90 protein-coding genes and 1 tRNA gene (1 of these 91 only partly in view) are annotated in these 92,371 nt (G+C 64.0%); 51 read left to right on the forward strand and 40 right to left on the reverse strand.

Annotated features, from left to right (window positions below; translation table 11 throughout):
* Positions 1-462, reverse strand: partial view of a cysteine--tRNA ligase gene (cysS, locus tag B8446_RS07680; protein ID WP_048848757.1) — the 5' portion only. 894 nt of this gene lie to the left of the window's left edge; 462 of the gene's 1,356 nt are visible here — the first part of the coding sequence; its start codon is at positions 460-462; its stop codon lies beyond the left edge, outside the window.
* 137 nt (positions 463-599) lie between these two features.
* On the opposite strand from cysS, the gene B8446_RS07685 reads away from it, so the two are divergent.
* Complete coding sequence (locus B8446_RS07685) at positions 600-2,003, forward strand: MATE family efflux transporter (protein WP_048848758.1); 1,404 nt, start codon at positions 600-602, stop codon at positions 2,001-2,003.
* Between the two features lie 19 nt (positions 2,004-2,022).
* Here the strand turns inward: B8446_RS07685 and B8446_RS07690 are convergent, their stop codons facing one another.
* Together B8446_RS07690 and B8446_RS07695 are read right to left on the reverse strand one after the other, a co-directional pair.
* Positions 2,023-2,493 (reverse strand): LysM peptidoglycan-binding domain-containing protein, encoded by a 471-nt coding sequence (locus tag B8446_RS07690; protein WP_048848759.1) that lies wholly within the window; start codon positions 2,491-2,493, stop codon positions 2,023-2,025.
* 12 nt (positions 2,494-2,505) lie between these two features.
* Positions 2,506-2,778 (reverse strand): hypothetical protein, encoded by a 273-nt coding sequence (locus B8446_RS07695; protein ID WP_048848760.1) that lies wholly within the window; start codon positions 2,776-2,778, stop codon positions 2,506-2,508.
* A gap of 162 nt (positions 2,779-2,940) precedes the next feature.
* Between B8446_RS07695 and rpsD the strand changes: the two genes are divergently transcribed.
* Both rpsD and B8446_RS07705 read left to right on the forward strand, forming a co-directional pair.
* Positions 2,941-3,558 carry a 30S ribosomal protein S4 gene (gene rpsD / locus B8446_RS07700; protein WP_048848761.1) on the forward strand — a complete coding sequence of 206 codons (618 nt, stop codon included), beginning with the start codon at positions 2,941-2,943 and terminating at the stop codon, positions 3,556-3,558.
* Between the two features lie 115 nt (positions 3,559-3,673).
* Positions 3,674-5,236, forward strand: a complete 1,563-nt coding sequence (locus B8446_RS07705) for a peptide chain release factor 3 (protein WP_048848762.1) — start codon at positions 3,674-3,676, stop codon at positions 5,234-5,236.
* 496 nt (positions 5,237-5,732) lie between these two features.
* Here the strand turns inward: B8446_RS07705 and B8446_RS16715 are convergent, their stop codons facing one another.
* Positions 5,733-5,864, reverse strand: a complete 132-nt coding sequence (locus B8446_RS16715) for a hypothetical protein (RefSeq protein ID WP_264921673.1) — start codon at positions 5,862-5,864, stop codon at positions 5,733-5,735.
* Between the two features lie 453 nt (positions 5,865-6,317).
* On the opposite strand from B8446_RS16715, the gene B8446_RS07720 reads away from it, so the two are divergent.
* Entirely contained in the window at positions 6,318-8,609 is a 2,292-nt protein-coding gene (locus B8446_RS07720) for a TonB-dependent receptor (RefSeq protein ID WP_048848764.1), read from the forward strand.
* Between the two features lie 8 nt (positions 8,610-8,617).
* Here B8446_RS07720 and B8446_RS07725 read toward each other — a convergent pair whose 3' ends face one another.
* The 3 genes from B8446_RS07725 to B8446_RS16030 all read right to left on the reverse strand — a co-directional run bounded on the left by B8446_RS07725 (position 8,618) and on the right by B8446_RS16030 (position 10,888).
* Positions 8,618-9,571: a nucleoside hydrolase gene (locus tag B8446_RS07725; RefSeq protein WP_048848765.1), complete on the reverse strand. Its 954-nt coding sequence runs from the start codon at positions 9,569-9,571 to the stop codon at positions 8,618-8,620.
* 378 nt (positions 9,572-9,949) lie between these two features.
* A complete protein-coding gene (locus tag B8446_RS07735) occupies positions 9,950-10,651 on the reverse strand; it encodes a hypothetical protein (RefSeq protein WP_148505899.1) in 702 nt (233 codons plus the stop codon).
* Between the two features lie 21 nt (positions 10,652-10,672).
* Entirely contained in the window at positions 10,673-10,888 is a 216-nt protein-coding gene (locus B8446_RS16030) for a hypothetical protein (RefSeq protein ID WP_148505900.1), read from the reverse strand.
* Between the two features lie 914 nt (positions 10,889-11,802).
* Here B8446_RS16030 and B8446_RS07740 point away from each other — a divergent pair.
* Entirely contained in the window at positions 11,803-12,834 is a 1,032-nt protein-coding gene (locus tag B8446_RS07740) for an ABC transporter substrate-binding protein (RefSeq protein WP_158507537.1), read from the forward strand.
* 14 nt (positions 12,835-12,848) lie between these two features.
* Here B8446_RS07740 and mtnK read toward each other — a convergent pair whose 3' ends face one another.
* Genes mtnK through B8446_RS07755 form a run of 3 tightly spaced genes read right to left on the reverse strand, consistent with a single transcriptional unit; the run spans position 12,849 to position 15,747 of the window.
* Positions 12,849-14,063 carry an S-methyl-5-thioribose kinase gene (gene mtnK / locus B8446_RS07745; RefSeq protein WP_048848769.1) on the reverse strand — a complete coding sequence of 405 codons (1,215 nt, stop codon included), beginning with the start codon at positions 14,061-14,063 and terminating at the stop codon, positions 12,849-12,851.
* 11 nt (positions 14,064-14,074) lie between these two features.
* Positions 14,075-14,776, reverse strand: a complete 702-nt coding sequence (locus B8446_RS07750; protein ID WP_048848770.1) for an NUDIX hydrolase — start codon at positions 14,774-14,776, stop codon at positions 14,075-14,077.
* Entirely contained in the window at positions 14,773-15,747 is a 975-nt protein-coding gene (locus B8446_RS07755) for an aldo/keto reductase (protein WP_048848771.1), read from the reverse strand. The genes B8446_RS07750 and B8446_RS07755 overlap by 4 nt, the downstream gene beginning before the upstream one ends.
* A 183-nt stretch (positions 15,748-15,930) precedes the next feature.
* On the opposite strand from B8446_RS07755, the gene B8446_RS07760 reads away from it, so the two are divergent.
* Positions 15,931-17,016, forward strand: a complete 1,086-nt coding sequence (locus B8446_RS07760; protein ID WP_048848848.1) for a zinc-binding metallopeptidase family protein — start codon at positions 15,931-15,933, stop codon at positions 17,014-17,016.
* On the opposite strand, the gene B8446_RS07765 is transcribed toward B8446_RS07760, so the two are convergent.
* From B8446_RS07765 to aroB, 6 genes are all read right to left on the reverse strand, one after another.
* Complete coding sequence (locus B8446_RS07765; protein WP_084712170.1) at positions 17,005-17,832, reverse strand: endonuclease/exonuclease/phosphatase family protein; 828 nt, start codon at positions 17,830-17,832, stop codon at positions 17,005-17,007. The genes B8446_RS07760 and B8446_RS07765 overlap by 12 nt on opposite strands.
* A gap of 26 nt (positions 17,833-17,858) precedes the next feature.
* The gene (locus tag B8446_RS07770; protein ID WP_241767690.1) at positions 17,859-18,563 is read right to left on the reverse strand and encodes a carbonic anhydrase; all 705 of its coding nucleotides are present in this window, start codon (positions 18,561-18,563) and stop codon (positions 17,859-17,861) included.
* 72 nt (positions 18,564-18,635) lie between these two features.
* Positions 18,636-21,296, reverse strand: a complete 2,661-nt coding sequence (gene alaS / locus B8446_RS07775; RefSeq protein ID WP_048848774.1) for an alanine--tRNA ligase — start codon at positions 21,294-21,296, stop codon at positions 18,636-18,638.
* Between the two features lie 91 nt (positions 21,297-21,387).
* Positions 21,388-21,891 carry a GtrA family protein gene (locus B8446_RS07780; RefSeq protein WP_053053761.1) on the reverse strand — a complete coding sequence of 168 codons (504 nt, stop codon included), beginning with the start codon at positions 21,889-21,891 and terminating at the stop codon, positions 21,388-21,390.
* Positions 21,892-22,066: 175 nt separating this feature from the next.
* A complete protein-coding gene (locus B8446_RS07785) occupies positions 22,067-23,206 on the reverse strand; it encodes an OmpA family protein (RefSeq protein WP_048848776.1) in 1,140 nt (379 codons plus the stop codon).
* Between the two features lie 229 nt (positions 23,207-23,435).
* Entirely contained in the window at positions 23,436-25,136 is a 1,701-nt protein-coding gene (aroB, locus tag B8446_RS07790; RefSeq protein ID WP_084712171.1) for a 3-dehydroquinate synthase, read from the reverse strand.
* Between the two features lie 84 nt (positions 25,137-25,220).
* On the opposite strand from aroB, the gene B8446_RS07795 reads away from it, so the two are divergent.
* The 3 genes from B8446_RS07795 (at position 25,221) to B8446_RS07805 (ending at position 27,508) form a co-directional block, all read left to right on the forward strand.
* Entirely contained in the window at positions 25,221-25,502 is a 282-nt protein-coding gene (locus B8446_RS07795) for a hypothetical protein (protein WP_053053762.1), read from the forward strand.
* 43 nt (positions 25,503-25,545) lie between these two features.
* Positions 25,546-26,478: a site-specific tyrosine recombinase XerD gene (locus tag B8446_RS07800; protein ID WP_048848778.1), complete on the forward strand. Its 933-nt coding sequence runs from the start codon at positions 25,546-25,548 to the stop codon at positions 26,476-26,478.
* A gap of 73 nt (positions 26,479-26,551) precedes the next feature.
* Positions 26,552-27,508, forward strand: coding sequence for an acetyl-CoA carboxylase carboxyltransferase subunit alpha (locus B8446_RS07805; RefSeq protein ID WP_048848779.1), 957 nt, complete (start codon positions 26,552-26,554; stop codon positions 27,506-27,508).
* A gap of 5 nt (positions 27,509-27,513) precedes the next feature.
* On the opposite strand, the gene B8446_RS07810 is transcribed toward B8446_RS07805, so the two are convergent.
* Positions 27,514-28,296, reverse strand: coding sequence for a competence/damage-inducible protein A (locus B8446_RS07810; RefSeq protein WP_048848780.1), 783 nt, complete (start codon positions 28,294-28,296; stop codon positions 27,514-27,516).
* A 92-nt stretch (positions 28,297-28,388) separates the two neighbouring features.
* On the opposite strand from B8446_RS07810, the gene B8446_RS07815 reads away from it, so the two are divergent.
* On the forward strand, positions 28,389-29,285 hold the full coding sequence (locus B8446_RS07815) for an SMP-30/gluconolactonase/LRE family protein (protein WP_048848781.1): 897 nt from the start codon (positions 28,389-28,391) through the stop codon (positions 29,283-29,285).
* Here B8446_RS07815 and B8446_RS07820 read toward each other — a convergent pair.
* The 4 genes from B8446_RS07820 to B8446_RS07835 form a co-directional block, all read right to left on the reverse strand.
* Positions 29,282-30,289 carry a bifunctional GNAT family N-acetyltransferase/(deoxy)nucleoside triphosphate pyrophosphohydrolase gene (locus B8446_RS07820; protein ID WP_048848782.1) on the reverse strand — a complete coding sequence of 336 codons (1,008 nt, stop codon included), beginning with the start codon at positions 30,287-30,289 and terminating at the stop codon, positions 29,282-29,284. The genes B8446_RS07815 and B8446_RS07820 overlap by 4 nt on opposite strands.
* Positions 30,290-30,299: 10 nt before the next feature.
* Positions 30,300-31,427, reverse strand: coding sequence for an aromatic ring-hydroxylating oxygenase subunit alpha (locus B8446_RS07825; RefSeq protein ID WP_048848783.1), 1,128 nt, complete (start codon positions 31,425-31,427; stop codon positions 30,300-30,302).
* Between the two features lie 55 nt (positions 31,428-31,482).
* Positions 31,483-31,998, reverse strand: a complete 516-nt coding sequence (locus tag B8446_RS07830) for a RidA family protein (RefSeq protein WP_048848784.1) — start codon at positions 31,996-31,998, stop codon at positions 31,483-31,485.
* An 86-nt stretch (positions 31,999-32,084) separates the two neighbouring features.
* Positions 32,085-32,951 (reverse strand): ATP-binding protein, encoded by an 867-nt coding sequence (locus B8446_RS07835; protein ID WP_048848785.1) that lies wholly within the window; start codon positions 32,949-32,951, stop codon positions 32,085-32,087.
* Positions 32,952-33,056: 105 nt separating this feature from the next.
* On the opposite strand from B8446_RS07835, the gene yajC reads away from it, so the two are divergent.
* Positions 33,057-33,422, forward strand: a complete 366-nt coding sequence (yajC, locus tag B8446_RS07840; protein ID WP_048848850.1) for a preprotein translocase subunit YajC — start codon at positions 33,057-33,059, stop codon at positions 33,420-33,422.
* A gap of 56 nt (positions 33,423-33,478) precedes the next feature.
* Here yajC and B8446_RS07845 read toward each other — a convergent pair whose 3' ends face one another.
* Both B8446_RS07845 and B8446_RS07850 read right to left on the reverse strand, forming a co-directional pair.
* Complete coding sequence (locus tag B8446_RS07845; RefSeq protein WP_048848786.1) at positions 33,479-34,084, reverse strand: superoxide dismutase; 606 nt, start codon at positions 34,082-34,084, stop codon at positions 33,479-33,481.
* A 141-nt stretch (positions 34,085-34,225) separates the two neighbouring features.
* Positions 34,226-35,098, reverse strand: a complete 873-nt coding sequence (locus tag B8446_RS07850; protein WP_048848787.1) for an NAD(P)-dependent oxidoreductase — start codon at positions 35,096-35,098, stop codon at positions 34,226-34,228.
* A 117-nt stretch (positions 35,099-35,215) separates the two neighbouring features.
* Between B8446_RS07850 and msrP the strand changes: the two genes are divergently transcribed.
* Both msrP and msrQ read left to right on the forward strand, forming a co-directional pair.
* The gene (gene msrP / locus B8446_RS07855) at positions 35,216-36,151 is read left to right on the forward strand and encodes a protein-methionine-sulfoxide reductase catalytic subunit MsrP (protein WP_048848788.1); all 936 of its coding nucleotides are present in this window, start codon (positions 35,216-35,218) and stop codon (positions 36,149-36,151) included.
* Positions 36,096-36,779, forward strand: coding sequence for a protein-methionine-sulfoxide reductase heme-binding subunit MsrQ (gene msrQ / locus B8446_RS07860; RefSeq protein ID WP_084712173.1), 684 nt, complete (start codon positions 36,096-36,098; stop codon positions 36,777-36,779). The genes msrP and msrQ overlap by 56 nt, the downstream gene beginning before the upstream one ends.
* A 5-nt stretch (positions 36,780-36,784) precedes the next feature.
* Here msrQ and B8446_RS07865 read toward each other — a convergent pair whose 3' ends face one another.
* Both B8446_RS07865 and B8446_RS07870 read right to left on the reverse strand, forming a co-directional pair.
* Positions 36,785-37,201: a hypothetical protein gene (locus B8446_RS07865; protein ID WP_148505901.1), complete on the reverse strand. Its 417-nt coding sequence runs from the start codon at positions 37,199-37,201 to the stop codon at positions 36,785-36,787.
* A gap of 146 nt (positions 37,202-37,347) precedes the next feature.
* On the reverse strand, positions 37,348-37,950 hold the full coding sequence (locus B8446_RS07870; protein WP_048848790.1) for a LabA-like NYN domain-containing protein: 603 nt from the start codon (positions 37,948-37,950) through the stop codon (positions 37,348-37,350).
* 490 nt (positions 37,951-38,440) lie between these two features.
* Here B8446_RS07870 and rpoZ point away from each other — a divergent pair, with 490 nt between their 5' ends.
* The 19 genes from rpoZ (at position 38,441) to gloA (ending at position 57,290) form a co-directional block, all read left to right on the forward strand.
* Positions 38,441-38,839, forward strand: coding sequence for a DNA-directed RNA polymerase subunit omega (gene rpoZ / locus B8446_RS07875; protein WP_048848791.1), 399 nt, complete (start codon positions 38,441-38,443; stop codon positions 38,837-38,839).
* Positions 38,840-38,937: 98 nt separating this feature from the next.
* On the forward strand, positions 38,938-41,130 hold the full coding sequence (locus B8446_RS07880) for a RelA/SpoT family protein (RefSeq protein WP_048848792.1): 2,193 nt from the start codon (positions 38,938-38,940) through the stop codon (positions 41,128-41,130).
* Positions 41,127-41,561, forward strand: coding sequence for a holo-ACP synthase (gene acpS / locus B8446_RS07885; protein ID WP_264921663.1), 435 nt, complete (start codon positions 41,127-41,129; stop codon positions 41,559-41,561). The genes B8446_RS07880 and acpS overlap by 4 nt, the downstream gene beginning before the upstream one ends.
* Positions 41,562-41,693: 132 nt before the next feature.
* Complete coding sequence (gene lepB / locus B8446_RS07890) at positions 41,694-42,509, forward strand: signal peptidase I (RefSeq protein WP_084712184.1); 816 nt, start codon at positions 41,694-41,696, stop codon at positions 42,507-42,509.
* A gap of 15 nt (positions 42,510-42,524) precedes the next feature.
* Positions 42,525-43,250 (forward strand): ribonuclease III, encoded by a 726-nt coding sequence (gene rnc, locus B8446_RS07895; protein WP_048848793.1) that lies wholly within the window; start codon positions 42,525-42,527, stop codon positions 43,248-43,250.
* A 10-nt stretch (positions 43,251-43,260) separates the two neighbouring features.
* Entirely contained in the window at positions 43,261-44,166 is a 906-nt protein-coding gene (gene era, locus B8446_RS07900; RefSeq protein WP_048848794.1) for a GTPase Era, read from the forward strand.
* Positions 44,167-44,280: 114 nt separating this feature from the next.
* On the forward strand, positions 44,281-45,015 hold the full coding sequence (gene pyrH / locus B8446_RS07905) for a UMP kinase (protein ID WP_048848795.1): 735 nt from the start codon (positions 44,281-44,283) through the stop codon (positions 45,013-45,015).
* A gap of 75 nt (positions 45,016-45,090) precedes the next feature.
* The gene (frr, locus tag B8446_RS07910; protein WP_048848796.1) at positions 45,091-45,657 is read left to right on the forward strand and encodes a ribosome recycling factor; all 567 of its coding nucleotides are present in this window, start codon (positions 45,091-45,093) and stop codon (positions 45,655-45,657) included.
* A gap of 153 nt (positions 45,658-45,810) precedes the next feature.
* On the forward strand, positions 45,811-46,479 hold the full coding sequence (gene uppS / locus B8446_RS07915) for a polyprenyl diphosphate synthase (RefSeq protein ID WP_241767700.1): 669 nt from the start codon (positions 45,811-45,813) through the stop codon (positions 46,477-46,479).
* Positions 46,476-47,288: a phosphatidate cytidylyltransferase gene (locus B8446_RS07920; protein ID WP_048848855.1), complete on the forward strand. Its 813-nt coding sequence runs from the start codon at positions 46,476-46,478 to the stop codon at positions 47,286-47,288. Before uppS ends, B8446_RS07920 begins: the two co-directional genes overlap by 4 nt.
* Before the next feature lie 94 nt (positions 47,289-47,382).
* Complete coding sequence (gene dxr / locus B8446_RS07925) at positions 47,383-48,612, forward strand: 1-deoxy-D-xylulose-5-phosphate reductoisomerase (RefSeq protein WP_048848797.1); 1,230 nt, start codon at positions 47,383-47,385, stop codon at positions 48,610-48,612.
* Complete coding sequence (gene rseP / locus B8446_RS07930; RefSeq protein ID WP_048848798.1) at positions 48,605-49,708, forward strand: RIP metalloprotease RseP; 1,104 nt, start codon at positions 48,605-48,607, stop codon at positions 49,706-49,708. The genes dxr and rseP overlap by 8 nt, the downstream gene beginning before the upstream one ends.
* A 272-nt stretch (positions 49,709-49,980) precedes the next feature.
* A complete protein-coding gene (bamA, locus tag B8446_RS07935; RefSeq protein ID WP_048848856.1) occupies positions 49,981-52,386 on the forward strand; it encodes an outer membrane protein assembly factor BamA in 2,406 nt (801 codons plus the stop codon).
* A gap of 158 nt (positions 52,387-52,544) precedes the next feature.
* Positions 52,545-53,447: an OmpH family outer membrane protein gene (locus tag B8446_RS07940; protein ID WP_084712175.1), complete on the forward strand. Its 903-nt coding sequence runs from the start codon at positions 52,545-52,547 to the stop codon at positions 53,445-53,447.
* Between the two features lie 5 nt (positions 53,448-53,452).
* Positions 53,453-54,532, forward strand: coding sequence for a UDP-3-O-(3-hydroxymyristoyl)glucosamine N-acyltransferase (gene lpxD / locus B8446_RS07945; RefSeq protein ID WP_048848799.1), 1,080 nt, complete (start codon positions 53,453-53,455; stop codon positions 54,530-54,532).
* A gap of 95 nt (positions 54,533-54,627) precedes the next feature.
* Positions 54,628-55,104, forward strand: coding sequence for a 3-hydroxyacyl-ACP dehydratase FabZ (gene fabZ / locus B8446_RS07950; protein ID WP_048848858.1), 477 nt, complete (start codon positions 54,628-54,630; stop codon positions 55,102-55,104).
* A gap of 78 nt (positions 55,105-55,182) precedes the next feature.
* Entirely contained in the window at positions 55,183-56,043 is an 861-nt protein-coding gene (lpxA, locus tag B8446_RS07955; RefSeq protein WP_048848800.1) for an acyl-ACP--UDP-N-acetylglucosamine O-acyltransferase, read from the forward strand.
* Positions 56,043-56,882, forward strand: a complete 840-nt coding sequence (locus tag B8446_RS07960) for an LpxI family protein (protein ID WP_048848801.1) — start codon at positions 56,043-56,045, stop codon at positions 56,880-56,882. Before lpxA ends, B8446_RS07960 begins: the two co-directional genes overlap by 1 nt.
* Before the next feature lie 18 nt (positions 56,883-56,900).
* On the forward strand, positions 56,901-57,290 hold the full coding sequence (gloA, locus tag B8446_RS07965) for a lactoylglutathione lyase (protein ID WP_048848802.1): 390 nt from the start codon (positions 56,901-56,903) through the stop codon (positions 57,288-57,290).
* A 7-nt stretch (positions 57,291-57,297) separates the two neighbouring features.
* On the opposite strand, the gene B8446_RS07970 is transcribed toward gloA, so the two are convergent.
* A complete protein-coding gene (locus B8446_RS07970) occupies positions 57,298-57,507 on the reverse strand; it encodes a hypothetical protein (protein ID WP_084712186.1) in 210 nt (69 codons plus the stop codon).
* Positions 57,508-57,624: 117 nt separating this feature from the next.
* On the opposite strand from B8446_RS07970, the gene rpmH reads away from it, so the two are divergent.
* From rpmH to argB, 6 genes are all read left to right on the forward strand, one after another.
* Positions 57,625-57,759, forward strand: a complete 135-nt coding sequence (gene rpmH / locus B8446_RS07975; RefSeq protein ID WP_048848803.1) for a 50S ribosomal protein L34 — start codon at positions 57,625-57,627, stop codon at positions 57,757-57,759.
* Between the two features lie 14 nt (positions 57,760-57,773).
* Positions 57,774-58,121: a ribonuclease P protein component gene (gene rnpA, locus B8446_RS07980; protein WP_048848804.1), complete on the forward strand. Its 348-nt coding sequence runs from the start codon at positions 57,774-57,776 to the stop codon at positions 58,119-58,121.
* Positions 58,118-58,333 (forward strand): membrane protein insertion efficiency factor YidD, encoded by a 216-nt coding sequence (gene yidD, locus B8446_RS07985; protein ID WP_304650774.1) that lies wholly within the window; start codon positions 58,118-58,120, stop codon positions 58,331-58,333. The genes rnpA and yidD overlap by 4 nt, the downstream gene beginning before the upstream one ends.
* Positions 58,334-58,459: 126 nt before the next feature.
* Positions 58,460-60,214 (forward strand): membrane protein insertase YidC, encoded by a 1,755-nt coding sequence (yidC, locus tag B8446_RS07990; protein ID WP_048848805.1) that lies wholly within the window; start codon positions 58,460-58,462, stop codon positions 60,212-60,214.
* Positions 60,211-60,867 (forward strand): ribosome biogenesis GTP-binding protein YihA/YsxC, encoded by a 657-nt coding sequence (gene yihA, locus B8446_RS07995; protein ID WP_048848806.1) that lies wholly within the window; start codon positions 60,211-60,213, stop codon positions 60,865-60,867. Before yidC ends, yihA begins: the two co-directional genes overlap by 4 nt.
* 20 nt (positions 60,868-60,887) lie before the next feature.
* Positions 60,888-61,814, forward strand: coding sequence for an acetylglutamate kinase (gene argB, locus B8446_RS08000; RefSeq protein WP_048848807.1), 927 nt, complete (start codon positions 60,888-60,890; stop codon positions 61,812-61,814).
* 30 nt (positions 61,815-61,844) lie between these two features.
* On the opposite strand, the gene B8446_RS08005 is transcribed toward argB, so the two are convergent.
* A complete protein-coding gene (locus tag B8446_RS08005) occupies positions 61,845-63,203 on the reverse strand; it encodes a sensor domain-containing diguanylate cyclase (protein WP_048848808.1) in 1,359 nt (452 codons plus the stop codon).
* 129 nt (positions 63,204-63,332) lie between these two features.
* On the opposite strand from B8446_RS08005, the gene dapD reads away from it, so the two are divergent.
* From dapD to B8446_RS08020, 3 genes are read left to right on the forward strand one after another with little or no spacing between them, the layout of a single operon-like run.
* The gene (gene dapD, locus B8446_RS08010) at positions 63,333-64,160 is read left to right on the forward strand and encodes a 2,3,4,5-tetrahydropyridine-2,6-dicarboxylate N-succinyltransferase (RefSeq protein ID WP_048848809.1); all 828 of its coding nucleotides are present in this window, start codon (positions 63,333-63,335) and stop codon (positions 64,158-64,160) included.
* A 3-nt stretch (positions 64,161-64,163) separates the two neighbouring features.
* The gene (gene dapE / locus B8446_RS08015; RefSeq protein ID WP_048848810.1) at positions 64,164-65,294 is read left to right on the forward strand and encodes a succinyl-diaminopimelate desuccinylase; all 1,131 of its coding nucleotides are present in this window, start codon (positions 64,164-64,166) and stop codon (positions 65,292-65,294) included.
* Complete coding sequence (locus tag B8446_RS08020; protein ID WP_048848811.1) at positions 65,291-65,914, forward strand: hypothetical protein; 624 nt, start codon at positions 65,291-65,293, stop codon at positions 65,912-65,914. Before dapE ends, B8446_RS08020 begins: the two co-directional genes overlap by 4 nt.
* A 9-nt stretch (positions 65,915-65,923) precedes the next feature.
* Here B8446_RS08020 and truA read toward each other — a convergent pair whose 3' ends face one another.
* From truA to def, 3 genes are read right to left on the reverse strand one after another with little or no spacing between them, the layout of a single operon-like run.
* Complete coding sequence (gene truA, locus B8446_RS08025) at positions 65,924-66,739, reverse strand: tRNA pseudouridine(38-40) synthase TruA (protein WP_048848812.1); 816 nt, start codon at positions 66,737-66,739, stop codon at positions 65,924-65,926.
* On the reverse strand, positions 66,699-67,616 hold the full coding sequence (gene fmt / locus B8446_RS08030) for a methionyl-tRNA formyltransferase (RefSeq protein WP_048848813.1): 918 nt from the start codon (positions 67,614-67,616) through the stop codon (positions 66,699-66,701). The genes truA and fmt overlap by 41 nt, the downstream gene beginning before the upstream one ends.
* A 3-nt stretch (positions 67,617-67,619) precedes the next feature.
* Positions 67,620-68,165, reverse strand: coding sequence for a peptide deformylase (def, locus tag B8446_RS08035; protein WP_048848814.1), 546 nt, complete (start codon positions 68,163-68,165; stop codon positions 67,620-67,622).
* A 158-nt stretch (positions 68,166-68,323) separates the two neighbouring features.
* Here def and B8446_RS08040 point away from each other — a divergent pair, with 158 nt between their 5' ends.
* The 4 genes from B8446_RS08040 to B8446_RS16035 all read left to right on the forward strand — a co-directional run bounded on the left by B8446_RS08040 (position 68,324) and on the right by B8446_RS16035 (position 70,400).
* Complete coding sequence (locus tag B8446_RS08040; protein ID WP_048848815.1) at positions 68,324-68,845, forward strand: Hsp20 family protein; 522 nt, start codon at positions 68,324-68,326, stop codon at positions 68,843-68,845.
* Between the two features lie 75 nt (positions 68,846-68,920).
* Complete coding sequence (locus tag B8446_RS08045; protein ID WP_048848816.1) at positions 68,921-69,178, forward strand: DUF1150 family protein; 258 nt, start codon at positions 68,921-68,923, stop codon at positions 69,176-69,178.
* Positions 69,178-69,543, forward strand: a complete 366-nt coding sequence (locus tag B8446_RS08050; protein ID WP_048848817.1) for a RidA family protein — start codon at positions 69,178-69,180, stop codon at positions 69,541-69,543. Before B8446_RS08045 ends, B8446_RS08050 begins: the two co-directional genes overlap by 1 nt.
* Before the next feature lie 470 nt (positions 69,544-70,013).
* Positions 70,014-70,400 carry a hypothetical protein gene (locus B8446_RS16035; protein ID WP_148505903.1) on the forward strand — a complete coding sequence of 129 codons (387 nt, stop codon included), beginning with the start codon at positions 70,014-70,016 and terminating at the stop codon, positions 70,398-70,400.
* 7 nt (positions 70,401-70,407) lie between these two features.
* Here B8446_RS16035 and B8446_RS08060 read toward each other — a convergent pair whose 3' ends face one another.
* The 8 genes from B8446_RS08060 to B8446_RS08095 form a co-directional block, all read right to left on the reverse strand.
* Positions 70,408-71,529, reverse strand: a complete 1,122-nt coding sequence (locus B8446_RS08060; protein WP_048848819.1) for a Gfo/Idh/MocA family protein — start codon at positions 71,527-71,529, stop codon at positions 70,408-70,410.
* Between the two features lie 226 nt (positions 71,530-71,755).
* Positions 71,756-73,174, reverse strand: a complete 1,419-nt coding sequence (rpoN, locus tag B8446_RS08065; protein WP_048848820.1) for an RNA polymerase factor sigma-54 — start codon at positions 73,172-73,174, stop codon at positions 71,756-71,758.
* Positions 73,175-73,204: 30 nt separating this feature from the next.
* On the reverse strand, positions 73,205-74,032 hold the full coding sequence (lptB, locus tag B8446_RS08070; RefSeq protein ID WP_241767694.1) for an LPS export ABC transporter ATP-binding protein: 828 nt from the start codon (positions 74,030-74,032) through the stop codon (positions 73,205-73,207).
* Complete coding sequence (locus tag B8446_RS08075; RefSeq protein WP_048848821.1) at positions 74,029-75,030, reverse strand: LptA/OstA family protein; 1,002 nt, start codon at positions 75,028-75,030, stop codon at positions 74,029-74,031. The genes lptB and B8446_RS08075 overlap by 4 nt, the downstream gene beginning before the upstream one ends.
* Positions 75,027-75,803 carry an LPS export ABC transporter periplasmic protein LptC gene (gene lptC, locus B8446_RS08080; protein WP_241767695.1) on the reverse strand — a complete coding sequence of 259 codons (777 nt, stop codon included), beginning with the start codon at positions 75,801-75,803 and terminating at the stop codon, positions 75,027-75,029. The genes B8446_RS08075 and lptC overlap by 4 nt, the downstream gene beginning before the upstream one ends.
* Positions 75,800-76,813, reverse strand: coding sequence for a KpsF/GutQ family sugar-phosphate isomerase (locus B8446_RS08085; protein ID WP_048848863.1), 1,014 nt, complete (start codon positions 76,811-76,813; stop codon positions 75,800-75,802). The genes lptC and B8446_RS08085 overlap by 4 nt, the downstream gene beginning before the upstream one ends.
* A gap of 102 nt (positions 76,814-76,915) precedes the next feature.
* Complete coding sequence (locus B8446_RS08090; RefSeq protein WP_048848822.1) at positions 76,916-77,560, reverse strand: ribonuclease D; 645 nt, start codon at positions 77,558-77,560, stop codon at positions 76,916-76,918.
* A 63-nt stretch (positions 77,561-77,623) separates the two neighbouring features.
* A tRNA-Leu gene (locus B8446_RS08095) sits at positions 77,624-77,710 on the reverse strand.
* A 119-nt stretch (positions 77,711-77,829) separates the two neighbouring features.
* On the opposite strand from B8446_RS08095, the gene B8446_RS08100 reads away from it, so the two are divergent.
* The 3 genes from B8446_RS08100 (at position 77,830) to gltB (ending at position 84,946) form a co-directional block, all read left to right on the forward strand.
* Positions 77,830-78,729 carry a complex I NDUFA9 subunit family protein gene (locus B8446_RS08100; protein WP_048848823.1) on the forward strand — a complete coding sequence of 300 codons (900 nt, stop codon included), beginning with the start codon at positions 77,830-77,832 and terminating at the stop codon, positions 78,727-78,729.
* Between the two features lie 227 nt (positions 78,730-78,956).
* Positions 78,957-80,405, forward strand: coding sequence for an NAD(P)-dependent oxidoreductase (locus tag B8446_RS08105; protein ID WP_048848824.1), 1,449 nt, complete (start codon positions 78,957-78,959; stop codon positions 80,403-80,405).
* Between the two features lie 5 nt (positions 80,406-80,410).
* A complete protein-coding gene (gene gltB / locus B8446_RS08110) occupies positions 80,411-84,946 on the forward strand; it encodes a glutamate synthase large subunit (RefSeq protein WP_048848825.1) in 4,536 nt (1,511 codons plus the stop codon).
* Positions 84,947-84,961: 15 nt separating this feature from the next.
* Here the strand turns inward: gltB and B8446_RS08115 are convergent, their stop codons facing one another.
* Both B8446_RS08115 and B8446_RS16720 read right to left on the reverse strand, forming a co-directional pair.
* Positions 84,962-85,510: a zinc ribbon domain-containing protein gene (locus B8446_RS08115; RefSeq protein ID WP_148505904.1), complete on the reverse strand. Its 549-nt coding sequence runs from the start codon at positions 85,508-85,510 to the stop codon at positions 84,962-84,964.
* The gene (locus tag B8446_RS16720; protein ID WP_084712176.1) at positions 85,507-85,761 is read right to left on the reverse strand and encodes a helix-turn-helix transcriptional regulator; all 255 of its coding nucleotides are present in this window, start codon (positions 85,759-85,761) and stop codon (positions 85,507-85,509) included. Before B8446_RS16720 ends, B8446_RS08115 begins: the two co-directional genes overlap by 4 nt.
* Before the next feature lie 90 nt (positions 85,762-85,851).
* Here B8446_RS16720 and B8446_RS08125 point away from each other — a divergent pair, with 90 nt between their 5' ends.
* From B8446_RS08125 to B8446_RS08135, 3 genes are all read left to right on the forward strand, one after another.
* On the forward strand, positions 85,852-87,672 hold the full coding sequence (locus tag B8446_RS08125; RefSeq protein ID WP_048848827.1) for a M3 family oligoendopeptidase: 1,821 nt from the start codon (positions 85,852-85,854) through the stop codon (positions 87,670-87,672).
* Between the two features lie 10 nt (positions 87,673-87,682).
* A complete protein-coding gene (locus B8446_RS08130; protein ID WP_241767696.1) occupies positions 87,683-89,032 on the forward strand; it encodes an ABC1 kinase family protein in 1,350 nt (449 codons plus the stop codon).
* 499 nt (positions 89,033-89,531) lie between these two features.
* The gene (locus B8446_RS08135) at positions 89,532-92,333 is read left to right on the forward strand and encodes a TonB-dependent receptor (protein ID WP_241767697.1); all 2,802 of its coding nucleotides are present in this window, start codon (positions 89,532-89,534) and stop codon (positions 92,331-92,333) included.
* Positions 92,334-92,371 lie beyond the last annotated feature (38 nt).

Raw genomic sequence — 92,371 nt, forward strand, 5'->3', positions numbered from 1 at the left:
GAAAGCGCGCACGGCGAACAGCACGTGGCCTTCCGCCTCGTAGGCGTGACCGTTTGCGATCAGCTCGCCGATCATGGCGAGCATGTCGCCGATATGGTGCGTCGCGCGGGGCTCGATGTCGGGCGGCAGCACGCCGAGGGCTGCCAGATCCTTATGAAAATCGTCCGTCGTGCGGGAGGTGAGGGACGCAATGTCCTCGCCGTTGGCACGTGCGCGCGCCGTGATGCGGTCGTCCACGTCGGTCACGTTGCGCACGAAGGTCACGCGGGGATAACGCGCCCGCAGGAGACGCACGAGGATGTCCGCACAGAGCATCGCGCGCAGATTGCCGATATGCGCGAAGTCATAGACCGTGGGGCCGCAGTAATAGAGACGGACATGCGTCGGATCGAGCGGCACGAACGGGCGCGCCTGTCGTGTATGGTTGTCGTGAAGAACGATTTCGGGCGGGGTCGTGGTCATGGCGTGCGATTAGATGCGCGAGCCAACGCGCCCGCGCAAACGCTTTGTGTGACGGATCGGAGAAAAACAGGCGGGAACGCCGCCGGTCGCGGTGCCTGTGCTTGACCAGGCGGCTTCGACAGATAGAACCCGATCCCATGGCACAATCAGGACCACCTGCGACGGACGATCAGACCGGCACGCGCGCGCATCTCGCAGCACTCGTCGGAATAGCGCTTCCCCTGAGCATTTCCCAGCTTGCCGAAATGGCAATGGGCACGACGGATACGGCCCTTCTGGGCACGATCAGCCCTGATGCGGTGGCGATCGGCGGTCTGGCCACCAGCCTGTTCTTCACGACGCTTGCGACGTTCCAGTCAGGCCTTGGCGCGGCCGGTATCATGATGTCGCGCAGCCTGGGTGCCGGGCGTCCGCACGAGGTCCCGGGCCAGGGCACGAACGCGCTCCTGTTCGGGCTGCTGCTGTGTCTGCCGTGCGCGGCGTTGCTGCTGATGGCGCACAGCCTGCTGAGCGCGTTGCACGAGCCGCCGATCATCGTGGATCAGACCAGCCGTTTCGCGAAGATCCTGCTGCTGGCGCTGCCGCCCGACCTGCTGGTCATCGGTCTGCTTCGGGCGGCGTTGCCGGCGCTGGGCGCGCAGCGGCTGATGTTGTGGACGATGCCGATCATGGCGGTGCTGAACGGGTTTCTGAACGCCGGCCTGATCCATGGCTGGCTGTTTCTGCCGCGTCTGGGGCTGTGGGGCTCGGCTGTCGCGACGGCCGTGACGGGCTGGGTGGTGGCGGCCGCCCTCATGATCCTGGTCTGGAGCGACAAGGCCACGCGGTCGCATCTGCGGTTCGCGCGTCCGGACTGGCCGGGCTTTGCGGAGATGGTCCGCCTCGGCCTCCCGATGACGATGGCCGCCGCCGCCGAGATCCTGATGTTCCAGGCGACTTCGTTGCGCGCCGGGAAGTTCGGCACGCAGGCGCTCGCGGCGCACCAGATTGCGATCACGGTATGCGCGACGACATTCATGGTGACGCTTGCAATTTCGCAGGCCGTCAACGTGCGGGTCTCGTTCTGGCTGGGTGCGGGGCGAGGCGATCAGGCGCGGCGGGCCGTGTTCGTCGCGGTCGGTGCCGTCTTCGTCTGGACGCTCATCTGCGCCGTAGCACTGCATGTCTGCGCCGTGCCGATCGCTCGCCTTTATCTCGATACGACACAGGCCGGATCACTTGCGGTCGTGGCGACGACTGCGGGACTGCTGCGGATCGGCGCGCTGTATCAGATCGGGGACGGTCTACAGGTCGTATTTGCGGGCGCACTTCGCGGTGCAGGCGATGCCGTGGTGCCGATGGTGTTGACCGTTCTTGGCTTCACGGTTCTCGGCTCGATCGCCGGAGGATGGTTCGCCCATTCGCTGGGACTTGGTGTGAATGGTCTGTGGTATGGTCTTCTGACGGGCCTTGCGACGGTTGCGGTGCTTCTGGCGATCCGTCTGGGCGTCATGATGGGCCGCCTGTCGCGCGGGGAAATCCCGCTGAAACAGGCGGCCTGACTAGAGGCCGCGCCAGGCCTCAGTTCTCGGTCGGCACGCGGATGGTCTGGCCCGGATAGACCTCGCCTTCCTTGTGCAGGATGGGCGCGTTGGCTTCGTGCAGGTCTTCCGCGCTGACGTCGTGCGGGATCGTCTCCGCGATGGTCTCGAGCGTCTCGCCCGGCTTGACCGTGTGGAACACGGGGTCCGGCGTGCCGGCGGGGACGGCGATCTCGGACTTCACCGCCTCGATGCCCGCGATATTGCCCGCGGCCAGGATCATGTGGTCGCGCTCTGCGGCGGACTGGGCCTGGCCCTTGATGGTGATCGTGCGGTCCTCGACGACGATGTGGGCCATGCCGACCTGCGCGAGACCGATCTGCTTGAAGGCGCGCTTGATGAAATTCTCTTTCGGCGCACCCGGCGTGGCCGAGCCGGCATGCTGGATCGCGTCAAGCGCATCCTGGTCGAAGCGACGTCCCGCGGAGGGGTTGAACTTGAAGATACGCATCGGATCGCTCCATTACTGAATATCGTGTCCGGATGTCGCGGCCTGCCATGCGGCGCGAATATCGGCCGCCCGGATACGCGACGCCGGAATAGTCATGCGCGGATTGCGGTGCAACACCCACGCGACACAGGCCTTCGGAACGTTGGCTTCGCGGTTCGGTTCCGCGCGGAAGAAGCGGCCCGGACGCCGGCCGAAAACATTGACAAGCCGCACCTCGGTCGCGTAGGACGCGCGCCACTGCCGGGAACGAGGACGACGACCGGCCAGCGCATCCGAAAACGACATCGTTTCGGGACATCGCGGGTTCCTGCCGGCCCGCCTGCACTGGCCTTGTCGACTGTATCGCCCCGTTCAGCACCAGGATGGTGCTGGGCCTACCGGTGCAACAAGCGATCGCCCACCGGTCAGGGAAACCGGGCGGTCCGATACGAAGAAGGCCTCGACGCAATGTCAAAGCGCCAGGAAAGCAAGTACAAGATCAATCGCCGCCTCGGCGTCAACCTGTGGGGCCGCGCGAAATCGCCGGTCAACAAGCGGGAATATGGCCCCGGTCAGCACGGCCAGCGCCGCAAGCAGAAGCCGTCGGACTTCTCGGTCCAGCTGATGGCGAAGCAGAAGCTCAAGGGCTACTACGGCAACATCAGCGAGAAGCAGTTCCGCAAGTACTACGAGGAAGCCGTGCGTCGTAAGGGCGACACCTCGGAGAACCTGATCGAGCTGCTGGAGCGCCGCCTGGATGCGGTGATCTACCGCCTCAAGTTCGCGATCACGCCGTTCGCCGCCCGTCAGCTGATCAGCCACGGCCACGTTCTGGTAAACGGCCGCAAGGTCAACATTCCGTCGTTCCTCGTGCGTGATGGCGACGAGATCGAGCTGCGCGAGAAGTCCAAGCACCTCGCCGTCGTGCTCGATGCCGCCCAGAGCCCCGAGCGCGATGCGCCGGAGTATGTCGAGGTCGACCACCGCCAGATGAAGGGCAAGTTCATCCGTGCGCCGCGTCACGCCGACGTGCCGTATCCGGTGCAGATGGAGCCGAACCTGGTCGTCGAGTTCTACTCGCGCTGAGTCTGGCTGGGGCGGCGGTATGACCGCCGCCTCGTGCTATCGTCGGAACGCCGGTCGGGACATCAGTCTCGCCCGGCGTTTCGCGTTTCTGTCCTCCGTTTTCTGGTGACTGCCGATGTCCGAGACCCTGACCGATACCGCTCTCAGCGCCCGGATTTCCGATGAAATCGCCCGTCGGCGCACATTCGCCATCATCTCGCATCCGGATGCCGGCAAGACGACGCTGACCGAGCGTATCCTGAGGGCGGGCGGCGCGATCCAGATGGCAGGCAACGTGCGTGCCAAGGGCGAGCGTCGCCGCACGCGTTCGGACTGGATGGGCATCGAGCGCGACCGTGGCATCTCGGTCGTCACCTCGGTCATGACGTTCGAATATGGCGGATGCATCTTCAACCTGCTCGACACGCCCGGCCATGAGGACTTCTCCGAAGATACCTACCGGACGCTGACGGCGGTGGATTGCGCCGTGATGGTGATCGATGCCGCCAAGGGCATCGAGGCCCGCACGCGCAAGCTGTTCGAGATCTGCCGCCTGCGCGACATTCCGATCGTCACGTTCATCAACAAGATGGACCGCGAGGCGCAGGACAGCTTCGCCCTTCTGGACGAGATCGGCTCAGGCCTCGCACTCGACACGTCACCCGCAACGTGGCCGATCGGCCGTGCCGCGAAATTTGCCGGAACGTACGACCTGCGTACGCGTGAGGTGCGCCCTCACGAGACCCTGTCCCAGTCCGACGAACGCATGACGACGCTCGCCGAAGAGCTTGAGCTGGTCGAGGCCGCACTGCCGCCGTTCGACCGGGAGTCGTTCGACGCCGGGCACCTTACGCCGGTCTTCTTCGGCTCCGCCATGAAGGAAATCGGTGTCATCGATCTGCTGGATGCGCTGGTGGCCTATGGTCCGGCACCCCGGTCGCAGCCCTCCGAAAGCCGGGTGGTGGCGGCGGACGAGCCGGACATGACGGCGCTCGTGTTCAAGATCCAGGCGAACATGGACCCGAACCACCGCGATCGCATGGCCTTCGCGCGCATCTGCTCGGGACGTCTCACGCGCGGGATGCGGCTGCGCCATGGCCGCACCGGCAAGCAGTTCGCGCTCCATACCCCGCAGTTCTTCTTTGCCCGCGACCGGCAGCTGGCCGAAGAAGCATTTGCCGGCGACGTCGTGGGGATCCCGAACCACGGAACGCTCAGGATCGGCGACACGCTGACCGAGACAGAAGACCTGCGCTTCACGGGCGTTCCGCACTTCGCGCCCGAAATCCTGCGTCGTGTGCGTCTTGATGACGCGATGAAGGCCAAGAAGCTGCGCCAAGCGCTGGTCGAGTTGGCAGAGGAGGGGGTGGTGCAGCTGTTCCGTCCGCAGGACGGACTGCCGCCGATCGTAGGCGTGGTCGGCACGCTGCAGCTCGACGTGCTTCAGTCGCGCCTGAAGGGCGAGTATGGCGTGGCGATCGGCTTCGAATCGACGCCTTACACACTTGCGCGCTGGGTTACGGGTGACAAGGCCAAGCTCGAGACCTTCTCGATGGTCAACCGTTCGGCCATGGCGGACGATATCGACGGTGACCCGGTCTTCCTCGCCAGCTCCGCGTTCATGATGCGCCGCATGGCCGAACAGAATCCGGATCTCGCGTTTCACGACATCAAGCAGATCGGCATCGACATCGGATGATGGAGCAGCGCTGGTCGCCCGTCAGCCAGGCGCGACAGCGGCGTTCTTCGTACACCGGCTACTGCGTGGGAGAGGCGAGACCCGGGCATAACAGGTCTCGCTGCGGCCTGTCCGACCGTTACGGCTGCGTCGGTGACGGCGGGGCGGAGCCGGACGCCGGGCCGGGTGTCGGCGAAGTCGTTGGAGAGTCATAGCCACCCGGGCCGCGCCAGTGATGATGATGCGACGATTGCGCCGACATGCCCTGATCGTCACAAGCGGCGAGGGGAAGCGCGAGAAGAAGCCCGAACGAAGCAATCATGAACGTTTTCATGGGGTACCTCCGCGCTGGTAACGCGCCCCACGTGGCGCAGTAGAATCGACACAAAAAGAAACCCTGCCGAAGCAGGGTTTCGTCAGTTCGTCGGATTGCCCGGATCCTGCGGCATCGGTGTCGGCTTGTCCGGTTCGGGCTTGGGCGCCGGCTGTTCCGGCGGAAACTGTTCTTGTGAGCCGGTCATTTGGCGTCTCCACCGTTCTCCGGACCGCCTTCGTGTTCCGGGCCTTCGTCCTGCTGGGGGCTTCTGTCGGGATAAGGCTCGAAGGGCTCTTCCGAACCCGGCGACGTCGGGTTTTTGGGATCAGGCATATCTGCCTCCTTGATGGATACGGACTCAAGACACGCCATCCCTGAGAGTTCCGAAAAACAATCCGTGTGATCCCGCGGCCGGGCAGGGCAGCCGGGGGGCATCTCATGGCCCGTATGACGTCTTTGCAGACCCTCATGCTCCAAAACTGACTGCTCGGATAAATTTCTGGAAATTGCCAAATCGATACGGTTAAGCTCGTTTCGGTCCCATCACGTTCCGATTCCGGTGCGGGCAGGGATATCGGCGTCACGTGGAGTATTCAGATGTCCCGGAAAGTGTGTTCCGTTCTGACGAGCGCAGTGCTGGTCTCGACAGCGCTCAGCCCCTGCGTGGTTCTCGCGCAGTCGGCGTCTGATGCAGCGGGTCATGCTTCCAAAGCTCACGGTTCTCGCCATGTTGCGCCCCATCGGCATGCGATGCATCCCGCGGCGATCCCTGCGAGAGGGACTGCAGTGCCTGCATCCACCACGGTCGCGCCCCCCGTGCAGCCCCATGCAAAGGCGGAAAATGTCGATGTCATCAGCGCGCGTCGCAATCTGACCATCGGTGGCGGCCTGCTGCGGCGCGTCGACGTGCCGCGCAACATCCAGACCGTCAGCCAGGACTATATCGCCAAGCAGTCACCGACCCAGAACGTCGCAAACCTTCTGTCCATGATGCCCAGCGTCAACGTCATGCCGGGCGATGCGGCAGGCATCAACAGTTCCGGAATTCAGGTCCGTGGACTGTCGAGTAATGATATCGGCTGGGTGATGGACGGCGCGCCGACCCTGTCTCCAGGCGCCGGATCCTATCAGGCCGAGATGCTGGACACGGAGAACATGCAGGAGATCGCGATCGCGCCCGGATCGGCCGCGACTGACGACCCGGTGACCAGTTCGCTGGCCGGCACGATCTACACGAAAATGCGCGATCCGACCGAGCATGCAGGCGCCCAGACCGACTTCACCTATGGCTCGTTCAACACCTATCGCGGATTTTTCCGTGGCGACACCGGTGAGATCGGTCATTCGGGCGTCCGCGCCTTTGCCTCAGTTTCCGAAGCGAAAGAGCAGCACTGGTTCGGCGTCGGGGAGCAGGGCAAGATCCACTCGGACGCAAAAATCCTTAAGACATTTGCCAATGGCAGTTCGATCGCTTTCGAACAGGTCCTGAATATTTCGAGTTCCGGATATTACTACAACCCCACGCTGTCCGTCTGGCGGCAGTCGAAATGGGGCAGCCCCGACGCGACCTACGGCGGCGTCACCGATGGAAGCTTCTACAAGCTGAACACGGCCGATCCGTTCTATTCCGGCACTGTGCTGATGCCCATGAAGTTCGTGCTGCCTCACAACCTGACGCTGACCGACACGCCCTATTTCTGGTACGGCTATGGATGGTCGCTGGGCGGGACGACGGTACAACAGGGCAGCACCTATGCCGGTGCCTCGACGGTGGATGTCAACCTCGCCCAGGGGACGGGTGCATCGTCGGTCCCGGCCGGAACGTCGGTGCTCGTGGACAGCGCAGGCTACGGCCTGACCTATATCGGTGGAAACAACCTCAAGCTGAACTGGCACACCGCGCATAACGATCTGTATGCCGGGTACTGGTACGAAAACTACAATCTCAACGAGAAGGATCCGGTCGGCATTGTCGATCAGTCGTCGGGCAATCCCTTCGACATCACGCAGGGCCACAACCAGTATACCGTGGCAGGCGGCGGCAAATGGTATGCCGCCGACTATTTTCTGCACTACCAGCTCAATGCGATCTATCTTGGCGACAGCTTTTCCTGGTTCGACAATCGCCTGAATATATCGGCAGGTTTCAAGGATGTGATGGTCACGCGTTCCGCTGACAACTATCTTGCGGGCTCGACCCCGCATCAGGGCGTCAGTGAGAACGTGCCGCTTCCGACGCTCGGTATCCGATACAACTTCGACCGGCGAAACCAGCTCTACGTGCTGGGTGAGGGCGATTATCGTCAGCCCTACATGGGCAGCACGCTGGATGCCTATTCGATTTCCTCCGGCGCATTGGTCAACGGCAGTTCAACGCCGAAATCCGAATACGCGATCAAGGAAGAACTGGGATACCGCTACAACGGAGACCGCCTGATCGCGTCCGTCATTTTCTACAACATGAACATCGTCAACCGGCTTTTGACGCTCAATACCTACCAGAACGGCGTCCAGATCAGTCGGACGTTGAACGCCGGCGGACAGACCAGCCGTGGCGTGGATGTCCAGCTTGCCACGACGCCATTCTGGGGACGGTTCACGCCCTATGTCACTTTCGCATATCTGAATGCGCGGCAGGACAACAACGTCGAGGCCGCCACGACGACCGACCAGACGGACTACCTGCCGACGGCCGGAAAAACGCAGATCCTGAGCCCGCATTACCAGGCGGGTCTGGGGCTCACCTATGACGACGGCCATTTCTTCGGCAATCTCAACGTGCGCTATGTGGGCACGCAATACGCGACCCTCATGAACGACGAGACCGTGCCGGGATACGTGACGGATTCCATGACGTTCGGCTACCGCCGTGCACGGCTGGGCTTCCTCAAGACGCCGAAAATCCAGGTCTCGCTCAACAATCTCAACGGATCGACGCAGAGGATCGGTGTCTACGGCTATACGAACAACGCCCGCGCGACACGCGGCGTATTCGGTGGCACGATCGCCGGCAGCAGCCCGACCTACTACATCGATCCCGGGTTCGCGGCTCTGATGACGGTCAGCGTCGGCCTGTAACTCTTATCCTATGGCAGACGGGCGATCCGCTCTGCCAGCAGGTCATAGAACCCGTCCGTATCGGCGTTTCTCAGATAGAACACGTTGGGCGGACGGTCGGTGACATGCCAGTAGTCGACGCAGGTCGCGCCCCGCGTGAACGTGCCCGCACATTCGATGCCGACATGGCATTCCCGACCCGTGAAGAGATCAGGACGCAGCAGCCATGCGATCGTGCATGGATCGTGAAGTGGCGCGCCCGACCCGCCATATTTCGCAAGGTCGAACCGTTCGGAAAAGCCGAGCATTCCAGCCACAACCTGTCCGGCCCTGTTGCCGAGTTCTGCAAAGCGTCGCAGCCGCGCCGGTGTCGTAAGGCACTGATGTGTCACGTCCAGCGGCACCATCGTGAGCGGGATTCCGGCGCGCAGGACAATGTCCGCGGCTTCCGGGTCGACATAGACGTTGAATTCCGCGCTCGGGGTGATGTTGCCTCCTTCGAAACAGGCGCCGCCCATCCACACGATGTCCCGGATACGCGAGAATGCGTCGGGTGCCCTGGTGAACAGGTTCGCGCTGTTGGTCATCGGTCCCAGCACAACCAATGTGACCGAACCCGGGTCCCGCTCGCGCAATGTCCGCGCAAGAAAACCCAAGGCATCGGTCGAGGCGGGCGCCCGGGACGGGGCAGGGAGATCGGACCCGTCCAGCCCTGTCGGGCCGTGGACATGTGCGCCCGTGACAGGTGCACGGGCTACGAGCGGACGGTCGGCGCCGACATGGACGGCGATGTCGGCCCGCTCGGCCAGATCGAGAATGCGGATGGCGTTGGCGGTCGTGTGCGGGAGCGGCACGTTGCCTGCGACAGTCGTGATGCCTGCCACGTCGAGTTCGGGAGATGCGAGGGCAAGGAGAATTGCGACGGCATCGTCCTGGCCTGGATCGGTGTCGATGACGATCGTCCGGGGCGCGGTGTCGGTCATGCCAGGGCTTTCGGCTGTGAGAGCGATCCGGATTCGTATCATGACAAATGCCTCCGCCGCATCATCGATACGTTATCGGTTCGATCACATCCGGACAGGGGCAGACGGATTTCCGGGTTCTTTTCGTGACGCCCGATGGTGCTTTCGTTTTCAAAGCGCATGTCGCGTCGGGTCATGGAGTATGCGGCCGCGTCGTGGTCAGTTGCCCGGAGGAGGTGGTTGCCGACCCGCATAGTCGGCTGCGACACGGCGATGCCGACGGCTGGGGATGACGCGAGCAGACGCGGTACCGACTGTGCGTTTTCAGTTCCGGATGTGGGCGTGCGCGCGTTCTGCGGCGGAGCGCATGACGATGAGGAGATCGCGAACAGCTACCCCTTACCGGATTTCGCTCGTCACTTCATGGGTGATTTCCGCCTGCTCGTCATGCGCTGCCAGATCAGCATCCGCGCCGTAGAGGGCTTGCAATGTCGCAAGGTCGAACGACGTCAGCTGCCTGGGAGCCCCCTGCTGAAACCGATCCTGATTGTACAGGCTCATGATCGATCCTTTGTAGAAAACATCACCGAGTTTCGGAGACGTCAGACTCGCGAAGGCAATGTAGTCGGCAAGTTGTCCCCAGGTCGGCCCGGCGGATCGGGGAAGGTCGACGATCATGATGAGGTAGGTTGCGCGCAGCTGTGTCCGCTTGTGACCAAACACGCCTCTAATGCTGTCCGACAGGACCTTGGCCGGTCCAGAAGCCTGGGATCCGCGCGACAGTATTGCAATCACGCCGTCCGCCGGATCGGTGCTGATTGCGCGATACCATCGGACCGGTCGGTCCTCGCGTAACTGCCTGATGTCGGATTCGTCCGGTAGTGCATAGTCATCGCGCGTCAGGCCGCTGGAATCAGTGCCTCTTCCGAGGAAGGGATCGTCGTGGAGCACGGTATTGAAGGTCTGCGTGCCGTTCTGAGTAAAGAAGATGAGCAGGTTCTGTTTCGAGCAGTCTGCTTCCTGTCCCTTGAACGCCAATCTGGACAAGCGATTAGTGTGACTGGCCACGATGCTGTAAAACGGTTCGCGCAGTCCTGACACAACAGGACAGGGAGGAGCACCTCAACGAGAAACCTGCTCGTACCAAGGAGCCGTCGTCACCTGTTCCACGGCGTGACGAACTGAATCCGGGCTGACGCCATGAACAGTGATCGTTTCACCCGACGGGTTCGAGGGCCCGGCTGGCGTCATATGAGCGTTGCTGGCGGCACGGGCGGTCGAAGACGTCAGGATCGCGAGAAGCAACGCCCTGAACAGGTTGATCTCATTACGGAGCATGGCCCTATACCTCCGACACACCGTTTATTATCATAGTGTGTCAGGATTCACCTTGGTGTGCCAGAGAATTTCATACAATTTCCAGTGGGCGCACCGTTCAGACAGGAATGGTGGACGTGAACCGTCGGTCCTCTGACCCGGCGCGCGACGGGTGGCCACTGGGAGCGTATGTGACATCGGCGAAAAAATGGATGCCTATGCCATAAGTGCACTGCGTTATCTGCTCGATAGGCCGCCAGATATTGGGCGTCAGAGGACCGCTGGCCGGCTCGCTGTTTTTGTTGAACGCCCACCGACGGACGACGTGCGGGATAGCTCGAAGCTCTGATTCACGCTCAGCGGGCCGTGTGATGGCTTGCCACCGCCTATCCGATAGGCTCATGGCTGCCTTCATTATCGGCCGTACGCTTTGCTCGACACCCAAGAACGGAACGCGGGCGACCTGCAACGGTGCAGACACAAGCGCGGATCGACGCTGCACGCGTCTGTTGATGCGCCCGCTTCATCGACGAGCATTGCGCATCATGTCGGCCAATCTTGATGATTGCACGGAGATTGACCGCCTCGGCGCCGTTATCCGCAATGTAGCCGGCCAGAACGCCGGACCAGCATGCGCCGGGCAGGGCTATATCGAGATCAGGCCGGCCACTTCAGCGGACAGGCCAAGGATTGCGAGCACTACGCGTCGATGTCCGCCGGGACATACGCCATCATCTCGGGTTGTCCCTTGCTCGACCTTACAATTCCGCAATTACCTCCAGGCGGTACAGGCGTGCCTGCTTCGCGATGACTGCGGCGGAATTCCAGAAATTGGGTTGTCGGGCACCCCGGCTCAGCATTTGAAATGTGACGCTTGCAGCACTGCGTCAAACCGATAGGGTGTCGGGACCGTTCCGATGGAGGATCGATCTGTGATGCCGGACATGTCTTGTCATCCTGCCTCGCCCCGGTTGCTCCGTGCGTCCCGGGCGATCGGACGTCGCAGCGTGCTTGCTGGTGCAGCGGGGGCGCTGACGATGGCGCATGCGCGCGCAGACACCGCGCCGATCCGCTTTCTGACCAACTGGTATGCGCAGGCCGAACACGCAGGATTCTATCAGGCACAGGCGCGCGGTTACTACACGGCCGAAGGGCTGGATGTGGTGATCGAGGCCGGCGGGCCGCAGGTCAATGGAACGCAGCTTCTGCTTGCCGGTCATTACGACGTCATTATCGGCGGTGCGGATGAGGCGATGCGCGCGTCCTCTCGCGGCATTCCGACAGTGGCGGTCGCAACGACGTTCCAGAAAGCGCTCGGTGGCCTCATGACGCATCCGGACGTGACCCGTATCGAGGATCTGCGCGGCCATAGGATCCTGCTGAGCACGGAAGTGCGGGCAGCGCTCTGGCCCTATCTCCGCCAGCGCTATGGCTTCGACGATGCGCAGGTCCGGCCCTATGCGTTTGATGTGCGCCCGTTCGTGATCGGTCCGGATGTCGCCATCCAGTCCTTTGCGACGTCCGAGCCGTACGCGGTGCAGCAGAAAGGCCTGCCGTATCGCTTCTTCATGTTCTCCGATTGCGCGTTCGAGAATTACGGGAACGTTCTGGTCACGACGGCGCCGGTGATCGATGAGCGGCGCGACGCCCTGACGCGTTTCCTGCGCGCCAGCATGCGCGGATGGGCGGACTGGCTGGCGCATGATCCGGCGCCTGCAAACGCGGCCATCATGCGAGCCAATCCGATGATGACGGAGGCCCAGATCCTCTGGTCCCGCCGCACGTTCCAGGCGCTGGGCGTATTCGGCGCGCCGGGCACGCCGATCGGTCCGATGTCGACGCAGAGGATTTCGGCGATCCGCGATTTCATGGTGCAGGCCGGCCTTCTGCCCGGTGATGCCGATTGGCGCAAAGCGGTCGACCTCTCGTTCAACAACGCGATGGACGCGCGGACAGCGCCGGCCTGAGAGGCGCCTTCAATCTATGTCGACGCGTCGACGCGGTGCCAGAAATCGGCATCTGTCTTGATCGTTCCGGCCTCGAGCATCAGCGCGCGCCCGACGCGCAACGCCCGTGTCATGGCCGCGATCCGTGCCTCCGTCGTCGGGCAGAGGTCATAATCCGAGACATGGGCAAAACCGATCGTACGGCGAATGATTTCGGCACCCATGAAACCCGCCGTGTCGCGACGAACGCCTGCGAGGTATCGATCCATGACATCGGGGAGGGTGCCGGGCGTCAGCAGGGAGTGCATGTCGCCCTGTCCGACATGATCCTGCCAGAGGCGGCGAAATTCCGTCTCGAACGTCTTCAGGAACAGGGCGGCTTCGGCCTGCATCATGGCCGATGCCGCCGGATTGGCGATGGCGTGCAATGCCAGATTGCCGAGATAGAGGCCGCAATCGAAACCGATCGGACCGCAATGGGCGAACTCGCCGTCGATCACGCGGACATCCGGCCTGTCGGCGCCAGCGCGAAGCATGATCGAACCCGTATGCAGATCGCCATGCAGCAAGCCCTGCGGTGCGCACAGAAACCGCTCCTGCAACGCGCCCGCCGCCGCACGCAGGCGCGGATCCGATTGCAGGGTCCCGACGAGCGGCTCCAGTTCGGGATGATCGATGCGGTTCCGGCTGGAGCCTCCGAATGGATCGGTCAGCACGAGATCGACCGTGATCCGGGTCAGCGCCGTATTGCCGGAGAACTTCTCCAGTCGCCGGGCCATGTTTTCGAAAGGTGCTGCAAGTGTCGAGCCGAGGAAGCACGACCGCGCCACGAAACGACCGATCGTCCCGGAAAAACCCGGGGCCGCGTCGCCTGTTGCGAGCGCGGTGCGCAGGACCGCGTGCCCGGCCAGGCTTTCGACCACGAGCAGATAGAGCGCCGGGTCATCGTGGAGCAGCGCCGGCATCATGTCGCCCACGAACGGCGCCGTCTCGCGCATGTAGCGCGCTTCGTAAAGCGCCCGATCCAGCGGCATTTTCCAGCTCGGATCGACACGGACATGCGGCAGGGACTGCTTGACGCACACGCCGCCCACGGAACCGGACACCAGATGGACCGAATTGAGGTTGCCGTCGCTGACCTCGGCAATCTGCCATGAGGCGGGATCCGGGCCGATCCGCCCGGCGAGCGTTGGATGCTCGGCCAGATACGCGCGAAGGGCAGGGATAGCGAGTGTGCGATAGGCCGTCATGATGGCGTTCTCTATGACCGCAACGCGTGCAACATCGCAACCGTCGTCGGCAGGACCGTCTCATCTTGCGCGACCTCGGTAAACGCGCCGGGCGGCACGAGACGGAGCGCTTCGTATTCCTCGTTCCCGCGCTGGCGCCACAAGGCCTCGAGGTCTGAAAAAGACAGCGTTGTATGGGCTTCGAATGCGATGTCGATGATATGCGTGTCCGGATGCTCACACGCGACGCGTGCCCGTCCGATTGTCAGCGCACGGGCATCGAGGCCCAGCTCTTCCAGAAACTCGGCGCGGAGCTGCTCGGGCAGGTCGACGTTGCTCTCGCCGGACCGGCTTTCCACACTTCCGGCCGGAACGCCCTGCCACAGCCCCGGCTGGTAGATCGCACGGTTGCTGCGGCGCCCGAGCACGGCGCCCTCGGGACAGAGCAGGAGTGCCGTGACGGCAAGCGGGCGGAGCGCGAGTTCCGCATACAGGGTCGGCTCGCGCATCTGGGTCATTGCGCGGCTGTAGGGGCACCAGAAGCCGGTGATCGTCTCGGGTGTGATGTCCGTCGCCGTGAAGATGCGTCCGTCATAAAGCTCCGGACGCTCGGCCGTTGCGGAGAGCCATTGCGAACGGACCCGGGCTGCGATTGCATCCGAAAGCGGCGGCGGTTCGCCGGTCAGCACGACGCGCGGGGCAGGGGCGAGATGGATCGTGGGCCAGTCGCTCATGGCGCGGCGGTCCCGACAGCCTGATTCACGGCCGCAAGCTCTGCCTCCGTCAGCGGCCGGGCGCAGGCGTGCGCATTGGCCCGAACCTGCTCGACGCTCGTGGCGCCGGCGATGACGGAGCTCACGACGGGCTGCGCCAGCAGCCATCCAAGGGCCAGTTCGGTCAATGTCCGGTCGTACCGATCGGCTACCAGCCGCAGACGATCGATCAGGCTCCAGTTGCCATCCGTCTGATAGGCGGGTGCCAGATAGGTCCAGGCCGACATGCGGCTGTTGTCCGGAGGCGCCGCACCTTCGCGATATTTTCCGGTCAGCATGCCGCTCGCCAGCGGGAAATAGGGCAAAAGGCCCAGACGGAAATGCGAGAGCGCCGGGACGAGTTCGCGCAGCGCATCGCGTGACAGGAGTGACAGCTCGTCCTGGCAGCTTACGAAACCGGACAGCTTGTTTTCCTTCGCCACATGCCACGCATCCGCGACCTGCCAGGCGGGAAAATTCGAAAGCCCGGCGAAGCGGATCTTGCCCGCTCGTGTCAGATCGTCGAGTGCACGCAGCGTTTCCTCGATCGGCGTGCGCGGATCGGGAACATGCAACTGGTAGAGATCGATCCTGTCCGTGCGCAGGCGCCGCAGGCTCGCTTCCACAGCCTGCACGATATACTGGCGGGACGCACCGGAGTGTCGGCCTTCGGGATCATCGTCCGATACCATCTTCATGCCGAACTTGGTCGCGAGCACGATTTTATCGCGGTGGCCGACCAGTGCCGCGCCCAGCGCCTCTTCCGACGCACCGGCATGCGCATCGCGACGGCCATAGACATCGGCCACGTCGAACAGCGTGATTCCCAGATCCAGCGCTCCGTGCACGACACTGCGCGAGCGCGCGGCGTCGATCCGGCCACCGAGATTGTTGCATCCGAGGCCGAGTTCGGAGACATGAAGGCCGGACTGGCCGAGCGTGCGATACCGCATGCGGGGGTTCCATTCGTCGTTCTGGGCCGCTGGGCGGCAATCGCCCCTTCATAACAGACGCGATCAGGCGTGGGCGCACAGATTGAGCACGCGCGGCTGCGAACAAACTGCCTCGGTCGGTCGTTGACTGAAGATAGACCCCACGCTGGAGGGCAAGCAGATGAAGTGGCAGGCCTCGATCCGATGAAGCTGTTTTTCTGCTCGGCATGTCATCAGACGGCATTTTTCGAAAATGACAGCTGCGCACGCTGTGGGCATCGGCTTGGCTATGACCCGGCGCGCCGCGCGATCATCGCGCTCGATCCCATGGAAGACGGGGTGACTTGGCGTTCGGTCGGCGCCGCAGATGCGCCCGATGCGGCTCGCTTCTGCGAGAATGCCGAACTGGATGCCTGCAACTGGCTCATTCCTGCGGCGGATCGCCATCGGTTCTGCCTCGCCTGTCGCCATAACCAGACGGTTCCGGACCTGACGGATTCAGGCAATCTTTCGCGTTGGCGTGCGCTCGAGCGGGCGAAGCACCGTCTGTTTCATACCCTGCTGCAGCTCAATCTTCCGATCACCGACCGGCACGAAGACCCTGAACATGGGCTGGCATTCGACTTCCTCGCTGATGTGCCGGGACGCCAGAAGGTGATGACCGGGCACGACCGGGGGCTGATCACGATTGCACTGCGGGAGGCGGATGACGTCGAGCGCGAACGGATGCGCATCAACATGGGCGAGCATTATCGCACCGTGCTGGGCCACTTCCGTCACGAAATCGGGCACTACCTGTGGGACCTGCTGGTCCAGCGCGGCGGTCCGCTGGACGAATGCCGCGCGCTGTTCGGTGATGACCGGAAGGATTACGGCGCAGCCCTGAAGCGTCATTATGACGAAGGACCGCCAGCCGACTGGCGCGAGAACTTCATCAGCGCCTATGCGACCATGCATCCATGGGAGGATTTCGCCGAAACCTGGGCGCATTACCTGCACATGATCGATGCGCTCGAGACCGCGCAGAGTTATGGCCTGAGGACCGACCCGCACGTGCCCGAGCCCGATCTGCTCCGGGCGCATGCGGACGTCGATCCCTTCAGGAGCGCGGATTTCCACGCGCTTGCTGGCGTCTGGCTGCCCATGATCTACCTGCTGAACAGCCTCAACAGATCGATGGGCTTCCGCGACGCCTATCCGTTCGTGCTGACGCAGCCCGTGCTGGACAAGATGGCCTTCATGCATCGCCTCGTGCACGCGTGGTCCCGCACGACGCCCTCAGACCGGTAGGTCGAGCCTGACCGACACCGGGCAATGGTCCGAAAGGGCAGAACGGATGTCCGGGCTTTCCCGATAGATCATGACGCGCAGGCTGGATGGCTCGAGCCATGTCCGCGCCGCGTTCCCCAGCAGGATATGGTCGATAAAATATTCGCCGCCCCAGCAGGGACTGGCATAGCCTGCGGTCGTCAGCATCATCGGCGCATCGGCATCCAGCATGGCCATCATCGGGTCATGCTCCGTCAGCCGACGATTGAAATCGCCCAGGATCGCGAAAGCCTCCCCTTCGTCCTGCCGTTCGAGCGCCCAGTCGTCGATGATGCGGAATTGCTGCAGCAGCGTGGGGCAGGAATGGGCGCGTTGTGACAGCGGCTGGTCCCAGCATCCTGTCTTGAGATGCACGACCAGAACCCGCAGTCGGGCGCGCCCTTCGGTCAGGGTCACGTCAAGGCCGCCGCGCAGGGGATGCGGCGCGTCATTGCCATATGTGTTGAGCGCGCTGAGCTCCGCATTGACCGTCACACCGATCCCGCGTCGCACGGCGATGCCCGTACGCTGCACGATAGCGTCGGGGGTCAGAATGAGCTGATACCGTTCGGGGGGAAAAACACGGGCCGCAACCTGTGGTCCGTCGATTTCCTCAAGCGCGACCACATCGGCATTCAGATGCCGCGCATAGGATGCGAGGCGGGCGAAATCCGTGTCAGTGCGGCGACCGACATCGGACGGCAACGCCGGATCGCCCGGCGGTCTTTGCGTCAGCCAGTCAAGGTTCCACGTAGCGAGCTTGATCGTCTTCGCGTGTGCACTGGCGCAAACCGCCAGTGCACACGCGAAGAGGAATTGGCGGGTCAGGACGCCTTGGATCCGGACAGGGCCGAGATGGCGGCATCCACCGAAATCGGATGACGCAAGGTTTCGTCGAGCACGGTGATCTCGCCGCTGGCGATGTCGTAGAACCAGCCCTGAATGGTCAGTTCGCGACGTGCGATGGCTGCGGCAACCAGCGGATGCGTGCGAAGATGGGTGAGTTGCAGCAGGACATTCTGCTCGGCCAGATCACGGACACTCGCAGGGCCGGCATCGTCGGCGCGAAGAGCCATCGCGACCGCGCGCGCGGCCGTTGATGTCCGCAGCCAGCGGCGGACGGTCGGCAGCGCATCGAGCTTGGGCGAATCCGGATCCATCAGCGCGCCCATGGCGCCGCAGTTGGAATGCCCGCAGACCACGATGTTCTTCACATGCAGCGCACCCACCGCATATTCGATCGCGGAGGATACGCCGCCCAGCATCTCGCCATAGGGCGGCACGATGTTGCCGACGTTGCGGACGATAAAGAGTTCGCCCGGCTCGGTCTGGGTAATCATGCTCGGGTTGATGCGGCTGTCCGAGCAGGTGATGAACAGTGTCGCCGGAGACTGGCTCTCGGCGAGTTCCGCAAAGAGCTCGCGGTTCTCGGGATAGACGTCTTCACGAAACGTGCGGACGCCTTCCAGAAGTTCGATCAGGCTGTTTCGGCCATGCTGCGCCATTGTCGGGTCCTTCTTTTCGGTCATGTCCCCATCTACGCGTGGAGACGTCGCCGCGACCACCGCCGAGCGTATCAAAGATTGGCGCGAAACACGACGTCACGCTGCGGGAAGTGCTGCCAGCTCCTCCCGCACCATGCCGAAGACTGCCTCGGCCGCAGGTTCCGGCCCGCCTGCCTGCGCCATTTCCGGGCGACCGCCGCCGCCTTTCCCGCCCATCAGCGCGCTGGCCTTGCGCACCAGATCGACTGCGCTGAGGCGCCTGGCAAGGGCAGGGGTCAGGGCGATGACGACGCTGCCCTTGCCACCCGCTCCCGAGACCAGAACCGCGATTCCGTCAGGATGCGTATCGCCATATGCGCGGATCACGTCATCGGCGATGGTCTTGAGCTGGTTCGGCGGCGTGTCGTCCAGATCGCCGACCGTCAGCGCCACGCCGTTGATGACATCCTGGTTGGCCGCGGCATCGTGGCTTGCGAGCTTGCGCTGAAGATCCGCGACCTGGGTCGCCAATGTCCGACGTTCGTCCAGAAGGCTTGCGATTCGCGCGGGTGCATCCGCGACGGAGACCTTCAGGAGCCGGGCGATCTCTTCGAGGCGTTCTTCCGTCTCGAGCGCGCGGCGTTCGGCAGCCGGACCTGCGACGGCCTCGATCCGGCGCACGCCTGCAGACACGCCGCTCTCGGACACGATACGGAACAATCCGATTTCGCCTGTGCGCCCCACATGAGTGCCGCCGCACAGCTCGATCGAGAAGGCCTTGCGATCGTCCGAATCCGAACGGCCCATGGAGACCACACGAACCTCGTCGCCGTATTTCTCTCCGAAAAGCGCCATCGCGCCTTCCTCGACCGCGCGCTCGGGAGACATCGAGCGGGTCATGACTTCGGAGTTTTCGCGAATCCGCGCATTCACCTCGGCTTCGATCGCCTGCAGCTCTTCGAGCGTCACGGGCCGCGGCTGGCTGACGTCGAAGCGCAGACGCTCCGGCGCGTTGAGGCTGCCTTTCTGCATGACGTGCGTGCCGAGCGTGCGGCGCATGGCCTCGTGCAGCAGATGCGTCGCCGAATGATGTCCGCGAATGGACTGGCGCCGGTCATGATCGACGATTGCCGTCACCGGCAGGCCGGGCCGCAGCGTGCCTTCGACCACGCGGCCGTAATGGACCAGCAGGTCTCCGTTGCGCTTCTGCGTATCGTCGATCTCGACCCGCAGGCCGGGCGCTACGATGACGCCCGTATCGCCGACCTGGCCACCGCTTTCACCATAGAACGGCGTCTGGTTGAGCAGCACCGCGACCTTGGTGCCGGGACCCGCGCTGTCAAGCGTCTCGTTGCCCGATGCCACCAGACGCGTCTCGGCGTCGCTCTTCTCCATGGTGTAACCGAGAAACTCGGTCGGTCCGAAGCGATCGCGCGCATCGAACCAGATCGTCTCCTGTGCAGTGTCGCCGGAACCGACCCAGGCGGCACGTGCGCGTGCCCGCTGCTCGGCCATCGCCGTCTCGAAGCCTGCGACGTCGACGGTGCGATGTTGCTCGCGCAGGGCGTCCTGCGTCAGATCGAGCGGAAAGCCGAATGTGTCATACAGGCGGAACGCGACATCGCCAGGCAGCGCCTGTCCCTCGCCGAGCCTTGCAGTCTCGTCGGTCAACAGCGCCATGCCGCGCTCCAGCATGGACGCAAACCGCTCCTCTTCGTCCCGAATCGTCTCGGCGATCAGTGCCTGATGGCTCACGAGCTCAGGATAGGCGCCGCCCATCTGCTGCACCAGCGCCGGAAGCAGCTTGTAGAAGACCGGATCGGCTGCACCCATCATGTGCAGATGCCGCATCGCGCGCCGCATGATCCGACGCAGGACGTAGCCGCGGCCATCCTTGGCCGGCAGTACCCCGTCCGCGATGAGGAAGGCAGTCGAACGCAGATGGTCGGCGACGACGCGATGGCTGGCCCGGAAGCGGCCATCGGGGTCCTGATGAACGGCTTCTGCGGATGCCTCGATCAGTGCACGGAGCGTATCTGTGTCGTAGTTGTCGCGCTTGCCCTGCATGATGGCCGCAAAGCGCTCCAGGCCCATGCCGGTATCGATCGACGGACGGGGCAGGGGCGTGCGAGTGCCCGGAGGATCCTCGAAGAACTGCATGAACACGAGGTTCCAGATCTCGACGAAGCGATCTCCATCTTCGTCCGGAGAGCCGGGCGGGCCGCCAGGCACGCTGTCACCATGATCATAGAAAATCTCGGAACACGGACCGCACGGCCCGGTGTCGCCCATGCGCCAGAAATTGTCCGACGTCGGGATGCGGATGATCCGCTCATCCGGCAGACCTGCGATCTTGCGCCACAGCGCTGCCGCATCTTCATCCTCGGCATAGATCGTCGCGAGAAGCTTTTCCTGCTTCAGGCCGAAACCCTTGGTCAGAAGCGTCCAGGCATACTCGATCGCCTGTTCCTTGAAATAATCGCCGAACGAGAAGTTGCCCATCATCTCGAAGAACGTGTGGTGCCGCGCGGTGTAGCCCACATTGTCGAGATCGTTGTGCTTTCCCCCGGCCCGCACGACCTTCTGCGCCGTGGTCGCGCGCGAATACGGCCGTGTCTCCTGGCCGGTGAAGACATTCTTGAACGGAACCATCCCGGCGTTCGTGAACAGCAGGGTGGGATCGTTCTGCGGCACCAGCGAAGCGGAGGGCAGGATGCGGTGGTCGCGCTCGCCGAAGAATTCGAGGAATGCCGAACGGATATCGTTTGTACTGGTCATGTCGGCGGCGGCCGGTCCTGTGTCGGTGAAGGGATACGCGTGAACGCTTCACTAGCGCGAAAGCGCGCCGGCTGGAACTGATAGCCTTGATCTAGCGATCACTCCCGGACGAGGGTCTGCCTTCGTCCGGATGATCGGTCGTGGCGGCGGTGATGGGGTCGCCGGGAAGTTCGACCGCCATGCGGGCCAGTTCGAGCGGCGTTTCGGGGGCCTTCGCGCGGAACACGAGCTTTCGCGACAGATTGAAGTTCGCAAACATCCCGGCGAGTGCTCCTGCGGCGAGAGCAAGCTCAGGTCGGGCGCTGCAAAGCGGCACCGTCAGGTAAAGCGTATAAACTGTCCCGCGATTGAGCAAAAATCCAAGGCTGTTGGCCAGCAGGAACCGAAGCCATTGCAGTACGAGATGGCCACGCTGCGTCACATTGCGGAACGTCCAGAGACGGTTCAACACCCAGTTCGCGGTCGCGGCCACGAAGTAGGCAAGGAGCGTGGCCGCCGTGAGCCCGACCAGGGGACGAAGCGTCTGCACGGTGCCCCAATCCCATAGGAAACCTGCAGCCCCGACAACGCCGAAGCGCAGGAACTGGCCGATCATCTGATCGCGTCCGCGTGGATAGAAGAGTTTACGGCTTTGCACCTTGGTTCGTCCGGGCCCGCTGAAGCGCGCGTCATACAATAGCGCTGCACATGAAAAAAGGGCGCCCCGAAGGACGCCCTTGTCTCCGCAGGCTCCGGCCATATGAGATATGGCCGAAGATCCCTCGTCGTGATTATCGCAGGATGATCTCGACGCGACGGTTCTGCGGCTCGCGGGTGTTCGGACCCGTCGGCACGAGCGGGTGAGCCTCGCCGTAGCCGTGGATGTCGATCGCGCTGGCCGGCACGCCGTCACGGATCAGCTCAGCCTTCACGCTGTCAGCGCGACGGATCGAGAGGCCCATGTTGTACTTCTGGCCACGGGGACCCGGGTGGATTGCCGAGTTGTCCGTGTAGCCGTTGACTTCAATCCGCGTCGTCTGGACGTGGGTCGATGCCTGGGCAGCCTGTGCCACGATCTCACGCGCACGGCCCGTCAGCAGGGACTTGTCCCAGTCGAAGAACACGAGATACGTGCGAGCCGGGGCAACCGGCGGCGGCACCACAACCGGCGCCGGCGGCGGCGGCGGCGGAGCCGTATCGAACGCATAGCGCATCGACACGATGAACTGGTGGTTGAAGCGCTGGTCGAAGTTCACGTTGCCCTTGTGGACGCCCGACGAGTTGTAGGCCGTCGAAGCGAAGGAGCCGTCCGAGAACGTCTGGCCGATCATGCGGTATTCACCGGTGACGGCGAGGCCCGGAACGCCCGGGATGTCATAGGCCGCACCGACGATGCCCTGATACGCGAAGCCACCATTCGTGCCGCCGACGCGGTTGATGTTGCCGTTCGTGTAGGCCGTCGTGGTCGGGTTGTAGTGCTGCCACAGGTAGCCTGCACCGACACCGACGAACGGCGTGATGGGAACGTTCAGGCCGAACTGGGCGAGGTCGATGTCATACAGGACATTGACGAAGCCGCCGTAGGACTGGTCGGAACCGCTGGTCGAACCGTTGGCATAGGTCGGACGACGATGGTTGAGCTGCGAGTAGTTGTACACGCCCTCGACCTCAGCGCGCAGACCGTTGCCGAAGCCCCAGCCGAACGAACCGAAGCCCGTGAAACCGTCCTTGTGACGGAAGCGCGACTTGGTGCCTTCGTTGCCCATCGAGCCATCCGCCTGGGTGGTCGGCGAGAAGTGGGCGTGCTGCGTCTGAACGAGGTTGTAACCGCCGCCCAGATCGACATACGGGCCAGTGATGGTGCTTGCCATCGAAGCGGCCGGGGCGGCCACCATCGACGTCATAGCAAGAAGTGCCGTGCGGAGACGCATGTTCTCTCGTCCTTAATTATTCACCCAATCGAGCCGCCGTATCATTTTTGCTGCGGCAGGCCCAGCGCGATGCATAAGAGCGTATAGATCGGGCAGTTCCACGCAGGTAAGTCGCTTCGCACGGTGTGGACGATTACGATCCGACGTAGTGGCGCAATTGCAACAGTTTGTTCTGGCGCCAATATGACGTGGTATTCGCCCGTCCGTCAGACAGCGGTTTCAGGCGTCTTCAGGCGTCGCAACCCTGTTCGAGGAGAAGTGCCAGGACGTCGTCGGACCCGACGGCGCGGCTGGTGAATGCCCGCCCGATTCCATGTAGCAGAACGAAGCTCAGACGCCCGTCACGCATCTTCTTGTCGCCCTTCATATGCTCGATCAGGCGCGCGGCACTCAGGCGGTGGGGAAGGTCGTCGAGGCCTGCCATCAGTCCGAGCGACCGCAGATGTGCGGACACGCGTTCGGACACGAGCGGGGGACAATATCCGAGTCGCTCGGACAGGGCGGCCGCCAGAACCAGACCGATCCCGACTGCTTCCCCATGAAGAAGCCGCCCGTCGTAATGGAACTCCGCTTCCAGAGCGTGTGCAAAGCTGTGGCCGAGGTTCAGAAGCGCGCGCCCGCCATCGGCGGCCTGCTCGTGTTCGTCAGCCGCAACGACCTGGGCCTTGAACGCACAGGCCCGCCGCACAGCCTCGATCAGTGTCGCGGACTCGCCGTCCAGAAGGCGTCCTGCGTGGTTTTCGCACCAGCCGAACAGGGCTGGATCGGAGATCAGCCCGGCTTTCAGGATCTCGGCATAACCAGCGCCCAGCTCGCGACGCGTCAGGGTTCCCAGAACGTCGCTGTCGGCCAGAACGGCGAGTGGCTGGTGGAACGCGCCGATCAGGTTCTTGCCGGACGCGCTGTTGATGCCGGTCTTGCCGCCCACCGAGCTGTCGACCTGCGACAGCAGGGTCGTCGGGATCTGGACGAAGGGAAGTCCGCGCAGCGCACTGGCTGCCAGGAAGCCTGCCAGATCCCCAACGACGCCACCGCCGAAGCCGATGACGGCGGTGCGACGCTCGACCCGCAGCGCCAGCAGCGCTTCGATCGTCTCGCTGAACTGGGCCAGCGATTTGGACGACTCGCCGCCGGGAATGCGCAGCACGTCCGTGCGGATCCCCGCGTCACCAAGGGAACGAAGGAGCGCGGGCAGGTGCAGCGCGGCTACGCGTTCGTCGGTGACGATGACGCAGCGCTTCTGCGGCAGGATCGGGCCAAGCAGGGCGCCGGCGCGCTCAAGCAGGTCGGGTCCGATCACGACGTCATATCGGTGTGGGCGCTCTCCCGGGAGGTCTACGGGAACCCGTGCGGGTTCGGCGATCTGGATGGCGCGCAGCACCCTTTGCGCACCGGTTTCGATGCTGTCGTCTCCACAATCCACGATAAGATCCGCCTCTGCATAAATGGGATGGCGCAGGGCCATCAGGGAAGTCATGACCTCGTGCGGGTCGCGGCCGGCAAGAAGGGGGCGCCCCTGACGTCCTGTGACACGTTTCAGCAGGACCGGGAGGGAGACGCGCAGCCAGACGGAGAGCGCGCGCTCCTTGATCAGGGCTCGCGTTCCCGCGTCCATGAAGGCACCGCCGCCCGTGGACAGGACGCATCGCGGCCCCAGCAGAAGTCGGCGCAGGACCCGGCGCTCGCCGTCCCGGAACGCAGCCTCGCCGTGGCGGGCAAACAATTCGGGAATGGTGCAGCCGGCCGCGCGCTCGATTTCCGCGTCCGCGTCGACGAACGGCAGGTTGAGACGAGCGGCGAGCCTGCGGCCGATCGTCGTCTTCCCGGCACCCATTAGGCCGACGAGCACGATAGTGCGTGTCCCGGCCTCCGGGATGGCATCGTCCGGCATCGGGCCGACCGGCTCTTCTATGGTGGATGGTGCAGACATTTGCCTTTCGCTAGCATAGGCAGGGTTCAATCGTCATGCGCGCCGGGCGCCTGGCAAACCGTTTCCAGGGAGCGTCTCACGATCATGCGGCTCATCAAAATTCTTGCAGTCGCGGTTCCGGTCCTCCTGATCGGAGGCCTGGGGGCCGGTTTTCTCTCGCTGGGCGCCAATGCGGTTCCCCCCGAGCAGACGACCGTCCACAAGGACTTTCCCGCCGGGCGTTTCGCCGTGACGCCGCAGGCCCCGTCGCTCGCCTCGGTGATGCCGCAGCCGTCATCGCCTGCGAACGGTCCCGCACCTTCGGTCCAGGCCCCTCCGGCTGCGACGCCGCCGGCTGGGCAACGCGCAACATCGGCAGCGCACTGAAATCCGGTAGCCGGCGACAGACCGTCGTTCGCAAGAAACAGTCATGACGAGTGCTCACGGTGCGGATCCGCTCAGTCGCGGGCAGGTGGAAGCGTTTCTGGAAATGCTGGCCGCCGAGCGCGGTGCAGCGGCGCGCACGCTCAGCGCGTATCAGAGCGATCTCGACGATTTCAGCGCACATGCCGCGTCCCGGAGCGAGACGCTGGCGGAAGGTTCCGCGGAAACCGTCCAGACCTACCTGCGTGCGATGACGGCAGGCGGACTCGCACCGCGGACAGCGGCACGCAGACTGTCCTGTCTGCGACAATTCTACCGCTTCGCCGCCCGCGAAGGGTGGCGCAAGGACGATCCCACTGCACGGGCCGCGCGCCCGAAACTGCCGGTTACCTTGCCGCGTGTCCTCTCGGAAGATGAGGTGATGCGTCTTCTGGATGCCAGGGCCGTGGGCGATGCCGAGGCGGGGCGGCGGGCGCTTGTTGCCCGGGCGGCGCTGGAACTGTTGTATACGGCGGGGCTTCGAATATCCGAGCTGCTCGGCCTGCCGCGTGATGCGGCCTATGCCCGTGGGCCGATGCTGCTGGTCCGCGGCAAGGGCGGGCGCGAGCGTCTCGTCCCGCTTTCGGAAGGCGCGCGCGAGGCGATGCGGGCACTTCGCGCGAGCGACGCCGATATCGCAAGCCCGTTCCTGTTTCCCGGGCGTGATCCGAAACGTCCACTGACACGCCAGGCCTTCGACCGGATCCTGCATGACTGCGCCGTTCGCGCCGGCCTCGATCCGGCGCGCGTATCCCCCCATGTGCTGCGTCACTCCTTTGCGAGCCATCTTCTCGGCCGGGGCGCGGACCTGCGCGCGCTTCAGATGCTGCTCGGTCACGCCGATATCGCGACGACGCAGGTCTACACCCACGTCATGACCGAACGGCTGCGCCAGCTCATGGAAGCGCATCATCCCCTTGCGGGCGGGACGCCGCACTAAGGGCCAGGCACGATCGCGCACGAACGGAGCGCGGGCGCTATCGCGGTCGGCAACCTTGTGATATGGCGCGCCGATGCGTCAGTTCCTGGATTTCGAAAAGCCGGTCGCCGAGCTGGAAAACAAGATCGCCGAGCTCCGTCAGATGGCGGACGGCGACGGCATCAACATCGACGAAGAGGTCCAGCGCCTCTCGGAGAAGGCCGACAAGCAGCTTCGGGCTGCCTACGGCAAGCTCACACCCTGGCAGAAAGTGCAGGTCGCGCGCCATGCGCAGCGCCCCCACGCACTCGCCTATTTCGAGCGGTTGCTCACCGATTTCACGCCGCTCGCCGGCGATCGGCTTGGTGCCGAGGATCAGGCCATCATCGGCGGTCTCGGCCGGTTTCGCGGGCGCGCCGTTGTCGCGATCGGGACCGAGCGGGGCCACGACCTCGAATCCAGGCTCGTACACAATTTCGGTTCGCCCCGTCCGGAAGGCTACCGCAAGGCCCAGCGTCTCGTGCAGCTCGCCGGCCGCTTCGGCCTGCCGATCCTGACGTTCATCGACACATCAGGCGCATGGCCTGGAATCGATGCCGAGCAGCGCGGGCAGGCGGAGGCGATCGCGCGTTCGATCGACCTGTGTCTTTCCGCGCCAGTGCCGATCGTGGCGAGCGTGATCGGCGAAGGTGGCTCGGGTGGCGCGATTGCGCTCGGCGCGGGCGACCGCGTGCTGATGCTCGAACATGCGATCTATTCCGTGATTTCGCCGGAAGCGGCTGCATCGATTCTCTGGCGTGATGCCAAGCAGGCCAACCTTGCGGCGGAAAGCCTGAAGTTCACGGCACAGGATCTGCTGAGCCTCAAACTGATCGACCGCATCGTGCCGGAGCCGATCGGTGGCGCGCAGCGCCTGCCGTTCGACGCAGTCGATGCGCTGGGCGAGGCGATTGCCGAAGAACTGGAGCCGCTCTGCGCGCTCGACTCGGCAACGCTGCGGACCCTGCGTCGCGAGAAGTTCCTCAGCATGGGCCGCGACTCCCTGAACTGAGAGCGTCAGGCAGGCGGCTCCCCTTCGATGGGGACCGCCCCGAGGCCTTCGATAACCGTCCGAAGCCGTGCGCCGGCCCGCCTGACCTGTTCGCTGTCGAACCCTTTGGCAACGAGCGCGACGCCGCGTCGTCCGTCCGGCCGTTCGTAGGGATACGAGCCCAGATCAAGAGCGGGAAACTCGTCCTGAACCGCCGAGAGAGCATCGGCGAGATCGCCTTCCCGTAACGTGTCGCTATGCCAGCTCGCCATGGCGAGCGGCGCGCCGCCGGGCAGGGTCGGCACGAGCGATCGGAGCATCGCGCGCATGATGCGCGGGACGCCGGCCATGACGTGCACATTGCCGATCGAAAATCCGGGTGCCGCCGAGACATCATTCGGGATCGGGATCGACCCTTTCGGCAGCATCGCCATTCGCTGCCGGGCTGTATTGAACGTGCCGGGCGCGAATGTCGCTTCCAGCAGCCTGAATGTCTCATCGTGTCGTTCGAGCGGCACACCGAATGCCCTGGCGACGCAGGGCGCCGTGATGTCGTCATGTGTGGGCCCGATGCCGCCCGTCGTCAGCACCATGTCGAAATGCGCGCGGCACGTGTTCAGCGTCGAGATGATCGTCTCCGCGACATCCGGGATGACGCGTACTTCGTCGAGCCGGATCCCGGCCGCGCCCAAGGCGACGGCGACCGCGCGGATGTTGGCATCCTGCGTGCGGCCCGAGAGGATTTCATTGCCGATGACGAGCAGGCAGGCGGTTTTTGTCCCGACTTTTGGTGTGGCCGTCTCGCTCATGATGCAACTCTCCTGGGTTCTGCGGGCGTTAGGTTCCGACAATACGTGTCGTGTAAGTTCATGCATCATCTGAAGTTTCCGGGAGAAACGCCATGCCCCTGACCCTCGACTCCACGCCGCGCTGCGTGCTCGACCTGCATGCGACCCTGGGCGAGGGGCCGGTCTGGTCCGAGCGCGAACAGGCGCTGTATTTCGTCGACATCCGTGAACACAAGATCCATCGCTTCGATCCCGAATCGGGCGCGCATCACAGCTGGCCGACACCGTCGGAGGCCTGTTTCCTGTTGCCGGTCGATGACGGCACGTTCCTGTGTGGCCTGCGTGACGGTCTGCATCGCTTCGACCCTGAGACGGGGGCTCTGTCCCAGCACAAGGCGATCGAGCCGGAGCGTCCGGACAACCGATTGAACGACGGATGTGTGGATCTGGAAGGCCGGCTGTGGTTCGGGACGATGGACGACAACGAAGCTGCGCCCAATGGCTCGATCTACTGCGTGCGGCACAAGGACTATGCGCTGGACGTCACGCATCATGGCGAAGGCTACACCGTCAGCAACGGCCCCGCGATCTCGCCTGACGGACGTACGCTCTATGTCTGCGACTCGCCCGAGCAGGAGATCTACGCATTCGATCTGAGCGAGGACGGTACACTTTCGAATCGTCGGGTCTTTGCCAAACTCGATCACGGTTATCCGGACGGTGTCGTGACTGACAGCGAAGGAACCGTCTGGTGCGGTACGTGGGGCGGCGGTCGGATTTCGCGCTTCCGCGCTGACGGGAGCGAACTCCCTTCCATCCCGATGCCCTGCACCAACGTGACAAAGGTCGCGTTCGGCGGCGCGGATCACCGGACCGTCTTCGTCACGACGGCGCGCAAGGGACTGGAGCCCGACGTGCTGGCCCGTGAGCCGCATGCCGGGAGCCTTTTCGCGCTCAGGACCGACGTGCCGGGCAACCGCCAGGCAACGTTCCGCCTGTCGCCGGGCTAAGGCGTTTCGGCCGGAAGGCCGGCTGGGCCTAACAGGTCGAGAAGGAGAGGTGGCAACGGGCGATCGGGTTCGGGCATGTCATAATCCCTGAGCCCTTCCGGGGGCGCCCAGAGCAGCGCCTGCCCCTCGTGCCCGACTGGAGCCTGCCGGCCGATCCTGCCGACATAGAGCATCAGGAGCAGGTCGTTCCGACCGACCGGTGTGGAGACGAAGGTGAGAGGGGCAAGGCATGTCCGTGCCATGTCGAGCCCGAGTTCCTCAGCAAGTTCCCGGCGGAGTGCTGCAACGGGTTCCTCGCCGGGTTCAACCTTTCCACCTGGGAATTCCCACAGGCCTGCAAGCGGTTTGCCTTCCGGGCGACGCGCCAGCAGCACGCGGCCGCGCGCATCCACCAGGGCTGCCGCAACGACCATGATCAAGCGCTTTGGCACCGGCGCGCGGTCCTCGTCCGATCCCGCGATGCTTTCGGTGTTTGGAGCAAGATCGGCACGTTTCGCCTCAAAGACGCCCACCTGATGCTCGCCGCCGCGCGAGGCGAAGCGCTGCATGTCCTTGCCCGTTTCGTGAAACCCGATCTTGCGCAGCACGGCGGCCGAGGCAGGGTTGTCGATGGCCGCCCATGCGCGAAGCGTGTCGATCGGCAACGTCGCCAAGGCCCAGCTCGCGATCCTGCGCGCGCAGGTCGTCGCAATGCCCTGGCCCCAATGCGAACGCCCGATCCAGTATCCCACGGAAGCCGCCCGGCCGGGCAGAATCCGCAGACCTACACATCCGAGCAACCGGTCGTCAGGGTCCGTGATCGCGAAATGGAACGCGCTACCGGCGGTGCTGGCGCGGACCGTCTCCGCGATCCATTCGTCGGTCAGGTCGCGCGGATAGGGAAACGGGGGGCGGCTGAGCATCCGCACCACGCTCCAGTCGTTGATCAGCGCATGCAGCCGGTCCGCATCGGATGGCGCCAGCGCACGAAGCCGGTATGGACCGGCCTGAAGATCAGGCGTCATCTATCGGCTCTCAGGCCGCCGGCTTGGCGTCCGCCGCCGTTTCCGGGGCGATGCCGCACTCGGCAAGCGCCGCGCGCAGGGCATTGATGACCGGAAAGACTTCCTGATTGTGGTCGCCGCCCAGCTCGCGCCAGGCCTGCTGTTCCAGTTCGACGATCTCACGGTCTTCGCGGAAAATGCGCTCGGTAAACCCGATCAGAAGCGGCCATGCGAGATCCAGAACGCCTGGAACCTTCGGGCGCTTGACGGACAGGAGCCCGAAGACACGGCATGTCAGCTGGTCGGCGTCCTGCGGCGTATAGACGATCCACAGATCCATGACCGGATCGCCACCCGACACAGGCGCGATCCGGAGCGTCTGGTAGGGGTATTCAGTGCGGATCGTCATGACGTCGCGGTTGGCGTATTTCTCGCTGGCGTCGCGCCGTTGCCCGAAGATCAGGGTTTCGCCCCAGGGCTGCTTGCCATCCACGCGGGCGAAGCTGTAGCGCGCCTCGACGAGGCCGGGTTCCGTCTCGCCGCCAAGGAAGCGCGGCTTCATCTTGCCCATCTGCTTCATGTGCATGAACTGATGGTTCATATCCATCAGGTTCTCATGCATGAAGCTGTAGTGGCAGCCGACCGGGCGGCCGAACCGACGCGTCTTGTAGGCCGGATCCACGCTGCGGGAGAGATCGGGCAGGGGCGTTGTCCCGGCCTTGGCGGGATCACCCGGGAAAATGAACACGAGCCCGGCCTGCTCGCGACACGGATAGGTGCGCACGCCGTTCGGAAGCTTGCCCTTGCCGAGATACGGCACGTCGATGCAGCGGCCCGACCGGCCGTATGCCCAGCCATGATAGCAGCACTGGACCGCCTCGCCCTGAACCTTGCCGCGGCTCAACGGCACCTGACGATGGGCGCAACGGTCTTCCAGCGCGAAGAGACTGCCGTCTTCCGGACGAACGAGAGCGATCGGCTGACCGGCATAGCGCGTGCCGATGGTCTTGCCTCGTCCGATTTCCCTTGACCAGGCAACAGGATACCAGAAATCCGGGTTGGAATGGACGCGGCGCAGATCCACGGATGGCGTGCTCCCGGCGGCCGGCTTGAGGCGCCTGCGCCTGACGGGGGAAGGTGTTGCGAGGCGCTGGGTCATCTTGGTCCTGAAACAACAAAGCGGAACATGGGGGGAGGGATACGCCGATCGGCCGTTACATACGGGGCGGGCGCGCCGCCGTGACCTCGATCTCCACAAGCCATCCCGGATTGACGAGGGCCGCAACCTGCATGGCCGACCGCGCGGGCAGGTTAGGCTGGGCCTTCGTTCCGAAGAACTGCCCATAGGCACGCATCATGCCGGCATAATCGCTGTGGCCAAGCTTCGGATCGGCGGCGAGATAAACGTGCATCGACACGATATCGCTCATCGAGAGCTGAAGCTTGCCGAGCTCGTCCTGGATGCGCTCCAGCGCACTGCGAGTCTGCGTCTCGGTATCGCCATAGGCCACAGGCGTTGCAGGATCGGCACTCTTGTTCACGACCTGGGCCCCGGTGCCGCTGATGACGATCGTGCTGTAGCCCGCCGGGATCTCGACGGCGGTTGCAATCGGGAAGCGATGGGTCGGATCAACGCTGCGGGTGACAGGATCGGCGGCAGAAGCCGCGCCCGGCACGAATGCCGCGATGCCCGCAAGGATGATGCCTGCGCGGCCCGCGTCAAATGTCATGCGCGACGATCCATGACGGCTTCTCATGATCCGTAGAACACTCTCAAAACCATGCCAGATCAAGCCGTAAACACGTCGGCCGGGATCTAGCCATGTTGCTGGGCAAGTTCGGCTGCCAGATCCGTAATGAACTGGACCGCGACACGGCCCGAACGGCCTCCGCGCCCCATGGACCAGACATTGGCCCGTGCGTGAAGCTCGTCGCGCGGCAGGGCAATGCCGCGTGCCTGCGCATAGGCGTCGACCATGTCGAGAAACACGTCCTGGGACGCTCGATGGACCCCGATCCACAGACCGAACCGGTCAGAGAGGGAGACCTTTTCCTCGATAGCCTCATCGGGATTGATCGCGGAGCCGCGTTCGTTCTCCATCATGTCGCGCGGCATGAGATGACGGCGGTTGGAGGTCGCATAGAACACGACGTTTTCCGGCCGCCCCATGATCCCGCCGTCGAGCACGGATTTGAGCGACTTGTAATCCGCATCCTGATGCTCGAACGACAGATCGTCGCAAAAGACAATGAACCGGCGCGGGCTCTCGCGCAGCAGGGCCAGAAGGGCGGGCAGCGTTGCCAGCTCGTCACGCTGGATTTCGATCAGGGCGAGGCCTTGCCCGCGTGATGCCCCGGTCTGGGCATTTGCCCATGCGTGGGCCGCCTTGACGAGCGATGACTTGCCCATGCCGCGCGCGCCCCACAACATGACGTTGTTGGCTTCGTGCCCGCGGGCGAACTGCACGGTGTTATCAAGAACCAGCTTCTTCTGGTGGTCCACGCCGCGCAGCAGGCCGATATCGACATGGGCTACGCGGGGAACCGGCATCAGGCGGCCCAGCGAGGCCTGCCACTGGTAGGCGTCCGCGCCCGCGAGCGCCTCCTTGTCCGGCGGCGGGGGGGAAAGGCGTTCAAGAGCCTGTGCGATCCGTTCGGCGACAGCAAGCAGTTCGGCGGTCATCGGTTCTCATCGGCTCCCATGCTTGACGACGCAGCCGCAGAACTTATAGGTCCGCGGACCCCGCTCGCAAGCGCCGTCGCCCGCGCGCACTCCATGGATGCAGAGATGACCCTTTCCCTGATCTCACCAGCCTATGCCGCAGCCCCGGGGCTCGGATCCCCCATGGTCGCGCAGCTGATCCAGTTCATGCCGATCGTTCTGGTCGGCGTGATCTTCTATTTCCTGCTTTTCCGCCCGCAGCAGCAGAGACAGCGGCAGCTCAAGGCCGACCTGGCGGCGCTCCGCCGCGGCGACCGGATCGTAACGGCCGGCGGCATCATCGGCGTGGTTCAGAAGTCACGCGACGATGCATCGGAGATCGAGGTCGAGATCGCCTCGGGCGTGCGCGTCATGGTGCTGCGCAGCACGATCACGACGATCCTGAGCAGCGCTTCGAAGCCTGCGAACGACGCGGCTCCGGTCAAGAAGTAGGAAGCGAAACGCAAGAAAAAGGCCCGGTCCCTCGCGGGGCCGGGCCTCGATCCGGATCAGGCCGAAAGTTCGGCTTCCGCGAACTCGTAGTTCGCAAGCTTGTCCAGATAGTTCGTCACGTAATCCGGACGACGGTTCCGGAAGTCGAGGTAGTAGGCGTGCTCCCACACGTCGAGGCCGAGCAGCGCACGACCCTGACCCTCGGACAACGGATTGGCGCCATTGGCCGTCTTGGTGACGGCGAGCTTTCCGGCGTCCGTCAGGACCAGCCAGGCCCAGCCCGACCCGAACTGCGTCGTGGCTGCCTGCTTGAAGGCGGTCTTGAAAGCATCCAGACCACCGAAATCCTCGTCGATCTTGGCTGCCAGCTTGCCGGGAACCTTGCCGCCGTTGGGCGAGAGGTTCTTCCAGAACAGGATGTGGTTCCAATGCTGGCCCGCGTTGTTGAAGACCGGCGCCTGTGCCGCGTCACCCTTCACGGCAAGGATGATCTCATCGAGCGACTTGCCCTGAAGTTCAGGCTTGCTCTCGACGAAACCGTTCAGCGCCGTGACATAGGCCTGATGGTGCTTGTCATGGTGCAGTTCCAGCGTCTCCTGGCACATGCCAGCGTTCGCAAGCGCGTTGAACCCGTAGGGCAGGGGGGGCAGTTCGAAAGCCATGTCGGTCTCCCTCGTTCTTGGCCGGGCATTCACTCATGCCGCATCAGGTGCGACGCAGCAGCCCGGTCCCGTGTGTGAGCTATGGTTGTGCTGCGCACCCGTCAAGCACGGCACGATTTGCCGGAAAAACGGGACCGTCTCTCAGGGTGTGTTGACAACGCTGCGCTCCATCGCGCCGATCAGTGCGGAATAGTCCTCATCCGCATGTCGCTTCGTCGCAAGACACAGCGATTGTGCAGCCACGGCAAGCGCCGGTGCGAAGCTCTTCACCGCGCGGGCATCATCGATCAGGAGCCCCATGTCCTTGGCCATCAGCCGGGTCGGGAACTGGGACGGGAATTCGCGGGCCTTCGCCATTTTCAGCTTGCGCTGATGATGCGGCGAGATGACCGCCACCTGTGCCAGCGCATCGAACAGCACGTCCCGGTCGACGCCGGAGGACAGGCCATACGCCACGGCCTCGGCGATGATCGCAAGCGTTCCACCCATGATGCCGTTGACGACGAGCTTCACGCGAGCGGCCGACGCTGCGCCGCCCGTATGAATGACTGCCTTGCCGACCGCCTTGAGAATGGGACGCGCCCGCTCCACCTGTTCGTCCGGGCCGCCGACCAGCATCACGAGCGTCCCGGCCTCGGCTTCAGGCGTGCTGCCGGACATGGGCGTGTCGAGAACCGCAAGGCCACGGTCGTCCCCGGCTTTCGCCACTTCCTCGGCACAGTCGGGCGATACGGTGCTCGTGTTCAGGACAAGCGCGCCGCGCGCCAGGCCGGCAAAAGCGCCGTCATCGCCGTAGAGCGACTTCCGAAGTGCCGCGTCGTTCGGAACGCACGGGACGAGAACGTCACACCATTCCGCCAGAGCGCGGGCGCTGGGGAACATCTCCGTCTGGTCGTCGCCCTTGCCCGACGGGGTGTAGGCCGCCACTTCATAGCCTGCCTTGCGAAGATTGGCGGCCATCGGACGCGCCATGGCTCCGAAACCGATGAATCCGATCTTGCGTTCTGCGCTCATGCCAAGGGGCCCTCTCGATCTATGGCGGATGTCAGTCATCCAACACGCGAAGTGTCCACCAGAGTTGCCTCAAAGTCGAACCTGCCCGGCCGGGCCAATCCAGGAATCAGCTCCGATATGACGGTTTTCCGGTATCCGACGCCGAAAGGCTCCGACATCACGCCCCGGGAGACGTATCTTTCGCGTCGGTCGATCATGGCGGGCCTGGCGGCGGCGCCATTCGGCCAGTCCGCGCACGCAGCGCCGCTTCCGACGAAGACCGGCCCGTTCTCCGGCGCACTCACGCCGACCGACAAGCAGGACGTCACGCATTTCAACAACTTCTATGAGTTCGGCATGGACAAGAGCGATCCCGCCGAGAACAGCGGGGCGTTCAAGCCGATGCCCTGGACGCTGCGGATCGAAGGCGAAGTAGCCGAGCCTCAGACGATCGACATCGCCGCCCTGATTGCCCAGGGCGGAATCGAACAGCGGATCTACCGCATGCGCTGCGTCGAGGCATGGTCGATGGTCATCCCGTGGGATGGCATCCCGCTTGCCGCGATCCTGAAACGCGCGAATCCGTTGGGAAGCGCGCGATACGTCGCCTTCGAATCCGTCCACCGTCCATCGGAAATGCCGGGGCAGAACGGCGGGTTCGGCTCGCTGGACTGGCCGTATGTCGAGGGACTGCGGCTCGACGAGGCGATGAACCCGCTGACGTTCCTCGCCCTCGGGATCTATGGCGAGACGCTGCCGAACCAGAACGGTGCTCCGGTTCGTCTCGTGGTTCCATGGAAATACGGGTTCAAGGGAATCAAATCCATCGTTCGCATCCGGCTGACGAAAGATCAGCCGCCGACGACATGGCAGCGCATGGCCCCCGATGAGTATGGGTTCTATGCCAACGTCAATCCTGATGTGGATCATCCACGGTGGAGCCAGGCCAGCGAGCGCGTGATCGGTTCCAGCTCCTTGTTCGGGGAGAAGCGACAGCCGACCTTGATGTTCAACGGCTATGCCGATCAGGTTGCCTCACTCTACACCGGCATGGATCTTCGTCATTTCTACTGAACGCCCGAAACTCGCGCGATGCACGTGGACGTGGCGCGCGATCCCGTCATGGCCGCTTTATCCCCTGGGCCTGATCCCTGCGGTCTGGCTGTTCTGGCGCGGCGTCGAAGGTCATCTCGGAGCCGACCCGGTCGGCACGTTCGAGAAAATGCTTGGTCTGTGGGCCATCCGGTTTCTGGCGGCGTCCCTGGTGATTTCCCCGATCCGTTGGGTGACGGGGATCAGCCTGCTGAAATACAGACGCGCCTTAGGATTGCTCGCTTTCATCTATGTCGTGCTTCACGTCACGGCCTATGTCTGGCTGGACATCGGCTTCAACGACGCAATCCTGATCCGGGACATCACGCGGCGACCGTTCATCATCCTCGGTGCGCTTGCGCTTCTGGCGCTGATCCCGCTGGCGCTGACGTCGAATCGGCTCTCGATCCGGAAACTGGGGCGTCGCTGGTCCCGCCTGCACAGGCTTGTCTATCTCGTCGCGATATTGGCAGGCATCCACCTGTTTCTGGCCTTCAAGCGGCCGACACCGACGTCCGAACTCTACGACGGGTTGCTTGCCGCGCTGCTCCTGGCGCGCGTGGTGCACGGAGCATTCTCAGGCCGTCGACGTGTAGTCCGCTCAGGATAAGCGCGTCAGGCTGCGTCGGCGATATCGTGATCGATCGCATGGGCAAGGGTGGTCATCAGTCGCCTTGCACCATGTGCGCTCCCGTCGACCTCCGCGGGCGCGACATGCAGCCCATCCGGGAGCTGCGTTACCGTGCCCGGACGATACGGTACGCGCGTCATGGGAATGCCGCAGGCTGACAGCAATGCCAGGTGAGCGCTTGCGCCTACGGTGATGACCGCCTGAAGATTCTGAAGACGGCGCAATGTCTCACGCAGATGTGGAACGCAGAGCGCTGGTGCGTCGCCAGCCATCCCGGAAAGTGGCGTTGGGATGCGCACTGTCCGGCTGGTGTCGGACGGCGCGAAGATGGACTGGCGATCGGGCGCGAGCTCGGACACGATGATGACGAGCGCGGTGGTGTCGCAGGAAGGAGGCGGCACCGGAGCGGACTGAGCATCTTCGACGAGCCCGGTCCAGCTTAGGGACGACGAGCTGCCGTTGGTCGGCTGAACACACACGGCGCATACAGTTGCCGCATCGTCATGCCTCCGGCCTGACAGTAAGGATGGGTCTTGAAGAGTATCGGTCACAGTTCGGTATCCTCGTCGACATCCAGGTCGGCGGGATGCCGCACCGGGGTCGGACGGGGACGACTGTCGATTGTGCGACGGGTAAAGGCGCTCGCGATATCAGCGAGTTCGACGAAGCTGTCCACCTGGCGCCGCAGATCGTCTCCGATCAACGGAGGCGATGCGCGCAACGACGAGACAGCCGTCACGCGTGTCCCGCGGCGCTGGACGGCATCGACCGCACGCCGCAGGTCTGAGTCTCCGCTGAATATCACGGCATGATCGAGCTGGTCAGCCTGTTCCAGAAGATCGACAGTCATCTCCACATCCATGCTGCCCTTGATACGCCGTCTTCCTGAATGATCCGTAAACTCGCGCGCGTTTTTTGTGACCAGCATATAGCCGTTGTAGGAGAGCCAATCGGTCAGAGGTTTGAGCGGAGAATAATCATCGGTTTCGGGCATGGCGGCATAGTAATATGCTCTCAGAAGATCCGACTTTGAACGGAAGAACTCCAGAAGGCCTCGATAATCCACGTCGAAACCGAGGCTTTTCGACGTATAGTATAAACTGGACCCGTCGATGAACACGGCGGTTCGTTCGGTCTGTCGAAGTATCACGTTTTATCTCCATGAAGACGTCATGCGATCTCGGAAAACTTATTATATTGGTGCGGAATAAAGTGGGGTGCCTGCGACAATCGGGAACTCGGGCTCGAGCGGGCAGGCTGGTTTGAGATATCGGTGTGATATAGCCAATATTTTGTGGTTCAGAACAGACCTCCGAGGTCAACAGATTCTCACAAAATGTCTTAAATACGGTAAAAATCAGGCCGCCATCTGATTACTGCCAGAGAAAATCAGACATATGATACATTATGTCGTCTATTCGATGCGATTTTTTATGATTCGTGAGGTTTTCGTTAAATTCTGTATTAACCGTTACGGTCTGCCCATGGGGCGCGCATCGGCATCATCCCTGACGACCAGCCTGTCAATCGCGGATGGTGGCATTCTGATTGCTCCGGGGCATGTGCCGTGGTAGGAGTGCACGCTTATCACGCGCAAAAGCGCACCGCTCCGCATCGTATTTTCAAGAGGTTGCCCCTTCATGGCGCGCGTTACCGTCGAAGACTGCATCGAGAAGATCCCCAACCGCTTTGAGCTCGTGTTGCTGGCTGCCCAGCGTGCGCGTGGGCTGTCGCGTGGCGAGGAAATGACGATCGATCGCGACAACGACAAGAATCCCGTCGTTGCCCTGCGTGAAATCGCCGATGACAAAGTGTCTCTCAACGGCCTTCGTGACGATCTGGTCCGGTCGCTGGCACGGGCTCCCGAGCCCGAGCCGGTCGATGAGGAAGTTCTGGACCTGATCCCGACGGACCAGAACATCTTCGGTCTGCAGGATGTATCCGCGGAAGAAGAGCAGGCGCATGCTTCGGAAACGATGTCGATGGATGACGTCGATGCATCTGTCGAGGCCGAGCTTGGCGGCCGGGCACGGCGCTGATCGTCCGCGTTCGACACCAGACTGACGCGACGCTCGCGTCTCATCCCGGTGGAGACACCGGGCATCAGGTTTCTGCGGTTCCGGCGCCTGACGCGGCGATTGCCGGGCTGCGGAACCGGATCGCCAGCTATGATCCGGATGCTGATCTCGACCTGATCGACCGCGCCTATGCCGCCGCGGAGCGCGCGCATCGCGGGCAGGCGCGAGATAATGGCGATCCCTACATCAGTCATCCCATAGCGGTTGCGAATATCCTCGCAGGCTTCCGGATGGACGTGACATCGATTGCCGTCGGGCTTCTGCACGACACGGTCGAGGACACGGCTCTTTCGCAGCAAGGGCTGCGCGACCAGTTCGGCGAGGATATCGCGACCCTGGTCGACGGGGTAACCAAGCTTACACGTCTCGAGCTGCAGTCGGACCGCACGAAACAGGCCGAAAACTTCCGCAAGCTCGTCCTTGCGATGTCACGCGATATCCGCGTGCTGATCGTCAAGCTCGCCGATCGTCTCCATAACATGCGCACGCTGCATTACGTGCAGCGCCTCGATCGACGGCAGCGCATCGCACGGGAAACGATGGATATCTACGCGCCACTTGCCGAGCGCATAGGTATGGATCGGGTCAAGACCGAGCTGCAGAACCTGTCGTTCGCACAGATGGAGCCCGAGGCGCATGAAACGATCAGCGCCCGGTTGAACTACCTGCGGGGCCAAGGTGCGGATGTGATCGAGCAGGTCCGGCGCGAGCTCTCCGCGCTGTGCAGCGAAGCTGGCCTGTCCGAGATCGAAGTCACAGGGCGGGAGAAAACCCCGTACTCCATCTGGGAGAAGATGCAGCGACGCAACGTTGCCTTCGAACAGCTCTCGGACATCATGGCATTTCGCGTGCTCGTCCCATCCAGGGACGCCTGTTATGTCGCGCTTGGTGCCGTTCACGGCGCATACCCGGTGATCGCGGGACGCTTCAAGGACTATATCTCCACGCCCAAGGCCAACGGCTATCAAAGCCTCCATACAGGCGTGACGTTGCGCGAGCCGCGCAATCAGAAGATCGAAGTCCAGATCCGCACGCCCGAGATGCACGACCTCGCGGAAAACGGCGTCGCGTCGCATTGGTCCTACAAGGAGCGCGGGAGCACTGGCGCATCCGTCAACGAGACCGCAGCCTTTGGTCTGCACAAGTTGCGCTGGGTGCAGGATCTGCTCGAGATCCTCGAAGACAGTCAGGCGCCCGACGAGTTTCTCGAGAACACGAAGCTCGAGCTCTATCAGGATCAGGTGTTCTGCTTCACCCCGAAGGGCCAGCTCATTTCGCTGCCCCGGGGCGCGACACCCGTCGATTTTGCCTATGCCGTGCACAGTCAGGTGGGCGATGCCTGCGTCGGGGCCAAGGTCAACGGTCGCCTGCTTCCATTGCGCCACGAACTTCAGAACGGCGATCAGGTAGAGATCATGACCGCGCGCGGCGGTACGCCGTCGCCGTCGTGGGAGCGTTTTGTCGTCACTGGCAAGGCGCGTGCGCGCATCCGCCGCTTCGTGGCCGCCCAGCAGCGTCAGACCTATATCGACAACGGCCGCGCCGCACTTGCGAAGGCGTTCCGCCAGGAAGGCGTGGACGGCAGCGAGAAGACACTTGAGGGCGCGTTGCGCGACCTCAAACAGGCAACCGTCGACGATCTCTTTGCATCGGTGGGCAACGGTCAGATCGGCCCCCGTGATGTCGTCAACACCATCTATCCCGAACTCCGTCAGACACCCCGTGCACCGCGCATGGTGCCGGGTCTTGTCGCCCGTTCGACCACCCATGCGCGGCACAAGCCCGGCACGGGATCGGTTCTGACAGGCATCGGGTCTGGCATCGCAGTGAGCTTTGCGAATTGCTGTCATCCACTGCCGGGCGATCCGATCGTAGGGATCATTGCCCAGGGGAAGGGCATTTCGGTCCACACGGCGTCCTGCCAGAACCTCACGGCGTTCTCGGCCACGCCCGAACGGTTTCTGGAGATCGGCTGGAATTACGAGACGCTCTCGCACGGAAACGCCGGCGCGCCCCATACGGGACGGATCAGTGTCATCGCAGCAAACGAGCCCGGTGTGCTCGCGACGTTGACCAATGCCGTCAGCAAGCACCACGGCAGCGTCGTCAATCTTAAGATCGTCAATCGCCAGCTCGATTTCATGGAAATCCTCGTCGATCTGGAAGTGCGCGATCTGCAACACCTGTCGAACATGATTGCCGGCCTGCGGGCTGCGCAGGGTGTCATGCAGGTCGAGCGCGCCCGGTCGTGAGCCGCATCATCAGCCTCGGCACGGATCTATGCGATATGCGCCGGATCGAGGCCGCGATCGACCGCTTTGGTATGCGCTTCCTGGATCGCGTCTTCACGACTGAAGAGCGGGCCCATGCTGAGCGACGTAACGGAGCGGCCCGCATCGGCACCTATGCGAAGCGCTGGGCGGCCAAGGAAGCGTGCGCAAAGGCGCTCGGCACAGGCTTTTCCGGCGGTGTCTTCCATAGCGACATCGGCGTCAGGAACCGGCCCGGCGGCGCGCCAATGCTGGTTCTGACCGGCGGGGCCGCTGCACATCTGGACCGGATGACACCCGCCGGCATGACGATCGACATGCAGCTCAGCCTGACGGACGAGCATCCCTACGCGCTGGCACAAGTGCTCTTCCAGGCGCTTTCGCAGGACGAGCGGCGCGCATCCGCGCCTTGACAGGGCAGGGCCCGCGCGCTTGATCCTTCGCGCCGGTGCTCCGTCCCGTTCGGGTGCCCATACTATGACGATCGATCGGTGACCCTCGGCAGCAGGTGCGAGGGACCGAAACGGATCGGGATCACGGATCTGATGACGCAGCCTTCGAACATGCACTCTCCTCCGGCCGAACCGACGGCGAATCCTCCCGCGCGACGTGGCGCGCTCGGCGAGTTCGTCTACGGATTCCTGCCGTGGATCGTCATCGTCGTCGTCGTGCGGTCCTTTTTCTTCGAACCGTTCAATATTCCGTCCGGCTCGATGATCCCGACCCTGCAGGTCGGGGACTACATCGTCGTCAGCAAATATTCCTACGGCTATTCCCGTTATTCGCTGCCGTTCTCGCCCGATCTCTTCCATGGACGGATTTTCGGCAGCCTGCCGCATCGTGGCGATGTCGCCGTGTTCCGGTTCACCAAGGACACGTCCGTCGATTATATCAAGCGAATCGTGGGGTTGCCCGGCGACCACATTCAGGTTCGCGAGGGTCTCCTGTACGTCAACGGGACGCTGGTGCCGCGGACGTCGCTCGGACGTTATGCCGCGCGCGACGAGCGTGGCATAACCCTTGCGGGAAACCTGTATCGCGAGGCGCTTCCCGGGAGTGCGGGGCGTGGACCTGTCCTGCATGACATCCTGAAGCTGACCGATGAAGGCATGCAGAACGATACACCGGACTATGTCGTGCCGCAGGGTAGTTTTTTCGCAATGGGCGACGATCGCGACGACAGCGCCGACAGCCGTTTTCAAGGAGACGATCCGGACGATCTCGGTTTCGTGCCGATCGACAATCTGGTTGGTCAGGCGCAGTTCGTCTTCTTCTCCGTCGATTCGACACACCCCTGGTGGCAGGTCTGGTACTGGCCGGTCGAGATCCGTTGGTCACGCCTCCTGCATGGTGTTCGCTGACATGAAGTCGGTGTGATGTCAGGTACTGTTCCCGTTATCGATACGCTGGCCAGCCGGCTCGGGCACGATTTCGCCAATGCCGACCTTTTGCGCGAGGCCCTGACGCATCGCTCTGCGGTGGGCGCGCGCATGGATACACGCAGGCGCGGCGGACGTGCCCAGACGACGCCGCGCGGAGCCGGATCGAACGAGCGGCTGGAGTTCGTGGGTGATCGCGTCCTTGGACTGCTGATGGCGGAATGGCTGTTCGAGCGCTTCCCGGCGGAACAGGAAGGCACGCTCGGGCCACGTCACGCGCATCTGGTCTCGCGCACCGTGCTGTGCGGGATCGCCGAGGACATGGATCTGCCGCGCGCTCTGGTGATAGCCCCGCAGGAAGAGCAGGCTGGAATCCGGCAGCTTGCCAATGTGCTGGCGGACGCTGTCGAGGCCCTTCTGGGCGCGCTTTATCTTGACGGCGGCCTCGAGCCGGCGCGACGGTTCGTGCGCAGATACTGGCATACGCTGATGGAAGCGCAGATCCGGCCGCCGAAAGATCCGAAGACCGCCTTGCAGGAGTGGCTGCTGGGGCGTGGTCTTCCGCTGCCGGGATACGAGACCGTGTCGACCGAAGGTCCCTCACACGCGCCGCGTTTCACCGTCCATGTGACGGGCGGTGGCAAGGTAGGGGTCGGAATTGCGGGTGCCAAGCGCACCGCGGAAACCGCTGCCGCGGCTGATTTACTGAGCAAACTGGGATAAGAGCGCGACGATGACGACTGATAACGAACCGACGCGCTGCGGCTTCGTCGCCCTGATCGGGGCGCCGAATGCCGGCAAATCCACGCTGCTGAACCGCATCGCCGGGGTCAAGCTCTCGATCGTCAGTCCCAAGGCGCAGACAACGCGGTTCCGGGTGCTGGGGATCGTCATGCGCGGCGCGGCGCAGATGCTGTTCGTCGACACGCCCGGTATCTTCAAGCCCCGGCGCAAGCTCGACCGCGCGATGGTCGCGGCCGCCTGGACGGGCGCTCAGGATGCGGACGTGACGCTGTTTCTGGTGGATGCCAAGAGCGGGTATTCCGAGCAGGTGCAGAGCATCGCCGAATCCCTCAAATCGCAGGGCCGCCGCGTATGGCTCGTGCTGAACAAGACGGACCTTCTCTCGCGCGAGCAGCTCCTGCCGCTGACGAAGGCGCTGACCGACGCGCTGGATGTCGAACATGTCTTCATGATCTCGGCGCGGACAGGCGAGGGTTGCGATGATCTGGTCGACCGTCTGGCGGCGCGGCTGCCGGAAGGGCCGTATCTCTATCCCGAGGACGACCTGACGGACATTCCGGATCGGCTGCTGGCGGCCGAGATCGTCCGCGAGCAGATCTTCATGCAGACGCATGAGGAAATTCCCTATCAGGCGACGGTCGAGACAGAAACGTTCGCTGAGCGTCCTGATGGCTCGGTACGGATCGAGGTCACGATCTATGTCTCCCGCCCCGGCCACAAGGCGATCCTGATCGGCGAAAAGGGACGCAAGATCCGGAGCATCGGCGAACGCGCCCGTCATGACCTGGCCGCCCTGCTCGAACGTCCGTGTCATCTGTTTCTCAACGTGAAGGAACGGGCAGGCTGGGATGAGGAGCGTGCCCGCCTGCGCGCCATCGGTCTGGACGACGCCTGACCCGCAATGGTTGGTCGCCTCGCTTGTGGGGGCGCGTCTGCGTCTATATGACAGCCGGGATGGCGCGCGTGTCGCGCGTGCTTTTTCCAGAGCCTTTCGACACCATAGGACACGATGACCGGACCAAGCTCCACGCCGACTTATCGCCGCGTTCTGCTCAAGCTGTCCGGCGAGGCGCTGATGGGCGACAGCCCCACGGGCATTGACCCCGCCACGATCGACATGATGGCAACCGACATTGCCGCCGTGGCGCAGAGCGGAACCCAGGTGTGCCTCGTCGTCGGCGGCGGTAACATTTTCCGTGGGCTGGCCGCGGCCGCCAAGGGCATGGATCGCGCACAGGGCGACTATGCCGGCATGCTGGCGACCGTCATCAATGCGCTGATGGTCCAGAACGCGCTCGAGCGGCATGATGTCGAGACGCGCGTCATGTCCGCAATCCACATGTCATCGGTCGCCGAGCCCTATATCCGCAGACGTGCCGTGCGACACATGGACAAGGGGCGTGTCGTGATCTTCGCGGCTGGAACGGGCAATCCGTTCTTCACGACCGATACCGCGGCAGCCCTGCGGGCCAACGAGATGGACTGCGACGCCCTCTTCAAGGGAACGCAGGTCGATGGCGTCTATTCGGCCGATCCAAAGCGCGATCCCTCGGCCGTCCGCTACGATCAGCTGTCTTACATGGACGTGCTGTCGAAAGACCTGAACGTCATGGATGCCGCGGCCATCAGCCTCGCCCGCGAGAACAAGCTGCCCATCATCGTGTTCAATATCCACGCCCCCGGTAGCTTCGGAGCAGCGCTTCGAGGCGAGGGTTTGTTTACCCGGATCGTGGAAAAAGGCTAAAAGCCTGCGCCTTGCGACAGGGAAGTGTCCCTGTCGCGCCGACGACCACCAGAATTCCCGATAGGAGAGCCACCGATGGCCGCTGATCTCAAGGCCCTGATGGACGACCTGACCCGGCGCATGGACGGCGCGATGGAAAGCCTGCGCCGCGACTTCGCCGGCCTGCGCTCCGGCCGGGCCAGTCCGGCCCTGCTGGAGCCCGTGCGCGTCGAGGCCTATGGCACCGAGGTTCCGCTGTCTCAGGTCGGATCCGTTGCGGTTCCGGAAGCGCGGATGCTGACGGTATCGGTCTGGGACAAGACTGTCGTGGGTGCGGTCGAGCGCGCAATCCGCGATTCCGGCCTTGGCCTGAACCCGGCGGCGGACGGGCAGACCGTGCGCGTGCCGATCCCGCAGCTGACCGAAGAGCGTCGTAACGAGCTCGCCAAGGCCGCGGGCCGTTATGCCGAAGGCGCGCGGATCGCCGTTCGCGGCGTGCGGCGTGACGGAATGGAGCAGGCCAAGGGGTTCGAGAAGAAGAGCGAGATCAGCCAGGACGACATGAAGACCTGGACGGATCAGATCCAAAAGCTGACCGATCAATACGTCAAGCGCGTCGACGACGCCTTGGCCGACAAGGAACGTGAGATCCGTCAGGTCTGAGCCATCATCATGTCGGCCGGCCCCATGGCGCGTACGCGCTTCGCGCGACGCGAGAAGTCGGAACGCCCGGTTGTTCCGGGCGGCTTCCCGCTTGCTGGGCCGCGTCCGGCCGTGGACGGCGGAGGCGCCGTGCCGGCCCACGTGGCGCTCATTATGGATGGCAATGGCCGGTGGGCGCGCGCACGCGGATTGCCGCCGATTGCCGGGCATCGCGCTGGAGCGGAGGCGGTCCGCCACAGCGTGACCGCCGCCATCGAGCATGGCGTGCAATACCTCACGCTATACGCGTTCTCGTCGGAGAACTGGCGTCGGCCGCCGCGTGAAGTCGGTGACCTGACGAGTCTGCTGCGTTTCTATCTGCGGCATAAGCTGCAGGAACTGCACGAGCAGGGCGTGCGCCTGCGCGCAATCGGCGAGCTGGAACGCTTCGAGCCGGCTCTGAGAGAAGAGCTGGAACGTGCCGAAGCGCTGACAGCCCGGAATACGCGCCTGACGCTGACACTGGCCCTGTCCTATGGCGGCCGTGCGGAGATCGCGCGGGCCGCGATGCGGCTGGCCGAACTGGTTCGCGACGGGCTCCTTGCGCCGGAACAGATCGACGAGGAACGTCTGGCTGGCCAGCTGTCCACGGATGACATCCCCGATCCCGATCTCGTGGTGCGGACGAGTGGCGAGTGTCGCCTGTCCAATTTCCTGCTGTGGCAGTCAGCCTATGCGGAACTCATGTTCGTCGACACGCTCTGGCCCGATTTCGACGCTGCCGCATTCGGACGCGTCCTTGCCGATTACGCGCGCCGCGAGCGCCGGTTCGGCGGGCGCTGAACGTGGCGGGCCGGGGAGGAGGCTGGCGCGACCTGCGTCTGCGGCTGATTTCGGCGGCGGTGCTGGTGCCGCTTGCCCTGTTCTGCATCTGGGCTGGCGGCGTGGTCTACGATGCGCTCATCGTTCTGGTCATGGCGGGCATGGCGTTCGAGGGTGCAGCCCTGCTCGGTCTGCCGTGGCGATCGTGGCGTGGCATCCTGTTCGTCGTCTGGCCGGCTGTCGCAGCCGTTGCGGCGTTGCGATCGGAATGGCGGGCGGCGTTCAGTGTTGTCGGTGCCGGTCTGCTGTTCGGCGGCCCGCTTTGGATCGTGCAGATCGTGGCCGGTATCGGAGGGCTTTCCCTTCTGTGGTTGCGAGGGTTGCCGCATGGTGCGCTGCAGGTGCTGTTTGTCATCGTCGTGGTGATGGCGAGTGACACATGTGCCTACGTCGCCGGACGCCTGTTCGGCGGCCCGAAGCTTGCCCCCTCGATCTCTCCGGGCAAGACATGGTCGGGCTCGGGCGGAGGATTTGTCGGGGCCGTTCTGCTCGGTGCACTTGTCGCCTCAGCCTGGGCGGATCCTGTCGGTGGGGCGGTGACCGGCGGTCTCCTGGGCATATTCGCGCAGTGTGGCGACCTTACTGAAAGTGCTGCCAAACGGCGGCTTGGCGTCAAGGATTCCGGTGCCCTGATTCCGGGGCATGGCGGTCTGCTCGACCGCTTCGATGGCCTGCTGGCGGCAGCTCCGCTGGCAGCGCTTCTGTCGCTCGCCGCCGGAACGCGGCCGTTCTGGTCGGTGCCGTTGCGGGCAGTCGGTATCATGCCGTGACCGGGCACTGTTTTGGGATGTTCCGAAGCGACGTGCTAACACCGGTCTCCGCATGGATTTTCATCGCATCTGGCAAGGTTGAGGACTGCACGACATGACCGAACAGCGCGGGCGCACCGTTACCGTCCTGGGCAGTACCGGAAGTATCGGCTGCTCGACAGTCGACCTGTTGTATAGCGCTCAGGACGCTACGCCCGGACGCTTCCGCGTGCGCGCGCTGGTCGGCGGCCGGAACGTGACGCTCCTGGCCGAGCAGGCGCGTGCGTTGAACGCCGAATGCGCGGTCATTCATGACGAGAGCCTGGGCGCCGAACTCGAGCGGCTTCTGCAGGGAACGGGCATCGCCTGTGCCGCCGGCCGAGAAGCCGTCATTGCCGCGGCGGCGATGCCCGCGGACTGGACCATGGCCGCCATCACCGGCGCTGCGGGTCTGGAGCCGGTGCTGGCATCCATCCGTAACGGCGGAACGCTGGCGCTCGCCAATAAGGAAGCGCTGGTGTGCGCAGGCGACGTTATGCTGCGTGCCGTGTCCGAGGCCGGCGCGACCCTCCTGCCGGTGGACTCCGAGCACAATGCGATCTTCCAGTCGCTGGCCGGCTCGCCCATGAGGGCTGTCGAGAAGATCGTGCTCACTGCGTCGGGCGGGCCGTTCCGGAACGCGACGCTGGATGCGATGCGGGCAGCGACACCCGAGGTTGCACTGCGTCACCCGACCTGGAGCATGGGCGCCAAGATCAGCATCGATTCGGCGACCATGGCGAACAAGGGCCTCGAGGTAATTGAGGCCGCCCGGCTGTTCGGGGTGACGGACGCCGAGATCGACGTCCTCGTTCATCCGCAATCCGTGGTACACGGGCTCGTCCAGTTCCGCGACGGGAGCCTGATCGCCCAGTGTGGTGTGGCCGACATGCGCGTGCCGATCGCCAACACGCTGGCATGGCCCGACCGGATGGAGACGAACGCGGCACGGCTTGATCTGGCGCAGGTGGCCCGGCTCGATTTCGAAGCTCCGGATCCGATGCGGTTCCCGGCACTTGGTCTCGCGCGACAGGCACTTCGCGCCGGGGGCGCCGCGCCGACGGTGTTCTCGGCGGCTAACGAGATTGCGGTCGATGCCTTTCTCGGTCGCCGGATCGGCTTTCTGGACATCGCCTCGGTCATCGACGCGACGCTGGAATCGCTCGGCAATAACCCGCCGATCGGCGATCTGGCCGCGGTCCTTCACTGGGATGCCCGGGCTCGTGCGCTCGCGTGCGAGCACGTGACGCGCATGAGCGCATCGGTTGGCGCATCCGTCGTGGGAGATACCCTGCTCGATGCATGACCTTCTGCGGACCATCGTCGCCTATGTCCTGATCCTGGGCGTTCTCGTCTTCATTCACGAGTTCGGCCACTATCTCGCCGCTCGGTGGCGCGGTGCGGCTGTCGATACGTTCTCGATCGGCTTCGGCCCGGCTCTGTTCCGCTGGCATGACCGGACCGGCACGGAATGGCGCGTCAGCGCCCTGCCGCTCGGCGGGTATGTGAAGGTTCACGGCTTTGAAGGCCCCGAAGACGCCACACCGGAGCAGATTGCGGCGTGGATCCCGGGAAAGACGTTCCATGACAAGCCCGTCGGGTCGCGTGCGATCGTGATCGCCGCCGGTCCTGTCTTCAACTTCCTGTTCGCGATCCTGATTTTCGCAGCGCTCTACAGCTTCGTCGGGCGTCCCGAGGTGCACAACGAGGTCGGCGAGATCGTGGCTGATTCGGCGGCAGCCCGCGCCGGCCTGCATCCCGGTGACGTCATCACCCGTATCGGCGACCAGTCGGTCAGGGACTACGACACCCTCCGCACTGACGTATCGGCAATGGCGGGTGCGCACACGACGATCACCGTCCGCCGTGGCGAACAGACGATCTCCATGCCGCTCGTCGTCGATTCGGTCGCGGGGCCCGGCAGTACGAAGATCGGCCAGCTCGGGGTTCTGTTCGACGCCAGCATGGGGCCGCGCCTGTCGCCGCCGCGTGCCTTCGTGGCAGGTGCCCAGGAGACATGGCGCCTGTCGGTCCAGACGCTCGTGGGTCTCAAGCAGATCATATTCGGGCAGCGCAGCGTAAAAGAGATCGGTGGCACGATTCGCATTGCCCAGGTGTCGGGGCAGGTAGCCAAGCTTGGCTGGACCACGATCGTCTCGTTCCTGGCCCTGATGTCGATCAATCTGGGCCTGATGAACCTGATCCCGATCCCGATCCTGGATGGCGGCCGTCTCCTGTTCTACGGGATCGAGGCATTGAGCGGGCGCCCGGTGCCGCGTCGGGTTCAGGAAATCAGTTTCCAGGCCGGCTTCGCGCTGATTGCCTGCCTGTTCGCGCTGACGACGGTCAACGATCTGGCAAGCCTGGGCCTGTTTCACTGGCTGGGCCGCGGCATCGGTTAAGTGTCATTTTGTCACGGCCCTGACATCACTGACAGTTCGCGCCCGTAACCGCTTGCGTGAGCCCCTTGAAGTCGGATACGTCCGCAATCTGCATCCGCCGGTTCTGGACCGGGTGACTATAGCTTTTTACGATCGACGTAGCGTTGCCCGGCCCGGATCGGCCGCATGTCGGCGGGGAAAGAACGAGATGAGGAACGTCGCTCTTGTCAGGTAAACGTCTCGCGCTGCTCGCGTCGGTCTGCGTCTTCCCGGTATCCGCCCTGTTGACCGCCATGCCGCAGGCATATGCCCAAGGTGCGGGCGCGCATCATCGTCATACTTCGGGTCAGGCCGCAGCTCATGCGCGGACGCCGGGCAGCAACATCATCCAGTCGATCGAGGTCAGCGGCAACCAGCGCATCGATACGGCGACGGTGCTGTCGTACATGGTGTCGCAGCCCGGTGACAGCTTCAACCAGGATGATCTCGACCGTTCGCTCAAGACGCTCTACGCGACGGGTCTGTTCAGCGATGTGACACTCCATCGCAACGGAAACACGCTGAAGGTCAATCTGGTCGAGAACCCGATCGTCAACCGGATCGTGTTCGAGGGAAATCACGACATCAAGGATGAGGATCTCCGCAAGGCGATCAGCCTGCGCGCCCGTGCGGTATTCTCGCCGCAGACGATCGCGGCCGATCGACAGAAGATCCTCGACCAGTACGCCTCGAAATCCCGCTTCGGCGCGACGGTGACGCCGCAGATCATCCGGCTGTCGCACAACCGCGTGGACGTGATTTTCAAGATCGACGAGGCGACGCTGACGCTGATCAACAAGATCAGCTTCGTAGGTAACCACGACTTCAGCGAGGCCCGGCTGGCGCAGGTCGTCTCGTCCAAGGAGACCGCGTGGTACAGGTTCTTCTCGTCATCGGACGAGTACAATCCTGAGCGCATCAAGTATGATGCTGAGCTTCTGCGCCGGTTCTACCTTCATAACGGCTACGTCGATTTCCGGATCATCAATGCCACTGGCGAGCTCTCGCCCGACCGTCGCCGCTTTTTCGTGACGTTCACGTTGTCGGAAGGTCCTCGTTACCGGATCGGCAAGATGGATATCCGTTCAAGCCTGCGTCATGTGACGCCTGACCAGCTGAAGCCTTACATCGAGCTGTTCCCGCATCAGTGGTACGATGGCACGGCCATCCAGCACAACGCGAACGACATGCAGGAACGTCTCCAGGCGCAGGGTCATCCCTTTGCCATGGTCCGATCCGAAATCGCGCGCAATCCCGAGAAGCGTCTCGTGGATCTGCTGTTCGACGTGACCGAAGGGCCTCACGTCTACGTCGATCGTATCGACATCAACGGCAACACGATCACGCAGGACAAGGTCATCCGGCGTACGCTGCCGATGGCCGAAGGCGACCCGTACACACCGTTCGACCGGAAGTATTCGAAGCTCGAACTGCAGGATCTCGGCTTCTTCAGCACCGTGTCGATCGACCAGACCCAAGGGTCCGCGCCGGACCGCGTCAACGTCGCGGCCAACGTGGTCGAGAAGCCGACCGGCGAATTCTCGCTGGGCGGCGGCTACTCGACCGACGTCGGCATTCTCGGAAATGCAGCCCTCAAGCAGCATAACCTTCTGGGATCAGGCGTGGATGCCGGTATCTCGGGCACGGTCGCGTATTATGAGAAGCAGGTCGATCTCTCGGTATCGGACCCGTATTTCCTGAACCGCAACCTTGTGGCCGGTATCGATATCTACGGAATTCAGAACAACTATCAGACGTACCAGAGCTACAAGGAAGGCCGTTACGGCGCGACTTTGCGTATGGGATATGCGTACAACCGCTTCCTGTCGCAGTCGTGGAGCTATTCGCTGGTCGACCGAGACGTCGGCAATCTCTACAGCCAGGCGGACGTCGCGTATTACGGTCAGGAATACGTGCCCTCGATCTATGTCCAGCAGGAAGCCGGCTGGACGTTGCTGTCTCAGCTGAGCACGACCCTGACATATGATCGTCGGGACAACCGGATGGCGCCGCATAAAGGCTACATCATCACTGTGGGTGGTGACTTTGCTGGCCTCGGCGGCAACGAAAAATACGTCCGCGGCAAGATCGACGGTTCTTATTACGTGCCGCTCGACAGCCTGACGGGCAACCATGACTGGACGATCCAGCTCAAGGGCGGCGCCGGTATGATGGCGGACTGGAGTTCTTCCGGTAACCGTAACATCATCGATAACTTCTATCTCGGCGGTCAAAACCTTCGCGGCTTCCTGCAGGGCGGCGCCGGCCCCCGTTCGGGTCATACCTACGTCAACGGTGTTCTGACCCCGGCGCAGGGCCAGGAAGATCTGATCGGTGGGCGGTTTATCTATACCGGTTCGGCCCAGATAAACTTCCCGCTTCCTGCCGGTCCCGATCTCGGTATCTCTGGTCGTTACTTTGTCGATGCAGGTAGTCTTGCCGGCGTTCGTGTGAAGAACCTGTACACAAACCCGAGGACCGATGGCGCGAACTACACTCCGATCTCAGGTGATACGCTGACGCCACGTGTCTCAACCGGTTTCGGTATCTCCTGGAAGAGCCCGTTCGGCCTAGTGAACATCGACGCCGCCGTGCCGATCATCAAGTCCCGCAACGACCGCCTGTATCCGATCCGCTTCGGCTTCGGGCAGCAGTTCTGATCCGTCGTCTGACGCTGGGGCGCGGATCGGAAGGTCGATTGCGTCCCGGTAGCACGCAGCCTAAGACCGGCTTGCACGCGAGGGACTCCGGGCCCGTTCTTCTCGTCTGCGCGGCTCGCCGCGTCATTTCCCAATCCCATGCTGATTTCGAGGTTCTGATGTCCCTGTTCTCCGGTGCGCGCCTGCTGACCGGCACGTTCCTTCAGAATTGCCGTATGGCGGGCCTGGTGGCGGCGGCGGCCGTCGTTCCTGCGGCGCACGCGCAGTCGAGCGGTGGTGGATGGTTCGTGCCGAAGGCCGCGCATCCCACAGCCGATGCGCCGGCGCCGTCACATGTGACACGCCGGGTGGCACCGCCCATCAGCGAGCCTCAGCAATCGGACGAGGACCAGCAGCCGCAGACCCCGCCGGTTCTTCCCCAGCCGCCGATTCCGAATTCGCCTGAGATCCCGAAGGAGGCTCCGCCGCCGACGGCCATCATCGGCGTGATCTCCGTGCAGGACGTCATGGCCCAGTCCGCGGCCGCGCAGGAAGTCCAGCGCGTGATCGGCGAGCGGCGGGATCAGCTCGCGCAGCAAGCACAGCGTGCCCAGGAAGGCCTTCGTGCAGAGCGCGACCGTCTCCAGGGTGACGCCAAGTCCATGTCGAGCGACCAGTTCAACGTGCGGGCGCGGCATCTTCAGGAAGAGGCGATCCGCGAGCAGCGTGATTTCCGGAACCGGGCCCGCATCGTGCAGGAAGCGCTCCAGGTGTCCCTCGACCAGATCGAGCGCGAGCTCAAGGTCATCATTCCGCAGGTCGCCAAGGCGCATGGAATGAATCTGGTGATGCATCTTGAGCAGATCGCCATGCATCTGGGCGGGCAGGATATTTCGGACGAGGTCGCGCAGCACCTGAATCAGGTGATGCAGCACGTCTATATTCCGGCGGCCAACGTCGATCCCGAGGTTCTGGCGAAATCCGGCAAGATGCCGACCACGGCCGATGCGCAGGGTCAGAACGGCGCTCCCCAGCCTGCCTCCGAGCCCGCGCCGCCCGCGTCGGTCCTGCGTCAGCACTGATCGACATGGAAGCGGCCCCTCCCGCATCGTCGCGCCCGTCGCTGGGTCTGCCCGGCGACCCACGGTTCTTTGCGCGCAAGGGGCCGTTTTCGATTGCTGCGATCGCGGAGGCTGCAGACTGTACGCTGCAGCCGCCGCGTAACGGACGCGAGCTGTCCGATCTTCGCGGCGTCGGCCCTCTTCAGAGCGCTACGCCCGCGGATGTGAGCTTTCTCGACAACCGGCGGTATGCGCATCTTCTGGATGAAACCAGGGCAGGCGCGATCATCACGTCCCCGGCTTTCGCCGACCGCATCCCCGAACATTCCGCAGCCCTCATCACCAAGGCGCCGTATCTGGCATGGGCACGGGCCGCGGCGCTGTTTCACCCGGTGCTGCCTCCGGCCCCGGGAATCCATCCATCGGCGCTGGTCGATCCGACTGCCCGTGTCGCTGCAACCGCGGCGATTGGTCCGTTCTGCGTGGTGGGCGCGGATGCGCAGATCGGGGAAGGGACGGCCCTGGGTGCGCATGCCGTGATCGGCGAGGGCGTCAGCATCGGCGAACGGTGCCGGATCGGTGCCCATGTCTCGCTCAGCCATGCGCTGGTCGGCGATCGGGTGACGCTCTACGCCGGTGCGCGGATCGGTCAGGACGGCTTCGGATTTGCCGTCGGACCGGCCGGGTTCGAGACCGTGCCGCAGCTCGGCCGCGTCGTCATTCATGATGACGTCGAGATCGGCGCGAATGCGACGATAGACCGTGGCTCCATGCAGGATACCGTGATCGGTGCCGGCACGCGGATCGACAACCTCGTGCAGATTGGTCACAACGCCCGTCTCGGGCGCTGCTGTATTGTCGTGTCGCAGGCGGGCATATCGGGTTCGACCGAACTCGAGGATTACGTGACGATCGCAGCGCAGGCCGGGTTGATCGGGCATATCCGGATCGGTGCAAAGGCACGCATCGGCGCGCAATGCGGGGTCATGTCCGATGTCGAGGCCGGGGCCGATGTCATCGGCAGTCCCGCGATGCCATTCCGTGAGTTCTTCCGGAACGTCGCCACGCTTCGGCGGTTGTCCCGAAAGCCGGACAAGGAGAGCTGAGCGGCCTGCCTTGCCCGCCGCGCAGAATTTGCTAAACGATGGGCCCGCCGCGTACCGCCAGACCCGTGCTCTGGCATAAAGGCCAGATTATCGACATGGACAGCACATTGGACGCCACGACCGAGCCACAGCAGATCGACTCCATCGACATCATGCGGATCATGGAGGCGATTCCTCATCGCTATCCGTTCCTCATGATCGACCGCATGGTGGACATTCAGCTCGGACAGTCCGCGGTGGGTGTCAAGAACGTCTCGGTCAACGAGCCGTTCTTCCAGGGACACTTTCCCTCGCGTCCGGTCATGCCGGGCGTGCTCATCGTCGAGGCCATGGCGCAGACGGCGGCCACCCTGGTTGTGCTGACCCTGGGAGAGGCGTTCGAAGGCAAGCTCGTCTATTTCATGACGATCGAAGGCGCCAAGTTCCGCCGCCCGGTCGGACCGGGTGATCAGCTCCGCATTCATGTGGAGAAAGAGCGTTCGCGCGCCAATGTCTGGCGTTTCAAGGGGGTGGCGCGGGTCGATGATGTGTCCGTGGCCGAAGCGACGTTCAGCGCCATGATCATGGGGTGATGATCTCGCCGCTTCAGGCCTGATCATTATCCCTGGCGCATGACCCTATGACTTTTTCGGCCATTGGAGAGCAGCAACTTGGCAGGTGAACGCCACTGGTCCGAAACGGCCGAAATCCACCCGACAGCCCTCGTGGACGAGCGCGCCCGGATCGGCGACCACGTCCGGATCGGACCCTGGTGCTCCGTAGGCCCCGACGTCTCACTTGGCGAGTCGGTTCGGCTGCACGCCAATGTCGTGATCGACGGCCACACGACGTTGGGTCCGTCGGTGGAAGTGTTTCCGTTCACCACGATCGGTCTGCAGCCGCAGGATCTCAAATATGGTGGTGAACCGACCCTGTGCGAAATCGGGGCCCGGACGGTGCTTCGGGAAAACGTCACTGTTCATCGCGGCACGACGCAGGGCCATGGCTTGACGCGTATCGGTGCGGACTGCCTGATCATGGCGAACGCGCATGTGGCACATGACTGCTCGTTGGGCGATCAGGTGATCATCGTCAACAACGTCGTCATGGGCGGACACGTCGAAATCGGCTCGCAAGCGCGCATCATGGGCTCGTCGGCGCTCCACCAGTTCGTACGTATCGGACGCGGCGCGATGGTCGGTGGGGTCTGCGGGGTTGAGTCGGACGTCATTCCCTACGGCAGCGTGCTGGGCAACCGTGCCCGGCTGGTCGGGCTGAACTGGGTCGGCCTCCGCCGTTCCGGTCTGGACTCGGCCGAAATTCACGCACTGCGCCGGGCGTTCCGCCAGCTTTACCCGCGTCACGGCAGCGACGATCGGGTGCTGGGCGCGCGCCTCGATGCCGTAAAGCGAGACTTCGCGGATCATCCGCGGGTCCGTGAAATCATTGCGTTCATGGAAGCGCCCAGCCGTCGTGGTCTCGTACGTGCGGCGCGGCGTGTCGCGAGCGAACAGGAAACCGAGGGCGCCTGATGTCGACGCCCGGCGTGCCTGCTCTGGGCATTCTGGCGGGCGGTGGTCCGCTGCCGGCGCAGGTTGCCGCAGCGGCTGCGGCACTCGGTCAACCGGTCTTCATCATAGGCTTTCAGGATTTCGTCGACGAGGCCGCGATTGCACCGTGGCCGCATCAGATCGTGAGGCTGGCAGCCGCCGGCGAGATCCTGTCCGCGCTTCGCGCCCATCAGTGTCGTGACCTCGTCCTGATCGGTCCTGTGCGCCGCCCTGCGCTGCGTGACCTGCGCCCCGACCGGGAAGGGGGGCGCATTCTCGCACGGCTCGGTCGGGCTCTGTTCTCCGGCGATGACGGGCTGTTGGGCGCATTGGTTCGCGTGCTTGGCGAAGAGGGTTTCACCGTGCGCGGCGCGCATGAGTATCTGCAGCACGCGGTAGGTCATGCAGGCGCTCTCGGGGCGGCAGTGCCGGATGATCTCGCACGCAGCGATATCGCACGCGGTATCGCCGTCGTGCGCGCCCTCGGGGCACTGGATGTTGGGCAGGGTTGCATCGTTCAGGACGGGCTGGTGCTGGGCGTGGAAGCAATCGAAGGGACCGACGCCATGCTCGCGCGCTGCAGCACGCTGCGCCAGGCGGGACCGGGTGGTGTTCTGGTGAAACTCCTGAAGCCCGGGCAGGAGCGCCGTGCCGACATGCCTACGATAGGGCCGGTCACGGTCGAGAACGCTTCCGCAACCGGGCTGCGCGGTATCGCGTTCGAAGCGGGCGCAACCTTGTTGACCGATCGGGACGCCTGTATCCGGGCGGCCGATCGACTGGGCCTGTTTCTGTATGGAATCGGCCCGAACGAATTCTGATACTCCAGGAGAACCAGCATGGCATCCTTCCTCCACACGATGGTCCGCGTCCGCGATATCGATCGCAGCCTTGCCTTCTACAGCCTGCTCGGAATGCGGGAGCTGCGTCGGCGGGAAGTGCCCGACGGCAAATATACGCTGGTCTTCATCGGCTATGATGACAACGCGCACGGTCAGGCGGAAATCGAACTCACGTACAACTGGGATCAGGAAGCCGATTATGAAGTCGGAACCGGATTCGGTCATTTCGCGGTCGGCGTACCGGACGTGGCGGCAACCGTCGAACACGTGCGTGAAGGCGGCGGCATTGTGACGCGAGAGGCAGGTCCGGTGAAGTTCGGCACCACGGTGATTGCGTTCGTTCAGGATCCCGACGGCTACAAGATCGAGCTGATCGAACGGGCCTGAGGCGCGTTCAGACGCGTGCCTTGAGCCGGCGGACGGCGGCCTCGATGGCCGCAATGCCGCGCTCGGCTTCGGCGCGCACATTAGGGTCCGCATGAGCACTCAGGCGGTCTAAGGCCATCATGGCGGGCGCAAGCAGGTTGCGCACATCGTGCCGCATCGCCGACGCAGCCTGATCGGCTGGAGGTGCATTGGCGGAAGAGGGCGGGCGGTCGTTCATGAGTTCGTGTTCGCTTTGCGTTGACATCTTCGGGCGTGCGCAGTAATGCCCGCCGAGCATTTCCGGGGACGTCCGTCGTCGCCCGGCCTCTAGGCAGATCGACAAGGGAACGACGCGATGAAGCGCACTTATCAACCCTCCAAGCTGGTGCGCAAGCGTCGCCACGGTTTCCGTTCGCGTATGGCGACCCCCGGCGGCCGCCGCGTGATCGCCAATCGTCGCAGCAAGGGCCGCAAGAAGCTCGCCGCCTGAGCAACGCAGACGTCATGCCTCGGGCTTCCATTGGACGCCTGAAGCAGCGCGCGGAGTTTCTCCGCGCTGCAAAGCACGGGCAGAAGGTGGCGACACCGGGTCTCGTGCTTCAGATCCTGCCAAGACCGGAGACCGGAGAAGCCCGCGCGGGGTTCACGGTCACGAAGAAGGTCGGCAATGCCGTGGTGCGCAATCGCACCCGGCGCAGGCTGCGCGCAGCCCTTCAGGCTGTTGCCAGCGAGCATTCCCTCCAGAACGTCGACGTTGTCCTGATCGGGCGTGACCAGACGCGGGCGAGAGCCTTTACCGATTTGGTCGACGATCTGCGTCGCAGCCTCCGCAAGGGATCGTTACTGCCGTGATCGTGCGAAGGGTCGCGCAGGCACTGATCGGTGTCTATCGGTTGACCCTCTCGCCGCTGCTCGGCCCTGTCTGCCGTTTCGAACCGTCATGCAGTGTGTATGCCCAGGAAGCCATCGGGCGGTATGGCGTCGTGCGTGGCGGATGGCTTGCCTTTCGCCGAATCGTGCGATGTCATCCTTTCGCACAGGGCGGGCGCGACCCGGTTCCGTGAACGATTTCCGCTCGGCGCTATTGTTTTGCACGTCGTTTTCGGTCAGTTGAGGCGCGACGTTTCAGTGGCGGGCTGACCAGCCTGTCTCCTTCTTTCAAAATGACTTCGGGGGCCGGCGTTCCGCGCATGGATATCAGGCGACTCATCACCGCGATGGCACTGTCGATGATCGTGCTGATCGGGTTCGACTACTTCATGCCGAAGCCTCAGCACCCGCAACAGGATCAGGCGACGACTCAGACGTCCGTCTCGGAGCCGGCATCGACCATGAGGTCGGCGGCCGACGCTGATACGGCAACGAACGCTGACGACAAGCGGATCCCGATTACCGGTCCGAGTGTGTCGGGTTCCCTGAACCTCCGTGGCGCGCGCCTCGATGACCTGCTGCTGACGCGCTATCATACGACGCCGAAGTCCGACAGCCCGCTGGTTCGGGTTCTGGACAAGGCCACCGACCCCCAGCCGAACTTCGTGCAGATCGGCTGGCGCGCGATTGCCGGGGATGCGACGAAGCTGCCGGACGCCGGCACTCTCTGGGAGGCTGACGGCACTGCCCTTTCCCCTGACCATCCGCTGACCCTGCACTGGGACAACGGGCAGGGGCAGGTCTTCTCGATCCGGCTCGCACTCGATGCCCGTTACATGTTCACCGTCACGCAGTCGGTGGCAAACCACGGGACGTCGAGCATCCGGGTGCTGCCCGCGCTGACCGTCGAACGGAATTACGTGCCGGAAGACGTCGGCAGCATGCTGGTGCACGAAGGGCCGGTCGGCGTGATGAACGGCCGTCTGGAGGAGCAGACCTACAAGGCGGTCCACAACAACACCAACGTCTCCACCGGCCAGGCCTGGGCGGCGCAGGGCAATGGCGGCTGGGCCGGCATCACTGACAAGTACTGGCTGACCGCGATCGCGCCGGATCACACGGCTCCGGTTAGCGCGAGCTTCGGTTTTGCCGCCGACCGTGGCCCGGGATCGTACCGCGTCGGTTTCGTCCCCCAGGCGCCGGTCGAGATTTCCGCAGGCGCCGAGGCCGGTTCCACCGCTCACGTGTTTGCGGGCGCCAAGGAACTGAACCTGCTTGAACAGTACGGCAACGATCTGCAGATCACCGATTTCTACAAGGCTGTCGATTTCGGGTGGTTCGGGTTTGCCACGCGTCCGATGTTCCACCTGCTGCACTGGCTGTTCCTGCAGTTCGGCAATTTCGGCATCGCCCTTCTGGCCTTCACGCTGATCATCAAACTGGTGATGTTCCCGCTCGCGACCAAGACGGTGAAGTCGAGCACGCGCATGCGCCAGCTCGCACCGCGCGTGCAGGCGATCCGGGATCGCAACAAGGACAACCCGGTTGCGGCGAACCAGCAGGTCATGGCGCTGTATCGCGAGGAAGGCGTCAACATGTTCGGCGGGTGCCTGCCGGCGCTCGTTCAGATCCCGGTGTTCTTCTGCCTCTACAAGGTGCTGAACGTCGCGATCGACATGCGTCATGCACCCTTCTTCGGCTGGATCCGGGATCTCTCGGCACCTGATCCGACGAACCTGTTCAACCTGTTCGGCCTCGTGCCTTTCGATCCGTCGGTTTACTGGGCGCCCCTGCATCTGGGGATCTGGCCCATCCTTTTCGGCGGCACGACCTTCCTGATGCAGCGGATGAACATGGCCACGATGGATCCGGCCCAGCAGCGCATCATGCAGTTCATGCCGATCATCTACGTGTTCTTCATGGGGCGCCTGCCGGCAGGCATCGTCATCTACTACACGTGGAACAACCTGCTGACCGCAGGCCAGCAGCTGCTGATCCAGAAGCGTGTCGAGCGGGCAGGGACGCCGGCCAAGACCGTTGTTGCACCCGTGAAGAAGCCGCAGCGCAAGTCATGATCGACAGGATTCCCGAGCCCACGGAAACCGAGATCGAGACCGGCAGGCTGTTGTTCGCGGGTACTTGCGACTTCTTCCACGGCGCACAGACGACGGACCAGTTGCCGGACGCCGGGCGGCCGGAAGTTGCGTTCGCAGGGCGTTCGAATGTCGGCAAGTCCAGTTTGATCAACGGGCTGACGTCGCGTTCGCGGCTGGCGCGTGCGTCTTCCGAGCCCGGGCGGACCAAGCAGCTGAACTTCTTCAACCTTGCGGACCGGCTGACGCTCGTGGACATGCCGGGCTATGGCTTCGCCAAGGCCGCCAAGGCGGTGAAGGAAGACTGGCAGCGCACCATGTTCGCGTATCTGCGCGGACGGACGACCCTGTCCCGCGTGGTTCTGCTGCTTGACGCCCGGATCGAGATCAAGGCTTCGGATACCGAGGTCATGGACCTTTTCGACCGGGCGGCCGTCGTATTTCAGGTCGTCCTTACGAAGTGTGATGCGATCGGTCCGACGGCGCTTGCGCGCAAGCAGCGTGAAGTCGAGGATCTGTGCGGCAAGCACGCCGCGGCCTATCCCGATGTGATCGCCACCAGCAGTGAAACGGGGCTTGGCATGGAGCGACTGCGGGCTGAGCTTGCGCGCCTTGCGCTCCCGGCTTCCCCCTGAAGACAAGGAACCTTGTGACGATGTCGGCTGACGAAGACACGCTGTCGCCACCGGAAGACCTGCTGGTGAAGGCCCGCAAGCAGGCCGAGATTCTGGCCGGCGCCCTGCCTTTTCTCCGTCGATACACCGGTGACACGATCGTCGTGAAATACGGCGGTCACGCGATGGGTGACGGCGAACTGTCCGAGGCCTTTGGCCACGATATCGCGCTGCTCAAACTGGTCGGCGTCAACCCGATCATCGTGCATGGCGGCGGTCCGCAGATCAACGCGATGCTCAAGCGGCTCGATATCACGTCCGAGTTTGTCGAAGGGCTTCGGGTAACTGACGCCGCAATGGTCGACGTCATCGAAATGGTCCTGTCGGGCAGCGTGAACAAGCAGGTCGCGGCCCTGGTCAACGGGGCCGGCGCTCTGGCTGTTGGCATTTCCGGCAAGGACGGCGGACTGATCCGGGCCAAGCGCCTTCTCAAGCAGGTTCGTGACCCTGCCACCGGCGTCGAGCGCACGGTCGACCTTGGATTTGTCGGCACGCCTGATCGCGTGGATGCGCGCGTGCTATACGCTCTGCTGGGATCGGGGCTGATCCCCGTAATTGCACCAATCGGCGTTGGTGAAGGTGGCGAGACCTACAACATCAATGCAGATACGGCGGCTGGCGCCATTGCCGGGGCGACACAGGCAAGCCGGTTGCTGATGTTGACGGATGTTCCAGGCGTTCTGGATGAGAACCGGCGCCTGATTCCGGAACTGACAGCAGAAGAAGCAGTTCGCCGGATCGAGGCCGGACAGATCACCGGGGGCATGATCCCGAAGGTTGAGACGTGCCTTGCCGCGGTGCGTGATGGTGCCAAGGCCGCCGTCATACTCGACGGCCGGGTGCCGCATGCCTGTCTGCTGGAGCTGTTCACGCATGCCGGCCCCGGGACGTTGATCCGGGGCACCTGAACGCCCCGGTCTGCCCGGAACGCCAGCCGGCTACGGCGCGTCATGCGAAAAGAGCCAGCCGCCGCCGTTGTCCCGCGCGGATCTCAAAGCCAGGCTTGCGCGCTCCAGAAAGACTTCGATCGGCTCCGTCGTTTCGGCTTCACGCGTGACGAGCCCCATCGAGACAGACAGATGGTGCGGCGGATCGAGGATGATCGGCGCGCCGTGAATACACATGCGTTCCGCCCGCTCGGCTGCGGCAAACCGGTCGCCGCCGTCCATCCAGAGTGCAAACGTATCGCTGCCGATGCGCGCGACGAGATCCGTCGGACGCACGGCAGCACGAAGCAACTCGATGCATTGCCGTATGGCATCCTCTCCGTCGGCGAAGCCGAGGGATGAGACGAGCGCGGACAGGCCTTCGATCGCAACCAGCATGAGTGTTGCGGACAGGTGCTCGCGATCGAGGCGGGCAGTCCGGCGCCCGACCTCCGAGCGGAAGCCGGCCCAGGTCAGGACGTTGTATCCGGGATCGAAATGCGCCTCGCGCAGAAGGTTGCGGTGGACGCCGTCGAGTTCGATGAGCGCGCTGAATGTCGATGTCACAGCTGCACACAACGCGCCGTCGCCCGCTGACCACGGCTTGTCCGCAGACCTCCAGAACAGCAGGCCGATCTGCCCGAAGAGACGGACGCGCTCGCGTGCGAGCAGGAAATCGAAGCGATCTTCGCGCCGCCGGAGCGCGCCTGTTCGCGTGCTGGGTTCGAGCTTTGCTGCGAGCCGCTCGCTATGATCATTCCACGTGCCGAAGCGATGGAGGATCTGGAACGCGCCGTCGATCGGACTCGGTTCATGCGGCGACAGAGGCCCGGTGCTGACAAGTGCGCCGCCGTCCGCGCCGATCTCCTGCGCCAGCATGTCGAATGCGGCGAGGATGCCGATTCGAGGCACGAGTGCCGCACGCAATGCTTCCACCACGCGTCGCAACGTCGGCGCATCCGGCTGGCGGATGGCCTGCGCCCCCGGCGCGACCTCGTCTCCGATGATGATAAGCCCGCCCCGAACGCCGCTGAACAGGCCATCAGCGTTCTGGTGCGGTGTATAGGTCAGCAGAAGATCGACAGGACGCCCGGCGTGATCGGCACCATGCACGACGCGTCGTACGGGGGTTCGTCCCGCCTGCGGACGATCATCGGACGCCGTGTTCCACATGGTACCCAGGGGTTGCCCCAGAAGCGATCGCGTGTCCCGGCCGAGCACATGTCGTGGCGCAACACTCGTCAGGCGTCCGTCCGCATCAGTCTCGAACACGGCATCCAGTGCGGCGGTGGCTACGCCGCGCCATGCAGCATGGCCGCCTGAGCCGGTAGCCGGGGCAGGGGGCAGCGTTGTTTCGGTCTGCGGCATCATCGGCGCAGCATGCAGCCCAAAGCCTTAACGAAGCGTGCATATCGCATGGCGATTCGTTGACAGCGGGATACGTCATCCGCATGGTCCCCGCCATATCGACAGACCAGTGCCCGCGAAGGACAGACCACCATGACGACCGCCGCTCTTGAAGCCACAATCGACGCGCTTTGGGAGGACCGCACATCCCTTTCGTCCGCGACCACCGGCGAGGCGCGCGAGGCGGTGGAAGCCGCGCTCGCCGGGCTCGACGCGGGGACGTTCCGTGTCGCCGAGCCGGGAGCGAATGGCTGGGTCGTGCATCAATGGCTCAAGAAGGCCGTGCTGCTGTCGTTCCGGCTCGAGGACAGCGTGCCGCTCGAAGGCGCGGCCGGTGGGGCTCCGGGCTTCGACAAGGTGCCGCTCAAGTTCGCAGGCTGGGACAAGGCGCGCTTTGACGCCGCCGGTTTCCGCGTCGTGCCGGGTGCCGTCGTGCGGCGCAGCGCCTATGTCGCCCCGGGCGTCGTTCTGATGCCGAGCTTCGTCAATGTCGGCGCGCGCGTCGATTCGGGAACGATGATCGATACCTGGGCGACGGTCGGCTCCTGTGCGCAGATCGGGCGCAACTGCCACATCAGCGGCGGCGCCGGGATCGGTGGGGTGCTCGAGCCGCTTCAGGCGGGTCCGGTCATCATCGAGGACGACTGCTTCATCGGTGCGCGGTCGGAAGTGGCCGAGGGCGTCGTGATCGAACGTGGGGCCGTGCTCTCGATGGGCGTGTTCATCGGCGCGTCCACGAAGATCGTCGATCGCGCGACGGGCGAGATCCATCGCGGGCGCGTCCCGGCCTATTCGGTCGTCGTTCCGGGAACCCTGCCGGGCAAGGATGGCGGACCGTCCCTGGCCTGTGCCGTGATCGTCAAGCGTGTGGACGAGCAGACGCGGTTGAAGACCTCGATCAACGACCTGCTGCGGGACTGAGCCTTGGACCTGTCCGCGCTCGCGCTCGCTCGCGACCTCCTGCGCTGCCCGTCGGTCACGCCGCGCGACGCGGGCGCGCAGGCCGTGCTCGCGGACGCACTGGAGCGCCTGGGGTTCACTGTCACGCTTCTTCCGTTCGGGCCGGAGCCGATCCACAATCTTTATGCCCGCCTTGGCACGGGCGGGCCGCATCTGTGTTTCGCGGGGCACACGGACGTCGTGCCGGAAGGCATGACCGCTTCGTGGTCGAGCGACCCGTTTGCGGGCGACGTGCGCGACGGCCTGCTGTATGGACGCGGCGCCTGCGACATGAAGGGCGGCATCGCAGCGTTCGTGGCGGCAGTCGCGCGTCTGCTGGCCCAGCGTCCGCTCCGGGGCAGCGTCAGCCTGCTGATCACGGGGGACGAGGAGGGGCCGGCCCGGCACGGCACGCGAGAGGTGCTGGAATGGATGCGCGCGCATGGCGAGGCGCCGGATTTCTGCCTGTTGGGTGAGCCGACCAATCCCCGGGAACTCGGCGAGGTCATCAAGATCGGCCGGCGCGGCAGCCTGAATGCCCGCATCGCGGTCGAGGGGCGGCAAGGCCACGTCGCCTATCCTGATCGGGCCGATAATCCCGTGCATCGTCTCATGGACGTCCTGTCAGAACTGCGCGCGCGCACGCTTGATGCAGGCACCGAATGGTTCGAGCCGTCGTCCCTGCAGGTCACGAGCATCGATGTCGGCAATGCAGCGCATAACGTCATTCCGCAGGAGGCAGGTGCGCGCCTGAACATCCGCTTCAACGACGCGCATCGGGGCGAGGAACTAGCGTCGTGGATCCGCGACGTCTGCGCCCGGCATGGCACAGGGTGCCGCGCCGAGATCGCGATCAGCGGCGAGGCCTTCGTGACCGAGCCTGGCTCGGCGGTTACCCGGCTCGTCGAATCGGTAGCAGCGATCACGGGGCGGACGCCGCGCCTCGATACCGGCGGTGGAACGTCCGACGCGCGTTTCATTTCCACCATGTTTCCCGTGGCGGAATTCGGGCTCGTCGGCGCCAGCATGCATCAGGTGGACGAGCACGTCAGTCTCGCAAACCTTGCAGCCCTTGATGACATCTATCTGGATTTCATGCAGAGATTCGGATTGTGAACCAGGAACCTCGCCAAACCATCCCCGGGCCCGGCGGCCCGATCGCCAGCGTCTTTCAGGGCGTTCTGCTGCTGGGGCGCGGACGGGCCGAAGGACTGAACTGTTTCGGCGCGACCATGGACGCGCTGATGTCGGCGCTTGCGCCATATGTCGCGCTGATCGGCGTCGGGGCGTTTGCCCTGATCGCGCGCCATGGGACCGCGATCGAGGCCGTTCGCCTGCTGTTGCTGCTGTGTGTCCTACTGGTCAGGCCGGTCGTGTCGCAAATCCTGGCGCAGCGCTGGAACCGGCAGGGACTATGGCTACGCTTCGCCACGGCCTCGCTTTGGGCGTCCTGGCTTGTTCAGGCATTGATCATCATCGCCTTTTTCCTGCTGCACGCCATGGCGCCGGATCTTGCGGAAAGCCGCGCCGTCGGAACCGGGATCATGCTCGGCCTGCAGGCCTATGACCTCTGGCTCGCCTGGTTCATTGCGCGCGTGGGACTCATCGTCGGGCCGGGGCGTGCGGCCATCGTCGTGCTTGCGACCGTGCTGGCCATGGTGGCGCTCTACGCGATCGCTGCCGTGTTGCCGCCTTACTACAACGCGATGGGCGATCTCTTCTCGCCGCCGGGCTGATCAACGCACTCAGGTCGCTGCGAACGGGTCGTCCGGATAATCCACGCCGATCAGCGCCAGGCCATCCGGCGGGGCCGTGGGGCCTGCCTTGCTGCGGTCGCACGCCTCAAGGGCCGTGCGCGTGTCCGCAGGCGTCCATGCCCCCCAGCCGACCAGCTGTAGCGATCCGACCATGTTGCGCACCTGATGATGGAGGAAAGACCTCGCGTCGGCCTCGATCGACACGATGTCGCCGTTGCGGGCGACGTCCAGCCGGTCCAGCGTGCGCATCGGGGAGTTGGCCTGGCAGGATGCGGCGCGGAATGACGAGAAATCGTGACGTCCCAGCAGATGCTGCGCGCCTTCATGCATCGCCTGTGCGTCCAGCGGCCGCTTGACGTGCCAGACCTGACCCGCGTCGAGCGCCGGGCGGGCGGGGCGGTTGAGGATGCGATAGCGATAGCGGCGGCGGATGGCCGAGAACCGGGCGTTCCAGCCGGGTGCCGCCAGTGCGGCGTCAAGCACGACGATCGGATGCGGCTTGAGGTGAAAATTGATCCCGTCGCGCACCTGCCGCGCGTCCCGATCAAAGCCGGACGGAAAATCGAGCTGGATCACCTGTCCACCTGCGTGAACGCCAGCGTCGGTGCGTCCGGCCGTGATGCTGGGAACGGGTCGACCGCCTGCGATCCGGCTCGCTGCCTCTTCGAGAAGCCCCTGGATCGAGACGCCATTGGCCTGTTTCTGCCAGCCGACATAGCCGCCGCCGTCATATTCCAGCCGGACGGCCCAGGTCACGGGCGCATCACTCACCGAGACGGGCGCCTTTCGGCAGCGTTGCGCCATGCAGGAACGTCGCGCGGTCCATCATTGCACGACCCGGTCGCTGCAAGCGTTCGAGACGGAGCGCATCCTCTCCGCAGGCGACGAGCAGCGCGTCGTCCAGCACGGTTCCCGGCGATGCATCATGGGCGCCGCTCACCAGGGATACACCGCCGATTTTGAGCACGTCGCCCTCCAGCGTAGTGAACGTGCCGGGCCACGGCGTCAGGCCACGGACCTGTCGTTCAATCGTGTGAGCATCGCGCGTCCAGTCGATATGGCCGGTCTCCCGGGTCAGCTTCGGCGCGTAGGTCGCACCCTCTTCGGGCTGGGGTTTCGCCTCCGGTAGCGGTCCGGACAGCACCTGCGTGATCAGGGCCGCGCCGAGCGGGCCGAGCCGGTCATGCAGACTCTGCGCCGTCTCATCGGCCGAGAGGTCGACGGCCGCTTCGGCCAGCACGTCGCCCGTGTCGAGCCCCTCGTCCATCCGCATGATCGACACGCCGCTTCGGGCATCGCCGGCCAGCACGGCCGCATGGATCGGCGAGGCGCCGCGCCAGCGAGGCAGCAGGCTCGCATGGATGTTGAGGCAGCCCAGCTTCGGGGCGTCCAGCATCGCCTTGGGCAGCAGCAATCCGTAGGCCGCAACGACGGCGGCATCGGCGTTCAGGTTCGCGAACGCCTCGTGTTCGGCCACATCCCGGCGCACGCGCACAGGCGAGCGGACCGGCAGACCGCGTCGTTCGGCCTCGACCTGGACGGGCGAGGGGCGCAGGGCCTTGCCGCGTCCGGCAGGTCGCGGGGGCTGCGTGTAGACGCAGACGATCTCATGGCCCGCGTCGTGCAGGCTGACGAGCGCGGGCACGGCGAAATCCGGCGTGCCCATGAACACGAGGCGCACGGGCTATTTCCCGCGCTGCTCTTTCGCCAGGCGCCGCATGATCATGTTGCGCTTGAGCGAGGAGAGATGATCGACGAACAGCACGCCATCCAGATGGTCGAGCTCATGCTGGATGCAGGTCGCCAGCAGGTCGGACGCCTCGCATTCTTCGGTCGTGCCGTCGAGTGTCCGGTAGCGCATGCGGATGGCCTCCGGGCGTATCACTTCGGCATACTGGTTGGGCAGCGAGAGGCATCCTTCCTCGCGGCTTGCCAGCGTTTCCGATTCCTCGATGATCTCGGGATTGATGAGGATCATCGGGTCCCGCACGTCGCCTTCGGACAGGTCGATCAGGGCGAAGCGGAGTCCCAGACCCACCTGGGGGGCGGCGAGGCCGATGCCCGGCGCCTTGTACATGGCCGAGAACATGCCCGGGAGGGCGTCGCGGATCTGCGCCATGTCTTCCGGGCGCACGTCGCGCGTGGCCCGCTTGAGAACAGGGTGCGGCGCGATCAGAATCGGCGTGGGCGTGATATCATCCACGCGCGAGAGGAAATCGAGGCTGGTCATAGGGTGCGATGTAGCGATTGAGGGCGCCGGGCGCCAGACGTACGGCACCAGCCTTGCTTGCATCGGGCCACGTTAGGCCCATATCCTGTAGCGAAACGTTCGGGTGCCGCTTGTTCCCCTGGGCTCGAACGTCCGTCTCGCTCCCTGAGGAGGCCTTCGTGTCAGGCAGGTTGTTTACGTCCCCCATGTTTCTCGGCTTCGACCATCTGGAGCAGATGCTCGAGCGTGCCTCGAAAACCGCATCCGACGGCTATCCGCCCTACAACATCGAACAAATCAGCCAGACCGCGCTTCGAATTACGCTGGCGGTCGCGGGCTTCGTCATGGACGATCTGCAGATCACACAGGAAGATAACCAGCTCGTCATCCGTGGTCGCCAGACCGATGACAGCCAGGGCCGGATCTTCCTGCATCGCGGGATCGCGGCGAGGCAGTTTCAGAAGGCCTTCGTGCTGGCGGAAGGGATCGAGGTCGGCGGAGCATGGCTCGACAACGGGCTTTTGCATATCGACCTGCACCGGCCGGAGCCCGAGGTTCGCGTCAAGCGGATCGAGATCAGCCGGGGCCGCGAGCCGCAGCCCTCGAACCATACCACCCGGGATCTGTCGCAGCCCGGGCCGACCCTCGATGTCCCGCGTCCGCGTCGCGCACGGACCGTGCGCGAGATCGACGAGGAATAATCCATCACGGGAGCCGGCCTACGGGCCGATCGGGCGCATGCCGGCTTGCCGCTATCGAATTCAGGGAGACCCATCATGGGCAATCCGTTTCTGGACCGTCTGAATGGCGCTGCCGCAGACGAAATGCCGGCCGATCTGCGTCGCATCAGCGATGGTGAGTTGCGCAATCTCGGCCTGTCGAAACTGGCCTACGTCAAATCCGTCCTCGTGGACGGCGAAATCGCCTTTGCCATCCACGCGGCCGATGGCACGCCGATGGCCGTCGCCGGCGATGAAGAGACCGCGCTCGGCGCGATTGTCGAACATGAAATGATTCCGGCGCTCGTCCATTGATGGCCGATGCACAAGGCACCATCCGCCGGCTGGCACTGGAAGAGCGGCTGGCGGGGGCCGTCGTTCACGGCGGCCTGATCCATCTTGCGGGTCAGGTTGCCGACAACGCCGATCTGGACGCGGAAGGGCAGACCGCCGACATTCTGGCGCAGATCGACGCCCTTCTGGCTGAAGCCGGAACGGACAAGACACGCCTGATCTCGGTGCAGATTTTCCTGCGGGAGATTGGCGATATCGGGGCCATGAACCGTGCCTGGGATGCGTGGCTCAATCCTGCCCACAAGCCGGCTCGGGCGACGGTCGAGGCGAAGCTGGCCGATCCACGCTGGCGTGTCGAAATGACGGCGGTCGCTGCACTGGCCTGAGGGCGGAAGGCTCGCACGGGGCCTGAAACCCGGGGGGAGCCAAGGCCCTGTGTCCATGAGGTGGCAAGCAGCCAGCCATTACGCGCATGGCTGCGCACGCTGAAAGCATACGCTTCCTGATGTCCGGACTTGTGACACGTGCCCTTCTGACGGTCTGCGTTGCATTCCTTGCCTCGCATTCCGCAATTGCCGTGCCTGAAGATATTGCCGTCAACGGTGTCCGGCCGGTCAAGGTAGGTGATTACCGGCAGACGGCGCGGCTGTTCCGGCGTTTTGCTGCAATCCCTGAAAAGGATCGACCGGACCTGTCTTTCGGCCTGACCGGAGTGCTGGAGCCCGGCGACCGTCCGATTCAGAGGGCTATGCCGTATCTTGCCACGAAAAGCGGCAATGTCCCGCTTTTCAGGCAGCAGGGTGACGAGATGGTTTTTCCGCGAGATGACGCATTATGGATGGAAAACCCGTCCGTCATGGCGCCGCTTGCGAAGGGTGAGCGGATCCGGCTCCGCTTCGTGTTTCATGTCCACCCACCGGAACAGCCGACCTTCAAAGATGAGACCGCTCGGTACTGGCTGGGCGAATTCGACGCATCCTCAGAAAACGTCATCGGCTTTATCGGAGCGCTTCTGATTCCCGACGCGCACCGGCTTATTATCACACTCGCGCCCGGTGCGCGTTTCAGCATCCGAGAGAACGGTGCCAGTCGCGACCTCGCGGTCAGTGGCAGCCATGCGCCGGATCATTACACCTTCCGGCCACAGGATTTCTCCCGCGATGCTGTCTTCTCAAGCAATCGCGCCATTCCGCAGATCGATCTGGTTGTTCCGTTCGATCTCAAGACAGAATGGCGCCGATGAAACGGCTTTATTGAGGTGACTGTGGCACGATGCTGATCATCTCGGACGGGTCGGGTTCCGGCACCGTCGGCAGGCGCCGCACCTGATCCATCTGGGGACGAACCTTTCTCGTATAGGGCGCGAGTGTCTGCGGCTGTCCGGTTTCCAGCGCGCGTTCGATAGCTTCCAGTACGCGCACGTCCAGCATTCCTTCCTCGCCGTTGGGCTCGGGCTCGTGGTCATGCAGGATGCAGTCGGAGAAATATGCGATCTCGCCACCGAACTGCTCAACCGGGTCGGCGCGATGCGTCGTCGTATTGCCGTCGATCGTGGCCTCGTACGTAATGCCGATCTTCGGGCCGAACATGAAGCAGGGACCCGCTTCGATCTTGCCCTTCGTGCCGACCAGCGTGAACTCCTCGACGGGTGCGCAGGCGTAGCTCGTCAGGAAGTGCGCGAGGCGACCGTCTTCGAACTTCAGGCTGACTGACACCGTGTCATCGAAGTTGAAGCCACGTCCCGGTGTCTTCCGTCCGATGGCGCTCACCTCGACCGGCTCCGCCCCGAACAGGTTGCGCACGGCGTTCAGCGGATAGGTGCCGGAATCCGGGACCGGGCCTGACCAGTAACCGGAATGGCCACGATGGTTGGCTTCGGCGAAATTCTGTCCGAAGGATGCATTGAAGAACAGCGGATCGCCGAAATCGCCACGGCGAACGCGCTCGATCATTTCCAGCGTGCCCGGTTCGCAATGCAGCCGATAGGCCACCATCAGTTTCCCGCCGCCCCGGCGTTGAGCCGCCATGATCGCTTCGCAGTCGGCCACGCTTGCGGCCATGGCCTTTTCCAGAAGCAAATGCCGGCCCGCTTCCAGGATCGGGATTGCAAGCTGCGGATGCAGCGCGTTAGGCGTCGCGAGATAGTAAGCGTCGATATCGTCGGAAGCGAGCAGCTTGGGCAGATCTTCATATCCGTGCCCGGGAATATCGTATTTCGCGGCGAGGTCACGAGCCTTGACGGGGTCGCCAGTGACGAGCGCGGCAAGTTGGGAGTTCGTCGCCTGAGAGATGCCCGGCATGAAAGCCTGTTGCGAGATCTGGCCGCCGCCGACCACGGCGTAACGGACGATGGAGCCAGGTGTGTGCGGCATGACGACGCTTCCTTCAGAAAACCAGTTTCAAGGAAACCAACGAGCCCCGTTTACCCGTGGTTGCGCCGAGGGCTTGGATATTGCCGACTCCCAGTCAATCTCCGGACACATTCCCGCGGTCAGACAGGGGGCCCGATCATCGGTTTCGAAGGACGCCGGAGATCCATCCGCACATCGCCAAAGCGTATCGGCCCCGAAGGCCGACTGGCCGGTGGCCGGACGCTGATCAGCGCTTCCGTTTCTCGCGCTTGCGTTGGGCCGAGGTCGGCAGACCCATGGCCTCGCGGTATTTCGCGACCGTCCGGCGCATGATCTCGATCCCGTCCTTGCGCAGGATGTCGGAGATCGCATCGTCGGACAGGATGCCGTCGGGTGGTTCACGCTCGATCATCGTGCGGATGCGATGACGGATCGCTTCCGCGCTGTGTCCATCCGCGCCGGCTCCGAGGGACACCGAAAAGAAGAACCGCAGGGCGATCGTGCCGCGTGGCGTTGCAGCATATTTGTTGGCCGTGACGCGTGAGACCGTGCTTTCATGCAGCGCCGTGTCCTCGGCAATCTCGCGCAGCGTCATGGGACGCAGGGCGGTGACACCGTCGCGCAGGAAGGCTTCCTGTCGGGCGACGATCGCGCGGGTAACGGCGAGCAGGCTGTTCGTGCGGCTCTCGATCGATTTCACGACCCAGGCCGCACTCGCCGCACGTTCCGTCAGATAGCTGCGGGCGGTCCTGTCGCGCGCGAGGGACGATCGCAACTCTTCGTTCAGGCGCACACGGGGCAGGGTGGCGCTGTTGAGTGCCACGCGGAAGCTGCCTCCATGCGCCTTCACCCAGACATCGGGCACGATCGCGATCGGAGCCGAATCCGGCTCGAATCCGGGTTTGGGGTCGAGCGCGCGCAACTCCGCGATCATCTCCGCCATGTCCTCGGTATCGACGTTACAGACGCGACGGAGGGCAGGGAGATCGCGCGCGGCGAGAAGATCCAGATTCGCCAGCAAGGCGGCCATGGCCGGGTCGAAGCGGTTCACGGCCCGAAGCTGCGCCTCCAGACACTCGGCGAGTGTCGTTGCGAACACGCCGCAGGGTTCGAGCTGCATCAGCGTCGTGCGGACCGCTTCCAGCTCGTCGCGCGTGATCCCCAAGGATTCCGCCATTTCGTCGGGCGTGTGAGGGAGGCGTCCGGCTTCATCCAGAAGCGCCAGAAGATGGCTTGCAATCAGGCGCGGGCGCACATCCGAAAACGTGAGCGCGATCTGCTCGGCAAGACGCGTGCGCAGGGAGGGACCGGGCGCTCCGGCTTCGGGCCGGTCGTCGACCTCGACATCGGCGCCGCCCGGACCGGCTGCCCTGACGTCATAAGGCGCGTCGTCGATATCGGATTGCGAGAATGTCGCAGCATCGGGCGCCGCGCCATCCGAGAGCGCCATGTCGACGGTCGCGGCATCGAACTCAGCCGGACTGGAGTCGCCGGTCGCCGCCAGATCGTCATAGGTCAGCTCGAGTAGCGGATTGGCCTCGGCCTGCTCGGCGAGAAAGGCCGCCGCCTCGAGATTCGTGGACTGCAGGAGAGCGATCGCCTGACGCAGCTGCGGCGTCATGACGAGGGACGTGGACTGGCGAAGATCGAGTGACGGCGCGAGCATCGTCAGCCGGACTTGCCCGGGTGCCCATGATCAGAGCGAGAAGTTTTCTCCGAGATAGACACGGCGGACGTCCTCGTTGGCGACGATCTCTTCCGGCATGCCTTCCATCAGGACCTGCCCGCCATGCATGATATAGGCTCGGTCGATGACTTCCAGCGTTTCGCGCACGTTATGATCGGTAATCAGCACACCGATGCCGCGATCCTTCAGATGCGACACCAGATCGCGGATTTCCCCGACCGCGATCGGATCGATGCCGGCCAGCGGTTCGTCGAGCAGGATGTAGTGCGGCTGGCTTGCCAGGGCACGCGCAATCTCCAGACGCCGCCGTTCGCCGCCCGACAGCGAAAGAGAAGGCGAGCGCCGCAGATGCGAGATGCCGAATTCGGCCAGCAGCCCGTCGAGCATGACTTCGCGCCGTTCGGCATCAGGCTCGATGACCTCGAGCGCCGCGAGAATGTTCTGTTCGACGTTGAGACCGCGGAAGATGCTGGCCTCCTGAGGGAGGTAGCCGATCCCCAGCCGCGCGCGCCTGTACATCGGAAGCTGGGTGATGTCGGCGCCGTCCAGCGTGATCGAACCTGTATCGGGCTGCACGAGCCCCACGATCATATAGAAGCTCGTGGTCTTGCCGGCGCCGTTCGGGCCGAGCAGCCCGACCGCTTCGCCGCGCTGCACCTGGATCGAGACGTTCTGCACGACGGGGCGCTTCTTGTAGGTCTTGCCGATACCGTGCGCGATCAACCCCTCGGTGAACGCAGGGCCTGCCGTCTCCCCGGCGCTCGCGGCAAGGTCGCCTGTCGAGCCGAGATGGATTGTCTGGCGACGATCGATTTCGACGACGGTGTCTTCACTCATCGTGCGGGCCTTTCGGACGGTGTCGACGTGGCCGGCTTGCCGCCCGGGGCGGATGCATCGCTGCCGCTCGTCTCATTCGGAACCACGAGACCCTCGACGCGCGCGCCCGGAGCCTGCGTCATGGTGGCGAGTCCCGCCTTCATGTTCACGATCGCGGCCGCGCCGTTGATCTGGTTCTGGCCGCGCGTGATCTTCACGTGGCCGAGGACGCGGGCGATCGAGGTGTCGGGAATGTAGACGCCGCGATCGCCGACCACGGTCTCGGTCGGCGTGCGGATGAATACATGGCCCCACGCATAGACCTTCTCAAGCTTCGACGAACCGGACGACAGCGGATCGGGCGCATTGGCCGGCTTGACCGGTGCGGGCGCGCCGGGCTGGGCCGGCTGCTGGTCGGGCTTCGAATATCCCACCAGCACGTCCGCCAGAATCCGGCGGCCGTCATTCGTCGTCACGGTCGCGTTGCCACGGCCGACGGACATGTGCTCGTTGGAATGATATTCCATGACGTCTCGCGCGGTCAGCACATCCTGCGGCGTCACCAGTTTCAGCGCATGTCCCGTCATGACCAGCGTCGCCTGGTCGATGTCATAGACAGCCTTGTCGCCGAAGCCCTGGTCCGTCGGCGTATAGATATGGACGTGGCCTATGGCCTGCAGACGATAGATCTCCTGCGATCCTCCGCCCATCGGGTCGCTGCCCTGTCCGTCCTGCTTGCCGGCATCGGCCGGCGGTGTCACGGGTTGACCCGGCGGCGGCGCCTTCTTGCGCAGGAAGGCGATCAACTGGTCGGCATCGACCGTGACGTCCCCGCGGACTGCCCGAGCCTGGTCGTTGAACGTGACGGTCTGTGCGTCCCGGTTCCAGTCCGTCGATCCGGCATTGCTGATATTGACCTGCTGACCGTGTGACATGTCGATTGCCTGCGCGAAGGCGATCCCCGGCGCAGGCAGACCGCAGGTCAGGGTAAGCGACAGGAGGCGCGCGGTGCGGTTCATGTTCCCTTTCCGGCCGGCGTCTGCGCGGCCTGCGTATGATCCGCCGATCCGCCGGTCGCGGCGTCGTCATTACGGATCAGGCGGACAGGGCCCGTGAACTGGGAGATACCCGCCCGCTGGTCGAGAAAATAGCCCTGTGCGTCGAGCATGCCAAATGGTCCCTCGACATGGACCCAGTCATTGGAGGCGATGATCCCCCGGCGCAGGTCAAGATCGGCGGTTGGGCCGCTCATGATCGTCCCGTCATCACGATAGACCACGACGTGTCCGGACAGATCGAGTGCCTGTTCATGCTGCATGAAGACGCCGTGATCGGCCCTGACTTCGGCCCAGCCTCCGCCGGACAGGACCGTGTCTCCCACGGGCTTCACGAGATTGAACCGGTCGTCGCCGATCTGGTGCGTGGTCTGCGCCGTGATCATGTACGGCCGGCCGTGGGCATCGAGGCCGCGATAGACCGCGCCTTCCATGTTGCCGCTTTCAACGCGCAGATGGGCGAGCTCGCGCACGGCGGCGCGGTTCATGCTGATGAGATGCGCAATTTCGGGCCACGCCGCGATCGATCCGAGCAGAAGCGCCGCTGTCACGGGCAAGGCCCACTTCGCCAGCGCGACAAGGGAGCGGCGTCGCGCGAGATCGACCGAAGTGGGCACATTGCGGTTTCGCGCATGGCGTTCCATCGCCTCGCGGAATTCGCGCGTGCGGTCCGCATCGCGGGCAAAATCATCGCGCTGGGGCGGACCGTCGCCACGCGGTGCATTGGGGTCGCTCACGCTGCGACACCTGCGCGCAGAAGGTCATGCAGATGCAGGATGCCGACGGGCCGTCCGCTCGGCGCAAGCGCGAACAGGCTGGTGATCGGCTTGCTGCGCACGTTCATGGTCAGGAGCGCCTCGCGCGCGAGCGCGTCCGGCGTCGTCGTGACGGGACTGTGGTTCATGACGTCTCGCGCGCGCGTGTGCCGCAGGTCGCGGTCCAGTGCGCGGCGCAGGTCGGCATCGGTGATCAGCCCGACGAGACGGCCCGTCTCGTCCACAATGCCGATGCAGCCGAACGCCTTGCGCGTCATCTCGAGAATGACGTCCGGCAGGAGATCGTCCGGCGTGCCGAGCGGCAATGCCGCGCCCGTATGCATCAGGCTTGCGACACTGCGCAGGCGTGCGCCCAGACGGCCGCCCGGGTGAAATGCGCCGAATGCGTCCACGGTGAACCCACGCTCATGTAGCAAGGCAATGGCGAGGGCATCGCCGATTGCAAGCTGCATCAGCGTGCTGGTGGTCGGTGCGAGGCCCATCGGGCACGCCTCGGCGGCAGCGGGCATGACGAGGGCGGCCGTGCTGGCCCGGGCCAGCGTCGAGTCCGCTGTCCCCGTGATGCTCAGGACGGGAATGCCATGATGATGGGCATGGGCCAGCACGTCGGCGAGTTCCGCGGTCTCTCCTGATTGCGAGAGCATGAGAAGGACGTCGCCGGTCGCGATCATGCCCAGATCGCCATGCGAGGCCTCGGCAGGATGCACGAAGAGGGACGGTGTGCCGGTCGAGGCAAGAGTGGCCTGGATCTTGCGGCCGATATGGCCCGATTTGCCGATACCGCTGACTACCACGCGGCCGCCGGCCGCCATGATAGTCGCGCACGCCCTGTCGAAGGCCCGGCCCAGCGCGCTGCCCGAATCGCCAAGTGCTGCGGCGAGCACGCGAAGGCCTTCGGATTCGGCGGCAATGGTCGCGCGAGCAGCCGCCAGACGACCGTCAGCCAGGGGCTGCGCATCCGCCATGGGCATGGCTTCAAGAGCGCGCCCGATATCGCGCGGCAGGGCGGTCCCGGTCATGCGGGATGTATCCAACGCGCGGTGGTCGCGGTCAACGGTGCGGTCTGGGCGGAATCAGGCCCGATGCGAGAAGATGTCCGGATCTTCATAGCCAAGGATGTCCAGTCGCGCGCGCGCCGACAGGAAGTCGAAGCAGGCCTGCGCGATCTCGCGACGGTCCTCCCGGACCAGCAGGGCCTCGAGCTTGTCCCACAGCGCATGGAGGTGGAGCACGTCGGAGGCCGCATAGTTCAGTTGCTCGCGCGAAAGCGTCCGCGCGCCCCAGTCGGAGGTCTGCTGCTGTTTCGCAAGCTCCACGCCGAGCAGTTCGCGACAGAGATGGGCAAGCCCATGATAGCTCGTGAACGTCCGGACCAGCCGTGCCGCGATCTTCGTGCAGATGGTCGGCCCTACGGTGATTCCGAGGGCGTGCTGCAGCAATGCGACATCGAAGCGGGCAAAGTGCATCAGCTTCGTCACTGCCGGATCGGAGAGCAGGGCCTTCAGATTCGGAGAGTCAGCGCCCCGACCACCCAGCCGCTCGGACCGGATCTGCACCAGATGCGCCTGACCGTCGCCCGCGCTGAGCTGGACAAGGCACAACCGGTCGCGATGCGGGTTAAGGCCCATTGCCTCGGTATCCACTGCTACGACAGACCCGAGATCGAGCCCGTCCGGCAGATCGCCGTCATGCAGATGGATGCGTGGAGACAGGCTCATGACGGATGCGGACCTTCAGAAACGACAAAGCCGGTGCACGAGGCACCGGCTTTGTAGGATCGTTGGTGCCCAGAAGAAGACTCGAACTTCCACGTCCTTGCGGACACAGGTACCTGAAACCTGCGCGTCTACCAATTCCGCCATCTGGGCTCAGAGGCAACCGGGACTTGGCATCCCGGGAGGGTGTTGCGGCGTTTACCCGCCCATACCGGAGGCGTCAATGCGCCTTTTTCAAAAATTCATACGAAGCCGGAACTGGAACGCGGAACATGGCGCAGGACATCGCAACGGTCATTGGAGGGACGGGGTTCGTCGGTCGGGCTGTCGTCGCTCGACTGGTCAGGGAGGGCTATCACGTCCGTGTCGGAAGCCGCAGGCCGGACAGGGCAGGGCGGGTCAGGCGCCTCGGCGCGCCGGGACAGGTCGTTCCGGTCTATGCGGCGGTCGATGACGGTCCCACGCTGGATGCCGCGTTCGAAGGTGCGACCGTCGGCATCAATCTGGTCTCGATTCTCGCGGAGCAGGGACAGGCCACGTTCAAGGCCATCAATACCGATGGCGCCGCCCGCTGCGCGCGTCACGCGGCGAAGGCCGGCATCTCCCGGTATGTGCAGGTCTCTGCAATCGGTGCATCGCCCGAGTCACCGTCGGCATATGGCCGGACCAAGGCGGACGGGGAGCGTCTGACGCGCCAATACATCCCCGAGGCCGCCATCATCCGTCCGTCCGTCATCTTCGGGCCGGGCGACAAGTTTCTGAACATGTTCGCACTGATGACGCGTTTCGCGCCCATCATCCCCGTGTTCTGCGGCAACACGCGATTCCAGCCTGTGTTTGTCGACGACGTGGCTGCCGCCATCGTGGCGCTTGCGGCAGCACCCGAGGGCCGGACCGTGGAAGCCGGCGGTCCAGACGTGATCTCGATGACCGGCCTGATCGAATTCATTCTCGCCGAGACCGGTCGTCATCGGCCGCTGTTTCAGGTGCCGATGGCGCTGGCCACGCTGCAGGCGGAAATCCTTCAGCGGCTTCCAGGCAAGCTGTTCACGCGTGACCAGCTTTCGATGCTGTCCCGCGACAACGTCGTCGAGCCGGGAGCCATGACGCTATCCGACCTGGGAATTACCCCGAAGGCCATGCGCGACATAGCGCCCGGCTATCTGAAATAATTTCACAGGACATTGAAAAACAATGTAAATATGGTGACATAGTCTCATATCGGACCGATATGCCATTTCTGGTCGCGAAGGATATGTCGTCCCTGCATGGCTTTCGCGCATCATAGGTCAGCATTGCTGACTTTTTATCGTCAGGCCCGGAGTTTAGCTCACCTCCGACACATTTCGCCCCCGGCAAATCCTGCCTGGCCGGGCGCGTGATCTCGGGGGAAGCCGTGATGGCCGAAAAGATGCTGCAGTTCGTGACGCGCCCACAGGAGATGCCCGACAAGCGCCCTGCCGCCGAACGCGCGCAGGATTTCGGCGAGATTTACCGCGGCTTTGCGTTGCAGCGGGCAGAAGAACAGGCGTCGCGGTGCTCGCAGTGCGGTATTCCGTTCTGCTCGGTCCATTGTCCTTTGGGCAACAACATCCCGGACTGGTTGAAGCTGACGGCGGAGAACCGCCTGCAGGACGCCTATCTGATGTCGTCCGCGACCAACACGTTTCCCGAGATCTGCGGGCGGATCTGCCCGCAGGACCGGCTATGCGAAGGCAACTGCGTCATCGAGCGCGGCTTCGAGAGCGTCACCATCGGCGCGGTCGAACGGTTCATTACCGAGAATGCGTTCGAGAACGGGTGGGTCACGCCCAACCTGCCGCAGGCCGAGCGTGATCGCAGCGTCGGCATCGTCGGCGCCGGGCCGGCTGGCCTTGCCTGTGCCGAACGCCTGCGCGCACGTGGCTACCAGGTCGCCGTCTATGACCGTTATGACAGGATCGGCGGCCTTCTGAGCTACGGCATCCCAAGCTTCAAGCTCGAGAAGCACGTGGTGGAGCGCCGTGGTGCGCTCCTGCAGGAACAGGGCGTGGTGTTCCACCTGAACACCGAGATCGGCGATGCGGAGGGGCAGACCTCCCTGTCTGAACTGCGTGCGCGTCACGATGCGGTTTTCCTGGCGACAGGCGTCTACCGGGCGCGCACGGCGCCGATGCCGGGCGCCGGACTGCGCGGCATCGCACCCGCGCTGGACTATCTGACGGCCTCGAACCGTCGTTCGTACGGGGATGTCGTGCCGGCGTTCGAGGACGGGACGCTCGATGCGAAGGGCAAGGCAGTCGTCGTGATCGGTGGCGGCGATACGGCGATGGACTGTGTGCGAACGGCTGTGCGCCAGGGCGCGAAATCCGTGACGTGCCTGTATCGCCGTGATCGCGCCAACATGCCCGGCTCGATGCAGGAAGTCTCGAATGCGGAGGACGAAGGCGTCGTGTTCCACTGGCTCGGCGTGCCGGAAGCATTCCTCGGGGACGACCGTGTTTCGGCCGTACGCGCGCGCCGGATGAAGCTCGGCATGCCCGATGCGACCGGCCGCCAGACGGTCGAGCCCGAGCCCGGCCCGGGTCTGGTGATCGAGGCCGACATGGTCATCGAGGCGCTCGGCTTCGAGCCGGAGCACCTGCCCGAGCTGTGGGCGCAGCCCGATCTCGTGACGACGCCCTGGGGCACGATCAAGATCGCGCGGGACAGCTTCATGACCAGCCTTCCGGGCGTGTTCGCCGGCGGCGATATCGTGCGTGGCGCGAGCCTCGTGGTCTGGGCGATCCGCGATGGACGGGATGCGGCGGATGCAATCGATGCGTGGGTCGGTGCACCCGAATCCGAAATGACACTGGCGGCGGAGTGAAAGCCATGGACGAGATGACGAACGCCGCTGCCGGCACTGATTTCGTGACCGAGTGGGATGCCAACGTGGCCCGGCTCGAAGGCCTTTATGATCCGACGCAGGAACGCGATGCCTGCGGCGTCGGTCTGGTCGCGTCTCTCGACGGTGCGCGCCGTCGGGATGTCGTGGTCGCCGGCATCGAAGCGCTCAAGGCCCTGTGGCATCGCGGCGCGGTCGATGCCGACGGCAAGACCGGAGACGGCGCCGGCATCCATGTCGAAATCCCGCAGGATTTCTTTGCCGCCGCCGTGCATTCGGCGGGTGACGAGGACGTCGACAGCGTAATTGCAATCGGCATGGTGTTCCTGCCGAAGACCGATCTCGCAGCACAGGAGCGCGGACGGCAGATCATCGAGACCGAGATCCTGGATTTTGGCCATGCGATCTATGGCTGGCGCCAAGTGCCGATCAATACCGCCTGCATCGGCGAAAAGGCCAATGCGACCCGGCCCGAGATCGAGCAGATCCTCGTGCGCAACCGTCTGGGCCGCAGCGAGGAAGAGTTCGAGCGCGATCTGTATGTGATCCGCCGACGGGTCGAGCGCGCGGTGGTGCAGAGCCAGATCGACCTCTACATCTGCTCGCTGTCATGCCGTTCGGTCATCTACAAGGGCATGTTCCTGGCGGAGAACCTGACCGATTTCTACCCGGACCTGCTGGATGACCGGTTCGTCTCGCGGTTCGCGATCTATCACCAGAGGTATTCGACCAACACGTTCCCGACCTGGAAGCTGGCCCAGCCGTTCCGCCGCATTGCCCATAACGGCGAGATCAACACGATCTCGGGTAACGTGAACTGGATGCGGAGCCATGAGACGCGGCTCGCGGATCCGGGGCTCGACCCGTACATGGACGACCTCAAGCCGGTCGTTCAGGCGAACGGGTCGGACACGGCCATGTTCGACAACGTGTTCGAACTGCTGACCTTTGCCGGGCGCGACGCGCCTATGGCGAAGACCCTCATGGTCCCCGCATCGGTCGGCGGCAATTCGGCCATGAAGCAGGCCCATCGCGACCTCCTGTCCTACGGTCATGCCGTCATGGAGCCGTGGGACGGTCCGGCCGCGATCTGCGGCACGGACGGCCGATGGGTCGTGGCGGGCCTCGATCGCGGTGGACTGCGTCCCCTGCGCTGGAGCACGACGCAGAACGACCTGCTGATCGTGGGTTCCGAGACCGGCATGGTCCGCGTCCCGGATTCGGAAATCCGCCATCGCGGGCGCCTCGGGCCGGGCGAGACACTGGCGCTCGATCTGACGACGGGCGCGCTCCTGCAGCCGGAAGCCGTGCTCGACATGTTGGCCACGCGGCAGGATTTCGGTGCGTGGGTGCGTCGCATCCAGGACATCAGCGCGGTCGTACGCGGCGATGTCACCGAGCCGACACTGTATGAGCCCGACAACCTGCGCCGCCGTCAGCGCGCGGTCGGCATCACGCATGAGGAGCTGGAGACGATCCTGCATCCGATGGTGGCGACGAAGGCCGAAGCCATCGGCTCGATGGGCGACGACACGCCGCTCGCGGTTCTGTCGGGCTTCTATCGCGGGCTTGCGCATTATTTCCGGCAGGGCTTCAGCCAGGTCACCAACCCGCCGATCGACAGCCTGCGCGAAACACGCGTCATGAGCCTCGTGACGCGGCTGGGCAATCTCGGGAATATCCTCGAACAGTCCCCTACACAGTGCGATCTGCTACGTCTGCCCAGCCCGGTGCTGACCACGGGCGAGTTCGCGGCCCTGCGCTCGTTCTGCGGACGCGATGCAGCGACGATCGACTGCACGTTCCCGAGCAAGGGGGGCGAGGGCGCGCTACGCGATGCGATCGCGCGGATCCGGCGCGAGGCCGAGGACCATGTGCGTGGCGGCTGCACGCATCTGTTCCTGACGGATGAAGGGCAGTGCGCCGAACAGGCCGCAATCCCGATGATCCTGGCGACGGCCGCCGTTCACATTCACCTCGTCCGGCAGTCCCTGCGGACGTTCACGTCGCTCAACGTGCGTTCGGCGGATGCGCTGGACGTGCATGCCATTGCAGTGACGATCGGCGTGGGTGCGACGACGGTTAATCCGTACCTTGCGCAGGAATGCATCGCCGAGCGCGTGCGGCGCGGCCTGTTCGGTCCGATCGGCCTGCGCGAGGCGGTCGAGCGGTATCGTCAGGCCGTGGACAAGGGTCTGCTCAAGATCATGTCCAAGTCGGGCATCTCGATCATCGCCAGCTATCGCGGTGGCTACAATTTCGAGGCGATCGGCCTGTCCCGCTCGCTGGTCGCCGAGTTCTTTCCCGGCATGCCGTCGCGCATCTCGGGCATCGGCCTCGTCGGGCTCGCCCGTGATGTGCTGGAGGGGCACGACGCCGCATGGCGTGGAGCTGCGGAAGCGCTGCCGGTCGGCGGTTTCTACAAGCTGCGTCGTGCCGGCGAAGTGCATGCATTCGACGGCAATGCCGTGCACATGCTGCAGACGGCCGTCGCGACCGACAGCTTCACGCTTTATCGCCGCTATGCGGATACCGTGCGTCGTGCATCGCCGGTGGCGCTGCGCGACCTGCTCGACTTCCGCTCGACCCATGCTCCGATCCCGGTGGATGAAGTCGAGAGCATCACACAGCTTCGCAGGCGTCTGGTCGCGCCCGGCATTTCGCTCGGCGCCCTGAGCCCCGAGGCGCACGAGACGCTGTCGATCGCCATGAACCGGATCGGCGCGAAGTCCGACTCGGGCGAGGGCGGTGAGGACGCGTCGCGTGCGAAGTCGCGTGCGAATGGCGACAATGCGTCGTCCGCGATCAAGCAGGTCGCATCGGGCCGCTTCGGCGTGACCGCGCAGTATCTCAACGACTGCCGCGAGATCGAGATCAAGGTCGCACAGGGTGCGAAGCCGGGTGAGGGCGGACAGCTTCCGGGCTTCAAGGTGACGGAGCTGATCGGCAAGCTGCGTCATGCAACGCCCGGTGTGACCCTGATCTCGCCGCCGCCGCATCACGACATCTATTCGATCGAGGATCTGGCGCAGCTCATCTACGATCTGAAGCAGATCAACCCGGATGCGATGGTCACCGTGAAGCTGGTGGCGCGCAGCGGGATCGGCACGATCGCGGCAGGCGTCGCCAAGGCCAAGGCCGATGCGATCCTGATCTCCGGCCACTCCGGTGGCACGGGTGCCAGCCCTCAATCCTCCATCAAGTATGCGGGTCTGCCATGGGAGATGGGGCTGTCGGAGGCGCATCAGGTCCTGATGCTCAACCGGCTGCGTCATCGCGTGACGCTTCGGGCCGACGGCGGCCTCAAGACCGGACGCGACGTCGTCATCGCAGCCATGCTGGGGGCGGAGGAGTTCGGCATCGGCACCGCATCGCTCGTCGCCATGGGTTGCATCATGGTGCGGCAGTGCCATTCCAACACCTGCCCGGTCGGCGTCTGCGTTCAGGACGAGGAACTGCGCAAGAAGTTCGAAGGTACGCCCGAGAAGGTCATCAACCTGTTCTCGTTCATCGCAGAGGACGTGCGCAACATCCTCGCCGAACTGGGTTTCCGCAAGCTGGAGGACATCATCGGGCGCACGGATCTGTTGCGTCAGGTCAGCCGTGGTTCGGAGTGGCTGGACGATCTGGATCTCAATGCGCTGCTGGTGCAGGCCGATCCGGGCGGGCATGCGCGCTACTGCACGCGCGAGGGCCGCAACGAGGTGCCCGAGACGCTCGACGCGCAGATCATTGCTGACGCCAGGCCGATGTTCGATCATGGCGAGAAGATGCAACTGCATTACACGGTGCAGAACACGCACCGTGCGATCGGCACGCGTCTGTCGTCCCTGATCACGCGGCGCTTCGGGATGAAGACGCTGGCGCCGGATCATCTGACCCTGCGCCTGCGCGGTTCGGCCGGGCAGTCGCTGGGCGCGTTCGCGGTGCAGGGAATCAAGCTCGAGGTCGTCGGAGATTCCAACGACTACGTCGGCAAGGGCCTGTCGGGCGCGACCATCGTCGTGCGGCTGCCGGTATCGGCGCGTCTGGCCAGCCAGGACAACGCGATCATAGGCAACACGGTGCTGTATGGCGCCACGGACGGCTACCTGTTCGCTCAGGGACAGGCGGGCGAGCGATTTGCCGTGCGCAACTCGGGGGCGACGGCGGTGGTCGAAGGCTGCGGCTCCAATGCCTGCGAATACATGACGGGCGGCACGGTCGTGATCCTCGGGCGCTGCGGCGACAATTTCGGGGCCGGTTTCACGGGCGGCATGGCCTTCGTCTACGACGAGGCCGGTACGTTCGAGGCGCAGATCAATCCCGATACCGTGCTCTGGCGTCGTGTATCGGGTGGTCGCTGGGCTGATGAACTCCGCACGCTGGTCGAACGGCACGTGCAGGAGACAGGCAGCGCCTATGCCGCCGAGCTCCTGCATCACTGGGACCGGGCTCTGCCGAAATTCTGGCAGATCGTGCCGACCGATTACGCGAAAATCATCGGCTTCGAGCAGGAAGATACGGCCCAGCTCTCTGCATGACAGGGCACGGCGCCGTCAGTCTTCGACGCGCGGCGTGGACCAGCCGATCACGAGCAGGCGTGGCACACTGAAGGCGACGGGCAGCACGTAGACAAGTCCAAGGAGCAGGAAGACCGGACGTTCGTGAAAGGACGTCCGACCCGCCGATTCCTCAAGGACGATCGCCACAAGTGCTCCGAATGCCGCGCAGACGCACACGCCGAGCGCCGTCACGAGTCCCGCTTCCCGGGCACGGCGCCATACCGCGCGTTCGCGCTCATCGGGAACCGGGATGGCCCGGGCCAGTCGCGCCGCGCACCCGCTGGCCCACAGGTTCGGCACCATCAGGGCTGACACGGTGAACGCCAGATCACGGGTCGGCATTTCCACGGCGACGATGATCAGGCCGATTTCGACCAGCAGCATTAGAAGCGGCTGAAAACGGAGTTCGGGTATCCTGGGGGGCGCGAAACACGCGCCGAGAAACGACAGGAGGGGCGCGACCGGGCGCACGGCGCGGTCGAACCGCGCTCCGATCGAACGTTCCGGATGATCCCAAGCTCCAGGCGCCGGCTCCGGGGTCACTGGTCGCCTCCTGCCTGTCGCTCCTTCATGCGGCGGACGTGAGCGGGTACCGGGTCGAATGGATCGAGTGAAAACACCGCTTCCACCTCCTGCTGCAGCACGCGGCAGATCTTCATCGCGAGCTCCAGGCTCGGCTTGTAATCGCCGCGTTCGAGATAGCCGATTGTCTGGCGGTTGACCGCAACCGCCTCGGCCAGTGTGTTGCGCGACAGGCCGCGTGCCGTCCTGAACTTTGCGATGCGGTTATACAGCTCGGCCTCCCGTAATTGTTGTGTTTACACAACAGGACGATGCAGCGGCAAGTGCTTTCGCATGACGCGCGTAAGGACTAGGTTCATCCCATGAGCAGGATATTCGATATCGCCGCCGAGCGCGGTGAGGCGGCCACCCCGGCGGATCTGCCGCGGTGGGACCTTTCGGACCTCTACGCGAGCCCGGATGACCCGCGCATCGAGGCCGATCTGAAGGCCGGCGATGTGCGGGCGCGGGCCTTTTCCGATGCATGGAAGGGCCGTCTCGCAGGGGCCACGCCGGCACAACTGGCCGAGGCGATCGGCGAGTATGAGCGGATCGACGAGGATCTGGGCCGGATCGCGTCCTATGCGCAGCTCCTGTTTGCAGCAAACACCGCCGATCCCGCCGTCGGGCGGTTCCAGCAGACGATCAACGAGCGGATGACCGATATCTCGGCGCATCTGCTGTTCTTCACGCTGGAACTCAATCGCATCGACGATGCCGATCTGGATGGGAAGCTGGCCGACCCCGCGCTGGCGCACTGGCGGCCGTTCCTGCGGGATTTGCGCGTCTTCCGCCCCTATCAGTTGTCCGACGAGGTCGAGCGCGTGCTGATGGAGAAATCCGTCACGGCCCGCTCGGCCTGGACGCGTCTGTTCGACGAGACGATGGCGCAGATGACGGTGACGCTCGATGGCGAAACGAAGCCGCTGGATGTCGCATTCAATCGTCTGACGGACCGGGACCGGAGCGTGCGCGAGGCAGCGGCGCGCGAGATCAGCGCATGCCTTGGCGCCCAGTCGCGGCTGCTGACGCTGATCACCAATACGCTCGCCAAGGACAAGGCGATCGGCGACGGCCTGCGCGGCTACGAGCGGCCGGGCTCGAGCCGCAATCGCGGCAACATGGTGGAAGACAGCGTGGTGGACGCGCTCGTGTCCGCCGTGCGCGACGCCTATCCGCGCCTGTCGCACCGCTATTACAGGATGAAGGCCCGCTGGCTCGGCCTCGAGCATATGGAGCACTGGGACCGCAACGCGCCGCTTCCGGGCTCGGACGACAGCGCGATTGCTTGGGACGAGGCCAAGCGCATCGTCCGCACGGCCTATACCGGGTTCGACCCTGCGCTTGGGACGATTGCCGGGACCTTCCTCGATCGTCCCTGGATCGATGCGGCCCCTGTTCCCGGCAAGTCGTCAGGTGCGTTCGCCCATCCGACCGTGCCATCCGCGCATCCCTATATCCTGATGAATTATCGTGGTCGGGCACGCGATGTCATGACGCTCGCGCATGAACTCGGTCACGGCATCCATCAGGTTTTGGCAGCCAGGCAGGGCTACTTCAATTCGGGCACGCCGCTGACGCTCGCGGAGACGGCTTCCGTCTTTGGCGAGATGCTGACGTTCCAGTCGCTGCTCGATGCGCAGACCGATCCCGCCAGACGACGCTTTCTCCTGGCGTCCAAGGTGGAGGACATGCTGAACACCGTCGTGCGTCAGATTGCCTTCTACTGCTTCGAGACAAGACTGCACGATGAACGTGCAAAGGGCGAACTGTCGAGCGACCGGATCGGCGAGATCTGGCGCGAGGTTCAGACCGAGAGCCTCGGTCCGGCCTTCGAATTCACGCCGGATTACGACCTCTACTGGTCCTACGTCCCGCATTTCGTTCATTCGCCGTTCTACGTCTATGCCTATGCGTTCGGTGACTGCCTCGTGAATGCGCTGTACGGTGTCTATCGCGAAGGCGCGCCGGGATTTGCGGAACGATACCGCGCGATGCTCGAGGCGGGCGGCACCCTGCGCCACAAGGAACTTCTGGCGCCGTTCGGGCTTGATGCGTCGGACCCTGGCTTCTGGGCACGCGGCCTCGACGTGATCTCGGGCTTCATCGACGAACTGGAGCAGGGCAGCGACGCTCATGAATGATCGTAGCAGCATGGACAAGAGCGGTCTGTTCGGCGAACTGACGCGCATGGCCCGCACGTCCGGCGCGGTCGGCGGCATGGCGGCCCGCTTTGCCGGCAACCGCCTCGGAATCAAGACCAACAAGTCGGTTCATGCCGGCGATCTGCGCGGCGCGCTCGGCAACCTCAAGGGCCCCCTCATGAAGGGTGCCCAGCTTCTGTCGACCATCCCCGGCGCCCTTCCGGAGGAATACGCGAACGAACTGGCCGAACTGCAGGCCAATGCGCCCCCGATGGGCTGGAGCTTCGTGCGCCGTCGCATGACGACCGAGCTTGGTGCCGGGTGGGAGAAGCATTTCCGCTCTTTCAGCCACGAGGCCGTCGCGGCGGCGAGCCTGGGACAGGTGCATCGTGGCATTCTGGCTGACGGCCGTCCGGTTGCCTGCAAGCTGCAATACCCTGACATGCACGCTGCCGTGGAATCCGACCTGCGCCAGTTCCGGACGGCCCTGTCGCTGTTCAACCGGTTCTCCACCGCAATCCGACAGGATCAGGTCTTCGCGGAACTGGCGGAGCGCCTGCGGGAAGAGCTCGATTACGAGCGCGAGGCATCCCATCTGCGGCTCTATCGCGACATGCTGTCCGACGCCCCGGACGTGAAGGTCCCGGCACCGGTCGAGGCCGTCTCCTCCAAGCGCCTTCTGACGATGGACTGGGTCAGCGGGCGCGGCATGAAAACGGTGCTGGACGCCAATCCCACGCAGGAGCAGCGCAACGCCATGGCGCGTGCGCTGTTCAAGGCATGGTATGTGCCGCTGTATCGTTACGGCGTCATCCATGGCGACCCGCACATGGGCAATTTCACCGTGCGGGACGACTACGGGCTGAACCTGTTCGATTTCGGAGCGATCCGGGTCTTCGAGCCGTCGTTCGTCAAGGGGATCATCGATCTCTATTTCGCCCTGCGCGACAAGGACGAGGACCGGGCGTTCCACGCCTACGAGGCCTGGGGTTTTCGCGGCATCTCGCGCGAGACGTCGCTCGTGCTCAACGAATGGGCGAGCTTCATCTACGGGCCGCTGCTCCGGGACGATGCGCACTCCATTCAGGAAAGCAATGACCCGGCACAAGGCCGGGCTGTCATGGAGCGTGTCTATTCCGGCCTGCAGCGAACGGGTGGTGTTGAGCTGCCGCGTCAGTTCGTACTGGTGGACCGTTCGGCCATCGGGCTGGGGAGCGTCTTCCTCCGGCTGGGTGCACGCCTGAACTGGAGCGAGATGTTCCGCGAACTGGTCGCGGATTTCGACGTGGACGCACTGGCCGAACGCCAGGCGCAGGCTCTCGCGGCTGCGCGCGTCCCGCCGCCGCTACAGGGCGTCTGACTGCGCAACGCAGGACGCGGTGATGAGCCGCTGTCCCGCCTGAAGACTGCGCTCCCCAACGACATTTCTAGAAGCGCGCATCTGCACCCCGGGAAGCAGCTCGGGAGCACAGGCGCGTCCATGTACGCCCGCGAATGCACGCCGCGAGTTTTGACAGCCGGCCGTTGCAGGATCGTCCGGATGTGAGGCCCTCGTGCGAGCGTCCAGACATTCGGATGGGCTGATTGCGTCCGCGCGACGTCGCCCGAAAACCGTGTGACGCAGGCTTTGCCTGACGTGACACCATGTATCCTGCCGTTTCACAAAATGAGCGAACACATTCAAATATAACTATAGTTTTCTTTTAATAAAAATCGATACAGTTGATATGGCAAATCGGCAACGACTTCATGTAACTCGCGCGACAGCCTCATAAACCATGTTGTTCGCCCTGAATTGAAGCAGACATAAAGACGTCATTACGGACCCGATTCCGAAAACACGTGCTTCAAGAGGCGCCATGAACGTTCTGCGAGAGATTGCTGGCGGCAAATCCGCCGTTCGACTGTATGCCCATCGCCGGGTGCTGCGGTGCACCCTGATGAGTGCCACGATACTCGCCATGATGCCGTTGCCGCGCGCAATGGCGCAGACAGTGTCCACGACTACGCAGGATGGGACGCCGCACCGTCCCGCGCGTGCTGCATCGACGTCCACCACGACCGAAACGTCAGCGACCCAGCAGGGGAGGACAGAATCCATTCTGGTGCGCGCGCAGCGGCGCATGCAGCGCGAAAAGGATTCGCCCTCCGCGGTGACTGAAATCGGGACGGCGCAGGTGCGTCAGAACAGCTCGGCCGGTAATATCGTCACCTTGTTGCGCAATGCGCCGTCGGTGTTCAGCTACCAGCAGGGCATCGGCATGAACGAGCCGGTCTACTCGATCCGCGGCACACGCGGGCTTGAAGTTGCCTCGACGTTTGATGGCGTGCCCATGCAGGATCTTCTGTACGGCGGCTCAGGCAGCTATCTGAGCAATGTCGTGGGCGCCTATTTCACGCAATACCAGATCGCGGGCGTTTCGGTGTATCCGGGCGTCGCATATCCGGACCATGCAACGTTCGGGACGATCGGCGGCACACTCGAGTATCATTCGCTGCGTCCGTCCGAGAAGTTCGGTCTGGACGTGTTCGGGCAGGTTGCGTCGTTCGGAACCTTCACCGAAGGATTCAAGCTCGATACGGGCGGAATGGATGGCGTGCTGGGCAAAGGCGTCGATGCTCCGCGCGCGATGCTTCAATACGACAACGAACAGACCAAGGGGTACATCGACTACACGCCTGCGCGTTACAACTCGTTCGAGTTCGCGCTGGACAAGCCGTATGACGATGGCCAGTCGATGTTCCAGGCAACCGTCCTTTATAATACCGGCTCCGGCCTTGTAACGCCCGAACCCATTCCATCAGCCTACCAGCAGCAGAACGGCAACTTCTCGAATTATTCCCCTGACCAGGAATTCATGCGTCAGAACAACGACTACTTCACGTTGATGCTGAAGGACGACACGTACATCAACGACTATGTCAGTGCAGGCCTGACGACATTCTACCGCTACACCAACAGCACGACGGAAACTTACGCAAATCCCACCCTGTTCTCGCCCGACGGCGGCGCGGGCTCGGCAGCGGTCGACGGCATCAACCCGTTCAATCAGACGATCGCGGGGTTCGGCGAGCAGAGCTACTACGGCTATGGGAGCTACTTCTATCAGCCTGGCGTCACGACCTATGACGGAAACGCCCTGTTCAACAACAGCAAATACTGCCCGGCATCCGTTCGCAATGCGTTTGCGGCGGCGGGTGAGACAAGCCCGTGCGGATACAACTACAACATCAGTTCGACCCACACGGATACGTACGGCATCCAGCCGCGTCTCTCGATCCTGCTGCCGACATTCTGGGGCATCCGGAATACCATTCACACCGGAGCGCTGATCGCCAAGGCAACGCAGAACGACATGCCGACCTATCTCGGCATTTCGCCTCAGGCGCAGGTATATGAGGAGCAGACGGCCTACAGCGGCGGCTATCAGCGCGACATCTACACCTGGTATCTTCAGGACAAGATCGACCTGCTGCACAACACGCTGCACATCACGCCGGGCGTGACGTACCAGGGCACGTATTCCGAGGACAAGCAGGGATATGTCTATGGCGGCCAGGTCTCGGCGGCTGCGACGGCGAGCGCATATTGCCAGAGCTACAGCTGCGCCTATGGCAGCTATACGGGCGAGAAATGGGACCATAACTGGCTCCCGTTCGTGAACATCGCCTATGATTTCGACCGGATCTCGCCACTGCTGAAGGGGCTCTCCGTTTACGGAAGCGCTGCGAACTCGGCACTTTACGCACCGGTGAGCGATTATTCCCCGACGCTGCTTGGTACCGTTCCGAGCGCATCCATCGTGCATATGTATGAAGGCGGCGTTCAGTACAACACCGGCAATCTCAGCATCTCGGCTGATTACTATTATCAGAAAGTAGACCGCGATTTCGGCTATTTTTCATACCAGACCGGTCCGTACGCGGGATACTCCCTCTACACCAATGCGGGCCAGCGTCTGATGCGCGGCGAGGAAGCGCAGATCAAATGGCAGGTCACGCCGAACTGGCAGCTGTTCGGCAATTTCTCACATAACAGCACGCGTTATCTGAAAACCTACCTTGCCGACGTGACGGTTCAGGAAGACCAGTTCGGTTATGCATTGCGGGGCGATCATGTCTCGGGCATCCCGACCTGGCTTGCACAGTTCGGTGTCGACTATCAGCGCAAGAACACGTTCCTGCACGACGACCATCTGAACGTGAACCTCACCGGCCGCTACGTCGGACACCAGTATACGACCACCGATCTGACCGGTTTCGAAAACCTCGGGACGCTGCCGGGTATTCCGTACAAGTATGGAACCTACGACTATTACAGCATCCTGTCGGGCTCCACGGTCACGAGCAACAGCGGCGGCATCGCGCCGTATGTGATCTTCAACCTCGACGTCAATTACGACATGCCGGTCAAGAACATCGGACCACTGAAGAAGTTGAACTTCGATTTCAACGTTCAGAACCTCTTCAACACGTTCTACTGGCAGTACAAGTACCAACAGATCTCCCCCGCATCCTGCGGCACCTTCAAGACCAACCCGGCCGGATTTACAGGATTCGCCGGAAACGCCGTCAGCAATTACGGATGCACGGCGGAATACAGCGACGGCATGCCGGGCATGCCGGCCTTCATCTCGTTTACCGTCCACGCAACGTTCTAGAGCCGTTCCACGTTAATCCGGTTCATATCCTGCTGCTT

Source organism: Tanticharoenia sakaeratensis NBRC 103193, from assembly GCF_000963885.1.
In the GTDB taxonomy this organism is placed as follows: Bacteria; Pseudomonadota; Alphaproteobacteria; order Acetobacterales; family Acetobacteraceae; genus Tanticharoenia; species Tanticharoenia sakaeratensis.

What these genes read in the sequence shown, in the direction of transcription:
- B8446_RS07685 (WP_048848758.1), top strand. Translation starts at nt 600, where the DNA reads ATGGCACAATCAGGACCACCTGCGACGGACGATCAGACCGGCACGCGC.
- B8446_RS07690 (WP_048848759.1), bottom strand. Translation starts at nt 2,493, where the DNA reads ATGCGTATCTTCAAGTTCAACCCCTCCGCGGGACGTCGCTTCGACCAG.
- B8446_RS07695 (WP_048848760.1), bottom strand. Translation starts at nt 2,778, where the DNA reads ATGTCGTTTTCGGATGCGCTGGCCGGTCGTCGTCCTCGTTCCCGGCAG.
- rpsD (WP_048848761.1), top strand. Translation starts at nt 2,941, where the DNA reads ATGTCAAAGCGCCAGGAAAGCAAGTACAAGATCAATCGCCGCCTCGGC.
- B8446_RS07705 (WP_048848762.1), top strand. Translation starts at nt 3,674, where the DNA reads ATGTCCGAGACCCTGACCGATACCGCTCTCAGCGCCCGGATTTCCGAT.
- B8446_RS16715 (WP_264921673.1), bottom strand. Translation starts at nt 5,864, where the DNA reads ATGCCTGATCCCAAAAACCCGACGTCGCCGGGTTCGGAAGAGCCCTTC.
- B8446_RS07725 (WP_048848765.1), bottom strand. Translation starts at nt 9,571, where the DNA reads ATGACCGACACCGCGCCCCGGACGATCGTCATCGACACCGATCCAGGC.
- B8446_RS16030 (WP_148505900.1), bottom strand. Translation starts at nt 10,888, where the DNA reads ATGCTCCGTAATGAGATCAACCTGTTCAGGGCGTTGCTTCTCGCGATC.
- B8446_RS07740 (WP_158507537.1), top strand. Translation starts at nt 11,803, where the DNA reads ATGCCGGACATGTCTTGTCATCCTGCCTCGCCCCGGTTGCTCCGTGCG.
- mtnK (WP_048848769.1), bottom strand. Translation starts at nt 14,063, where the DNA reads ATGACGGCCTATCGCACACTCGCTATCCCTGCCCTTCGCGCGTATCTG.
- B8446_RS07750 (WP_048848770.1), bottom strand. Translation starts at nt 14,776, where the DNA reads ATGAGCGACTGGCCCACGATCCATCTCGCCCCTGCCCCGCGCGTCGTG.
- B8446_RS07755 (WP_048848771.1), bottom strand. Translation starts at nt 15,747, where the DNA reads ATGCGGTATCGCACGCTCGGCCAGTCCGGCCTTCATGTCTCCGAACTC.
- B8446_RS07760 (WP_048848848.1), top strand. Translation starts at nt 15,931, where the DNA reads ATGAAGCTGTTTTTCTGCTCGGCATGTCATCAGACGGCATTTTTCGAA.
- B8446_RS07770 (WP_241767690.1), bottom strand. Translation starts at nt 18,563, where the DNA reads ATGACCGAAAAGAAGGACCCGACAATGGCGCAGCATGGCCGAAACAGC.
- alaS (WP_048848774.1), bottom strand. Translation starts at nt 21,296, where the DNA reads ATGACCAGTACAAACGATATCCGTTCGGCATTCCTCGAATTCTTCGGC.
- B8446_RS07780 (WP_053053761.1), bottom strand. Translation starts at nt 21,891, where the DNA reads ATGATCGGCCAGTTCCTGCGCTTCGGCGTTGTCGGGGCTGCAGGTTTC.
- B8446_RS07785 (WP_048848776.1), bottom strand. Translation starts at nt 23,206, where the DNA reads ATGCGTCTCCGCACGGCACTTCTTGCTATGACGTCGATGGTGGCCGCC.
- aroB (WP_084712171.1), bottom strand. Translation starts at nt 25,136, where the DNA reads ATGTCTGCACCATCCACCATAGAAGAGCCGGTCGGCCCGATGCCGGAC.
- B8446_RS07795 (WP_053053762.1), top strand. Translation starts at nt 25,221, where the DNA reads ATGCGGCTCATCAAAATTCTTGCAGTCGCGGTTCCGGTCCTCCTGATC.
- B8446_RS07800 (WP_048848778.1), top strand. Translation starts at nt 25,546, where the DNA reads ATGACGAGTGCTCACGGTGCGGATCCGCTCAGTCGCGGGCAGGTGGAA.
- B8446_RS07805 (WP_048848779.1), top strand. Translation starts at nt 26,552, where the DNA reads ATGCGTCAGTTCCTGGATTTCGAAAAGCCGGTCGCCGAGCTGGAAAAC.
- B8446_RS07810 (WP_048848780.1), bottom strand. Translation starts at nt 28,296, where the DNA reads ATGAGCGAGACGGCCACACCAAAAGTCGGGACAAAAACCGCCTGCCTG.
- B8446_RS07815 (WP_048848781.1), top strand. Translation starts at nt 28,389, where the DNA reads ATGCCCCTGACCCTCGACTCCACGCCGCGCTGCGTGCTCGACCTGCAT.
- B8446_RS07820 (WP_048848782.1), bottom strand. Translation starts at nt 30,289, where the DNA reads ATGACGCCTGATCTTCAGGCCGGTCCATACCGGCTTCGTGCGCTGGCG.
- B8446_RS07825 (WP_048848783.1), bottom strand. Translation starts at nt 31,427, where the DNA reads ATGACCCAGCGCCTCGCAACACCTTCCCCCGTCAGGCGCAGGCGCCTC.
- B8446_RS07830 (WP_048848784.1), bottom strand. Translation starts at nt 31,998, where the DNA reads ATGACATTTGACGCGGGCCGCGCAGGCATCATCCTTGCGGGCATCGCG.
- B8446_RS07835 (WP_048848785.1), bottom strand. Translation starts at nt 32,951, where the DNA reads ATGACCGCCGAACTGCTTGCTGTCGCCGAACGGATCGCACAGGCTCTT.
- yajC (WP_048848850.1), top strand. Translation starts at nt 33,057, where the DNA reads ATGACCCTTTCCCTGATCTCACCAGCCTATGCCGCAGCCCCGGGGCTC.
- B8446_RS07845 (WP_048848786.1), bottom strand. Translation starts at nt 34,084, where the DNA reads ATGGCTTTCGAACTGCCCCCCCTGCCCTACGGGTTCAACGCGCTTGCG.
- B8446_RS07850 (WP_048848787.1), bottom strand. Translation starts at nt 35,098, where the DNA reads ATGAGCGCAGAACGCAAGATCGGATTCATCGGTTTCGGAGCCATGGCG.
- msrP (WP_048848788.1), top strand. Translation starts at nt 35,216, where the DNA reads ATGACGGTTTTCCGGTATCCGACGCCGAAAGGCTCCGACATCACGCCC.
- msrQ (WP_084712173.1), top strand. Translation starts at nt 36,096, where the DNA reads ATGCCGATCAGGTTGCCTCACTCTACACCGGCATGGATCTTCGTCATT.
- rpoZ (WP_048848791.1), top strand. Translation starts at nt 38,441, where the DNA reads ATGGCGCGCGTTACCGTCGAAGACTGCATCGAGAAGATCCCCAACCGC.
- lepB (WP_084712184.1), top strand. Translation starts at nt 41,694, where the DNA reads ATGACGCAGCCTTCGAACATGCACTCTCCTCCGGCCGAACCGACGGCG.
- rnc (WP_048848793.1), top strand. Translation starts at nt 42,525, where the DNA reads ATGTCAGGTACTGTTCCCGTTATCGATACGCTGGCCAGCCGGCTCGGG.
- era (WP_048848794.1), top strand. Translation starts at nt 43,261, where the DNA reads ATGACGACTGATAACGAACCGACGCGCTGCGGCTTCGTCGCCCTGATC.
- pyrH (WP_048848795.1), top strand. Translation starts at nt 44,281, where the DNA reads ATGACCGGACCAAGCTCCACGCCGACTTATCGCCGCGTTCTGCTCAAG.
- frr (WP_048848796.1), top strand. Translation starts at nt 45,091, where the DNA reads ATGGCCGCTGATCTCAAGGCCCTGATGGACGACCTGACCCGGCGCATG.
- uppS (WP_241767700.1), top strand. Translation starts at nt 45,811, where the DNA reads ATGGATGGCAATGGCCGGTGGGCGCGCGCACGCGGATTGCCGCCGATT.
- dxr (WP_048848797.1), top strand. Translation starts at nt 47,383, where the DNA reads ATGACCGAACAGCGCGGGCGCACCGTTACCGTCCTGGGCAGTACCGGA.
- rseP (WP_048848798.1), top strand. Translation starts at nt 48,605, where the DNA reads ATGCATGACCTTCTGCGGACCATCGTCGCCTATGTCCTGATCCTGGGC.
- bamA (WP_048848856.1), top strand. Translation starts at nt 49,981, where the DNA reads ATGCCGCAGGCATATGCCCAAGGTGCGGGCGCGCATCATCGTCATACT.
- B8446_RS07940 (WP_084712175.1), top strand. Translation starts at nt 52,545, where the DNA reads ATGTCCCTGTTCTCCGGTGCGCGCCTGCTGACCGGCACGTTCCTTCAG.
- lpxD (WP_048848799.1), top strand. Translation starts at nt 53,453, where the DNA reads ATGGAAGCGGCCCCTCCCGCATCGTCGCGCCCGTCGCTGGGTCTGCCC.
- fabZ (WP_048848858.1), top strand. Translation starts at nt 54,628, where the DNA reads ATGGACAGCACATTGGACGCCACGACCGAGCCACAGCAGATCGACTCC.
- B8446_RS07960 (WP_048848801.1), top strand. Translation starts at nt 56,043, where the DNA reads ATGTCGACGCCCGGCGTGCCTGCTCTGGGCATTCTGGCGGGCGGTGGT.
- gloA (WP_048848802.1), top strand. Translation starts at nt 56,901, where the DNA reads ATGGCATCCTTCCTCCACACGATGGTCCGCGTCCGCGATATCGATCGC.
- B8446_RS07970 (WP_084712186.1), bottom strand. Translation starts at nt 57,507, where the DNA reads ATGAACGACCGCCCGCCCTCTTCCGCCAATGCACCTCCAGCCGATCAG.
- rpmH (WP_048848803.1), top strand. Translation starts at nt 57,625, where the DNA reads ATGAAGCGCACTTATCAACCCTCCAAGCTGGTGCGCAAGCGTCGCCAC.
- rnpA (WP_048848804.1), top strand. Translation starts at nt 57,774, where the DNA reads ATGCCTCGGGCTTCCATTGGACGCCTGAAGCAGCGCGCGGAGTTTCTC.
- yidC (WP_048848805.1), top strand. Translation starts at nt 58,460, where the DNA reads ATGGATATCAGGCGACTCATCACCGCGATGGCACTGTCGATGATCGTG.
- yihA (WP_048848806.1), top strand. Translation starts at nt 60,211, where the DNA reads ATGATCGACAGGATTCCCGAGCCCACGGAAACCGAGATCGAGACCGGC.
- argB (WP_048848807.1), top strand. Translation starts at nt 60,888, where the DNA reads ATGTCGGCTGACGAAGACACGCTGTCGCCACCGGAAGACCTGCTGGTG.
- B8446_RS08005 (WP_048848808.1), bottom strand. Translation starts at nt 63,203, where the DNA reads ATGATGCCGCAGACCGAAACAACGCTGCCCCCTGCCCCGGCTACCGGC.
- dapD (WP_048848809.1), top strand. Translation starts at nt 63,333, where the DNA reads ATGACGACCGCCGCTCTTGAAGCCACAATCGACGCGCTTTGGGAGGAC.
- truA (WP_048848812.1), bottom strand. Translation starts at nt 66,739, where the DNA reads ATGGCGCAACGCTGCCGAAAGGCGCCCGTCTCGGTGAGTGATGCGCCC.
- def (WP_048848814.1), bottom strand. Translation starts at nt 68,165, where the DNA reads ATGACCAGCCTCGATTTCCTCTCGCGCGTGGATGATATCACGCCCACG.
- B8446_RS08045 (WP_048848816.1), top strand. Translation starts at nt 68,921, where the DNA reads ATGGGCAATCCGTTTCTGGACCGTCTGAATGGCGCTGCCGCAGACGAA.
- B8446_RS08050 (WP_048848817.1), top strand. Translation starts at nt 69,178, where the DNA reads ATGGCCGATGCACAAGGCACCATCCGCCGGCTGGCACTGGAAGAGCGG.
- B8446_RS16035 (WP_148505903.1), top strand. Translation starts at nt 70,014, where the DNA reads ATGGCGCCGCTTGCGAAGGGTGAGCGGATCCGGCTCCGCTTCGTGTTT.
- B8446_RS08060 (WP_048848819.1), bottom strand. Translation starts at nt 71,529, where the DNA reads ATGCCGCACACACCTGGCTCCATCGTCCGTTACGCCGTGGTCGGCGGC.
- rpoN (WP_048848820.1), bottom strand. Translation starts at nt 73,174, where the DNA reads ATGCTCGCGCCGTCACTCGATCTTCGCCAGTCCACGTCCCTCGTCATG.
- lptB (WP_241767694.1), bottom strand. Translation starts at nt 74,032, where the DNA reads ATGAGTGAAGACACCGTCGTCGAAATCGATCGTCGCCAGACAATCCAT.
- B8446_RS08075 (WP_048848821.1), bottom strand. Translation starts at nt 75,030, where the DNA reads ATGAACCGCACCGCGCGCCTCCTGTCGCTTACCCTGACCTGCGGTCTG.
- B8446_RS08085 (WP_048848863.1), bottom strand. Translation starts at nt 76,813, where the DNA reads ATGCCCATGGCGGATGCGCAGCCCCTGGCTGACGGTCGTCTGGCGGCT.
- B8446_RS08090 (WP_048848822.1), bottom strand. Translation starts at nt 77,560, where the DNA reads ATGAGCCTGTCTCCACGCATCCATCTGCATGACGGCGATCTGCCGGAC.
- B8446_RS08100 (WP_048848823.1), top strand. Translation starts at nt 77,830, where the DNA reads ATGGCGCAGGACATCGCAACGGTCATTGGAGGGACGGGGTTCGTCGGT.
- B8446_RS08105 (WP_048848824.1), top strand. Translation starts at nt 78,957, where the DNA reads ATGGCCGAAAAGATGCTGCAGTTCGTGACGCGCCCACAGGAGATGCCC.
- gltB (WP_048848825.1), top strand. Translation starts at nt 80,411, where the DNA reads ATGGACGAGATGACGAACGCCGCTGCCGGCACTGATTTCGTGACCGAG.
- B8446_RS08125 (WP_048848827.1), top strand. Translation starts at nt 85,852, where the DNA reads ATGAGCAGGATATTCGATATCGCCGCCGAGCGCGGTGAGGCGGCCACC.
- B8446_RS08130 (WP_241767696.1), top strand. Translation starts at nt 87,683, where the DNA reads ATGGACAAGAGCGGTCTGTTCGGCGAACTGACGCGCATGGCCCGCACG.
- B8446_RS08135 (WP_241767697.1), top strand. Translation starts at nt 89,532, where the DNA reads ATGAACGTTCTGCGAGAGATTGCTGGCGGCAAATCCGCCGTTCGACTG.